General features: G+C 59.8%; 102 protein-coding genes and 1 tRNA gene (1 of these 103 only partly in view). 43 read left to right on the forward strand and 60 right to left on the reverse strand.

From position 1 onward, the window contains the following. A protein-coding gene (locus MHK09_RS00535; protein WP_035010180.1) for an ABC transporter permease crosses the window boundary here: on the reverse strand, positions 1-313 show its 5' end (the start). The gene continues 635 nt to the left of window position 1, outside the view; the window shows 313 of its 948 coding nt (coding positions 1-313); the start codon lies at positions 311-313; its stop codon lies off the left edge, out of view. A gap of 1 nt (position 314) precedes the next feature. Next, positions 315-1,847 (reverse strand): ABC transporter substrate-binding protein, encoded by a 1,533-nt coding sequence (locus MHK09_RS00540; protein WP_250412326.1) that lies wholly within the window; start codon positions 1,845-1,847, stop codon positions 315-317. Between the two features lie 164 nt (positions 1,848-2,011). Here MHK09_RS00540 and MHK09_RS00545 point away from each other — a divergent pair, with 164 nt between their 5' ends. The 6 genes from MHK09_RS00545 (at position 2,012) to MHK09_RS00570 (ending at position 8,193) form a co-directional block, all read left to right on the forward strand. Then, positions 2,012-2,980: a TauD/TfdA family dioxygenase gene (locus tag MHK09_RS00545; RefSeq protein WP_035010186.1), complete on the forward strand. Its 969-nt coding sequence runs from the start codon at positions 2,012-2,014 to the stop codon at positions 2,978-2,980. Then, complete coding sequence (locus MHK09_RS00550) at positions 2,977-3,969, forward strand: ornithine cyclodeaminase (protein WP_250412327.1); 993 nt, start codon at positions 2,977-2,979, stop codon at positions 3,967-3,969. Before MHK09_RS00545 ends, MHK09_RS00550 begins: the two co-directional genes overlap by 4 nt. Next, entirely contained in the window at positions 3,963-5,351 is a 1,389-nt protein-coding gene (locus tag MHK09_RS00555; protein ID WP_076772194.1) for an alanine racemase, read from the forward strand. The genes MHK09_RS00550 and MHK09_RS00555 overlap by 7 nt, the downstream gene beginning before the upstream one ends. A gap of 18 nt (positions 5,352-5,369) precedes the next feature. Next, positions 5,370-6,431, forward strand: a complete 1,062-nt coding sequence (locus MHK09_RS00560) for a PLP-dependent cysteine synthase family protein (protein WP_035011700.1) — start codon at positions 5,370-5,372, stop codon at positions 6,429-6,431. Further along, positions 6,413-7,867 carry an MATE family efflux transporter gene (locus tag MHK09_RS00565; RefSeq protein WP_046648445.1) on the forward strand — a complete coding sequence of 485 codons (1,455 nt, stop codon included), beginning with the start codon at positions 6,413-6,415 and terminating at the stop codon, positions 7,865-7,867. Before MHK09_RS00560 ends, MHK09_RS00565 begins: the two co-directional genes overlap by 19 nt. 74 nt (positions 7,868-7,941) lie before the next feature. Further along, positions 7,942-8,193: a hypothetical protein gene (locus MHK09_RS00570; RefSeq protein WP_250412328.1), complete on the forward strand. Its 252-nt coding sequence runs from the start codon at positions 7,942-7,944 to the stop codon at positions 8,191-8,193. Here the strand turns inward: MHK09_RS00570 and MHK09_RS00575 are convergent. Then, positions 8,144-9,547, reverse strand: a complete 1,404-nt coding sequence (locus MHK09_RS00575; protein WP_250412329.1) for an MFS transporter — start codon at positions 9,545-9,547, stop codon at positions 8,144-8,146. The two genes, MHK09_RS00570 and MHK09_RS00575, sit on opposite strands and share 50 nt — an antisense overlap. A 47-nt stretch (positions 9,548-9,594) precedes the next feature. Here MHK09_RS00575 and MHK09_RS00580 point away from each other — a divergent pair, with 47 nt between their 5' ends. Continuing rightward, entirely contained in the window at positions 9,595-9,918 is a 324-nt protein-coding gene (locus tag MHK09_RS00580) for a hypothetical protein (protein WP_005323344.1), read from the forward strand. A 73-nt stretch (positions 9,919-9,991) separates the two neighbouring features. Here the strand turns inward: MHK09_RS00580 and MHK09_RS00585 are convergent, their stop codons facing one another. From MHK09_RS00585 to gatC, 3 genes are all read right to left on the reverse strand, one after another. Then, on the reverse strand, positions 9,992-10,486 hold the full coding sequence (locus tag MHK09_RS00585; RefSeq protein ID WP_250412330.1) for an META domain-containing protein: 495 nt from the start codon (positions 10,484-10,486) through the stop codon (positions 9,992-9,994). Between the two features lie 86 nt (positions 10,487-10,572). Further along, the gene (gene gatA / locus MHK09_RS00590; RefSeq protein WP_250412331.1) at positions 10,573-12,060 is read right to left on the reverse strand and encodes an Asp-tRNA(Asn)/Glu-tRNA(Gln) amidotransferase subunit GatA; all 1,488 of its coding nucleotides are present in this window, start codon (positions 12,058-12,060) and stop codon (positions 10,573-10,575) included. Continuing rightward, the gene (gatC, locus tag MHK09_RS00595) at positions 12,061-12,357 is read right to left on the reverse strand and encodes an Asp-tRNA(Asn)/Glu-tRNA(Gln) amidotransferase subunit GatC (RefSeq protein ID WP_005327681.1); all 297 of its coding nucleotides are present in this window, start codon (positions 12,355-12,357) and stop codon (positions 12,061-12,063) included. A gap of 204 nt (positions 12,358-12,561) precedes the next feature. On the opposite strand from gatC, the gene MHK09_RS00600 reads away from it, so the two are divergent. Next, positions 12,562-13,221, forward strand: coding sequence for an ACT domain-containing protein (locus MHK09_RS00600; RefSeq protein WP_040425027.1), 660 nt, complete (start codon positions 12,562-12,564; stop codon positions 13,219-13,221). Positions 13,222-13,231: 10 nt separating this feature from the next. Here MHK09_RS00600 and ligA read toward each other — a convergent pair whose 3' ends face one another. After that, positions 13,232-15,301, reverse strand: a complete 2,070-nt coding sequence (ligA, locus tag MHK09_RS00605) for an NAD-dependent DNA ligase LigA (RefSeq protein ID WP_251068602.1) — start codon at positions 15,299-15,301, stop codon at positions 13,232-13,234. A 45-nt stretch (positions 15,302-15,346) separates the two neighbouring features. Here ligA and MHK09_RS00610 point away from each other — a divergent pair, with 45 nt between their 5' ends. Together MHK09_RS00610 and MHK09_RS00615 are read left to right on the forward strand one after the other, a co-directional pair. Further along, on the forward strand, positions 15,347-16,018 hold the full coding sequence (locus MHK09_RS00610; RefSeq protein ID WP_179386402.1) for a 3'-5' exonuclease: 672 nt from the start codon (positions 15,347-15,349) through the stop codon (positions 16,016-16,018). A gap of 69 nt (positions 16,019-16,087) precedes the next feature. Next, the gene (locus tag MHK09_RS00615; RefSeq protein WP_250412335.1) at positions 16,088-17,209 is read left to right on the forward strand and encodes an ATP-binding protein; all 1,122 of its coding nucleotides are present in this window, start codon (positions 16,088-16,090) and stop codon (positions 17,207-17,209) included. Here the strand turns inward: MHK09_RS00615 and MHK09_RS00620 are convergent. Next, positions 17,206-18,120 (reverse strand): uroporphyrinogen decarboxylase/cobalamine-independent methonine synthase family protein, encoded by a 915-nt coding sequence (locus MHK09_RS00620; RefSeq protein ID WP_250412336.1) that lies wholly within the window; start codon positions 18,118-18,120, stop codon positions 17,206-17,208. The genes MHK09_RS00615 and MHK09_RS00620 overlap by 4 nt on opposite strands. Positions 18,121-18,197: 77 nt before the next feature. On the opposite strand from MHK09_RS00620, the gene MHK09_RS00625 reads away from it, so the two are divergent. Next, positions 18,198-18,566 carry a PH domain-containing protein gene (locus MHK09_RS00625; protein ID WP_005323358.1) on the forward strand — a complete coding sequence of 123 codons (369 nt, stop codon included), beginning with the start codon at positions 18,198-18,200 and terminating at the stop codon, positions 18,564-18,566. On the opposite strand, the gene mnmA is transcribed toward MHK09_RS00625, so the two are convergent. Then, positions 18,559-19,644, reverse strand: a complete 1,086-nt coding sequence (gene mnmA, locus MHK09_RS00630; RefSeq protein WP_040425032.1) for a tRNA 2-thiouridine(34) synthase MnmA — start codon at positions 19,642-19,644, stop codon at positions 18,559-18,561. The two genes, MHK09_RS00625 and mnmA, sit on opposite strands and share 8 nt — an antisense overlap. Positions 19,645-19,738: 94 nt before the next feature. Between mnmA and MHK09_RS00635 the strand changes: the two genes are divergently transcribed. Beyond that, positions 19,739-20,575 (forward strand): spermidine synthase, encoded by an 837-nt coding sequence (locus MHK09_RS00635; RefSeq protein ID WP_250412338.1) that lies wholly within the window; start codon positions 19,739-19,741, stop codon positions 20,573-20,575. Here MHK09_RS00635 and MHK09_RS00640 read toward each other — a convergent pair. Next, positions 20,556-21,716 carry a glycoside hydrolase family 25 protein gene (locus MHK09_RS00640; protein WP_200435203.1) on the reverse strand — a complete coding sequence of 387 codons (1,161 nt, stop codon included), beginning with the start codon at positions 21,714-21,716 and terminating at the stop codon, positions 20,556-20,558. The two genes, MHK09_RS00635 and MHK09_RS00640, sit on opposite strands and share 20 nt — an antisense overlap. Positions 21,717-21,925: 209 nt before the next feature. Here MHK09_RS00640 and MHK09_RS00645 point away from each other — a divergent pair, with 209 nt between their 5' ends. After that, positions 21,926-23,095 (forward strand): HNH endonuclease signature motif containing protein, encoded by a 1,170-nt coding sequence (locus MHK09_RS00645; RefSeq protein ID WP_250412339.1) that lies wholly within the window; start codon positions 21,926-21,928, stop codon positions 23,093-23,095. Here MHK09_RS00645 and MHK09_RS00650 read toward each other — a convergent pair. The 6 genes from MHK09_RS00650 to MHK09_RS00675 are packed head-to-tail and all read right to left on the reverse strand — an operon-like array spanning position 23,092 to position 28,739. Continuing rightward, positions 23,092-24,207, reverse strand: a complete 1,116-nt coding sequence (locus MHK09_RS00650) for a cysteine desulfurase family protein (protein ID WP_250412340.1) — start codon at positions 24,205-24,207, stop codon at positions 23,092-23,094. The two genes, MHK09_RS00645 and MHK09_RS00650, sit on opposite strands and share 4 nt — an antisense overlap. Continuing rightward, the gene (locus tag MHK09_RS00655; RefSeq protein ID WP_005323364.1) at positions 24,207-25,148 is read right to left on the reverse strand and encodes an electron transfer flavoprotein subunit alpha/FixB family protein; all 942 of its coding nucleotides are present in this window, start codon (positions 25,146-25,148) and stop codon (positions 24,207-24,209) included. Before MHK09_RS00655 ends, MHK09_RS00650 begins: the two co-directional genes overlap by 1 nt. Before the next feature lie 8 nt (positions 25,149-25,156). Next, positions 25,157-25,939, reverse strand: a complete 783-nt coding sequence (locus tag MHK09_RS00660; RefSeq protein ID WP_250412341.1) for an electron transfer flavoprotein subunit beta/FixA family protein — start codon at positions 25,937-25,939, stop codon at positions 25,157-25,159. A 24-nt stretch (positions 25,940-25,963) separates the two neighbouring features. Continuing rightward, complete coding sequence (locus MHK09_RS00665; RefSeq protein ID WP_250412343.1) at positions 25,964-27,097, reverse strand: THUMP-like domain-containing protein; 1,134 nt, start codon at positions 27,095-27,097, stop codon at positions 25,964-25,966. After that, positions 27,094-27,921, reverse strand: coding sequence for an NUDIX hydrolase (locus MHK09_RS00670; protein ID WP_250412344.1), 828 nt, complete (start codon positions 27,919-27,921; stop codon positions 27,094-27,096). Before MHK09_RS00670 ends, MHK09_RS00665 begins: the two co-directional genes overlap by 4 nt. Next, entirely contained in the window at positions 27,918-28,739 is an 822-nt protein-coding gene (locus MHK09_RS00675) for an ABC transporter ATP-binding protein (RefSeq protein WP_005327654.1), read from the reverse strand. The genes MHK09_RS00670 and MHK09_RS00675 overlap by 4 nt, the downstream gene beginning before the upstream one ends. Before the next feature lie 58 nt (positions 28,740-28,797). Here MHK09_RS00675 and MHK09_RS00680 point away from each other — a divergent pair, with 58 nt between their 5' ends. Next, the gene (locus tag MHK09_RS00680; protein ID WP_250412346.1) at positions 28,798-30,807 is read left to right on the forward strand and encodes a maltotransferase domain-containing protein; all 2,010 of its coding nucleotides are present in this window, start codon (positions 28,798-28,800) and stop codon (positions 30,805-30,807) included. Between the two features lie 44 nt (positions 30,808-30,851). Continuing rightward, on the forward strand, positions 30,852-32,969 hold the full coding sequence (gene glgB, locus MHK09_RS00685) for a 1,4-alpha-glucan branching protein GlgB (protein ID WP_250412347.1): 2,118 nt from the start codon (positions 30,852-30,854) through the stop codon (positions 32,967-32,969). Between the two features lie 5 nt (positions 32,970-32,974). On the opposite strand, the gene MHK09_RS00690 is transcribed toward glgB, so the two are convergent. From MHK09_RS00690 to rho, 20 genes are all read right to left on the reverse strand, one after another. Then, positions 32,975-33,367, reverse strand: coding sequence for an arsenate reductase/protein-tyrosine-phosphatase family protein (locus tag MHK09_RS00690; RefSeq protein WP_179386387.1), 393 nt, complete (start codon positions 33,365-33,367; stop codon positions 32,975-32,977). A 19-nt stretch (positions 33,368-33,386) separates the two neighbouring features. Next, complete coding sequence (locus MHK09_RS00695; protein WP_236882592.1) at positions 33,387-34,313, reverse strand: tetratricopeptide repeat protein; 927 nt, start codon at positions 34,311-34,313, stop codon at positions 33,387-33,389. Beyond that, positions 34,314-34,622, reverse strand: a complete 309-nt coding sequence (locus MHK09_RS00700; protein ID WP_005323373.1) for a thiamine-binding protein — start codon at positions 34,620-34,622, stop codon at positions 34,314-34,316. Between the two features lie 10 nt (positions 34,623-34,632). Then, a complete protein-coding gene (locus MHK09_RS00705; RefSeq protein WP_234447200.1) occupies positions 34,633-34,917 on the reverse strand; it encodes an Rv1322 family protein in 285 nt (94 codons plus the stop codon). Further along, positions 34,917-35,609: an endonuclease NucS gene (gene nucS, locus MHK09_RS00710; protein WP_250409367.1), complete on the reverse strand. Its 693-nt coding sequence runs from the start codon at positions 35,607-35,609 to the stop codon at positions 34,917-34,919. Before nucS ends, MHK09_RS00705 begins: the two co-directional genes overlap by 1 nt. Before the next feature lie 23 nt (positions 35,610-35,632). Next, positions 35,633-36,109 (reverse strand): DUF2550 domain-containing protein, encoded by a 477-nt coding sequence (locus MHK09_RS00715; RefSeq protein WP_179386384.1) that lies wholly within the window; start codon positions 36,107-36,109, stop codon positions 35,633-35,635. A gap of 185 nt (positions 36,110-36,294) precedes the next feature. After that, positions 36,295-36,663 (reverse strand): F0F1 ATP synthase subunit epsilon, encoded by a 369-nt coding sequence (locus MHK09_RS00720; protein WP_005323377.1) that lies wholly within the window; start codon positions 36,661-36,663, stop codon positions 36,295-36,297. Positions 36,664-36,673: 10 nt separating this feature from the next. Further along, complete coding sequence (gene atpD / locus MHK09_RS00725; protein WP_005323378.1) at positions 36,674-38,119, reverse strand: F0F1 ATP synthase subunit beta; 1,446 nt, start codon at positions 38,117-38,119, stop codon at positions 36,674-36,676. 3 nt (positions 38,120-38,122) lie between these two features. After that, positions 38,123-39,112 carry a F0F1 ATP synthase subunit gamma gene (locus MHK09_RS00730; RefSeq protein ID WP_250409366.1) on the reverse strand — a complete coding sequence of 330 codons (990 nt, stop codon included), beginning with the start codon at positions 39,110-39,112 and terminating at the stop codon, positions 38,123-38,125. Between the two features lie 50 nt (positions 39,113-39,162). Continuing rightward, entirely contained in the window at positions 39,163-40,803 is a 1,641-nt protein-coding gene (gene atpA, locus MHK09_RS00735; RefSeq protein WP_023021750.1) for a F0F1 ATP synthase subunit alpha, read from the reverse strand. Positions 40,804-40,863: 60 nt separating this feature from the next. Beyond that, a complete protein-coding gene (locus MHK09_RS00740) occupies positions 40,864-41,679 on the reverse strand; it encodes a F0F1 ATP synthase subunit delta (RefSeq protein WP_005323381.1) in 816 nt (271 codons plus the stop codon). A gap of 6 nt (positions 41,680-41,685) precedes the next feature. Continuing rightward, positions 41,686-42,255, reverse strand: coding sequence for a F0F1 ATP synthase subunit B (locus MHK09_RS00745; protein ID WP_005323382.1), 570 nt, complete (start codon positions 42,253-42,255; stop codon positions 41,686-41,688). 43 nt (positions 42,256-42,298) lie between these two features. Beyond that, positions 42,299-42,538, reverse strand: a complete 240-nt coding sequence (locus tag MHK09_RS00750) for an ATP synthase F0 subunit C (protein ID WP_005323383.1) — start codon at positions 42,536-42,538, stop codon at positions 42,299-42,301. 104 nt (positions 42,539-42,642) lie between these two features. After that, positions 42,643-43,443, reverse strand: a complete 801-nt coding sequence (gene atpB, locus MHK09_RS00755; RefSeq protein ID WP_005323384.1) for a F0F1 ATP synthase subunit A — start codon at positions 43,441-43,443, stop codon at positions 42,643-42,645. A gap of 464 nt (positions 43,444-43,907) precedes the next feature. After that, entirely contained in the window at positions 43,908-44,333 is a 426-nt protein-coding gene (locus tag MHK09_RS00760) for a Cg1360 family ATP-synthase-associated protein (protein WP_034668137.1), read from the reverse strand. A 16-nt stretch (positions 44,334-44,349) separates the two neighbouring features. Next, positions 44,350-45,525, reverse strand: coding sequence for an MraY family glycosyltransferase (locus MHK09_RS00765; protein ID WP_250412348.1), 1,176 nt, complete (start codon positions 45,523-45,525; stop codon positions 44,350-44,352). Between the two features lie 12 nt (positions 45,526-45,537). Further along, the gene (locus MHK09_RS00770) at positions 45,538-46,206 is read right to left on the reverse strand and encodes an L-threonylcarbamoyladenylate synthase (protein WP_040425114.1); all 669 of its coding nucleotides are present in this window, start codon (positions 46,204-46,206) and stop codon (positions 45,538-45,540) included. Between the two features lie 32 nt (positions 46,207-46,238). Continuing rightward, the gene (gene prmC, locus MHK09_RS00775) at positions 46,239-47,075 is read right to left on the reverse strand and encodes a peptide chain release factor N(5)-glutamine methyltransferase (protein WP_005323389.1); all 837 of its coding nucleotides are present in this window, start codon (positions 47,073-47,075) and stop codon (positions 46,239-46,241) included. Between the two features lie 6 nt (positions 47,076-47,081). Beyond that, entirely contained in the window at positions 47,082-48,158 is a 1,077-nt protein-coding gene (gene prfA, locus MHK09_RS00780) for a peptide chain release factor 1 (RefSeq protein WP_040425038.1), read from the reverse strand. Further along, positions 48,151-49,998 (reverse strand): transcription termination factor Rho, encoded by a 1,848-nt coding sequence (gene rho, locus MHK09_RS00785; protein ID WP_005323391.1) that lies wholly within the window; start codon positions 49,996-49,998, stop codon positions 48,151-48,153. Before rho ends, prfA begins: the two co-directional genes overlap by 8 nt. Positions 49,999-50,351: 353 nt before the next feature. Here rho and MHK09_RS00790 point away from each other — a divergent pair, with 353 nt between their 5' ends. The 5 genes from MHK09_RS00790 to mobA all read left to right on the forward strand — a co-directional run bounded on the left by MHK09_RS00790 (position 50,352) and on the right by mobA (position 55,598). Continuing rightward, complete coding sequence (locus MHK09_RS00790; protein WP_250412349.1) at positions 50,352-52,133, forward strand: long-chain fatty-acid--CoA ligase; 1,782 nt, start codon at positions 50,352-50,354, stop codon at positions 52,131-52,133. Positions 52,134-52,199: 66 nt separating this feature from the next. Further along, entirely contained in the window at positions 52,200-53,312 is a 1,113-nt protein-coding gene (gene moaA / locus MHK09_RS00795) for a GTP 3',8-cyclase MoaA (protein WP_250412350.1), read from the forward strand. Positions 53,313-53,322: 10 nt separating this feature from the next. Beyond that, entirely contained in the window at positions 53,323-54,522 is a 1,200-nt protein-coding gene (locus MHK09_RS00800) for a molybdopterin molybdotransferase MoeA (RefSeq protein WP_250412351.1), read from the forward strand. 9 nt (positions 54,523-54,531) lie between these two features. Then, the gene (gene moaC, locus MHK09_RS00805) at positions 54,532-55,011 is read left to right on the forward strand and encodes a cyclic pyranopterin monophosphate synthase MoaC (RefSeq protein WP_250412353.1); all 480 of its coding nucleotides are present in this window, start codon (positions 54,532-54,534) and stop codon (positions 55,009-55,011) included. Beyond that, entirely contained in the window at positions 55,011-55,598 is a 588-nt protein-coding gene (gene mobA / locus MHK09_RS00810) for a molybdenum cofactor guanylyltransferase (protein WP_250412354.1), read from the forward strand. Before moaC ends, mobA begins: the two co-directional genes overlap by 1 nt. A 127-nt stretch (positions 55,599-55,725) precedes the next feature. Here mobA and MHK09_RS00815 read toward each other — a convergent pair whose 3' ends face one another. Continuing rightward, the gene (locus tag MHK09_RS00815) at positions 55,726-56,202 is read right to left on the reverse strand and encodes a molybdopterin-binding protein (protein ID WP_150851143.1); all 477 of its coding nucleotides are present in this window, start codon (positions 56,200-56,202) and stop codon (positions 55,726-55,728) included. A gap of 226 nt (positions 56,203-56,428) precedes the next feature. Here MHK09_RS00815 and MHK09_RS00820 point away from each other — a divergent pair, with 226 nt between their 5' ends. Genes MHK09_RS00820 through narI form a run of 5 tightly spaced genes read left to right on the forward strand, consistent with a single transcriptional unit; the run spans position 56,429 to position 64,716 of the window. Continuing rightward, on the forward strand, positions 56,429-57,754 hold the full coding sequence (locus tag MHK09_RS00820) for a nitrate/nitrite transporter (RefSeq protein ID WP_150851144.1): 1,326 nt from the start codon (positions 56,429-56,431) through the stop codon (positions 57,752-57,754). Positions 57,755-57,767: 13 nt separating this feature from the next. After that, positions 57,768-61,505, forward strand: coding sequence for a nitrate reductase subunit alpha (locus MHK09_RS00825; protein ID WP_250412355.1), 3,738 nt, complete (start codon positions 57,768-57,770; stop codon positions 61,503-61,505). Then, a complete protein-coding gene (gene narH / locus MHK09_RS00830; protein ID WP_250412357.1) occupies positions 61,505-63,097 on the forward strand; it encodes a nitrate reductase subunit beta in 1,593 nt (530 codons plus the stop codon). Before MHK09_RS00825 ends, narH begins: the two co-directional genes overlap by 1 nt. Positions 63,098-63,105: 8 nt before the next feature. Next, on the forward strand, positions 63,106-63,927 hold the full coding sequence (narJ, locus tag MHK09_RS00835) for a nitrate reductase molybdenum cofactor assembly chaperone (RefSeq protein WP_150851141.1): 822 nt from the start codon (positions 63,106-63,108) through the stop codon (positions 63,925-63,927). A 9-nt stretch (positions 63,928-63,936) separates the two neighbouring features. After that, positions 63,937-64,716 (forward strand): respiratory nitrate reductase subunit gamma, encoded by a 780-nt coding sequence (gene narI / locus MHK09_RS00840; RefSeq protein ID WP_150851142.1) that lies wholly within the window; start codon positions 63,937-63,939, stop codon positions 64,714-64,716. A 350-nt stretch (positions 64,717-65,066) separates the two neighbouring features. On the opposite strand, the gene MHK09_RS00845 is transcribed toward narI, so the two are convergent. The 3 genes from MHK09_RS00845 to MHK09_RS00855 are packed head-to-tail and all read right to left on the reverse strand — an operon-like array spanning position 65,067 to position 68,679. Continuing rightward, on the reverse strand, positions 65,067-66,434 hold the full coding sequence (locus MHK09_RS00845; RefSeq protein ID WP_250412359.1) for a multicopper oxidase domain-containing protein: 1,368 nt from the start codon (positions 66,432-66,434) through the stop codon (positions 65,067-65,069). Continuing rightward, positions 66,435-67,613 (reverse strand): beta-carotene 15,15'-monooxygenase, encoded by a 1,179-nt coding sequence (locus MHK09_RS00850; RefSeq protein WP_250412360.1) that lies wholly within the window; start codon positions 67,611-67,613, stop codon positions 66,435-66,437. Next, positions 67,600-68,679: a DUF8744 domain-containing protein gene (locus MHK09_RS00855; RefSeq protein WP_250412361.1), complete on the reverse strand. Its 1,080-nt coding sequence runs from the start codon at positions 68,677-68,679 to the stop codon at positions 67,600-67,602. The genes MHK09_RS00850 and MHK09_RS00855 overlap by 14 nt, the downstream gene beginning before the upstream one ends. Positions 68,680-68,745: 66 nt before the next feature. On the opposite strand from MHK09_RS00855, the gene MHK09_RS00860 reads away from it, so the two are divergent. The 4 genes from MHK09_RS00860 (at position 68,746) to MHK09_RS00875 (ending at position 72,372) form a co-directional block, all read left to right on the forward strand. Continuing rightward, complete coding sequence (locus MHK09_RS00860) at positions 68,746-69,006, forward strand: DUF2249 domain-containing protein (RefSeq protein ID WP_150851104.1); 261 nt, start codon at positions 68,746-68,748, stop codon at positions 69,004-69,006. A gap of 67 nt (positions 69,007-69,073) precedes the next feature. Then, positions 69,074-69,838, forward strand: coding sequence for a molybdate ABC transporter substrate-binding protein (gene modA / locus MHK09_RS00865; RefSeq protein ID WP_250412362.1), 765 nt, complete (start codon positions 69,074-69,076; stop codon positions 69,836-69,838). A gap of 3 nt (positions 69,839-69,841) precedes the next feature. Beyond that, positions 69,842-71,674, forward strand: a complete 1,833-nt coding sequence (locus tag MHK09_RS00870; RefSeq protein ID WP_250412364.1) for an ATP-binding cassette domain-containing protein — start codon at positions 69,842-69,844, stop codon at positions 71,672-71,674. Positions 71,675-71,712: 38 nt separating this feature from the next. After that, positions 71,713-72,372 (forward strand): helix-turn-helix transcriptional regulator, encoded by a 660-nt coding sequence (locus MHK09_RS00875; RefSeq protein WP_250412365.1) that lies wholly within the window; start codon positions 71,713-71,715, stop codon positions 72,370-72,372. Here MHK09_RS00875 and thrB read toward each other — a convergent pair. The 4 genes from thrB to argS form a co-directional block, all read right to left on the reverse strand. Then, the gene (gene thrB / locus MHK09_RS00880) at positions 72,359-73,288 is read right to left on the reverse strand and encodes a homoserine kinase (protein WP_179386365.1); all 930 of its coding nucleotides are present in this window, start codon (positions 73,286-73,288) and stop codon (positions 72,359-72,361) included. The genes MHK09_RS00875 and thrB overlap by 14 nt on opposite strands. A gap of 25 nt (positions 73,289-73,313) precedes the next feature. Then, positions 73,314-74,657 carry a homoserine dehydrogenase gene (locus MHK09_RS00885; RefSeq protein WP_250412366.1) on the reverse strand — a complete coding sequence of 448 codons (1,344 nt, stop codon included), beginning with the start codon at positions 74,655-74,657 and terminating at the stop codon, positions 73,314-73,316. 174 nt (positions 74,658-74,831) lie between these two features. Beyond that, on the reverse strand, positions 74,832-76,169 hold the full coding sequence (gene lysA, locus MHK09_RS00890; RefSeq protein ID WP_200435177.1) for a diaminopimelate decarboxylase: 1,338 nt from the start codon (positions 76,167-76,169) through the stop codon (positions 74,832-74,834). Further along, positions 76,170-77,822, reverse strand: a complete 1,653-nt coding sequence (gene argS / locus MHK09_RS00895) for an arginine--tRNA ligase (RefSeq protein WP_250412367.1) — start codon at positions 77,820-77,822, stop codon at positions 76,170-76,172. A gap of 212 nt (positions 77,823-78,034) precedes the next feature. On the opposite strand from argS, the gene MHK09_RS00900 reads away from it, so the two are divergent. From MHK09_RS00900 to MHK09_RS00920, 5 genes are all read left to right on the forward strand, one after another. After that, a complete protein-coding gene (locus MHK09_RS00900; RefSeq protein ID WP_150851124.1) occupies positions 78,035-78,820 on the forward strand; it encodes a (Fe-S)-binding protein in 786 nt (261 codons plus the stop codon). Further along, positions 78,820-80,325: a lactate utilization protein B gene (locus tag MHK09_RS00905; RefSeq protein WP_250409380.1), complete on the forward strand. Its 1,506-nt coding sequence runs from the start codon at positions 78,820-78,822 to the stop codon at positions 80,323-80,325. Before MHK09_RS00900 ends, MHK09_RS00905 begins: the two co-directional genes overlap by 1 nt. Next, positions 80,322-80,942: a LutC/YkgG family protein gene (locus MHK09_RS00910; RefSeq protein ID WP_250412368.1), complete on the forward strand. Its 621-nt coding sequence runs from the start codon at positions 80,322-80,324 to the stop codon at positions 80,940-80,942. The genes MHK09_RS00905 and MHK09_RS00910 overlap by 4 nt, the downstream gene beginning before the upstream one ends. Positions 80,943-81,066: 124 nt before the next feature. Further along, the gene (locus MHK09_RS00915; RefSeq protein ID WP_250412369.1) at positions 81,067-82,650 is read left to right on the forward strand and encodes an alpha/beta fold hydrolase; all 1,584 of its coding nucleotides are present in this window, start codon (positions 81,067-81,069) and stop codon (positions 82,648-82,650) included. A gap of 53 nt (positions 82,651-82,703) precedes the next feature. Next, a tRNA-Arg gene (locus tag MHK09_RS00920) sits at positions 82,704-82,777 on the forward strand. A gap of 90 nt (positions 82,778-82,867) precedes the next feature. On the opposite strand, the gene MHK09_RS00925 is transcribed toward MHK09_RS00920, so the two are convergent. Further along, positions 82,868-83,665 (reverse strand): MerR family transcriptional regulator, encoded by a 798-nt coding sequence (locus tag MHK09_RS00925; protein WP_250412371.1) that lies wholly within the window; start codon positions 83,663-83,665, stop codon positions 82,868-82,870. A 98-nt stretch (positions 83,666-83,763) separates the two neighbouring features. Here MHK09_RS00925 and MHK09_RS00930 point away from each other — a divergent pair, with 98 nt between their 5' ends. From MHK09_RS00930 to MHK09_RS00940, 3 genes are read left to right on the forward strand one after another with little or no spacing between them, the layout of a single operon-like run. Further along, on the forward strand, positions 83,764-84,270 hold the full coding sequence (locus MHK09_RS00930; RefSeq protein ID WP_250412372.1) for a hypothetical protein: 507 nt from the start codon (positions 83,764-83,766) through the stop codon (positions 84,268-84,270). Between the two features lie 3 nt (positions 84,271-84,273). Further along, a complete protein-coding gene (locus MHK09_RS00935) occupies positions 84,274-85,173 on the forward strand; it encodes an ABC transporter ATP-binding protein (protein WP_179386357.1) in 900 nt (299 codons plus the stop codon). A gap of 3 nt (positions 85,174-85,176) precedes the next feature. Continuing rightward, on the forward strand, positions 85,177-86,343 hold the full coding sequence (locus tag MHK09_RS00940; protein WP_250412374.1) for an ABC transporter permease: 1,167 nt from the start codon (positions 85,177-85,179) through the stop codon (positions 86,341-86,343). A 56-nt stretch (positions 86,344-86,399) separates the two neighbouring features. Here MHK09_RS00940 and MHK09_RS00945 read toward each other — a convergent pair whose 3' ends face one another. The 7 genes from MHK09_RS00945 to MHK09_RS00975 form a co-directional block, all read right to left on the reverse strand. After that, on the reverse strand, positions 86,400-86,603 hold the full coding sequence (locus tag MHK09_RS00945) for a hypothetical protein (protein WP_005323426.1): 204 nt from the start codon (positions 86,601-86,603) through the stop codon (positions 86,400-86,402). 108 nt (positions 86,604-86,711) lie between these two features. Further along, positions 86,712-87,011, reverse strand: a complete 300-nt coding sequence (locus tag MHK09_RS00950; protein ID WP_250412375.1) for a molecular chaperone GrpE — start codon at positions 87,009-87,011, stop codon at positions 86,712-86,714. A 5-nt stretch (positions 87,012-87,016) separates the two neighbouring features. Then, on the reverse strand, positions 87,017-87,523 hold the full coding sequence (locus MHK09_RS00955) for a MarR family winged helix-turn-helix transcriptional regulator (protein WP_250409345.1): 507 nt from the start codon (positions 87,521-87,523) through the stop codon (positions 87,017-87,019). Between the two features lie 5 nt (positions 87,524-87,528). Then, positions 87,529-90,114, reverse strand: a complete 2,586-nt coding sequence (locus MHK09_RS00960) for an AAA family ATPase (protein WP_250412377.1) — start codon at positions 90,112-90,114, stop codon at positions 87,529-87,531. Continuing rightward, entirely contained in the window at positions 90,114-91,232 is a 1,119-nt protein-coding gene (locus MHK09_RS00965; RefSeq protein WP_200435168.1) for a metallophosphoesterase family protein, read from the reverse strand. Before MHK09_RS00965 ends, MHK09_RS00960 begins: the two co-directional genes overlap by 1 nt. After that, positions 91,232-92,053 (reverse strand): SWIM zinc finger family protein, encoded by an 822-nt coding sequence (locus MHK09_RS00970; RefSeq protein WP_250412378.1) that lies wholly within the window; start codon positions 92,051-92,053, stop codon positions 91,232-91,234. The genes MHK09_RS00965 and MHK09_RS00970 overlap by 1 nt, the downstream gene beginning before the upstream one ends. Before the next feature lie 3 nt (positions 92,054-92,056). Then, positions 92,057-95,080: a DEAD/DEAH box helicase gene (locus MHK09_RS00975; protein ID WP_494546139.1), complete on the reverse strand. Its 3,024-nt coding sequence runs from the start codon at positions 95,078-95,080 to the stop codon at positions 92,057-92,059. Positions 95,081-95,259: 179 nt separating this feature from the next. Here MHK09_RS00975 and putP point away from each other — a divergent pair, with 179 nt between their 5' ends. The 3 genes from putP to MHK09_RS00990 are packed head-to-tail and all read left to right on the forward strand — an operon-like array spanning position 95,260 to position 97,935. After that, positions 95,260-96,825, forward strand: coding sequence for a sodium/proline symporter PutP (putP, locus tag MHK09_RS00980; protein WP_250412381.1), 1,566 nt, complete (start codon positions 95,260-95,262; stop codon positions 96,823-96,825). 37 nt (positions 96,826-96,862) lie between these two features. After that, positions 96,863-97,441 (forward strand): HNH endonuclease family protein, encoded by a 579-nt coding sequence (locus tag MHK09_RS00985; RefSeq protein ID WP_250412382.1) that lies wholly within the window; start codon positions 96,863-96,865, stop codon positions 97,439-97,441. Positions 97,442-97,485: 44 nt separating this feature from the next. Next, entirely contained in the window at positions 97,486-97,935 is a 450-nt protein-coding gene (locus MHK09_RS00990; protein WP_179386348.1) for a DUF2269 domain-containing protein, read from the forward strand. A gap of 20 nt (positions 97,936-97,955) precedes the next feature. Here MHK09_RS00990 and MHK09_RS00995 read toward each other — a convergent pair whose 3' ends face one another. From MHK09_RS00995 to hutU, 4 genes are all read right to left on the reverse strand, one after another. Next, entirely contained in the window at positions 97,956-99,182 is a 1,227-nt protein-coding gene (locus MHK09_RS00995) for an HNH endonuclease signature motif containing protein (protein WP_250412384.1), read from the reverse strand. A 148-nt stretch (positions 99,183-99,330) separates the two neighbouring features. Beyond that, positions 99,331-101,190: a DEAD/DEAH box helicase gene (locus tag MHK09_RS01000; protein ID WP_250412385.1), complete on the reverse strand. Its 1,860-nt coding sequence runs from the start codon at positions 101,188-101,190 to the stop codon at positions 99,331-99,333. A gap of 43 nt (positions 101,191-101,233) precedes the next feature. Then, complete coding sequence (gene hutI / locus MHK09_RS01005; protein ID WP_250412387.1) at positions 101,234-102,403, reverse strand: imidazolonepropionase; 1,170 nt, start codon at positions 102,401-102,403, stop codon at positions 101,234-101,236. Beyond that, positions 102,404-104,080, reverse strand: coding sequence for a urocanate hydratase (gene hutU / locus MHK09_RS01010; RefSeq protein WP_250412388.1), 1,677 nt, complete (start codon positions 104,078-104,080; stop codon positions 102,404-102,406). It lies immediately after the preceding gene. A gap of 189 nt (positions 104,081-104,269) precedes the next feature. Here hutU and MHK09_RS01015 point away from each other — a divergent pair, with 189 nt between their 5' ends. Then, positions 104,270-105,055, forward strand: coding sequence for an SGNH/GDSL hydrolase family protein (locus tag MHK09_RS01015; RefSeq protein WP_250412389.1), 786 nt, complete (start codon positions 104,270-104,272; stop codon positions 105,053-105,055). Here MHK09_RS01015 and MHK09_RS01020 read toward each other — a convergent pair. The 3 genes from MHK09_RS01020 to MHK09_RS01030 all read right to left on the reverse strand — a co-directional run bounded on the left by MHK09_RS01020 (position 105,038) and on the right by MHK09_RS01030 (position 108,077). After that, the gene (locus tag MHK09_RS01020; RefSeq protein WP_250412390.1) at positions 105,038-105,700 is read right to left on the reverse strand and encodes a flavin reductase family protein; all 663 of its coding nucleotides are present in this window, start codon (positions 105,698-105,700) and stop codon (positions 105,038-105,040) included. The two genes, MHK09_RS01015 and MHK09_RS01020, sit on opposite strands and share 18 nt — an antisense overlap. A 1-nt stretch (position 105,701) precedes the next feature. Beyond that, positions 105,702-107,255 carry a histidine ammonia-lyase gene (hutH, locus tag MHK09_RS01025; RefSeq protein ID WP_250412391.1) on the reverse strand — a complete coding sequence of 518 codons (1,554 nt, stop codon included), beginning with the start codon at positions 107,253-107,255 and terminating at the stop codon, positions 105,702-105,704. Between the two features lie 78 nt (positions 107,256-107,333). Beyond that, the gene (locus tag MHK09_RS01030) at positions 107,334-108,077 is read right to left on the reverse strand and encodes an IclR family transcriptional regulator (protein ID WP_250412392.1); all 744 of its coding nucleotides are present in this window, start codon (positions 108,075-108,077) and stop codon (positions 107,334-107,336) included. Between the two features lie 63 nt (positions 108,078-108,140). Here MHK09_RS01030 and hutG point away from each other — a divergent pair, with 63 nt between their 5' ends. Next, the gene (hutG, locus tag MHK09_RS01035) at positions 108,141-109,073 is read left to right on the forward strand and encodes a formimidoylglutamase (RefSeq protein WP_250412394.1); all 933 of its coding nucleotides are present in this window, start codon (positions 108,141-108,143) and stop codon (positions 109,071-109,073) included. 8 nt (positions 109,074-109,081) lie between these two features. Here hutG and MHK09_RS01040 read toward each other — a convergent pair whose 3' ends face one another. After that, complete coding sequence (locus tag MHK09_RS01040) at positions 109,082-110,428, reverse strand: YjiH family protein (protein WP_250412395.1); 1,347 nt, start codon at positions 110,426-110,428, stop codon at positions 109,082-109,084. Positions 110,429-110,662: 234 nt separating this feature from the next. Here MHK09_RS01040 and MHK09_RS01045 point away from each other — a divergent pair, with 234 nt between their 5' ends. Next, a complete protein-coding gene (locus MHK09_RS01045) occupies positions 110,663-113,368 on the forward strand; it encodes a Z1 domain-containing protein (RefSeq protein ID WP_250412396.1) in 2,706 nt (901 codons plus the stop codon). Positions 113,369-113,837 lie beyond the last annotated feature (469 nt).

The raw sequence follows: 113,837 nt of genomic DNA on the forward strand, positions 1-113,837 counted from the left end.
TTGTTGCCAGCGTCACAGGCAGCGCTGAACTCAGCAGATTAATAATCGGTACTCCGTTTACGGAAGTACCAAAGTCGCCCGCAAACGCACTTCCCAGCCAGCTCAGGAAGCGGGCCATAAGCGGCTTATCAAGATTCAGGTTTCTTTCTAGCGCTGCCAGAGCTTCCGGGGTCCGGTTTGCGCCCAAGATTGCGGAGGCAGCATTACCGGGCAGCCAATCAATCGCTACAAAAACAAGTCCGAGAACTGCGAAAAGTAAGCCTCCACGAATTATCAGCCGAGGAATAAGCCAACGCGCGATTTCCGCTGGCACACTAAGCCTTCTGGACGGTTTCAAGAAGGACACGACCATAGCCTGGAGCCTTAGGCAGACCACTCAAATTAGCTCTCGCAATATCGACTCCGTCAGATGCACCCCAGACCAGATACCCGGATCGCTCGAACTCAATCTTCTGCAGCTGGCGGCTTAGCTGGTTAATTCTCTCAGTATCGGTGCTTTCCAGTACCTGGTCATAGATCTCGTTGAATTCAGCATCATCAAATGCGGTCTCATTAGAGGCCGCGTCACCGTCGAGAACCTTCCCGGCGAAGAAGAGCACGGAATCGTTAGTTCCCCAATAGCCACAATATAGGTCTGCCTTGGTCCATGTCTCGTCGTAGAAAGTACCCGAATCCTGCTCCACTACATTGAGAGTCATGCCGATTTCTTTCACCTGATCAGCGATAACCTTCATCGCCTCTACTTGACCCGGAGCCTCAGGGGTAACGTACAAGTCATACGTTTTCTCAAGGTCAAAATCTGCCTCTTGGAGGAGATTCTTCGCTTTCACAACGTCACGCTTACGCACTAACGAAGAATCCAGGTTCGAATCTGCCGTTCCAAGAATGTCGTTTGCAGGGGTTCCATAACCGGAGAGAGCTCGTTGGATGATTTGCTCCCGATCAACTGCAAGGCGCAGCGCCTGACGAACTTTCACATCTGAGAAAGGCCCATCTGAGGTACGCATGATTAGTGGAATAACCGAGTCATTCATCCGGCGCACAATCTTTATATCTTCATTTCCTTCGACGGATCGGGCCGCAATAGGACCCGCAGCTTGAGCTAAGTCAATTTGCCCGGACAACAGCGCATTAGTCATTGCGGTGGAGTCTTCAAATGGAATGACATGGACCTCAGCAACTCCTGCTACTGTTCCGTGATAGTTATCGAAACGCTTGAGCTTAGCAGAACCATTTTCCCAACTGACCAGCTGGAACGGCCCCGATCCAATGGGCTTTTCAGCAGAAGAACCCTTCTTCATCACGAAGGTCATCAATCGCGCAAGCATCGGAAGCTGTGAATTCGGTTCCGCAGTTTCCATCACAACGACGTTGGCTCCAGCAGCACGAATGCTATCAGGCATCACTGGAAGCCGGAATGAGTTTTCCTCATCCGAAAGCATCTTCTTCAACGACCACACGACATCTTCAGATGTGACCGAGGAACCATCATGGAAGGTAGCGCCGTCGGCAATCATAAATTCCCACTCAGTCGGATTATTCTGTTTCCATTCCTGCATCAGGCGTGGCACTACAGTTTCTTTCTCGCCCGGCACCGTCAGAGCCTCCCAGATCAGGGAGCTAATAAGCATATCTGAATCATTAGGCAAAAGCTGGTAAGGGTCTCGTTGAGCTCTTGCCGCTTTCCCGAGAGCCCCAACACGCAGCACATTAACGTTTTCGACTTCATCCCCACTGGCAGCCCCATCCCCTGCCGTCGACTCTCGTGACGTACACGCCGTCAGAAAAGTGCCTGTCCCAATAACTGCCATTGCAGCGAGGAATTGGCGTCGAGAAAAATTGGTCATGATGGTTCCTTAATCTCTAAGAAAGACTGCCCACAGGAGAAAAGACATTACTAACAACTACAGCAGCAGTAAAGCTTAGGCAAGCCTACTAACGAAATTCTTTTAAGAATAATTATCTAGGTCACCCTTTACAGCATAGGTTACCCTCACCTAATCTCTTTGTCATGCAGAATTTGCACCTGAGCCAAGAACTCTCACACAGGATCGTTAAAGCTGCCGACGAACTGGCTGCGACACAGAAGATTAACTCTCCCGACTCGTACAATGCCATCAATCATCTTTTGACTGATGAGCTGGAGGAACTGAAAGAACTAATTCTGCTCTCCCCTACTGCCCATGCCACTTCCATCCATGGACTTCCCTTCCCTGCAGTTCACGGACCTACCCCAGCCACGTGGCAGGAATGCGTTGGCAAGGTCCGAACCTGGAGATTCGTTCTTGCGATTATCGCTAGCGCTGTCGGTCGCCCATTCGGATGGTTCGGACAGCAGAAAGGCCGTATCACCACAGACTTGGTGCCGACCCGCGGCCAGGAGAACCAGCAAGTTGGCGCCAGCAGCAACACCACATTGACTCTGCACACGGAAGATGCTTTTCATCCGCGGCGCGCGACGCACTTCGCTTTATTTGGTCTTCGTAACCCCAAAAATGTCGGCACTACGCTGGCCCCCATCGATGAAGCATGGCATCTACTCGATGTAGATTCGAAAAAAATTCTAACCGGGGACGGAGCCATCATTATTCCAGATGCATCTTACGGTGATTACGAATATGCAGCTCCTACTGCCATGACATCAATCTGGAAAACTGATGGCAATTTAGGCATGAGGTTTGACCCCGCCTACACAGACAAAAATTCTGGAACCTTACAGTGGTGGGAGGCATTTGAGAAGCTTCAACAGGCTCTTCACACTGTCACCTATACGGTGCCTATAAAGCCAGGTCAGATGGTCATCATCAACAATGACCGATGCGCCCACGGACGAGTACCTTTCGTAGCCAACTACGACGGGACCGACCGCTGGATGCTACGCATCAACATTATGGGAACCAAAAACACACGCCCCATCAATGAAATCAACGAACCCGGCTACGGCCAACACATCCGATTTATGGATGGTGAAATCCTATGAAACAGCGAACTAACCTGACCGTCCTCAGCAGATCAGAATTAGCTCAAATAAAAATTTCACCCGAGTCCGTACTCGAGTCGGTGAAATCCGCTCTCATCGAGCTCGACCAGCCAGGAACTCTGTGCCCAGGGAAAATCAAAGTTGAAGTACCTGAAAGCGTGAGTTACTCGATGGTCGGCAGAAGTCGTTCTTCAAATTCCGTCGGATTCAAGACTTCCTATACCCATTGGAGCAAAACTCACCAACAAAGCGCCAGGGATAGAAGCTATTACACGACCCTCACACTGTACGACGATTCCAGCGGATATCCTATTGCACTTCTCGACGGCGCTGCGGCAGGAACTCTCAGAACCCCGGCAGTCTCAGCGCTATTGGCACAGTATGCTGGTGCAATTCCTCAGAGCGCTCTCATCATCGGTTCGGGAACCCAAGGACAAAACGCAGCCCCTTTTCTCCTTGAAACCTTTGAAACATTAAACACGATTTATCTCGCCGGCAGCCACAGCGTGGGACTAGAGAAAGGCGCCAAGATTGCATCAACAGCAGCAGTGAAGCTTAGCCGAAAAATAAGAATCAAGATTGTAGACGATCCTACAACTGTGAGTTCAAACTGTGATCTCATTATCGGGGCCGCTGGACCTGAGACTCGTTGTACTGTCACAGCATCCGATATTCCCCGGCACGCAACCGTCGTTGTTGTGGGCTACGGAATCGCCCCTGATATCTGTCATCAAGCGAGCAGAGTCATCACGACGAGTATCGAACAGATGAATGTTACCGGTCGCGATTACGCTGACACCGATGGTCGGTTGCCGAATGTCCATGCCGAACTATCCGATTTGCTCCGCAAAGGGCGCAAACTGCCTCGTATTGACGAAACTACGTTTTGCTATAACAGCGGACTAGTTCTAACCGATATCGCTGTCGGCCAAATCCTCGCCAAGGAAGGTCTTAAGCAGGGATTCGGGACGGAGATATCCCTGTGGTAAGTGCCATATCATGCAAGATTGATGTTCCAAGCTGGCAAACGGCTCTGATTGGCTCAGGGAAACTTGACTTCATTGCTGAGCTTTCCGACACCCCTTTTCATGTCCTTTGCCCAAACCAATTTGCTCAAACACTTTCAGCCTGGCATACAACCGCTAAGGAAGTCGGCATTAAATTCGGTATCCGGTTTGGCAAAAAGGCAAATAAGTCCGCGCACTTCAGTCGCGAGATAGCACTGAGTGCTCTTCGTGGTTTCGACAGTGGAATCGATGTCGCCAGCGTCGAAGAGTTCCAATCATCTCTGGCCGCTGGTGTACCAGGAAATAAATTAATCATTACTGGTGCTACACCGAGTCGAGAACTTATCCATTTGGCAGTTTGCCACGATGCAACTCTAACGATTTCCAATGAAGTAGATTCAAGAATAATTTCCCAATTTGTCGACGAAATCGATACGCCTAATCAGCTCCGAGTTCTTCTCCGGATTGCGAACCAAACCCCCTCCACACGGTTTGGTATGAGCATCGATACCGCCTTGTCTCTAACCGCTCGTCTTAGCCAAGGCCGTGCCAACATCGAAATTACCGGCCTAAGTTTCCACTGCAACGGTTATGACCTCCACGAGAGGATAAACATGTCGCATCTGGCAATCGACACCCTACTCAAGGTGCGCTCCCTGTCTCCACGGGCCGACACTATTTCCATTGGAGGTGGATTTCCCACAAGCTCAGTCGAGTATGGAGTCTGGCGAAACCTGCAATCTCGACTAAAAAACGAAATGTTCATAGATTCGGATAAACCTAAAGACCAATATCCGTTCGGATCACCTTTATCCGGACAATACTCACTACGGTTTATAGCTAATCAACATCGCCCACTGACACGTCGAGATATGGAGTCCACTCGACGCAGCTCGGACTCCATGGCTCAGCGCGCTCATCGTCACAACATAAAGATTTTGGCAGAGCCTGGACGGTCTTTATGCCAGTTCGCGGGTGCTAGTTTCTTTCCTGTTCTTTCGTGTCACGCATTGCCCAATGCTGCACGGACAGTAACTGTCGTACGTGGAACTAGTCTCAGCCTCTCAGAGCAATGGTTCAACTCGGAGTATTATCCGGACCCATACCTTGTGCGCAACGGAGTCATTATCGACTCGGGAGTAGCTACCGCAACAGCAGTTTCCGGATCAACGTGCTTAGACAGCGATTATCTCAGCAAAAGAATGATTCAACTCCCCGACAGGCCTCGACCTGGAGATTTCCTAGTCTATCCCGACACAGCCGGGTATCAAATGGACTCGAACGAGTCTGCTTTCCACGGATATCGGATTCCTCAGAAATACGCCTTTAATCCTGTCACCATGACCATCACGGAAGATCGCTAGAACAGAGGCCAAATAAAGATGCCAAAAAGAATTTATACGCAGATGTCTCAACTCATTGGCAATACTCCTCTGTTCGAGCTTGTCTGTACGCCCCAGAAAAGTCGCGTTTTGCTTAAGCTCGAGCAATTCAACCCAACTGGAAGTGCGAAAATCCGGATGGCCCAGTCGATGATTAAGGCGGCAGAGCAGGATAACCGACTTCAAGAGCATGGCACTATCGTTGAATCGACTTCCGGTAATACTGGACAGGGCTTAGCACTTCTTGCACTTGAGCGCGGATACGACTTCGTAGCAGTCGTCGATAATCATTCTTGTAAAGATAAATTGAACTCCATGCGTGCAATGAATGCACAGATGTGCTTCGTTTCCAATCAAGATGACGATTCGCTCGCCACATCGGCTAGAGAAAACCATGCTGAGGAGCTCGGCAAACAACACGGCTGGGTATTCATGAAGCAGCATGACAATGTCGCAAACTCGATGGGTTATTACCCTGCAGCTGATGAAATTTTGAATGATCTTGGGGAAAGTCCGACTCATATCATTAGTGCCGTAGGCACAGGTGGAAGCCTCTTTGGAGTTACTGAACGTCTCCATCAATTGGGACACCGTCCCACTATTATAGGCGTCGAACCGGAAGGTTCCATTGCATTCGGTGCTCCTGGACACGACTATTGGCAATCTGGAACGGGCACCCCCGAAGGTGCAGTTATCGGCACTTCAGTTCGCTACGACTTACTCGACTACGGAGCAAAGGTATCCGACAAAGCAGCTTTCGCTGCATGCCGAACAATCGGAAAGCACATGGGGCTTCTACTGGGAGGATCTGCTGGCGGAGCCGTAATAGCAGCCCTCGAGCTCCTGCCGGGCTTTCCCGCTGGCTCTACATCGTTGACCATGGTGTGCGATGGAGGGGAAAAGTATCTAGATACCGTATTCAACGATGAGTGGATGTCCGAACGTGGTTTACTCGATGTCGCCCTCGAGGACAAAATTTGGGAACAAGTTATGTCATTGCGCGCTGGGGAAAGCCCAATTTCGCTAAATTCAACACGAGTTTCATGGTCGAAGGAAAAGTAGTGCCCGGAGCTACCTCTCAGAAACTAAACCGCCAGATTTTGGCGTTGTCTCTTCCCCTTGCCGGCACACAGCTTGCGAATATCGCAATTTCAACCACCGACACTTTCATGATGGGCCAACTTAGCCTCGGGGCTCTTGCTGGCGGAGGTTTGGCAGTTGTGTGGTTTAACCAGATACGCACAATGGCCGTGGGCCTATTAACACCGCTGGGCAATAGAATTGCGTCGGCTCATTCACTCTACGAAAGCAAATCTCGCGAGCGAGCGGACTCCGAACTATCTGCCGCTACGCTGCAACGCGAAATTCGCAACCTCTCACGCGCCGGCTGGCTATTAGCAACTGTCAGCGGTCTAGTGGGAGCACTGGTTCTGATGGCGATTGCCTACGCCCTACCGTTTTTCGGCCAGTCCGCTGAGATTAGTTCCGCAGCCACTTCCATGATGTGGTTGCTCGCGCCAGGTCTTGTTCCTTGTTTGTGGTTCCAAGTCTCCCGTCAGTTTTGTGTAGGCCTCGGCAAACCAAAATCGCTACTACACATAACCGTGGCGATGATCGTAGTGAATGCAGCGTTGAACTACGCGCTCGGTTTTGGATTCGGGCCGTTTCCTGCATTGGGTCTGCTAGGCATTGGACTGTCCACCACACTGGTTCATTTATTGTCGGCCCTAATTTATCTGCGAATCACCATCCGAGATCCCGACCTCTCAACTTTTCTTGCCCTCGATTTCTGGAGTGCCGACGGAGACACGATGCACGGAAGGCTCCGTCACCTCGTCCGCACTCAGCTTCGTCTGGGGCTTCCAGTCTCAGCAACCTACGGAGCCGAAGCGGGCATGTTTTCTGTGCTGGCGATGGTCATGGGATCCTTTGGCACAGAAGCACTCGCAGCGCACAACGTCGTCTATCAAATAACCTTTATTGTTTTCCAGATTGGTGTTGGGTTCTCCCACGGCAGCTCTATTCTTGTGAGTCGCGCTTGGGGTCTGAATGACAACTCCCTTGCACGCCAAGTCGGCATTCGAACTCAAACGATGATGGCTGCCATCGTTGCTGTTGCTTCCGTCAGCTTTCTTTGCGCTCCCCGCCTCGTACTTTCCCCATTTATAAGCAGCTCCGAGAAATCCAATGCCACCGAGACATTAAGCATCGCATTGGGGTTGTTGGCTATTGGCGCAGTGATGGAATTTGTCGATACTGCACAAAACATAGCTATCGGTCTCCTGCGCGGGATTAGCGACACCACTACTGGTTTGAAGGCATCCCTCACTGGTTATTGGATTATAGGTTTGCCAGCTGCTTTAATACTTGCTTTTCCCATCGGTCTAGGGCCTCACGGGGTGTGGTGGGGATTGGTCATCGGGCTTGCCAGTTCTTCAATAATCCTTTGGAGAGCTTTCCTTCTCGCGACGCGTAAAGACCTTACCGTGAAACTCTAAAGAACTCGTCCCTCAAAGCGATATCCACGTCGCAGGTATCCGGTCGTTCACGTTCGTGTGCAACACTTAAAAGCATGGTTGACAAGCAGGCCGACACCTCATCATGCAGCGAAGCCCAACAGGCTTCGCCAGCTTTTGACGAAACTACAGAGTTTTCCACAAACCGGCTCGCAGGCGAGTTCACCGACGAAGACCGTTACGAGATTTTCAATGATGACCAGCTCTCCCTCAAGGCTGCCTTGATTTACCTGGTCGCAGCGCTTGTGGGCGGTTCGGTTATCGCTCTGGCGTCCTGGTTCGCCTTCCACCGCCTGAAGTGTCCCTAAAACCTAGGGCAGAAACCAGGCCAACCACCAGCGCAGCCACGATGACGAGCAGCGAATTAATAATTGCCGCCTCTGGGTTACCCGTTTGCATAACTGCGGATACCAGGGCAACTCCCACCACGGAACCCACCTGGCGGGAGGTGTTATACACACCGGAGGCAGCGCCCATAAGCTCCGGCGAGATATCGCGCAAGGTGGTAGCTGCGTTGGAACCCCAAATGAAGGACTGTCCCACGCCGAGCCCGGCAATGGGCAGACCGAGGACCCACGGAAGGGCGTCGACCTGCATGACCCACCATGCCGCAAGGAGCGAAAGTATCAGGATGGAAAATCCCAACACCCCCAGGATCCGCGGATTAACATAGTCCGCCATGATTCCGGCGAGCGGGGATATCAGGAGGGATACCAGCGCCATGGGAGCCACGATGATGCCGGCTTCGCCCGCAGGCACTCCCTGCATGGTCTGCAGCCACAACATAATGGGGAGCATCACCGCGGCCGCCATAAACCCCATTGCGATGATGCCTACCGAGCCCGCCAGGTAATTGCGGTCACTAAATAGCGCCAGCGGCACCAGTGGGCTGGCCCCGCGAGATTCGGCAGTAGCCTGCAATCGCACAAACCAGACGCTAGCGGCAACTCCGGCGAGCAGGATCAGCCAAATGGTCCATCCCCAGCCAAGCACCGGGCCCTGCTGAATACCAAAGACGATTGCCGCCAAGGCGATGAGCGAAACAATGGCCGAGGGCGCATCGATAGACTGCGCGGTCGTGGGCAGCTCAGGCACCCACAACAGCGCGAAGACAATGGCTAGCACCACGAAGGGAACGTGTACCCAAAAGGCGGCCTGCCACCCGAAGTGCCCGACCAGAAAGCCACCAGCGAGTGGACCGGCAAGTGCCGCTACCGAGCCGATGACGCCCCACACACCCAGTGCGCGCCCACGGCGCTCACGTGCAAAGATGCGATTGATAACGGACATGGTCTGTGGCATCTGGAGGGACGCACCCACGCCTTGCACGGCACGCGCCGCAATGAGCACTTCCACTGTGGGCGCCACGGCACACGCCACCGCACCGAGTCCGAAAATTCCCACACCCAAACAGAACATCCGGCGCTGGCCCAAAACATCACCCAAGCGGCCGGAAAAGAGCAGCGGCACCACCACAGCCAACAAATAGGCCGCGGATACCCACATGGTGTGGTTTACCCCCGCGTTCAGCTCGCGTTGCAGGTCAGGCAGCGCCACCGCCACCATGGATTGGTCCAGCAGGGATACAAAGAATCCGAGGGACAATGCAAACATGGCGCGCCATGCTTGGCGCTCGGGCGGCAGATGCGTCTCCACAGTCATGGCCTTAGAGTCTAGCGGGCCGAAAAATGTCGACCTAGACTGGTCACATGTCCATGATCGATATTAAAAAGCCCCAAGACGTTTCTACCGCCACTACTGTCACCCTCGGCCTTATCGGTGGCTGGGTCACCGCCCGCGAGACCGGCATTCGCCCGCTGGGCGGCGTAATCCTCGCCGCTGCCGGTGTCTGGGCGGGTCGCTCTTGGGCCAAGAAAACCACCCCGGCTACCACCGCCGGCCTGTGCGCACTCTACGTGGGCGCATTCGGCGCCTCCCACCCGCTGGCTAAGAAGATCGGTGCGTGGCCGGCGGTACTGAGCGTCACTGCAGCCTCGGCGGGCGCGGCATATGCGCTTTCCGACGCCAAATAGTCCCCACCCACACAAATGCGCACCACGTCCCTAGACATGGTGCGCATTCTTTTATCCTGTGTGCCGCTAGTTTCTACTTGGCTACCGTGAACTCAACCGCAGCATTCTCGCTACCCAAGGCGACGGTGCCGCCGGGGAGGTTATAGAAGGAGGGGTTGGATTCGAGGAGGCCCCGGAGGGCGTCGGAAAGCTGCTGCGTATGCTCGTCGCAGGCCGCGCGGGTGGAGTTGAACTCGCCCACGCTGATAGTGCCGTCCTTAGCCACCTCGTAGGTAGTGGTGTAGATATTGCAGCCATCATTGACTACCAAGGTGCGGTCCTTGGCAAAGGTGACGCTCAGCTTGCCATCTTCCTTAACGGAGTGGAGCTCGCCGGTGATGGTCTGTCCTTCAATGTGAGGCTCCAGCTTCTCTACGCCCTCCGGGAGCGGAGAACTCAGATCAGACTGAGTCGGCGCGGTCATGCTAAACCCCGGATCGATGTCGGGGACCTGCGCGGCGTTGGCGGCACCAGCGCCCATCAGTGCAGCGGCGGACAACGAAAATAGTGCGGTCTTTTTGAAATGCATGCCCAAGAATTTACCCCCGCCGAATATAAATTCAACGGGGGTAAAGAAATCCTTATGGAATCGTCAGGGACTCCACAGGCGGCGTTTTACTTATCGCGGCCGGCCTCGTAGGCAGCGCCCACCTTGTAGAGGCGGTCATCCTCGAAAGCCGGAGCCATGATCTGCAAACCGGTGGGCAGGTTGGTATCGCTGGCCAAACCGGAGGGCACAGACATGCCACACAGGCCGGCCAGGTTCAGCGGCAGGGTGCACAGGTCAAAGTTATACATTGCCATCGGATCCTCGGCCTTCTCCCCCAGCTTGAATGCGGTAGTCGGGGTGGTCGGGGAAACGAGCACGTCAACCTGCTCGAAGGCACGGGCAAAGTCCTGCGCAATGAGGGTACGCACGCGCTGCGCCTGCAAATAGTAAGCGTCGTAGTAGCCAACGGACAGCGCATAGGTACCCAGCATGATGCGGCGCTTGACCTCGGGGCCAAAGCCCTCCGCACGGGACTGGGACATGACCTGCTCCGCGGAGTGGGAGCCGTCATCGCCGGCACGCAGGCCGTAGCGCATGCCATCGAAACGTGCCAGGTTGGACGAGACCTCACACGGCATAATCAGGTAGTACGCCGCCAGGGCGTCGTCGAAGTGCGGGCAATCAACCTCAACGATTTCAGCACCCTGCTCGCGCAGCTGCTCGACGGCGGCGTGGTAATTCTCCATTACACCTTCCTGCCAGCCATCGCGTTCAAACTGCTTGATGAGGCCCACCTTGACGCCAGAGAGGTCACCCTTGGCGCCTTCGCGTGCGGCAGCGACAACCGGTGCTACCGGCTTATCCACGGAGGTCGCATCGAAAGCATCGTGGCCAGCAATGACCTCGTGCAGGAGCGCGGTGTCGAGGACGGTACGGCCACAGGGGCCAGCCTGATCCAGGGAGGATGCGGCAGCAATAAGGCCATAACGAGACACGGTGCCATAGGTGGGCTTTACGCCAACGGTGTTGGTCAGCGCGGCTGGCTGGCGGATGGAACCGCCGGTATCGGTACCAATGCCGAGTGGCGCTTGGCCGGAAGCGAGGGCAGCTGCGGTACCGCCGCCCGAGCCGCCCGGGGTGCGCTCGGTGTCATAAGGGTTATGAGCTGGACCAAAGGCAGAGTTCTCATTGGAAGAACCCATGGCAAACTCATCCAGGTTGGTCTTGCCCAGGATGGGAATTCCGGCCTCGCGCAGACGCTTGGTCACAGTGGCATCGTAGGGAGATACGTAGCCTTCCAGCATCTTGGACGCTGCGGTAGTCGGCGCATCGGTGGTAACGAGCAAATCCTTCAGCGCCAGCGGCACGCCGGCCAGCCCGGAAGCAGGCTCTTCGCCGGCATCGAGGGCCTTATCCACGGCGTCGGCAGCCGCGAGGGCTTCTCCCGCACCCACGTGCAGGAAGGAGTTAAGCTCCTCATTGGTCTCTGCGATGCGATCCAGGAAGGCCTGGGTGACCTCGCGGGAGGTAGTTTCGCGGGAGTGAATCTTTTCCGCCAACTCGGCGGCGGTCAGGGAGGTCAAGCCCTCCGCAGGAACGGTCAGGTTAGACATTTATTCTCCTCCCAAAATCTGTGGCACGACGAAGCGCTCATCTTCTACGGCCGGCGCCTGATCCAAAGCCTGTTCTGCAGTAAGGGTGCGCACAATAACGTCCTCGCGCATCGGGGCGTCCACGGAGTGCGGGTGACTCATCGGCTCCACGCCCTCGGTATCCACGTTTCCTACCGCGGAAACGGAATCAACAATTTCATCAATCTGCGTTGCGAACTGGGCTAGCTCTTCCTCACTGAGGGCCAGGCGGGAAAGCTTGGCGAGGTGGGCTACCTCATCACGCGAAATCTCAGACACGCGAACTCCATCCTTTATCTGCATAATCGACATGCGGGTGAAAAATATTCACACGATGCATGTACTATGTGAATTGCTAACGACCCATGGTACTGCACCTACCGCGACGGCTGCCGCGTCACCCCAAATTTGCGTTGCTTGAAGCCCGCATTGTGACGCACGTATCATGTCTGGGACTACAAACTACCGAAAGTGTGCGAGACCTTGTCCTTTTTGATCCGTGTACTGCTCCCCGATGCCCCAGGCAGCCTGGGCCAGCTTGCCGACGCCTTTGGACTCGTCGACGGCAATATCCAATCGGTCGATATCGTAGAAAACTTCCCCGACGGCACCGTTATGGATGACATTGTCATCGAGCTGCCCCAAGGCGCCATGGCCGATGTCCTCATCACCGCCGCCTCCTCCGTCGACGGCGTGGAAATTGACTCCATCCGCCCGTTTAGCGGCCGAGTAGACCGCCGCGGCCAGATTGAGCTGCTCGCGCGTGTAGCTCATGCCACCAATGTCACTGCGGCCATGGAAGAGGTCGTCGCGGCCATCCCGAAGGCACTCACCTCCACCTGGTGCATCGTCATTGATAATAACGAGCCCATCCGCCGCCTAGCCTCTTCCAACGCCGCCCCGGAAGATGACGGCACCGTTCCTCACGACATTGAGGTCGAAAGCGCCCGCGTCCTCCAGCCCGAGCGCGACGAGTGGGTACCCGAAAGCTGGTCCCTACTTGACTCCGCACTCGCCGCCGCCCCACTCGGCGATACCGGATTGGTCATCGCCATGGGGCGAACCGGCGGCCCTGACTACCTCGCCTCCGAGGTCGAGCACCTGGGCCACATCGGCACCATCTTGGGTAGCTTCCTCAAATAGCCACAGCGAATTAGACTTCGCCGGTTTCTAGTAGTTGCTGGAATTGCGGCTCGTTGAGAATCGGGATGTCCAGCTCGCGAGCCTTATCCTCCTTCGAGCCGGCGTTTGCACCTGCTACTAGATAGGAGGTTTTCTTCGACACCGAACCTGTGGCCTTGCCGCCGCGAGAGACAATCGCTTCTTTCGCGGAATCCCTAGTGAAGTTTTCCAAGCTGCCGGTAACCACAATGGTCAAGCCCTCAAGGGTCTGCTCCTTGTGGTCCTCGGCCGCTACCTCCATGGCCACGCCCGCAGCAGCCCATTTGTCCACAATCGTGCGATGCCAATCCACCTCGAACCAATCGTGGAAGGATTGCGCGATGGTCATGCCGACGCCATCGACCTCTGCAAGCTCCTCCGTCTTCGCAGCGCGCAGCTTGTCCATGGATCCATAGCGGGAAGCAAGCGCCCGAGCCGCAATCGGGCCCACGTGACGTATGGACAGCGAGACCAAAACGCGCCAGAAGTCGCGCCCCTTGACCTCCTCCAGGTTGTTTAGCAAGTTCTGGCCTGCCGTATTGACCTTGACGTTGCCCTCCTTCTTGGAGCGCTTGTCTTTGGTGTCCCTCTTTGCGGTATAGACATCTGAGGCCAATAGCTTTTCCGCGGTGAGCTCAAAAAGCTCCGACTCATCAACGAGAATGCCGTTGTCGATCAGATCCATCGCACCCTTCTCGCCCAAAGCCTCAATATCCAGCGCCTTGCGGGAGGCCAGATACTCCAACCGTGCCGAGAGCTGCGCCGGGCAGGACTGCGTATTGGGGCAACGCCAATCAGCATCGCCGTCCTTCTGCGGGGCCAATTTCGTACCGCACGCAGGACAGTTCTCCGGGAAGGTCCACTCATACTCGCTACCATCGCGCTGCTCGCGCACCGGTCCGAGGACCTCCGGAATAATTTCGCCCGCCTTGCGGATAATGACGGTATCCCCAATGAGCACGCCCTTGCGCTTGACCTCGGATTGGTTGTGCAGGGTAGCCATCTCCACCGTAGATCCGGAAACGAAGACTGGCTCCATCACTGCGTACGGGGTTACTCGCCCGGTACGGCCTACCCCCACCTCAATATTCTTGAGTTTCGTGGTCACTTCTTCCGGCGGATACTTATAGGCAATGGCCCAGCGCGGCGCGCGGGAAGTCGAACCAAGTGCGCGCTGCGAAGCCAAATCATCCACCTTGACCACGAGTCCGTCCATTTCAAAGATGGCGTCGTGGCGATGTTCTGCCCAATGCGCCACCTCGTCCTGAACCTCTTTGGCCGAGTGCACCTGTTTGGTATACGGGGAAACTGGCAGCCCCCAGGCCGCAATCGCCTTATAGGCATCGTGCTGTGAGGTGGGCGAGAATCCCTCGCGCGCGCCCAAGCCGTGGCACACCATCTTCAGGCGGCGCTTTTTCACCTCGGCGGGGTCCTTCATGCGAAGTCCTCCGGCCGCGGCGTTGCGCGGGTTGGCAAATTTATCCTTGCCATCAGCCGCGCGTTCCTCATTGATCTCCTCGAAGTCTTCGGGGCGCATATATACCTCGCCACGGATCTCGATAAGCTCCGGAACTGGGTATTCTTCAGTTCTCGTCAACTCATGCGGAATATCCTCGATTACGCGGGCATTGGCGGTAATCTCCTCGCCCACCGTGCCGTCGCCACGAGTAGCAGCGGTGGTCAAGCGCCCATTGCGATAAACCAAGTCGATAGACAAGCCATCAATCTTGAGCTCGGTGAGATAGGTCTTAGCCGGAGTTCTATCCAACCAATCCTGCATCTCGCCAGCGCTAAAAACATTGTCCAAGCTCATCATGCGCTCAAGGTGCTCAATATCCTCGCCGGCGCTCGGGGCAGCACCCACCTGCTGGGTGGGCGAATCAGGCACGGCAAGCTCTGGGTGCTCTTCTTCTAGCGCAAGTAGGCGCTGGAAAAGTGCGTCAAAGTCGGCGTCGGGAATAGCCGGCTCACCGTTGTAGTACAGGTTGCGGTGGCGGCGCACTTCCTGCGCGAGGTCATTCCATTCACGGTGCAGATCAACTGGATTAGTCACGCTGCCCAAGTGTAGCTATCCCTCGTGTCGGGCCTAGCTACTAAGGTATGGATCATGAATTTCGACGCCTCCCGCATGCTCGCCTTCGACCTTGAGACGACCTCGGCCAACCCTAAAGAAGCCCGCATTGTTACCTCTGCCCTAGTCCGCATTGACGGCCGCGATGTGCAAAAAGTAGAGCACCTTGCCGATCCCGGAATCGAAATTCCGCAGGAAGCGACCAATGTCCATGGAATTACTACGGAAAAGGCTCGCGCCGAGGGCCGCCCGCACGAGGAGGTGCTGAAGGATACGGTCGACGCAATCAAGGCCGCATGGGAGGATGGCCTCACGCTGATCGTCTACAACGCAGCATTTGATCTCACCGTCTTGCGCAGCCTGACCGGAGATTTTACGGTGACCGGACCGGTCTACGACCCCTACGTGATTGACCGTGTCAGCGATAAGTGGCGTAAAGGAAAACGCACCCTCGGCGCCGTGTGCGAGCACTACGGCGTTGAGCTTGGCAATGCTCACGAAGCTACTGCCGACGCCCTCGCGGCCGCCCGCGTGGCTTGGAAGCAGGTTCGCCAGCACTACCCCAACCTGGCGCAGATGGATGAAAATGAGCTCATGGAGTTCCAAGCCGTCAAGTGGTACGAGGACCGTGTCGCCTTCAAGAAGTACCTAGAGGGAAAGGGCCGCGATGCCTCGGATGTCTCGACCGCGTGGCCGCTAATCGGATAAAGTCTCCCAAATCTCCACATTGAGCCGAAAGTCTCCCAAATCTCCGACAAGACCGGTTACACTAGCCGCATGGACAATCCATTCCGCCCGACATTCGGCGCCCCTCCCCTGTTCTGGGTCGGCCGCGGCGTCGTGCTCGATAGTTTCCGCACCGCCCTCGATGGTTCGGCAGGCAATGCCTCCCGTTCCATGGTGCTAAGCGGCGCTAGGGGCATCGGCAAAACGGTCCTCATCAACGAGTTGGAAGACATTGCTGAAGCGCGCGGTTGGGTAACGCTACGCGCCTCTGGGCGCTCCACCATGGTGGAGGAACTGGTCAACACCACAATTCCGAGGCTGCTCGAGCGGCTCTCGCCCAGCGATAAGAGGAAGGTCAGCCGCATCGGCATCGGCGGCGTAGGATCGATTGGCTTCGACCACCAGAAGGAAGACCGCTTCACCCCCACGTTAAATACTCGGCTCCGTGAGCTTTCCGCCGAGCTAAAGGGAACCGGCATCCTCCTTACCATCGACGAGGTTCAAGACGCCGACGTCGAAGAGCTCACCACCATCGCCGTGGCCTACCAAGACTTGGTGCGCGATGAAATCGATATCGCCTTGGTGGCCGCTGGCCTGCCGCAGGGGGTCAACCACTTGCTGGACCTGCCCGGGGTCACCTTCCTGCGCCGGGCCCAGAAATTCGTGCTCGGCCCCTTGTCGCCGGCCAATGCGGAGCAGGCGCTCGAGCATACAGCCTCGGGCTCAGGTCTGGAGTTTAGCCACGAAGCGATTACGGACGCCGCCGCGCTCACCCGCGGCTACCCCTACCTCGTGCAATTGGTGGGCTCGCTGGCCTGGGAGCGCAGTCGCCGGAACCAGGAAAGCGGCATTTCCCAGCAGACAATTGCCACCATCGCCCCTGATGCAATATCGATCATGGGCGCGCAGGTGCACCAACCTGCGACGCTAGCCCTGCCGCCGGCGCAGCGGGAGTTCCTGGAAGCGATGGCCGCAGTCGAAGTCGATGGCATCGCCACCATCGCAGACATCGCGGGCCACATGGACCGCACGGTGCGCTCACTGTCGGCCACCCGCCAGCGGCTTATCGACGCCGACCTCATCGAACCCACCGCACATGGCAAGCTGCGCTACGTCATCCCCTATATGGGCGAATACTTCACCACCACGGATAGCCGCGGGCGCGTCGATTAAAGATCGCCGGCGTCGCGGATGAGGATGCCCGCCACCTCAGCGGCAAAAGAATAGCTGTGCGCGGACTTTTCCACCGGCCACGGAAAGATATCAACCTGTCCTGGAATTAGCTCCCGCGACAAACCCATGCGGTCAAAGTGCTGTGCAATAGCAATAGCTTCCGTGCGAGCATCGTGCCCTGCCACACCCAATCCGACGCGAGCGCCACCATCAATCCACTGCCCCAAGCCATCGAGATGCTCTGGAGAAGCCAGACCAGCGAAATCGAGCAGCACCGTCTTCGCTGCCACTTCCCATAAGGGCTCGCGAAGCCGTAGGTAGTCCGCACCAAACTCCGCCAACGTCGCATTGACTTGGTCCGCGGGAAAAGCCCTAATCGTATCGAAGTCGGTGGTGCCTGGAAGGGTGCCTGAAAGGACGTCGGCAAGCAGGGGCTCGTCCAGCTGCACTCGCACTTCTGCCCCAAAGCGCTGTGCTACCTGTGCCGTGTGTTCCTGAATTCCGGCCAATAGAGCACCACACAGGTCCCGGAAAGCACCCGAATCAGTAATCGCGCGGTGCCCGTTTCCTAGCTCCACAGCGGCCGCCAAACTCCACGGGCCTACCGCTTGGACCTTGACACGCGGAACTGACTCACCCCACACCTCCTGAATCTCGTCCAGGTCCCGGCTCATCTGGTCGCCAATCCGATGCGAGATGAGCTGCGGCCGATCACTGAGCACCCATGAGCGCGGACCGCGGTCAATGGAGACTGCTTCCAACAAGCCCGCTGTTCGCCCAATGGCCCCAGCGTGAATCCCGCGGTCCGGCAACTGCGGAAGGTGCGGAAGACCACCCGTCTCCCCCATCACGATGTCCGCAGCCTCACTCATGGAGTATCCCGGCATAGGGCCTAAGCCAAAAGCGTCCATATTCACCTCGGCGCTAGTATTATTTCTCAGAACTATCTATTCGATACGCGAAGTATCACTTGGAAAGGAACCTTACTATGGGCGTGGAAAAATACTCCGGCTGGACCTTCTACAACGAGTGCGAAATCCCTCAGGACATTTCCACCGTCTTGGCCGAACAGGAATATCCTGTCTGCGCCTTCAAGACCGTCCGTGATGCCGCCGTATTTACCAATAGGCGCCTCATCATCCGCGACGCGCAAGGCCTTACAGGCAAAAAGGTGGAGATGTACTCCCTGCCCTATTCCTCCATCAACATGTGGTCCACGGAAAACGCCGGAAAGCTCCTTGACTTCAATGCCGAACTGCAGCTGTGGACCAAGGCCGGCGAATTCAAAATCAATATTGGACCCAATATCGATGTCCGAGCGCTAGATCGGCTCATCGCCAACTGCGTGCTTAATTAGTTCCGCAGATGGTGCCGGAGCCGATGACGATGTCTCCCAGCTCGTCCGGCGAAGGCAAGTACAGCACCGCCGCTTGGCCGCGGGCAACACCAGATAGCGACTCCTTGAGTTCGAGGCGCATTTCGTCCGCCTCGCGATCAACGTGGGCGGTACAGGGCACCACGGAGCCGTGTGCGCGCACCTGAACCTCGCATTCGAAATCCCCATCCATGCCTGGGTGGAGGTACTTCAGGCGATCGGCCTGGATAGAGGTCACGGCCAGGTCCTCGCGGGCACCGACGGTAACCGTGCCGGTAACAGCATCAATATCGGTGACGTAGCGAGGGCGACCGTCGGCAGCCGGCGCCTTAATGTCCAAGCCCTTACGCTGGCCGATGGTGTAGTTCCACGCGCCATCGTGCTCCTTGAGCTCCGTACCCTCTTGGTCCACGATCATGCCGGGGCGCAGCCCAATGCGTGCGCCCAAAAAGGCCTGCGTATTGCCGTCTGGAATGAAACAGATGTCATAGGAATCCGGCTTCTTCGCGGTGGAAAAACCGTGCGCGGCAGCCTCTTCACGGATCTGCGGCTTGGGGGTATCGCCGATGGGGAAAAAGCAGTGCTCCAACTCCTCGGCCGAAATCACGCCGAGCACATAAGACTGATCCTTCTTCTCATCCAAGGAGCGGCGCATATAGCCATCCTTGTCGATGGTGGCGTAGTGGCCCGTCGCAACCGCATCGAAACCGAGTGCCATGCCCTTTTGCAGCAGCGCCCGGAACTTTATCTTCTCGTTGCAGCGCAGGCAGGGATTGGGCGTCTCGCCGCGGGCGTAGGAATCCACGAAGTCCGTGATGACCTCTTCTTTGAATTCTTCCGAAAAGTCCCAGACATAAAAGGGAATGCCCAGCTTATCGCAGATGCGGCGGGCATCGGCCGAATCCTCCAATGAGCAGCATCCGCGGGCCTTTTCCCTGGTCTGCTGTGCGTCTTTGTGCAGCGCGAGGTGAACGCCAATCACCTCGTGGCCGGCTTCTACTGCACGCGCGGCGGCAACCGATGAGTCCACGCCGCCGGACATGGCAACCAATACTCGCATTGTGCTCCCCATTTCACCTTGACTACAGGCCCGAAAGTCTACTCCCTAGCCCCAACGCGGTTTAAATCGAATCCATTCCCTAAGCTTGTGTGACATGGGCAGAAAGCGAGCTTCCACTGATCCGGGAATTACCGGCACCTACGATATTTCTACCGGCACAGCCGAGGTTGTGCCGGATGAGTTTCGCGACGGCGCCTATATTCTCAACGTTAATGGCGTGCCGAGCAGCCACATTGTGCTCGGTGAGCCGGAGGAGCTGGAGTTTGAGTATATGCGCTGGATTGCGGCAGCGGTAGAGCACCTCAATTCTCGGCCCGCGAATAAGCTCCGCGTGACCCACCTAGGCGGCGCGGGATGCTCCCTTCCGCGCTATTTTGCCAGCAAGCTTCCGGGCAGCCGCCACACAGTGGTCGAACTCGACGCCAAGTTAGGCGAGTTGGTGCGTACGCTTTTCGACGTCCCCCGTTCCCCCACCGTCAAAATCCGTGCCGGCGAGGCCCGCACGGAAACCGAGGGGTTCCTTCCGTCCAGCCGCGACATCATCATCCGCGATGTCTTTGCTGGCGACAAGACACCAGCCAACCTCACCACCCTGGAGTTCTTTCAGGCTGCACAGCAGTCGCTGGCGCCGGGTGGCCTCTACGTAGCCAACTGCGGCGACCATTCCGATCTACAGCTGGCGAAGAGCGAGCTGGCGGGCCTAGATAAGGTATTTGACCACCTCGCCGTCATCGCAGACCCACCGATGCTCAAGGGGCGACGCTACGGGAACATCATCCTGGTGGCCTCAGATACAGAAATGCCAGCCGAGGGCTCCGTCGAAGCCGCCCAGCTGGCAAAGGCACTCCTTGGCGGGGCAGTGCCCGCCCATTACAAAGACGAGGTCTGGACCCGCGCGTTTTTCACCGGCGCTACTGCAGCACGCGATTAAGCAGCGTAGCTACCTGCGCCGCGTCGAAATCAGGCACGTCAGCGCCGGCGTTCTTGGCGGCATTCTTAGCTTCCGATACCTCCGACTCGGAGACGTTGCCTGACTTAACATTGTTCACGTGACCGGCATTGTCCAGCAGGATAGCTAGGTCACTTACGGAGAAGTTGCCCTTGGCCATATCACCCAGGTCCTCCACTGGAAGGGCATCCTTGTCTTGCAGGGTCTTTACGAAGGAAGCCAAGCCCTTCGCTGCTTCGGGATCGAGGCCGGACTTTTCGGCGGCGTCGGCAAGCTGCGGAATCGCAATCAGCCCCGCCGCCAGGGCCAAAATAGCGCCGATGAGCGGCGTACTATCGGAGCTCAAGTCAAGCCCATCGCTCACAACCAGCTGCTCTAGCGCGCCGCCGACGTCAACGTAGTTGCCGTCGCTAAAAGACCGCAGCTGCTGCTTGGAACCATTAAACAGGTTCATGTCAACATCGGTAGAAATGCCTGCTACCTTGCCAGAACCAGAACGCTGCCAGAAAGATAGCTCGTTCCATCCGCCCACCGCTTCAGGTGCTTGGTCCTGATAGGCCGCGAGCCACAGTGGCATATCCGAGAACTTCTGAGAGTTATTCATCTGCCCCATCCAGAAGTACTTGTAAGTGTAAATCATTGGCGTGCGTCCAGTAAGACGCTTGAGCTCGCTAGTAAATTCTTCAATCCACTGCTCCAGCTGTGCCGCAGACTTCCCTTCCGTCACCTCGATATCAAGTGCAGGAGGCAATGTCTGATTCGGGGCAAGGGCGATCTGCGCGGCAAAGTTCGCTGCTTGAGTCTTGGCGTCGCCAGCCGGACGTGCGTAGTGGTATGCACCGGTCTTGAGTCCAGCAGCATTAGCCGCCTGAATATCCTGTACGTAGTGGGGGTTTACCCAATCCCCGCCTTCGGTAGCCTTCACAAATGCAAAGGACTGTCCGTCGGAACGCACTTTAGACCAATCGATGGGCGTACCGCCCGGATGCTGGTGCGCCGCCACGTCAATGCCCTTAGGTGCACCAAAGCTCACCGCCTGGGCAATGGCGGTACCACTTACAGCTAGTGCAGCCACGGTGACTACCGCAGTAATGCTCTTTCGGAGTGCTTTCTTTGAAGTCATGCGCGTGAGTCTAGCAACGCCTTCACTTCTGTCACACCTTTAACACGCAACACTTGAGATTTGTTTTCTTTACTTCCGTTTCTCCCTTCTGGGAATACAACCTTTTAGAACACATATTTGCCCATAACCCTTGCGGAGCGGCAGGGCACGGCTTAAAATAAACACCATGAAATTACGCACACTAGTTCTACTATTCGGGGGATTTAATCTTGGACGCCTACTACATAGTCAATGACCCCAACGATCCGATAGCAGTAAAAGCCACAGAAATCAGGAAACAAGAATACCTATTCTGGAGAGAGGTCAAGCCAGATCTAGAAGACGATTTCGATATCTCCTGCCACACACTTTCTGCTCGGACGGGCTTAAGCGAGCGGCGCACGCGGGACATAACCATGGCCCTTTATCGACTCGCAGAGCTACCACTCACAAAAGCACTCCAGGAATCCTATTACTTCCTGGATTTCTCTCGTCTTATTACTATCGACGCCGTACTGAGCAAGCTTGGCGACATCCCGACCGAGATACTCGAGCGGATAGACCAAGAGCTCGCGCGCTACCTGACCCCCACAAAGCCCGGCCAGGTACTGCCTTCGAATACGAATTTGCGGCGAAAACTAAATGGCCTCATCGCTGTAGAGGACCCAAACCCCAAAGAGGATACGGGGTCTGACACAGGGAACGACTCCTATTACACCTACCCCAGCTTCGGCGGAAAGGCCGGACTAGCAGTCGAATTCGATGAAGCAACCATGATAGCTATCGATGAACACGTCAGTAAGGCTGCCGAAGAGCATAACCTCACGAAAGCTGAAGCCCTAGCCAAATTGATTCTGGGCGAAATAGAGTCGCGGACGAAAGTGGTTCTTCACATGTACCGAGCCCTCGACCAGGAGGCGGCTCCCGCATTTATCCGGGGATTCGGGTGGGTAAGCCCAGAGACCGCCGACAGTCTGCGCCCCACCCAGACGCGAGACATGGATCGTGCCAAAGTAAAGGAGAGCGAAAGCTACGTCACTCCCCCGCTCATTGGCGCCTACGTAGAAGGCCGCGATGGCGTGTGCCGATTCCCGGGTTGCAATCGCCCCGCAGAAAACTGCCAAAAGGACCACCGAATTGACCATGCCAAGGGAGGGAAAACTGCGGGAAGCAATTTGGCATCACTGTGCCAGCACCATCACAACATCAAGACTGATGGTGGCGCCTTCTACATCATGGATCCACATACTGGGGACATAGTATGGCTCTTTGACGATGGTCGCTGGGAATACGACGAGCCCCAAGGACCGCTAGCGCCCAAGAACAAGAACTGGGCGCTAACGGTGGGCCAAGCTATCGCCGCCCGGCGAGCTGCGACGAAAGAAAGGAATGATAGCTAGACGGAACGGGCTCGTGAAATAATCTCCGGAAGATGAGCCAAGACGTAGCCAACATCCTCTTCCGAAGTAAGCCTGCCGAGAGTAAAACGCAGGGAACCGATTCCTTCCGCCTCACTTACGCCCATTGCCTCGAGGACATGAGACATGCGGTTTACGCCAGCGCTGCAAGCACTGCCGGTAGAGGCCTCGATCTGCAAGGAATCCAGCAGCATGATGAGGCTATCGCCATCAGCACCGGGAAATGAGACGTGCAGGTGGGAAGGCAAGCACGGCTCGGCAGAGTTGACCACCACGTCATCGATGGTGGCGAGAATTCCGTCGCGCAGCTTATTGCGGAGAGCAGCAATTCGCTCACCCTGGGCGGTGATTTCGGAGACGGATTCCTCCAGCGCCGCAGCTAGACCGGAAGCGCTCGCGACGTCTACGGTGCCTGGGCGAATACCTCGCTCTTGGCCGCCACCGTAGGCGATCGGCTGTGGCGCAGGGCTGCGCTTGGCCAAAAGCAGGCCGATGCCGCGGGGGCCGCCGAACTTGTGGGCACTGGCGGCGAGGCTGGTGACCCCTAGCGAGGAAAAGTTGATGGGGACTTTGCCAACGGCTTGGACCGCGTCGACGTGCACGGGCGTGCCTGTCGCATTCGCTCGGGCCGCGATCTCTTCGATGGGCTGAATGGCGCCGGTTTCGTTGTTGGCCCACATGCAGGTAGCGACATCGGCAAGCGTGTCTAGGGCCGACAGATCTGCAATGTGCCCAGAACGGTCGACGGGAAGGATATCGACGGCCGCTCCGGTTTTCTCCAGCTTAGCGACGGTATCGCGCACGGCGGGGTGCTCGATATCGGTAGAAAGAATGCGGTTCGTTTGCCCAGCCGCGTAGAGGCCCTGAATGGCGATATTGTCCGCCTCAGTGCCAGAAGAGGTGAAGATGACTTCGATGGGCTCGCAGCCGAGGAGGGAAGCGACCTTTTCGCGGGCATCATCCAGCACGGACCGAGCCTTGCGGCCGGATCCATACTGCGCGCCGGAATTCAGGGAGCCGGCCGCCGCCACCCATGCGTCAATCGCGCTCTGGCGCATTGGCTGGGTAGCGGCATAATCGAAGTAGTGCGGCATTACTGGCGCGCCTTCAGTTCCTCAGTCAGGGCTGGTGCGATTTCATGCAGGTCGCCCACGACGCCGAGATCAGCGATCTGGAAGAAGGGCTCATCCTGGTCTTGGTTGACCACCACAATGGTGCCGGAAGTCTGCATGCCAGAGGTGTGCTGGATAGCGCCAGAGATACCCAAGCCGATGTAGAGGTCGGGCGAGACGGTAACACCGGTCTGGCCGATCTGATAGGCGGCGTCATAAAAGCCTTCATCGACGGCGTCACGGGTGGCGCCGACTGCGGCCCCGAGGGCATCGGCAAGCGGCTCGACGACGGCGCCGAACTCGTCACCCACACCACGGCCGCCGGCGACGACTGCCTTTGCTTCAGTAATTTCCGGTCGCGCGGACTTCTGTGCCGGAGTAAAGGAAGTTACCTTGACGTCTTTGCCCGTGGCGGCCGGCAACGGCATCGGCGCCGGCTGCGCCTCCACCTGCTGTGGTGCAGCCTCAACCGCGCCTGGGCGGAGGGTGTAAATCGGGCACTGGCCAGCGGCGGTAGAGGTGGTCTCATAGGAACCACCGAAAATGCTCATCTTGGCGGAGCCATCGGCGGCGATGCCATTGACATTGACCAGCGCGCCAGAGGCGAGGCGAGCCGCGAGGCGGCCGGCAATCTCGTTATTGGCCGGAGTTGCGGCCAGCACGATGGGCGCTGGGTTCGCAGCGCCAAGCGCATGCAGGGCATCGACCTCCGGGGTAAGGAAACGCTGGTCATAATCCTCGGCCGTTGCCTGAACTACCTGTGCGGCGCCGAGGGCGGCAAGGTCGGCATCGAACTTATCGGCCTGCTTGCCGACGACCACTGCGGACACCGTACCCAATTCCCGCGCGGCCGTAATCAGCTCGCCGGTAACGGGAAGGAGGTTGTCCGCGTCGTGCTCAACTAGTACGTAAACGTGCGACATATCTACTCCTAAATCAAGTTCTTAGCGGACAGGAAGTCAGCGATCTTCTTCGCTGCGTCCTGCGGGTTGGGCTCGGAGATAACTTCGCCGGCGGTGCGCGGTGGGCGCTTCTCCGCGGCCACCACGGAGGTCGTCGGCGCGATGGCCTCGATGCCCAGGTCAGTCAGGGTGAAGGTGGTGATTTCCGCCTTCTTAGCTGCCATAAGGCCCTTGAAGTTGGGGAATCGCGGCTTGTCGCTCTTATCGTTCACCGTAACGATCGCCGGCAACGGCGCCTCAAGTTCCCAGGTGCCGCGCGCATCCTCGCGGGTGCCCTGCAGGGTGCCGTCAGCTAGCTCTACCTTGTGCAGGCCGGTAAGGGCCGGCAGCTGGCGGTATTCGGCGAGCAGGCCGGCAAGCAGGCCGGTGGAGGCGTCGGAAGCCTCGGTGCCGGCGGTGATCAGCTGGACGTCGTCAAGCTTGTTAAGCGCGGCATTGAGGGTCCACGCGGTCGATAGCGCGTCCGCCCCGGCCAAGGAATCATCGGAGACGAGCACGGCATCGTCGGCGCCCATAGCCAAAGCCTTACGCAGTGCCTCGTCGGCCTGGGCCGGCCCCATCGTCAGTGCTACGACTTTGTAGCCCGCATCGGGGTTATTGTCGCGCAGTCGCAGGGCTTGTTCCACGGAGTACTCATTAACCTCATCAATGACGTTATCCACGGAGGTGCGATCCAGGGTGTGGTCATCGTTCAAAGACTTGGTAGACCACGTATCCGGCACGTGTTTGACCAGAGCCACGATAGTTGGCATTGGGCACTCACCTTTCCGATATATTTATGTTGCGTAATTATCCTCGGACGATGATACTCGGGGTTGACACAGCAAGGCGATTCCCTGTGAGCCAATTCGCGTAATGATGACCGCAAAAGGCCTCGTCCCCTTCAGCTTCATCTTCTTCCGCAGCTGGTCAGGGTCCACTTCTACCCCGCGTACAAGGATTTCTAAGCTTCCTGCGTCATAGGATTTAAGTACGGATTTTAATCTCTTTAGGGGTACTTTTTCTATGAATGGAAATCCCGAAGTCCCCTCCGGAATCCTCTCTCCTGTCAGGTATGCGATGCGCGGATCGATTTGATGCAGCCTTTCTCTGGCCGCGTAGTGCTGGACCAATCCCGCTCGTACGATGGCCCCATCCGGGTCGATGAGGTAACTACCAATGTCTCCAGCATCGGGCAGGTTGTCTGCGTGGTCGTCGAGGACATCTAGCTTGCCTCCGCGAATCACCACTGCCCTTCGGCCGCTACCAAGGCCTGGGGTATAAAGGCAGGCTTCTTTTACCCCGCCATCGACACTCGCGACGGTAACAAGGCCGTCCCACTCGCTAAAATCAAGGCCAGGCGCGCACTTGATGGCCAGTTCCTTGTCGCGGTGCTTATCGACGACCTCCGGGAGCGGTGGCACCAAATCCTCCGGCCGCGTGATTCGCCTGCCACCGGCGCGGCGGGCCGGGTCTGCAAGGAGAACATCGGCGGTGGTAGTAGTCGTCAGCGCATCCGCGCGGAAAATCTTGGCGGAAGAGAGGTTATGCCTCGCCATTCTTACCCGTGATTCATCCAGGTCTGAGCCGATGTAGTCGAGCGGAGAATTATAGCCTTCGGTGCCGATGGAACAGGTGACGTCGTGGACGCTGCGCACCCCCTGCTCGGCGAGGAATTTCGTCCGATACGCCGCTACTTCGATGGGGGTTGCTTGCTGGGCAGAGTCTGCGTCCATAAGCCAATCGTGCGGGAGCTTTCCGGAATTGCGGGCGGTTACCAGCTCCATGACCGCGCGGCCATACTCACCGAACTTAGCTTTGAGGATTTCGGTGTCTTTGAGCCGAGAAGCCTTGGTTAAGGTGAGGTCGAGGTGTGCTATTTCCTCTCGATGTTCGGCAAGGAAGTCGACTTCTGCGGGGGTATAACTCATATTCGGTCTAAAGGGGTGGTGGAAAAGAATTCGCGGTAACGGGGATCTTCGCGCGGATCCCCAATGACGGGGCGCAGGTCCGAAAAGGACGCATCCTCTAGGACCTCTTGGACGGAGGAATACTTGCTCAGCCTTTGCATCTGTGCCCACGTGGGGATGGCAAGGCGCACCAGCCCGGCGCGCCAGCCGTCCAGGATGAGCTGCGGGGAGAACCATCCGGCATCGTCTGCTTCATCGGTATCCCCATCGGGTTCTTGGCCGGAGGGCAACACCCCAACGAAGAAGAAGGTGTCGAACCAATGGCTTTTTCCCTTTCCTACCCAGCGCGCCCAGGGAAGGAGCATATCGGCGTCGACACGCATGCCGTTATTGCTGAGGAATTCGGTAAAGGAAATGGTGTGGTTTTCTAGGAGTTTTCGCTCTTTGTGATAGCGCCGCGCATTGGAGACGATGCCGTCCTCGCGGATGGCGAGAAGGGTGCCGGCCTCCTCGAAGAGCTCGCGGGCAGCGGCGAAAACAAGGGCGTGGGCTTTGTACTTGGTCACGCCCATCCGGCGCGCCAAGGAGATGACAGACTTTCCGGCCCATAGCTCGCCCGAGTCCCAGGAACGTGGTGGAAAGTCGCGCGGATCTACGCCGCCGCCGGGAAAGACTGAATGCCCCGGGTAGTTGTGCATGGTGTGGACGCGCTCTTGTACCCACACTTCAAGACCGTCATCGCCGTCCCGCAGGAGCAGGACGGTTGCCGCCAGGCGCCCACCGTGAAAGCCGGTGGTATCGCTGGCGTCAATGGCATCGAGACGGTCATGAAAAGGATTGGTCATAGAGAAGCTCGGCGGGCGAAGTATCGCTGTCCAATGCGGTCCACCTGAATGGGCTGGTGGAAGGCGCGAGTCAGGTTTTCGGAGGTAAGGACGGAATTAATCAGTCCTTTTGCCACAACTTTACCCTCATCCAACAGCATGGCGTGGGTGAAGCCATAGGGGATCTCCTCCACGTGGTGGGTGATCATGACAATCGCTGGGGCATCGGGGTCCATGGCTAGATTGCCAAGGTATCCCACCAGATCCTCACGGCCTCCCAGATCCATTCCGGCGGACGGCTCATCGAGGATGAGCAACTCCGGGTTAGACATGAGTGCGCGAGCGAGGACGACGCGCTTCTTTTCTCCCTCAGACAGGGTTCCCCAGGTGCGCTCTTTGAGGTGGGTGGCGCCAACTTGGGCCAAGATGTCATCCGCGCGGGAGAAATCCATGTCCTGGTATTCTTCCCGCCAGCGGCCCAACACAGCGTAACCTGCGGAGACAACTAGATCGTCCACTCGCTCAGTGTCCGGGATGCGCGATTGCACCGCCGCGGAGGAGATACCAATAAGCGCGCGAAGATCGCGCATGTCGGTTTTGCCGATTTGCTCCCCCATCAAAAAGGCGGTGCCTTTCGAGGGGAACTCTTCGGCCGCAGCCATGCGCACCAGCGAGGTCTTGCCCGCGCCATTGGGGCCAATGATGACCCAGCGCTCATCGAGCTCTACCTGCCAGTCCACGGGTCCGACGAGGGTCTTGCCGCCGCGGCGCAGCTCGACGCCGCGAAAATCTACGAGCCAATCTTGATCAGTGGGAGTTACGTCGTTCACGCCTTCCATTGTGACTGATTTGTTCTTTGCCCGGTGAAATTGACACAGCTGCATTAGTCTTATGGGCATGACTACTCGCCTTGGTATTGACGATGTCCGCCCGCTTATCTCCGCCGGTTCTGTAGCTTCCAAAGCAGTTGTAGGCGAGGTAATTCCTGTCACCGCCCTCGTCTGGCGCGAGGGCCACGACGCGGTCTCGGCAACCTTGTCTGCGTGGGCGGCACGGACCACGGCTACCTCCTCGGTCACCATGCAGGTTGATCCCGATGACCAGGACCGCGTGCACGGCGTATTTACCCCGGGCACCCAAGGCACCTGGTACTTCCGCGTCGATGCCTGGTCCGATCCCATCGCCACGTGGAAGAACGCGGTAACCAAGAAGATGGCGGCTGGGCAATCTGCCGCGGAGCTGGCCAATGACCTGCAGCATGGCGCGGAGTTGTTTTCTCGCGCGGCTCTGCAAACCCCGTCGGATGTGGTGGAACCGCTCTTTGCGGCAGCTCGGGACTTGGAGGATGAGTCCTTGGACGTCGATAAGCGCGTGCAGGTAGCGCTCTCGGAGGAGGTAACAGGCATCCTGCACTCGCATCCCCTGCGCGACCTACTGGTGGAGGGCGCAATCCACGAGGTATATGTGGAGCGTCCCGCCGCACTCTATAGCTCGTGGTACGAGCTCTTTCCTCGCTCCACCGGAGGCTGGGATGAAGAGGGAAATCCAGTCCACGGCACTTTTGACACCACTGCCAAGGCACTGGAGCGGGTGGCCGATATGGGCTTCGACACGGTGTACTTTCCGCCCATCCATCCCATCGGCGAGGTACACCGCAAGGGAAAGAATAATTCGGTCGTGGCCGAGCCCGGCGATGTGGGAAGCCCCTGGGCCATTCAGGACCACTCCACCACCCATCCGGATTTGGGCACGATGGAGGATTTCCAGAAACTAGTCTCCCGCGCCCAGGAACTCGGCTTGGAGGTAGCGCTCGATTTTGCGCTACAGGCATCGCCCGACCATCCGTGGGCGAAGAGCCACCCAGAATTTTTCACCGTCCTTCCAGATGGCACCATCGCCTACGCCGAGAACCCGCCGAAGAAGTATCAGGATATCTATCCGCTCAACTTCGATAACGCCCCTGATGCCATCTACCACGAAATCTATGAGACCTTGATGATTTGGGTGGAAGCCGGTGTAAGTACGTTCCGCGTGGATAACCCACACACCAAGCCGGCAAACTTTTGGGATTGGCTAATTACCCGCGTACATGCCACCCATCCGGACGTCATCTTCTTGGCCGAGGCCTTTACCCGCGCCCCTCGCCTCTTCGGTCTAGCGAAGGCAGGTTTTTCCCAGTCCTACACCTATTTCACCTGGCAAACCTCCAAGCACGAGCTCACCCAATTTGGCCAGATGCACGTCGACCAAGCAGATATCTGCCGCCCCAACCTCTTTGTTAATACCCCGGATATCCTGCACGAGTCCCTGCAGACCGGCGGGCGTGCCATGTTCGCCATTCGCGCTGTCCTAGCCGCGACCATGTCACCGCTGTGGGGCGTGTACTCCGGCTTCGAACTCTACGAGCACACCCCGGTAGCCCCAGGCTCCGAGGAATATCTCGACTCTGAGAAGTACGAACTGCGCCCGCGCGATTTTGCGGCGGCGGTTGCATCGGGAGATTCCCTTGAGTCCTATATCCGGCTGCTCAACCAGATCCGCCGCGATAATCCCGCTTTGCAGCAACTGCGCACCCTGCGGTTCCATGACACCGACAATGAAGCCATCATTGCCTATTCGAAGGCGGATCCAGCCTCCGGCAACGTAGTCCTCATTGTGGTCAACCTGGATCCGCGCAATGCGCAGGAAGCCACCGTCACGGTAGATATGCAGGCTATCGGCCGCCACCCCGGCGAGTCCTATACCGTCCAAGACACGATTACCGGCTCTGCTTACCACTGGTCCGAGCGCAACTTTGTGCGCTTAGAGCCGCTTCGCGACGTCGCCCATGTCTTCGTCCTTCCCCCTGCCGACCACGCCCTCCAGGAACAGCTCACCTGGCGCGTAGTTAGCGACTATCGCCCGTAAACATTCGCCCACCGGACCGCACTCGAACTAGGTACTCTGATTGTATGACTATCCCGGCCGCTGATCTCGCTCGCCTCAATGACTGCCGCCACCATGACCCGCACGGTTTCTACGGCTGGCACGACGGTACCGTCCGCACCCGCCAACCAGGCGCTACCGAGGTGCAGCTGCACACTCCCACGCAATCCGTGTCCATGGATTCGGTGGGCGATGACATCTGGGAGGCGGAAATTGGCGATAACTGCGATTACCGCCTAGAAATCTCCTATCCGGAGGCACCTACGCGCACCGTGGCAGACGGCTATCACTTCCTTCCCACGGTGGGCTCGCTGGATCTGCACCTGATTGGCGAAGGCCGCCACGAGCGCCTCTGGGATGTCCTCGGCGCCAACCTGCGTTCTTATGACACCGAAATGGGTACCGTATCCGGCGTCTCCTTTGCCGTGTGGGCGCCCAATGCCCAGGGAGTTGCCGTCGTGGGCGATTTCTGTGGCTGGAACCCCACTCAGTATCCGATGCGTTCTTTAGGATCTACCGGCGTATGGGAGGTCTTCGTTCCTGGTATCGGTGCTGGCGAGCACTATAAGTTCGCCATCTTTAGCCACGAGGGCCGCAAGGACAAGGCCGATCCCCTAGCCAAGCGCACCGCCTGCCCGCCGGAGACGGACTCCATCGTGGATTCCACCAGCTTCGCCTGGTCCGACTCCGCCTGGATAAACAAGCGCACCGGAAACCTCGATGTCCCGATGAGCATCTATGAGGTCCACGTCGGCTCGTGGAAGGTCGGGGCGAATTATAACCGCCTTCGCGAGGAGCTCATCCCTTATCTCAAGGAGCACGGTTTCACCCACGTCGAGCTCTTGCCCGTGGCCGAGCACCCCTTCGGCGGATCCTGGGGATACCAAGTCTCTGGCTACTACTCGCCGTCTGCGCGTTGGGGCTCGCCGGATGAATTCCGAGAGCTGGTCAATGCCCTGCACGAGAATGGCATCGGCGTCATCGTGGACTGGGTGCCAGCCCACTTCCCCAAGGATGATTGGGCCTTGGGTCGCTTTGATGGCCAAGCTCTCTACGAGCACCCCGATCCCCGCCGCGGCGAGCAGGCCGATTGGGGCACCTATGTCTTTGACTTCGGCCGCAATGAGGTCCGCAATTTCCTCGTGGCCAACGCCCTATACTGGGCCGAAGAATTCCACATCGACGGCCTGCGAGTAGACGCCGTGGCTTCCATGCTCTACCTAGACTATTCCCGCGATGAGTGGCTGCCCAACCAACATGGCGGCCGCGAGAACCTAGAGGCCGTGCAATTCCTGCAGGAAACCAACGCCACCCTCAACCGCACGCATCCAGGCGTACTCACCATTGCTGAAGAATCCACCTCCTGGCCGGGCGTTACCGCCCCCACCTCTGAAAACGGTCTAGGCTTTTCCCTGAAATGGAATATGGGCTGGATGAATGACACCTTGGAGTACTTCAAGCACGAACCCATCCACCGCTCTTATCACCATGGCGAGCTCACCTTCTCCATGGTCTATGCCTATTCTGAGCGCTACGTGTTGCCGTTTAGCCACGACGAAGTAGTCCATGGCAAAGGCTCGCTGTGGCAGCGCATGCCTGGCGACGACTGGAATAAAGCCGCCGGACTCCGCACCCTCTATGGCTACATGTTCTCCCACCCCGGCAAGAACCTGCTCTTCATGGGCCAGGAATTTGGCCAAACCACCGAGTGGTCCGAGGAGCATTCCGTGGACTGGAGCAACCTCGACGGTTGGGGTAGCGAATGGCACCAGGGCATTAAGCGCCTCGTGCGCGATATCAACCTCATCTACCGCGACACCCCAGCTTTGTGGAGCCAGGATTTCAGCCAAGACGGCTTCCAATGGGTCAAGGCCGATGACTCGACGAATAACGTGCTGGGTTACGTCCGCTACGGTACGGACGGCTCCGCGCTACTCGCCGTGTGCAACCTTTCTGGCTCTTCCATCCCCAACTATGACCTCTGGGTTCCACAGGACGGCGAATGGCAGATGGTACTCAACACCGATGACGCCGTCTACGAAGGCGCTGGGAACCCACTTCCCCAGCACATTCACGTGGCGGAGAACTCCGCCACGCTTCACCTACCGGCTAACTCGGTGCAGTGGTACGTACTGGAGAAATAAAACGCCTATCGCTGCGCGCGTAGGAACTCCACCACGCGCGCTTCGATGTCATCGCGAAGCGCATCCATGCGCTCTTCGCCCTCCAAACCACGCAGTGAAGGATCCTCGATGTCCCACCGCTGCGCTGGCCCCTCATATTTCGCATCACCTACTACAATGACGTGGTCGACAGCGGCAGCCAGGTGAGGATCCACTAGAGCAGGGGTACCAGTCATTTCTGCGCCCACCTTCGCGAGGGAAGCTTTAGCTTCTTGATTGATGCCCTGCTGGGTGTGCTCCGGGGTAGTTTGCACCCCAGCCGAGTAAATATCCCAGTCAGGCGCATGCTTGGCGGCTAGTGCCGCAGCCATCTGCGACTTGCCGCGATTTGTATTACACAGGAAAAGCACTGAAGTCATGCTTCCCATCCTACCCAAGCTAGTACAGGGCACTCGCCAGCTTGGTGCGAGCTTCCATCACGCGCGGGTCATTGCCCTCAAAGAGCCCGAAGAGCTCCAGCAAGCGCTCGCGAACGCGTGCTTTCTCATCGCCTGCCGTTGTCTTCATCGTCTCGATGAGGCGATCAAAGGCCTTTTCTGGGGCGCCGGCTACCACTTCGGCGTCGGCAGCCCGCATTTGCTTATCGACGTCCCCCTTATCCCCTTCCGCGGCCGCAATCGGATCCTCGGTTTGGTTGGCGGGGTCGAGGCGCTTGAGCAAGACCGTGGTGTCACGCGCCTGCTTGATCTGCACATTATCGGGCTCGGATTCCAAGATGGAGTTGTAGACGTTGAGCGCCCCATCAAAGTCGCCGGTGTTCAAGAAGCTTTCTGCTTCCTGAAGGCGCGGATCCTCTTCTTCCTCCTGTGGCTGTTCCGATGCCTCATTGCCTTGCAGGCCCTTCAGCTGCGGGCCGACATTCTGCACCAGGGTATCTACCCATTGCTTTAGGGCTTCTTTGGGTTGCGCGCCCTCAAAATTCGTCAGCGGCTGTCCAGCACCCAAGGCCACCACGGTCGGCAGATTCTTAACACCAAAGGCCTGCGCAACCTGCGGAGTAGCATCCGCATCCACATAAGCAACCAAGAAGCTCAAGTTTCCTTGCGCGGCCAAATCCGCAAGGTCAGTCTTCAACTGCTCCGACTGGGTGGAGCGAGCAGTACCGATGAGGACCACGACCGGAACTTCCGTAGACCGGCGAACCACATCTTGGTCGAAGTTGGACTCGGTCACCGTGAAGAAGGGCTGGACGCCGCCGGCACTTGGCTGCGGCGATTCTTGCGCCTTCTGCCGGGCCTCGGCTCGCGCCTTGACTTGGCTGAGGTCGAGCGCTCCTCCTACATAAGCATTATTTGGTGAAGTCATCTAGTCCTCCTTTGCAAGGCGGCGGTTAACCGCATCTACCTTGTCCGTTAGCTGATTAGTTACGCCTTCGCGGATATCGGCCTTAACTACCAAAGAGGTGCGCGGGGAAACCGCACGCACTGCATCGGTGGCCTTCTTAATCGTGTCAAAGACCTCATCCCATTCGCCTTCGAGCAAAGTGAACATGGCATTGGTCTCGTTAGGCAGGCCCGACTCGCGGACTACGCGCACGGCCTCGGACACAGCATCGGCCATTTCTTGGGAGTCATTATTGACCACCGCAGGGGCTACAGAAAATGCAACAATCATGCCCGCTAGTCTACCTACGCTCCCAGCAGTGGCGGTGCCAGTGCCGGCGATCGTCGCCCTGGCGGCCCACGTCCCGCGGCCAGGCGACGATGTGTGCCACCCCGGGCGGAATGTTTTGGTTACAGCCAGGGCACACGTAGTACTTCTGAGCGCGAGCAGAGCCGATATGCCGCATGACATAGGGCTCGCCATGAGTCCAACTTGGTCCCTCGACCGTTTGCGAGCCCAGGAAGGTTGAGCCGTCCTTAGGCAGGGAACGGATCTCTACGGGTTTGCGCCTATTTCGTCGCGGCATTAGAACAGTCGCAATTCATTCGACTCGAGCCCGCGCAGCTCCTGGTAATCCAGTACGACGCACCGAATGCCGCGGTCCTCAGCCAAGGTACGTGCCTGCGGCTTGATTTCCTGGGCTGCGAATACACCGGACACAGGGGCGAGAAGATCATCGCGGTTAAGCAGCTCCAGGTACCGTGTCAGCTGCTCTACGCCATCAATGCCTCCGCGGCGCTTTACCTCGATGGCAACGTTGTTATTGTTTTCATCCTTCGCCATGATGTCCACGGGGCCGATGGCGGTGGGATATTCGCGGCGCACCAGAGTGTAGCGCTCGCCCAAGGTATCGATCTGGTCTGCCAAGAGCTCTTGTAGGTGAGCCTCGACGCCATCCTTGACTAGGCCTGGATCCTCGCCCATGTCGTAGGAAATCTCTTCATGAATCTCAGCAATGGTGATGCGCAACTGCTCGCCCTTGGGGTTTTCCACCAGCCACAAGATCTCGCCTGTGTCTTCACCGTCGAGGTCCTCAATCGCGGACTCCTTCAGGGTGCACGGAGGCGTCATCCAGTTGAGCGGCTTATAAGCGCGATCGTCGGCATGCACGGACACGGAACCGTCCGCTTTGACGATGAGCAGGCGGTCTGCCATCGGCAGGTGGGCATCCAAGCGGCCCACATAATCTACTGAGCATCGGGCGATTACTAAACGCATGTTCTCTACCCTAGCGGGTGGAGCTATCGCTTGGATTGACGGGTAGCGCGCTCGCGCAATTCCCGGAAGTCAAAGCGCTGCTGGCGCTTGGATGGAGCGGCCTCTACCCACGCCCCGAAGGCCATGATGCCGTGTGCGTCAGACGCCAGCTCATATTCTTTTCCCTTGGCCCGAAAGCGAACGACCTCGGTGGCAGCGGACATAAAAGAAGCCTCGTCATCATCAAGCGGGCGGGTGCTCACTACTTCGATGTCGAGGCGGTTGATGCGCAGATCGCAGCGCGGAGAAACAGAACGAAGCTTGAAATACTCCACAAATTCGCCTTCATAACGCAACGAACCATGCCGCCAGGAAAGGGAATTCTTGGCCGGAACTCGGCGCAGGAGGACGGAAGTACCGCGCGATCGCACGGTAAAAAAGCGAAGCGCAGCCAGAAAAATAACTAGCAGCAGGGCCACTCCAAGGGCCCACAGAAGCACTGCAACCACCGTTGAATTCATGGGCCTTTCACGCCATCCTCGCTCTGTGGAGAAACTGATTCTTTGGATTGTAGCGCCTTGAAGGGCCTACACGCCAATAAGAAAAGGCAAAGAAAAAACGAAGAAGGCGCATCGGCTATAAACCGATGCGCCTTAAGAGAGCAGGAAGGGCGGCTATTGCTGCCCTCTCCTACCAATCCAAGGTATTAAGCCTTGGCGCGGCGAACTGCACGCTGTGCGGCCTCGCCACGGGACTTGGTGAGCTCGTGCTCAGAAGCGAAATCCTTCTGAGCCTTCTCCTCATCCACCTCATTGGACCAGATGGCCCAATCAGCGAGGACGGTGATCTTGTCCTGGGTAACGGAGAGGAAGCCACCCTGCACGGCGGCGACGCGGCGCTCGCCGTCCACTGGGTGGATGGTCACCACGCCATTATCGATCAGCTGACCGATCATTGGCTCGTGACCGGGAAGCACGCCGATCTCACCCTCGGTGGTCTCAGCCGTGACCATGGAGGCCTGTCCAGACCACAGCAGGCGCTCGACGGAAACCAATTCGGCGGTGATGTCAGCCATGTGCCTCTCCCTACTTCTCGTTCAACTTCTCGTATGCAGCCTTGACGTCGTCCAAGCCACCCAAGCCGTTGAAGGCCTGCTCTGGGTAGTGGTCAAACTCGCCATCGCAGATACGCTCGAAGGCATCGATGGTCTCAGACAGCGGCACGTAGGAGCCCGGCAGGCCGGTGAACTTCTGTGCGACGAAGAAGTTCTGGCCCAAGAAGCGCTCGATACGGCGGGCACGCTGAACGGTGACCTTATCCTCCTCGGACAGCTCGTCCATACCAAGGATGGCGATGATGTCCTGGAGCTCCTTGTTCTTCTGCAGAATACCGATGACGCGCTGTGCAACCTCGTAGTGCTTCTCGCCAACGATACCCGGCTCGAGGATACGAGAGGTAGAGGTCAGCGGGTTCACTGCAGGGTAAATACCCTTGGAAGCAATAGCACGGTCCAGCTCGGTGGTGGCGTCCAAGTGAGCGAACGTCGTTGCCGGAGCCGGGTCGGTGTAGTCATCGGCAGGAACGTAAACGGCCTGCAGGGACGTAATGGAACGGCCCTTGGTCGAGGTAATGCGCTCCTGCAGAACACCCATCTCATCAGCCAGGGTTGGCTGGTAGCCCACGGCAGAAGGCATACGACCCAGCAGGGTCGAAACCTCAGAGCCGGCCTGGGTGAAACGGAAAATGTTGTCGATGAACAACAGCACGTCCTGGTTCTGCACATCGCGGAAGTACTCCGCCATGGTCAGGCCGGACAGAGCCACGCGCATACGGACTCCTGGCGGCTCATCCATCTGGCCGAAGACAAGTGCGGTATCTTGCAGCACGCCCATCTCTTCCATCTCCAGGAAGAGGTCGGTGCCTTCACGGGTACGCTCGCCGACGCCGGCGAAGACGGAGGTACCGGAGAACTCACGGGCGATACGGGTAATCATCTCCTGAATCAGAACGGTCTTACCCACACCTGCGCCGCCGAAGAGGCCAATCTTGCCGCCCTTAACGTACGGGGTCAGCAGGTCAATGACCTTAATGCCGGTCTCCAGAATCTCGGTCTTACCCTCGAGCTGGTCGAACGCTGGCGGCTCGCGGTGGATGCCCCACTGCTCACCATCGCGGCCGAGGCCCGGCTCGTCGAGGCAGTCACCGAGGGCGTTGAAGACGTGGCCCTTGACGACGTCGCCGACCGGCACGGAAATTGGCTTTCCGGAGTCGATGACCTCGGCACCGCGGACGAGGCCGTCGGTCGGTGCCATGGAGACGGTACGGACAAGGTTGTCACCGAGGTGCTGAGCGACCTCGAGGGTGACGGTCTTTGCAACAGCTTCGAGCTTAATGTCGACGTGCAGTGCGTTGTACAGGGCCGGCAGTGCCTCACGTGGGAATTCCACGTCCACAACCGGACCGATGACGCGCACGACACGACCGGCGACTGCCGAAGACTGTGCATTCTGCTCTTGCAGAGCTGTAGTCATAATCTAGTCACTTTCTGCGCTGTCAGATAGCGCGCCAGCGCCACCGACGATCTCTGAAATTTCCTGGGTAATCTGTGCCTGACGGGCCTGGTTAGCCACGCGAGAGAGGTCCTCGACCATCTCGGTTGCGTTGTCAGTAGCAGACTTCATAGCTGTACGGCGTGCAGCGGACTCGGAAGCAGAGGCTTCCAAGAACATAGCAAACAGGATACGCGAGACGTACTGCGGAAGCAGCGCTTCCATCAGCGTCTCTGCGTCTGGCTCGAACTCGAATCCTGCGGCAACGTCGTCCGCAGATGCGGAGTCAGTCAGAGCGGAGTCTCCGAGGTGATACTCCTCATCCTGAATAACCGGCTGAACTGGCAACAGCTGCTGAGCACGCGCGGTCTGGGTCAGCATGGACTCAAACTCGGTGTAGACAACGTGTACCTGGTCAAAGCCACGTACACCGGCGCCCTCACCCTGCGCATGCAGGCCGTCGCGGCCCTTGGTAGTGCCATGGGAACCAGCAATGAAGCCATCAATCAAGTGACGGCGCACATCGTGGGTAGTCTCCCAGGTTGGATCCTGAGAGAAACCGCCCCAGCTGCCAACTACCTCGTCCTCGCGGAACTTGTAGTGGCCGATGCCCTTATTACCGGTAACGTAGCGAACTACCTCGTAGCCCTTGCTTTCCAGGAGAGCTTGCAGCTGTGCTGCCTTCTTGAAGACGTTGTTGTTATAGCCACCGCACATACCGCGGTCAGAAGTGACCACGAGGATGGCGGCGACGTTTCCGTCTTCACGCTCACGCAGCATGTCATGCTCCAACGTAGAGGCGGCAGCCAGCTTGTTCATCATGCTGGTCATCTCAGCCGCGTACGGCTGTGAGGCCTCTACCCTAGCCTGCGCCTTGGTAATGCGCGAGGTAGCAATGAGCTCCTGGGCCTTGGTGATCTTCTTAGTCGAATTGACGGACCGGATGCGGTCACGTAGTTCGCGAAGATTAGCCATCGTTTCTCCTCCCTTCTTTAATCTAGACGGTTAGTTGTGAGTTCTGAACTCTACTTAGCCGTCTTGCGGGAGACGTTGAGCTCGGTGTTCTTTACGTCGCTTTCATCCAAAGGCTCTACCGGCGCCTCGGAGCCCAAGTTGTGGCCCTCGGAGGTGCGGAAGGTCGGCTGGAAGTCCTTAGCTGCCGCAACCAATGCGTCCTTGGACTCATCGGTCAGCGGCTTGCCGCCGGAAATCTGCTCAAAGACCTCTGGGGTATTGGCATTGAGGTACTCGTGCACCTCGTCCTCGAAGCGGCGGACGTCTTCAACGGGAACGACGTCGAAGATGCCAGCCTCGGCGAGGTAGATGGACACCATCTGGTACTCCACCGGCTGCGGGGAGGACTCGGACTGCTTCAACAGCTCGACCAGACGGGAACCGCGCTCCAGCTGAGCCTTGGAGGCAGCATCCAGGTCAGATGCGAATGCCGCGAAGGCCTGCAGGTCACGGTAGGAAGCCAGGTCCAGACGCAGGTTACCGGCGACCTTCTTCATGCCCTTGGTCTGTGCTGCGCCACCGACACGGGAGACGGAAACACCGACGTTAATAGCCGGACGAACGCCCTGGTTGAACAGGTCGGACTCCAGGAAGACCTGGCCGTCAGTAATGGAAATGACGTTGGTCGGAATGAAGGCGCCGACGTCGTTTGCCTTGGTCTCGATGATCGGCAGGGCGGTCATGGAGCCAGCACCCATGTCGTCGGAAAGCTTTGCAGCACGCTCCAGCAGGCGGGAGTGCAGGTAGAACACATCGCCCGGGTATGCCTCGCGTCCCGGCGGACGGCGCAGCAGCAAGGAAATGGCACGGTAGGCCTCAGCCTGCTTGGTCAGGTCATCGTAGATAACCAGGACGTGGTTGCCCTGGTACATCCAGTGCTGACCCAGTGCTGCACCGGAGAACGGTGCCAGCCACTTGAAGCCGGCGGAATCGGAAGCCGGTGCGGCCACGATGGTGGTGTAATCCAGTGCGCCGTGCTCCTCAAGGGTGCGGCGTACGCCGGCGATGGTCGAGCCCTTCTGGCCGATAGCGACGTAGATGCAGCGTACCTGCTTATCCTTGTCGCCGGACTCCCAGTTAGCCTTCTGGTTCAAAATGGTATCGATGCAGACCGCGGTCTTACCGGTCTTACGGTCGCCGATGACCAGCTGGCGCTGGCCGCGGCCGATCGGGGTCATTGCGTCGATAGCCTTGATGCCGGTCTGCATTGGCTCTTCAACCGGCTGGCGCTGCAGCACGGACGGTGCCTGCAGCTCGAGGACACGCTCCTCTTCAGCGTTGATTGGGCCCATGCCGTCGATCGGCTGACCCAATGGGTTAATTACGCGGCCGAGGAATTCCTCGCCCACTGGGATGGAGAGAACCTCGCCGGTCCTCTTAACCTCGTCGCCCTCCTTGAGGGACTCGAAGTTGCCCAGGACCACGACACCGATGGAGTTGGTGTCAAGGTTCTGTGCGACGCCAATAACGCCGCCTGGGAACTCGAGCAGCTCATTCGCCATAACGGACGGCAGGCCAGAAACCTGCGCAATACCGTCAGCTGCCGAAATGACCACGCCGACCTCCTCACGGGAGGCCTCCGCGGAGTAGCTCGAGGTGTAGTTCGCAATCGCACTACGGATCTCGTCGGAGGAGATCGTCAGCTCCGCCATGTTCTTCCTGCTCTCGGTAGTATCTTCCAGCACTTACTTAAATCGTTTCTGTCGTTTCGGCTATGCCATCTGGGCACGCAGGCGGGCAATTTTGCCTGCCGTAGAACCGTCAATGACTTCATCGCCGACGCGGATGCGCATGCCACCGAGGAGGCTGGTGTCAACCTCAGAGTGAATGGACATCGCACGACCATAAATTTTGCCCAGCTTCTCAGCGAGTACTGCTTGCTGGCCTTCGTTTAGTTCACCCGCAGCGGTAACGCGCGCAATAGTGCGACCCTGCAGATCAGCTGCAGAATCAGCCAGTGCGGCTACGTCATCGATCGGGTTCTGCTCTGGGCGGGAGATGGCCTGAAGCACCAGTGCCTCAGTAAACATCGTGACCTTGCCGTAGAGCACGTTTGCCAGCAATCCGCGCTTGCGGGCGGAATCAGCAGTTCGGTCGGAAAGCAGCTGGGTGAGCTCGCCCTCACGGTCAAGGATCTGGGACAGGCGGAAGAGCTCGTCTTCTACCTGGCCCAGCTGCCCCTGCGCCTCAGCACCGCGCAGCAGTGCGCGGCGGCCCAGGGACACCAAGCCCTTGACAAAGTCCTTCGGGGTGGACCACTGTGCAGCCGCAGCTTCCTGGATGATGCGCAATGCGCCACCGGAAATCTTGGAGCCAAACAGGGTCTCGGCCAGGGACTTGCGTGCCTCGCTCGGGGCGGCGATATCGGTGAATGCGACGCGCAATTCGCGGTCTGCATCCAAGACATCGACAACCTCAAAGATATCCAGGCCCGCCTGCGCGGCGGTGGCGACATTGTTGTCGCCTCCCAGGATCTCATCCAAGCGGGTTTGCGAGGTTGCGAGTGCTTCGCGGCTAGCTGCCTTCATAGTTGCCTACTTTCCGGCCGGTGCCACAGAGTCGAGCTCGGACAAGAAGCCATCAATGGTGGAGGACTTCTTAGAGGCGTCGGAAAGCTCGCCGCCCAGAATCTTCTCCGCCAGGTTGATGGAGTTCTGGCCCATTTCGGAACGCAGCTCAGTAACAACCTGCGAGCGGGAAGCCTCCAGCTGCTTCTCGCCATTGGCGACGATGCGGCGGGACTCTTCTTCCGCGTTGGTCTTAGCCTCGGCCTCAATCTGCTTGCCGCGCTCGCGCGCCTGCTCGCGGATCTCGGCTGCCTCTGCACGGGCATCGGCCAGCTGAGCATTGTACTTTTCCAGAGCGGCCTTAGCCTCGGCCTGCTGAGCCTTGGCGCGCTTCAAGCCACCCTCGATCCGGTCTTCACGCTCCTGCAGCATCTTGGTGTACTTCGGAAGCACAAGCTTCCAGAACAACAAGAGAATTACAATGAAGCACAGCAAAGACCAGAAAATGTCATAATTCTTGGGCAGAAGCACGGAGAAGCTACCCGATCCCGGGTTCTCCCCTCCTTCTGCAGCAAGCATATAAACGACGTTATTCATAGGTCTCCCGTCTTAAAAGTTTCGGTTTGGAAAACTCGAGCTTTTAGAACAGGAAGCCGGCAACGAGGCCAATAAGTGCCAGGGCCTCAGTGAAGGCGATACCCAGGAACATGGTGGTACGAAGCTGACCGGCCATCTCCGGCTGGCGAGCCATAGCCTCAACGGTCTTGCCGGCGACGATGCCGATACCGATACCAGGACCAATAGCTGCTAGGCCGTAGCCAATAGTACCGAAGCCTTCAAACTTAGAAGCGGCGTCCGCTGCCAGAATGATCTCGTTCATGGTGAAAGTCGTTCCCTTTCGTAAATGTGTCAGCCCACAATCGGACTGAATGTCAATGTTGTGAAGTTAGGTGGTTTACTCGGTCGCGCTCGTCGACCTCGTCCTTAGTGCGAATCTGCGTGCAGGGACAGCTCAATGTACACCGCCGTCAACAGAGCGAAGATGTACGCCTGCAGGAAAATAACCAGAATCTCGAACAGGCTCATAGCCAAGCCCAAGACAACGGTTAATCCAGACAGGGCGGTCCACCCATTCAGCTGCCAGAAGAAGAAATTCGTAGCAGAGAAGAGAAGAACCAGGATGATGTGTCCAGCAAGGAAGTTCGCCATGAGACGAATAGCAAGGGTAACCGGTCGCAGAATGAACGTAGAGAAAAATTCAATCGGTACCACCAGCAAGTGCAGTAGCGGAGGCAAGTTCGGAATCACTACAGAGGAGCGAATGAACTTTCCCAAGCCGTAACGCTTAGCACCGGCGTAAATCATGGCGATATACGCAACGGCAGCCAAGACAATTGGCATACCAATACGACCGTTTGGCGAGACGTTTAGCCCCGGGATAACGGTCGCAACGTTCATAAACAAAACCGCGAAGAAGATGCTAGCGATAATTGGCAGAAATCGCTTTCCCTCCTTCTTACCCAAGATGTCCTCAGCGATATGTACACGGACAAAGTCGACCGCGTTTTCGCCCACATTCTGAAGGCCGGAAGGAACCAGCTTGGGGTTCTTAAAGGCGGCCCAGAATAGGATCACCACAATCAGCGTCATCAATATACGAATCAGCATCAGGCGATCAAGCGCGAACCATCCGCCGGCAAAGTCGCCGAAAAACAGATGGTCAGCATTCATTTGCCCCGGGAAGAATTCTTCACCTAGATCGGGCGTATGGAAGTGCCCTTTCATAGCCAATGTTGTAACGCTCAGCGTTCTCTCCCGTGTTCGGGCCACACAGCTTGTGAAAGCTTCTGTGGTGCGATGGACGTCTCAAACTCTCCGCCTTGAACACGGACTCCGTCGCACATCAGCGTGATCAAGGCAGGGATTTACCAGGACGGAAAGCAGGCTGGTGCCAACTACCGCGGTAACCCGAGGGAAATAGTATCAGCTAGATCAAGAGTTTTTGCACGTGGGGGCCCCAGTTTGCGAGTTGATCTTTCCCACAGCAGCGATCAAAGGATCAAAACCGCTATTTTCCGGCCAAATTCAAGAACGTGGAGTTCATCACACTGTTCTCTTTCACCTCCTCCTCGGGGGTGCCCATTTCCACTTCTGGCCGGTAGTGCACATAAAAAAAGAGCTGTCCTCCGCCACGACATGCAAAGAACAGCACATCCCAAATTGAGGTCGCTAGAGTAACCGTATGGGACTTAGGATACGTAGGTAACCCTAGAGGTAACGACTCCCCAAACCTCGGTGCCTAATGTCACAACGAGAGCTAAAACCACCGTTATAAACAACGCCCAAGTGTCGTAGAAATCCAGATCGCGGATCAAGGCAAGCACACCAATAAGGACAATTAGCTTGATTAGCCACCCTCCTAGAACTAAGGCAATCGTTGTGGGCGGGGTAGATTTCGCGGTAAGGAGGACAGACCCAGCTGTAAAAAGCACGAAACCACCGCCAAAGGCAGCACCAATAGCAACTCCCCATACCCCCGGCATACCCTTCATACCGCCCCACACAGCGAGGGAAACGATTGTAATGGCAAGGAGAGCCTTTGCACCTAGGCTTACAGCTCGCTGTATTGGAAGTCGCGGGTCATCAAAGTCAGGATTCACTATTTGGTCACTCACGGCTACACACCCTACCTCACGAGGGCTCGGATTCCTTCACCACGACGGACTTTCGCGCAGCTGGACCAATCTTTCCTTGCCGCAAAGGTACGAGGGTTGCCGCGAACGCCAAGAGCAAGGCAACGATGGTGACGCCAATGGCCACCGGCGCGGGCACGATGGAAAAGGACACCGCGCCGAAGGCCACGGCGGAGACCCACAGGTAAAGAACCAGCACAGTCCGGCGGTGAGTATGGCCGAGCGAGAGTAGGCGGTGATGGATGTGCGCCTTATCTGCAGAAAACGGCGAGCGTCCTTGAGACAGGCGGCGAATCACAGCCCAGACAAGGTCCAGGACTGGAATAAACACCGCTGCGACCACCACAATGATGGGCGACATCAAGGCGACAATGTCCACCGTGCCGTAAAGCGACATGTTGATCTTGCCAGACGCGGAAGTCGAGGCCGCAGCGAGCAAGAGTCCAATCAGCATCGAGCCAGAATCGCCCATGAAGATGCGAGACGGTTCGAAGTTATGCGGCAAGAATCCGGCGCACATTCCCACCAGGGCAGCGCTAATGATGGCCGGTGGGTAGGCCGAGACTGCACCGCCTTGGTCGTGGAGAACCGTCAAAGAAAACACCAGAATTGCCCCGCCCGCAATCATGCCAAGGCCTGCCGCTAGGCCATCGAGGCCGTCCACAAAGTTGATGGCATTGATGAGCAGAACGGTAAAGAACGCGGTGAGCAGGGTGCTTTGCAATTGGTCGAGGACGACCGTGGTGCCGCCTCCAAAAGGGATGAAAAGCAGCGTCCAGGTAAGGCCCAGCCCGCTCATCAAGGTGGCCGCAAAGAGCTGGCCAAAAAGCTTCACTATGGCACTCAGCTCGACCAAGTCATCAACCACTCCGACAAGCACGAGCGCCAAGGCCGCCCACAGCACCGCATTCATCTCCGGAGTGACGGGCATAAAGCCCCGAGTCAAGGCTGGAAGCTGGGCTGCGAGGAATATCGCCGCCACGAAGCCGGTAAACATGGCCACCCCACCCATGCGCGGGGTGGGCTGTGTGTGGGCGTCGCGCAGCCGAATCTCCGCCACGCGGCCGGTGCGCACCAAAAAGGAGCGCACCACACCGGTGGTGAGATACGTAAATGCTGCTGCGACGAGAATGACGAGGGCCAGCTCGCGCAGCGGGACACCACTGCCGCTCACGCGAATTCCCCCTTAAGCCTGTGGACGGGTGCGCAGGGTCTGCGCGTCGACGCCGATAACCTCGCCGATTTCCTCGGCCGAGAGCGCTCCTTCGCGCAGCAGGTACGGGCACTCGCCGGAGAGGTCAATGATCGTCGAGGGCTTGCCGACGGCCGTCTCTCCCCCATCCAAGTAAACCGTCACGGCTTTACCAAGCTGCTGCTTGGCCATGAGCGCCGTGGTCGGCGGCTGGTGGCCAGAAATATTGGCAGAGGAGACAGCCATGGGGCCAACCTCGCGCAGCAACTCGATGGCAATGGGATGCAATGGCATGCGCAGCATCACGGTGCCGCGGGTATCGCCGAGGTTCCACGGCAGGGACGGCGCTTGCGGAACGACGATGGACAGTCCACCGGGCCAAAAGGCCTCCACCAAGTCACGCGCGGTATCGGTATAGGAAGCGACCAGACCGCGAACGGTATCCCAGGAACCTACCAAAACCGGCACCGGCATATCCGGGCCACGCTGTTTAGTGGCCAAGAGGTTGGCTACGGCATCGTTATCAAAGGCATCGCAGCCGAGGCCGTAGAGCGTATCGGTGGGCATAACCACGAGGCGACCGGATTGGGCAGCCTTGACCGCAATGTTCATACCCTCTTCGCGCTCGGCATCGTTGGCGCAGTTAAAAATCTTTCCTTGCATCATCTTCTCCCCTTCTTGCCCTCACTGGTGTCTTAGTCTACCCCGCGCACCGCAGTGACAAACCGGGACGTTCCCGTCAGGTCTTGCAGCGCGGCGATCTGTTTAAAGCCGCCGTGTCGGGCCACTGCGGCTTGTACGGCCTCGCTCGTGGAATCGTCGTGTTCGATGGCCACCTTGCCTCCCGGGCGCACAAGGCGCGCAATGGTCGGGATAAGGCCGGTGATGACCCCCATCCCATCCGCCCCGGCGAAGACCGCGTTATGCGGGTCGTGATATACCTCCGGTTCAAGATCCGGGGTCTCTGGCACGTAGGGCGGGTTAGTCACGAGGAGGTCCACGGTCCCATTCCAGTCCGCCAAAGTGTCGTCGGCAGTGGCGTCAGCCTGGATGACCTCTACCCCGGTGTTATGGGTATTGGCGTGGGTATAGGCCAGTGCGGCGTCGGCAAGCTCAACTGCCCTCACCTGCGCTTTGGGTAGATAGTGGGCCAGGTAGAGCGCTAATGCGCCCGTGCCGGTGCACAAATCAACCAGCCGCGGACCGTCCACATTGCGCACCGCCCAGTCCGCCATAACCTCGGTTTCCGGCCGCGGGATAAACACGCCCGGGCCTACCTTGAGCTCCAGCGGGCCGAACCAGGCGCTGCCTAGTACGTACTGCAACGGCTCGCGGGCCTCCCGGCGACGAAGCAGCGCATCAAAGGCCACGTCGAAACCAGGCATAGGTGACTGATCGAGCGGGATATCCATGTGGCCGCAGTGCATTAGGTGCGCGGCCATAATGCGTGCATCCCATTCAGGGCTGGCCACCCCGGCAGCACGAAGGCGCTGCACCCCGCGGCGCAGCGCCCGTCCATACGTGTTATTCACGCTGGTTTACCCCTCGGCCTCGAGGCGCTCAGCGCGCTCTTGGTCCTGCAGGGCCTTAATAAGGTCATTCATGTCACCGTTCAACACGGAGTCCAAGTTATTGGCCTTGTAACCAATGCGGTGGTCCGTGATGCGGTTTTCCGGCCAGTTATAGGTGCGGATACGCTCGGAACGGTCCATGGTGCGCACCTGAGAGGCGCGCTGCTCGCCGGCCTCAGCCTCGCGGGCCTCGCGCTCCATTTGATCCAGACGGGCCTGCAGAACCTGCAGCGCACGCGCCTTATTCTGAATCTGGGAACGCTCCTTCTGGCAGGTCACGATAAGCCCGGTGGGCAGGTGGGTAATACGCACCGCGGAGTCGGTGGTGTTCACGCCCTGACCGCCCTTACCGGAAGAACGGTAAACGTCGACGCGAATATCCTTGTCATCGATATTGACAGACTCGACCTCTTCCGGCTCCGGGTAGACCAGCACGCCGGCGGCAGAGGTCTGAATGCGGCCCTGGGATTCAGTAACCGGAACACGCTGCACGCGGTGCACGCCGCCCTCAAACTTGAATACGGACCATGCACCATCGCGCGACGGGGACTTGGAACGGAAGGAAATGGTCATATCCTTCACACCGCCCAAATCGGACTCATTGAGGCCCAAGACCTCCCAATTAAAGCCCGTCTTGTCCGCATAACGCTCGTACATGCGGGCCAAGTCGCCGGCAAAGAGGGCCGCTTCTTCGCCGCCCGCGCCGGCCTTGATTTCCATAATGATGTCCTCGGAATCCTGCTCATCGCGCGGCGCGAGCAGGTCAGCGAGCTTTTCTTCCAAGCTCTCCACGGACTTTTCTAGGCGGTCCGCTTCCTCCTGGAAGTCATGGTCCTCATAGGCCATCTCCTTGGCATCGGCGAGATCCTCGCGCGCCTGGGTCAGCTCATCATTGACCATGATGATGGGGCGCAGCTCCGCGTAGCGCTTGGAGAGCTTGCGGAATTGCTTCTGGTCGCCGGCTACTTCCGGATCGGCCATCTGCATCTCAATGCCCTGGTACTCGGACACGATGTCATCAACGAGCGAAACCTGATTAGACATAATCTTCTTCATCCTTATCCGCAGCCATCGGGGCCGAGGAGGCCACCTGCATCAAGAACTCGCCATTGGAGCGGGTCTTCTTCAGCTGCTTAATGAGCAGGTCAATGGCCTGGTGGGAGTCCAGGGCGGAGAGGATGCGACGCAGCTTGGTCATGATGCGTGCTTCCTCTGGAACGAGCAGCAGCTCGTCCTTACGAGTACCGGACGGGTTGACGTCCACGGCTGGGAAGACGCGGCGCTCAGAGATGCCACGATCCAGCTTCAGTTCGGCGTTGCCCGTGCCCTTGAATTCCTCGAAGATGACGGTATCGCCGGTAGAGCCGGTCTCCACCATGGCGGTGGCGATAATCGTCAGCGAACCACCCTCTTCGATATTGCGGGCGGCACCCAGGAAGCGCTTTGGCGGGTAGAGCGCATTGGAGTCCACACCGCCGGAGAGAATGCGGCCAGAAGCCGGGGAGGAATTGTTATAAGCGCGGCCGAGGCGGGTAATGGAATCCAGCAAGACCACGACATCCTTGCCCTGCTCCACCAGGCGCTTAGCGCGCTCGATAGCCAGCTCCGCCACGGAGGTGTGCTCTGATGGCGGGCGGTCAAAGGTGGAGGCAATTACCTCACCGTTGACGGAGCGTTGCATGTCCGTAACTTCCTCAGGGCGCTCGTCTACGAGGACGACCATGAGGTAGCACTCCGGGTTATTGGTAGAAATCGCGTTGGCGATATTCTGCAGAATCGTCGTCTTACCGGCCTTTGGCGGGGAGACGATCAGCGCGCGCTGGCCCTTGCCAATCGGCATGATGAGGTCAATGACGCGGGTGGTGAGGATCTTCGGATCCGTTTCCAAACGCAGGCGCTTATTCGGGTACAGCGGGGTCAGCTTATTAAAGTGCGGGCGCTGTTTTGCGCCTTCCGGATCAATGCCGTTGACGGTATCGACCTGTACAAGCTGGTTGTACTTGCGGCGGTTGCGGCCATTGCCGTGGGTATGCGTCGGGCCGGAGACCTTGACCTGGCCAGTGATGGCATCACCGGAGCGCAGGCCTAGGCGGCGGACGATGCCGTTGTTCACAAAGACGTCGGAAGCCGCGGCGCGGTAACCCGTGGTGCGCAGGAAAGCGACATTATTGTCTACGACGTCCAAGATGCCGCCGACAGCCTGCAACTCATCGCCCTCGCGGACCTGCAAATCATTGCCGCCGTTATTGTCATTGTTATTTCCGCGGCCGCGGCGGTTGCGGCGGTTGCGGCGCCCACGGCGGTTGCCGCGCTCGTGGTTATTGTTGTCCTCGTGGCGGTTGCCGCGCTGCTTATTATCGCCGCGGTCATTCTTCTCGCCCTGATTATCGGAGCCATCCTGGGAGTTATTGTCGCGGTTGTCCTTAGTGCCGCCCTGCTCCTCGTTGCGGTTGCGCTCCTCGCGCTCTTGCCGTTCTTGGCGCTCCTGACGCTCTTGGCGGCGGGCGCGGTTGCGGCGAGCGCGGCGGGCCTGGGAGCGCGACTCATAGCGCTGCTCCTCGCCAGAGCTCTGCTGGCGGTTATCCTGCTTCTCGCCGGATTCTTCCTGCTTTTCCGCCTTCTTCGGCGCATCATCCTGCGCCTTAGTGCGTGGTTTATCTACCTTTTCAGGCTTCTCTGCCTTCTCCGCCTTTTCTACCCGAGCGGCTCTTTCCACCTTGGCCTTGGCCTTTGGCGGAACTTTACCAGTCTTGATGGCGGTGATGAGATCCCCCTTGCGCAGGGCAGAGACACCACGTAGGCCGCGCTCTGCGGCCATTTTGCGCAATTCCGGCAGCTTCAGGGATGCAAGATCCTGTGCTGCGGTGTTGTCCGTTTCGCTCACGGATATCCTTTCGTTGCTTGACCAGGTCCGATTATGCGGGAGCCGCCGCAGCCTATGCTCGCGGCGTTGCACTGGAAGCCAATGTGTATTTTTCTAGGACTTCTCGCCCTCGTGCCAAGGCGCATGCGCGTCCTGCCGGGCAATAAGTATGAGGCCTCTTCCGTGTCCTCGAGGAGACTTCGCACAACGAGTGCGCGAACCGGAAGAAATCAAGAAACGACTGCGGGCAAACTACTTCTCTGGGCCCGAATGCATAGGAAAGGGGAGCTAAACTTTCCGGTTTCCTACCAGTCGCGAACAAGTATAACGCATAGGGCGCAACGCCCGCACCATGACACCGCTACAGTAGAGGCATGCTTTCCACGATGATGGATATCCCCCTCTCCCTGACCCGCATTTTGGAATACGGTGCCTCGGTACACGGGGACACCACGGTTACCACCTGGCACGGTGAGGGCACCGGCTCGGAATTCGATCCAGCCGAGGAAGTTACCTTCCGCGATATCGCTGCCCGCGCCGCCGCGTTCGCCCACGCCATTCACGATGAATTGGGTATCACCAGCGATGAGCGCGTGGGCAGCTTTATGTGGAATTGCGCCGAGCACTTGGAGGTAATGTTTGGCACCGCCTGCAAGGGTGCGATTTTTGCCCCGCTGAATAAGCAGCTGATGAATGACCAGATTCGCCACATTATTAACCATGCGGAAATCTCCGCCATCGTCTGCGATCCCCGCCTGGCGCAGCAGCTGGGCAAGGTGCTCGTGGGCACCAACTCCGTGGGAAGCGTCATCATCACCGGCGCCCAACCAGCGCAGCAGTTTGCCCACCTTTTCCCCCGCGGGGTTGAGGTGTATTCCTATGAGGCTCTTATCGACGGCCGCTCTACCGTCTATGACTGGCCCGAACTAGATGAGCGCACGGCCGCGGCGCTGTGCTATTCCACGGGCACCACGGGCGCGCCCAAGGGAGTGCTGTATTCGCACCGGTCTCTCTATTTGGAGGCCATGCAGCTGCGTTCCTCGGACTCGCTGTGCATTACCCACGGCGAGACCTTCCTGTGCTGCATTCCTATCTGCCACGTGCTCAGCTGGGGCGTTCCCTTCACCTGTTTCATGACGGGCACCCCGCTGGTGCTTCCCGACGCCGACGTGTCCGCCCCCACCCTAGCCAAGGCCATCGCCGCTACCTCTCCACGCGTGGCACACGGCGTGCCCACCATCTGGATTCAGCTCTTTGTCCACTACATGCACCATCCACCAGAGCGCATGACGCTCACCGAGATCTACGCCGGCGGCTCCCCCGTCCCGCCGACGCTGATCAAGATGTGGGAGGAGCGCTACGGCGTCGATGTGGTCCACGTGTGGGGCATGGTGGAAACCTCCACCGTGGGCAGCGTTGCCCGCCCGCCCCAGGGTGCCTCTGGCGATACCCGCTGGGCCTACCGCGTATCCCAAGGCCGCATCCCCGCCTCACTGGAATACCGCGTGGTCAACGACGGGCAAGTCGTCGCCCGCACCGACCGCAATGCCGGCGAGCTGCAGGTGCGCGGCAACCTGGTCACCGGTTCCTACTACCACTCGCCCACCGCTGAACCGGGCGAAATCGCTTCCGAATTCCGCGGCAATCAAGTCGAGGCCGCGGAGGATAAGTTCACCGCCGATGGCTGGCTGCGCACTGGCGACGTGGGCTCTGTGACCAAGGATGGCTTCCTTACCGTGGAGGACCGCGCCCGCGATGTCATTCGCTCCGGCGGCGAATGGATCTATTCCGTGCAGCTAGAAAACCTCATCATGTCCGACGAACTCGTCGTGGAAGCCGCCGTCATCGGCTACCCCGATAAGCAATGGGTCGAGCGCCCACTCGCCGTCACAGTATTGGCCGAGGGCGCCTCGCCCACCATCGAAACCGCAGAGCGCCTGCGCGCCAGCATGCGCAAGGAACTGCCGAGCTGGATGCTGCCGGAGTATTGGACCTTTGTGAAGTCCATCGATAAGACATCCGTGGGCAAGTTCGATAAGAAAGATTTGCGCGCCCACCTGGCAGAGGGCGAGTACAACATCATCCGGCTCAAAGGACCGGGTGAATCCCAGCGCCTCGATGCCACCAACGCCGCCGATTTAAGCCGGGAAAACTAGGAATAAATTCGCGTCAGTCGCCGTTGCAGCTTGGTGTACCTCGTCCCCTCTCTTAGACTGGCACCAATGACCCCTTCCTCCCAGCAGCCCGTGGTTTCCCTGCCCCTGCCTACCGTGGGCCGAGCGAAACCGCCGGCGGATCTGCCTGCACCGGCCGCTGATGGCACGCGCGCACTGGTGGATCGCTATGGACGCCAAGCCCGTGACCTGCGCGTCTCCCTCACGGATCGCTGCAACCTGCGTTGCACCTATTGCATGCCGGCCGAAGGTTTGGAGTGGATGCCCACAGAGCAAACCTTGAGCGATGAGGAAACCATCCGGCTGATCCGGATAGGCGTCGGCAAGCTGGGCATCCGCCAAGTGCGCTTTACCGGCGGCGAGCCCCTGCTACGCAAGTCGCTGGAGAAAATTATTGCCGCGACCAAACAGCTGCGCACCGACCAGGGCCGCTCCCCGTCCACCGCGCTGACCACCAACGGGCTTGGCCTAGAAAAGCGCGCCGGCGCCCTCGCCGCGGCCGGGCTCGACCGCATCAATATCTCGCTCGACACCATCGACCGCGAGCGCTACGCCGCGCTCACCCGCCGCGACCGGCTCGACCACGTGTTGCAGGCCATCGCCGCCGCAGATGCCGCGGGCCTGCACCCCATCAAGATCAACGCCGTGGTCATGCCCGGGGTCAACGAAGAAGACATCGTTCCGCTGGCGGACTATGCCGTCCACCACGGCGCCCAGCTCCGCTTCATCGAGCAGATGCCGCTCGGGCCCCGCGAGCAGTGGCGCCGCGAGGACATGGTCACGGCCGAAGATATCCTCGCCCGACTGCGCACCCACTTTTCCATGACGCCGGCGCGCGAACCACGCGGTTCCGCCCCCGCCGCCCTGTGGGAGGTCAGCGCTCCGGATGGCACGCACGGCACGCTGGGCATCATTGCCTCGGTCACCCACCCCTTCTGCGGCGATTGCGACCGCACCCGCCTTACTACCGACGGCGCCATTCGCAATTGCCTCTTTGGCAATTCCGAAACCCCGCTGCGAGACCTGCTGCGCTCCGGCGCGAGCGATGCAGAGATCATGGAGGCTTGGGCCGGGGAAATGTGGACCAAAAAGCCCGGTCACGGCATTGATGACGAGGGCTTTCTCCAACCAGACCGTCCGATGTCCGCCATTGGCGGCTAACCTGAGTCTTATGTCCACGCCCCGCAGCATCTCCGCGCACCTCGATGCCGTACTCGCGCTGGCTTCCACTCCGCCGGCCGAGTCCGCGCCTGTCGACGCCTCCCTCACCGGCCGCGTCCTCGCCGCCGACGCCCCCGCGCGCTTTCCCGTGCCGCCCCACGCTAATTCGGCGATGGATGGCTTCCTCGTCCATGCCGCGGATCTTTCCTCCTCCGCACCATGGACCCTCCCCGTCGTCGGCGACGTACCGGCCGGCGCGGCTCCCATCGATGTGCCCGCCGGCCACGCCGTTCGCATCATGACCGGCGCCCCCGTGGCCGATACCGCAGGAATGCTCGTCATTCCCGTGGAAAACACCACCACCCCGGCCGGCCCGGTAGCACTTCCAGACGAGGTCACCATCACCGAGGCACCCACCAAGTCGCATATCCGCCCCGCCGGCGAGGACATCCAGCCCGGCGCGCCAGTCGCCACCGCCGGCACGCTTATCGACGCCGCCGTCATCGCCGCCCTCACCTCCGCCGGCGTATATACCGTTACGGCCTACCGGCGCCCGCGCATCGCGGTCATTTCTTCCGGCGAAGAACTCGTCTCTTCCCCAGCGGAGTTAGTCCCCGGCCAACTACCGGATTCCAATGGCCCGATGCTCGCTGCCCTCTCCGGCGCAGATACGCACGTGCACGTGGGCGACAACCCCGCCGAGCTGTCCGCTGCGCTAGATGAGCTAACCTCCTCCCACGACCTCATCATCACCTCCGGTGGCGTATCAGCCGGCGCCTTCGACGTCGTGCACACCGTACTCGGGCGCACGGATTCCGCGTGGTTCGGGCACGTCGACCAGCGCCCGGGCGCCCCGCAGGGCTACTCCCTGTGGAATGACACCCCGGTGCTGTGCTTGCCCGGCAATCCCGTGGCAGCCTTCGTCGATTTCCAGCTCTATGCCCGGCCACTTATCGCCGCATTGTCCGGACACCCCGCCCCACGCCAGCGGGTCAACCTCCGCGCCCGGGTGGATTCGCCCCTTCCCGCCTCCCGCGGCCGGCCGACCATTGTTCCCGTCACCGTAGACTTTCAGGCAGCGCCCGCCATCACCTCGCACCTGCCCCACGGCAGTCACCGAGTCGTGTCGCTGGCCGGCACCAATGGCTTTTGCCTCATTGACTCCGAGCCGCCGGCCATGGGCGAGGACATCACCGTTTATCTGTATTAAGGAGCAACCATGGAATTTACCCACCTGAACTCTGACGGCGCCGCCTACATGGTCGACGTCACCGAGAAGCAGCCCACCGTGCGCACCGCCACCGCCGAAGGCGAGGTCGCCTGCTCACCCGAGGTCATGACCGCCTTGCGCGATGGCACCGTGCCCAAGGGCGATGTCCTCGCCGTCGCCCGCATCGCCGGCATTTCGGCCGCCAAAAAGGTCCCCGAGCTACTTCCCTTGGCACACACCATCGGCGTACACGGCTGCGCAGTCGAGCTCACGCTTGCCGACGACTACGTGTCCATCTCCGCCACCGTCCGCACCGCCGACCGCACCGGCGTGGAAATGGAGGCTCTGACGGCGGTGAACGTTTCCGCGCTCGCCATCATCGACATGGTCAAGGGCGTGGACCGTTCCGCATATATCCGCCGCTGCGGAATCGTGGCGAAATCCGGCGGCCGCTCCGGGGACTGGTCCCGCACCCTCCCGGAGTCCTAATGCTCGGCGCGGTCATCCTCGCCGGCGGCCACGGCAGGCGCATGGGCGGAGCCGATAAGGCCTCCCTTTTTGTCCACGGCACGCGCTTTATCGACCGCCTGCTCGCCCAGCTTCCCTACGGCACCCCGACCGTGGCTGTCTCCCCGCATCGCCTCGGCGTGCCCCAGGTGTGCGAGTCACCGCTCTACGGTGGTCCTGTCGCCGGCATCGCGGCCGGCGCCCAGGCGTTATCCCACTGCTCCGAGCTCGCCCTCTTCGCCGTGGATGCCCCCGATTCGCCGCAGCTGCTTCCCCGTCTGCGCTCGACCCTCGCCTCCTCCACGGCCGATGCCGTACTCACGCGCGCCGCCGACGGCTACCTCCAGCCGCTGTGTTCCCTCTGGCGCGCTCCCGCGCTCCACACTCAGCTCGAATCCCTTCCTACGGCTCGGAACGTCTCCGTCCGCCGCTTCATCCGTGGCGCCAACTTCATAGAGATTCCCGGCACCGGCGCCGAACGCGACTACGACACCCGTTCGGAGCTGCGCGAGCTTCCTGCGTTCACTCCCCACACCACCCTTCGCGCTCACCGGCAGCCGCTGATCTAGCCCACCGCCTCCGCCCGTGAGCGCCAAGGGAAGAAGTCTCCGCCTCCCCTCCCTTCGCGCTCACTGAGAGCCGCAGCAAGCGCGAAATCGCCGCCTCCGTGAGCGCAATGGGCGGGGTCGAGCGCATCTATCGGCAAGACCGGAAGATGTCGGGTAAGAGAGGCAGAACCACCCCAAGGGTGTCCTCAACCGCCCCCACTGAGGATGCAGTATTTATCACAAGGCTGCCTCCACCGTGCTCAGTCATCCCGATAATTCCTCGCGAAAGTCCCGCCTTCGCGGATGACTCTAGGCCGCGCAAAAGCACTTGCGTCTCCACTCCGTGCAAACGGGCCGAAATATACTTCTGCGTCACTTCCGGGGTGAAGTTAGTACGGCCAAGTCCCGTGCCGCCGATGATGACAATGACGTCGCTGCCTGCACGAAGAGAGTCCTTCAGTGCGGATTCCACGGGCTCTGCGCCTTCTGGGACGACCTCAACCGCCCGTACAGAAGCGGAATACTCTTCACACACCTCTCGCGCCCGTTCCCCCGCTTTGCCCGATTTTTGCCCGGACAATACACGATCGGAACTGAGAATTATGCTGACGCTGACGCGTTCCATATCTGTCTACTTCTCCCCACCATCTTGCGGTGACAAATTTCACATACTCTAAACATGCACGCAATTCAATACTATGCGGCAGGCTAACCTGCAATGACAATTCGGACCAGAATTACGCAACATCAATATGCCTTAATTAAGCACGGCATTTTCCGGTTTATTTTACTCCCCACAGCTTCGCCACAGGTAGATTACGAGTCACACACCTACGACTTGTGAGGAACTCATGACTACTCTCGATACCTCAGGCAAAGTCATCCAAGGCTGGGATCCAGAAGATTCCGAGCATTGGGACTCCAAAATTGCCTGGCGGACCCTCTGGATTTCCACCTTCGTTCTCATCATTGGCTTCGCCACGTGGTACCTCGTCTCCGCGATCGCACCGCAGCTAAACCAAATCGGCTTCGATATCTCCAAGAGCCAGCTCTACTGGCTGACGGCAATTGCGGGCCTGGCCTGCGGTATCTTCCGTCTCATCTTCATGTTCCTGCCCCCGATGATCGGCACGCGCAAGCTGGTCTTCTTCTCCTCGCTCTTGTTCATCATCCCGATGTTGGGTTGGTTCTTTGCAGTGCAAGATACGTCCACCCCGTACTGGTGGCTGCTCGTCCTGTCCTTCATTTCCGGCATCGGCGGCGGCGTCTTTTCCGGATTCATGCCGTCGACCGGCTACTTCTTCCCCAAGCGCCTGTCCGGCACCGCCCTTGGCATCCAGGCCGGCATCGGTAACTTCGGCATCTCCTTCATCCAGCTTGTTGCCCCGTGGCTGATGGGCTTTACCCTGCTCGGCGTCGGCATGGTTGCCCCGCAGCGCTCCGATAAGGGTGATATTTTCGTCCACAATCCCGCTATTTTCCTCGTACCGTGGGCTATCGTCGGCGCCATCCTGGCATGGATGCTGCTCAAGGATGTTCCCGTTAAAGCCAACTTCCGCCAACAGATCGATATCTTCGGCAATAAGAACACTTGGATTCTCACGATTGTCTACTTCATGACTTTCGGTGCATTCTCTGGTTTCGCCGCACAGATGGCGCTGCTGATCAATCAAACCTTTGGCGAGGGATCGTCCTTTGCCGGCAGCTTCGATGACCTGCCCAATGGCGCTGCTTACGCCTTCCTCGGACCACTCATCGGCGCGCTGGTCCGTGCGCTCTGGGGCCCGCTGTGCGATAAGTTCGGCGGCGCTATCTGGACCTTCATCGGCTGCCTCGGCATGACCGTCTTTACCGCCGTATCCGCACTGTTCTTGAACCCGTCCAGCCCGGATGAGTTCTGGTGGTTCTTGGGCTCCATGCTCATCATGTTCTTCTTTACCGGTCTCGGCAATGCCGGCACCTTCAAGCAGATGCCCATGATTTTGCCCAAGCGCCAAGCTGGTGGCGTCATCGGCTGGACCGGCGCCATCGGCGCATTCGGCCCCTTCGTCGTCGGCGTACTGCTATCCATGATGGCACCAGCCACATTCTTCTGGGGCTGCGTTGTCTACTTCGCAATTACCACCGTGCTGGTGTGGATCTACTATGCCCGCCCCAACGCACCGTTCCCCGGCTAATTAGGAGCCCCCTTTGACTACTCACGTCTCCCCCGAAAACGGCAAGCTGAATCCGTTGTTCAAGCTCGGCGCGTACCTGCGCAAGGGCGAAGCCACCGACTCTGGCCAGCAGCTCTTCCTCAAGGGCGGTCGCCAAGCGGACGTCTTTTACCGCAACCGCTGGGCGTTCGACAAGATGGTGCGCTCTACCCACGGCGTGAACTGCACCGGTTCATGTTCGTGGAAGGTCTACGTCAAAGATGGCGTTATCACCTGGGAATCCCAGGCCGTGGACTACCCCACCACCGGCAATGACATGCCAGAATACGAGCCACGCGGCTGCCCTCGTGGCGCATCCTTTTCGTGGTACACCTACTCGCCTACTCGTGTGCGCTACCCGTATGCCCGCGGCGTGCTGGTAGACATGTTCCGCGAGGAAAAGGCCAAGCACGGAGATTCCGTCCTGGCGTGGCGCGCGATCCAGGAGGACCCGGAAAAGCGCCAGGCTTATATCTCCCAGCGCGGCAAGGGCGGACTCATCCGCATCTCCTATGAAGAGGCCATCGACATTGCCTCGGCCGCGCACGTGTACACCATCCGCAAGTACGGCCCTGACCGCATTAATGGCTTCACCGTGATTCCGGCGATGTCCCAGATTTCTTATGGCGCGGGCATGCGTTTCTTGCAGTCCATTGGCGGCGTCGCCCTGTCTTTCTACGATTGGTATGCCGACCTGCCGCCGGCGTCCCCGCAGACCTTCGGCGATCAGACCGATGTTCCGGAATCCGGTGACTGGTACAACTCGTCCTATCTGATGATGTGGGGCTCCAATATTCCCGTCACCCGTACCCCGGATGCGCACTTTATGGTCGAGTCCCGCTATAAGGGCACCAAGGTTGTGGTGGTCTCGCCTGACTTCGCGGATAACACCAAGTTCGCTGATGAGTGGGCCCGCATCGAGCCGGGCACTGACGCCGCCCTCGCCTTTGCCATGGGTCACGTCATTCTCAAGACCTTCCATGTGGACCGCCAGGAACCCTACTTCCTGAACTACATGCGCAAGTTCACCGACTCGCCGTTCCTCGTCGCACTCGATGACCACGGCGATGGCACCTATACCCCAGGCAAGTTCCTCACCGCTGCCCAGCTTTCCGACGCCTCCCTCAACTCCACCCCCAACTCCACTCACCGTGGCCTCGTGATGGAGGAAAACGGTCGCGTCGTCGACCCAGGCGGCACCGTCGCTGACCGCTGGGATAACGAATCTTCCAAGTGGAACCTCGCGCTCGATAACGCGGATCCGGTCATGTCCATCGCAGAAACCGACCGCTTCGACACCGCCGAGGTGCTCTTCCCTCGTTTCGACTTGGACACGAATCCGGAAGACGTGGGAACCGGCAAGCCGATTGGCGCGGGCGTCGTCCACCGCGGCGTGCCTGTGCGCGAGGTGGACGGCAAACTGGTCACCACCGTCTTCGACATCATGCTTGCTCACTACGGCGTCAACCGCGCCGAACTCAACTTGCCGGGCTCGTGGCCGAAGGACTTCCACGACGCCAGCGAGGTCGGCACCCCAGCCTGGCAGGAAGAACTCACCGGTGTTCCGGCGGATGCCGCCATCCGCATTGGCCGCGAGTTTGCGCAGAATGCCGCGGACTCCCAGGGCCGCTCCCAAATCATCATGGGTGCTGGCGTCAACCACTACTTCCACGCCGATACCATCTACCGCACCTTCCTGGCACTGACCTCTATGTGTGGCACCCAGGGCGTCAACGGTGGTGGCTGGGCTCACTATGTGGGCCAGGAGAAGCTACGTCCCGTCAATGGCTGGACCCAATGGGCGATGGCAACGGACTGGCAGCGTCCTCCGCGCCACATGATCACCACCGGCTTCTACTACTTCGCCACCGAGCAGTACCGCTACGATAATTCCCGCGCCTCGCACTTGGGATCGCCCCTGGCCTCGCGCGATTCCATCGGCGATAAGATGGTCTCGGACACCATGGCCGAGGCAATGCGCCGCGGCTGGATGCCGGCCTATCCGCAGTTCAACCGCAACTCGCTCTTCCTGGCCGACGAGGCCGAGGAAGCCGGCATGGATATCAACGACTACGTCGTCCAAGAGCTAGAAAACGGCCGCCTCGAATTCTCCTATGACAACCCGTCTGCAGAAGAAAACTGGCCGCGCATCCTGCTTAATTGGCGCACCAACCTTCTGGGCTCCTCGGCGAAGGGCACGGAGTTCTTCCTCCGCCACCTCCTTGGCATCGACTCCGACGCCACCGCAGAAGAGCTCGCCCCAGAGGATCGCCCGCGCACCATCAAGTGGGTCGATGAAGCCCCTAAGGGCAAGCTCGATCTCATGATGACCACGGATTTCCGCAATACCTCCACCACGCTGGTATCCGATCTCATCTTCCCGGCCGCTACTTGGTACGAAAAGCACGATATGTCCTCGACGGATATGCACCCGTACCTGCACTCCTTCAACGCGGCCATTAACCCGCCATGGGAGGCCCGCTCTGACTACGAGGTCTTCCGCGATCTTGCGGCAGCCCTTTCGGATAAGGCCACCAAGTGGCTCGGCGTGCAGCGCGATGTCATCACCCAGCCCAGCCACCATGACACCCCGGACGAGCTGGGAATGCCCAACGGTGTGGTGCCGGACGTCGATAAGCAGGGGCTCATCCCTGGTGTCACCATGCCGAAGCTGCATGTTGTCGAGCGTGACTACACCAAGATTTATGAGAAGTGGGCACACCTGGGCCCGCTGCCGGCCAAGCTGGGCACCGGAGTCCATGGCACGAAGTTCAACGTGGAAAAGCAGGTCAAGGAGCTCGAGCTCATCTGTGGCACGTCTGAGACGTCCATGGGCGAACTGGTGGACCTGAGCAAGGACACCAAGGTTATCGACGCCATTTTGCACCTTTCGGGCGTATCCAATGGCGAGCTGGCCAAGCAAGGCTTTGAATACCTGTCTTCCCGCACGGGCAAAGACCTGACCCCGCTGGGCACCGCCGATGAGGATGTCCGCATCACTTGGGATGACATCAAGGAGCGGCCGAAGGAAGTCATTACCTCGCCAGAATGGACCGCGGATAAGCGCAATAAGCGCCGCTACACCGCATTTTCCATCAACGTCGAGTTTGAAAAGCCTTGGCACACGCTCACCGGCCGTATGCAGTACTACATCGACCACGATTGGTACATGGACTACGGCGAATCCCTGCCTATCTTCCGCCCGCCGTTGGATCACGTACACATGCACGGCGAGTTTGCCCCAGGCGAGAGCCTGCGCAATGACCGCGGCGAGGCTGAGGTCACCCTGCGCTACCTCACCACGCACAATAAGTGGTCCATCCACTCGCAGTACTTTGACAACCTGCACGTGCTGTCCATCTCCCGCGGTGGCCAGGTGGTCTGGATGTCCAATAAGGATGCCAAGAAGATTGGCGTGGCCGATAACGACTGGGTCGAGGTTTATAACCGCAATGGCGTTGTCTCCGCACGTGCCATCGTCTCCCACCGCATTCCGGAGGGCACGATGCTGTGCAACCACGCACAGGAGCGCACCGTCGGTACCCCGCTCAATGAGCACACCGGCCGCCGCGGCGGCACCCACAACTCGCTGACGCGCATCTCCATCAAACCGGTCCACATCGCTGGAGGCTACGGCCAGCTGACTTACCACTTCAACTACATCGGCCCCACCGGCAATAACCGTGATGAGGTCACCCGCGTACGCCGCCGTTCCCAGGAGGTTTCCTACTAATGAAGGTCATGGCCCAAATCTCCATGATTATGAATCTGGACAAGTGCATCGGCTGCCATACTTGTTCGGTCACCTGCAAGCAGGCATGGACCAACCGCGAAGGCGCCGAATATATCTGGTTCAATAACGTCGAGACCCGCCCCGGCGTTGGCTACCCACGCACCTGGGAAGACCAGGATAAGTGGAAGGGCGGCTGGGAGCGCACCAAGTCCGGCAAACTCAAGCCGAAGGCGGGCGGCCGCCTCAAAAAGCTGGCTACGCTCTTCCACAACCCGAACCTTCCCACCATCCAGGACTACTACGAGCCATGGACCTACCAGTATGAGGATCTGATGGGCGCCGAGGCCGGGCAAAAGACCCAGCCTACGGCCAAACCGGTATCCCAAATCGACGGCCGCGATATCAACAAGATCGAGTGGTCTTCCAACTGGGACGATAACCTGGGCGGCTCCACTGCCACCCTAGATAATGACCCAGTCCTGCACGAGATGAACCTCGAGGTCAAAAAGGAAATCGAGGACTCGTTCATGTTCTACCTGCCGCGCATTTGCGAGCACTGCATGAATCCCACCTGCGTATCTTCCTGCCCATCCGGCGCGATGTACAAGCGCACCGAAGACGGCATCGTACTTGTGGACCAGGACCGCTGCCGCGGCTGGCGCATGTGCGTCTCCGGCTGCCCTTATAAGAAGGTTTACTTCAACCACAAGACCGGCAAGGCCGAGAAATGCACCCTGTGCTACCCGCGCCTCGAGGTGGGCCAGCCCACCGTGTGCTCCGAGACCTGTGTAGGCCGCCTTCGCTATCTCGGCGTCATCCTCTATGACGCAGACCGCGTAGCCGAGGCCGCCGCTACCGAGAACGAGCAGGATCTCTTTGAGGCACAGAAGTCCATCATGCTCGATCCGCATGACCCGGAGGTCGTTCGCGCCGCCGAGGCCGAGGGAATCCCGCACTCCTGGATCGATGCTGCCCAGCAGTCCCCCATTTACGATCTCATCTTCAAGTACGGCGTGGCCCTGCCGCTGCACCCGGAGTACCGCACCCTGCCAATGGTCTGGTACATCCCGCCGCTGTCCCCCATCGTGGACAAGGTGACCGCCACCGGCAACGACGGCGAGGACCACAAGATCCTCTTCTCCGCGCTGTCGAATATGCGCATTCCACTGGAATACCTCGCCGGCCTTTTCACCGCCGGCGATACCGTGCCGGTAGAAAAGTCCCTGCGCCGCCTCGTCGCCATGCGCTCCTATATGCGCGATATCAACCTGGGCAATGAGCCGCAGGAAGAGATCGCCCAAGCCGTGGGCATGACCGGCAAGGACATTGAGGCAATGTACCGCCTGCTGGCCATTGCGAAATACGATGACCGCTACGTCATTCCGACTGCCTCCCCGGAAACACCCCGCGGCATCGCGAACCTGGATCCCTTCGGCGACGTCGACCCTGCTCAGGCGTCCGAGGACGTCTTCCACGACCTGGGCATGGGCGCCCCCGAGGCCTGCACCCACAGTTCCGCGCCGCAGGGCAAGGTGTCGCTGCTGTCGTGGACCGGTGACCGCCCCGATTCGATGTTCCCGCCCAAGGACTAGGAGCAACCATGAATATTCTGGATAAGCTCCGCAAACGCCAGGCTGCCACCAAGCCACTACACGACGTCGCCGATGACGCCGTCGCCGGCTTCGGCACCCCAGCCGGCATTGGCACGATGGGCGGCGCCAAGGACGTCGAAAAGACCCTGCGCACCCATACCGGCAAGGTACCGCACGAGTTCGTCACGCCTGTGCACGTCACAGAGGACCAACGCCGCATTGTCGCTATGGCCGTCTCCGTCCTGCTGGACTACCCCAGCGCGGACATTATGGACCGCTTAGCCATCGTGGAGGAGCAGGTGGATCAGTTGCCGCTGGCCATCGCCAGCGATTTCGTGGACTTCGCCGAATGGGCGCGCAGCGTGGGCCCGCGCGGGCTCGAAGAACACTATGTGGAAACCTTCGATCAGCGCCGCCGCTGTTCGCTGTATTTGTCCTATTTCGCGGTGGGCGATACGCGCCAGCGCGGCATGGCCATCTTGTCCTTCCGCGAGCAACTGGAGTCTCTCGGTTTCCATATTTCGGACGATGAACTGCCGGATCACCTCTGCGTAGTCCTAGAGGCGCTGGCCATGACCGAGGGCGCCGAGCATGACCGTGCCGTCGAGCTCGTCGCCAGCTACCGCGAAGGCACCGAGGTGCTGCGCGCCGCGCTGTCGCACGTTGGTTCGCCCTATATCAGCCTGGTCGTCGCGCTGTGCAAAGCTTTGCCGGAAATCGACACCGATACCGCCCAAAAGTACGTGGACCTCATCCGCACCGGCCCGCCTGCCGAGATGGTGGGCATCGCCGATCTTCCCTTCCCCACCACCCAACCTGACCTCGTCTAAGGACACACTATGTTTGATAACTTCCTCTGGGGTGCGTTCCCGTGGCTGGCCATCGCCGCATTCATCGTCGGCATCTTCTGGCGGTGGCGCTCCGACCAATTCGGCTGGACCACCCACTCCTCCCAAATCTATGAGTCCAAGCTGCTGCGCTTGTCTTCCCCGCTCTTCCACTGGGGCATGGTCTTTGTCATCATCGGCCACCTCATGGGCTTGGCATTCCCCAAGTCTTGGACTCGCGCTGTCGGTATCAACGATCACGCCTACCACCTGCTCGCGACCATTCCAGGTTCCATCGCCGCTCTGGCCGTCCTCCTCGGCTTCGCTGGCCTGCTCTACCGCCGCCTGAAGAACCGCTCGGTATTCTTGTCCACCTCCACCTCGGACAAGGTCATGTACGTTTTCCTGGCCTTGGCACTGATTTCTGGTTCCTTTGCCACCTTTACACTGCAGCTTTTCGACGTCGCCGGTACCGGCGGCTACGACTACCGCGAGACCATCTCGCCGTGGCTGCGCCAGCTGCTCATCTTCAATATTCAGCCGGAGCTCATGGCCGATGCCCCGTGGCAGTTCAAGGTCCATGTCCTCGCGGGCTTCACCATCATCGCGGTATGGCCTTTCACCCGCCTCGTGCATGCCTTCTCTGCACCGGTTGGTTACGTCACCCGCCCGTACGTGGTCTACCGCTCCCGCGATAATCGCACCACCCCGATGCGTTCTAATACCGCGTGGGAGCCCATCCGCTCCAACCGCAAGCAACTCGAGGGCGAAACTCCGGGACACGGAGCCTAACTAAACCCCTCACGTTCAGCCGCCGCGCCATCTCTCGGGACCCGCGGCGGTTTTCTCATACCCTCCCCTCGCGCCCTCGCCCTGCCCACCACCCTTCGCGCTCACCGGCAGCCGCTGATCTAGCCCACCGCCTCCGCCCGTGAGCGCCAAGGAAAGAGCGGCTGCCTCCCCGCCCTTCGCGCTCACTGAGAGCCGCAGCCAACGCGAAAATACCGTCCCGGTGAGCGCGAGGGGTGGACGAATACAGAAACCCGCCCTTTGCACTCACGGAGGGCACGAAAATTGACCACGAACGGTCGCTGGTGAGCGCGAAGGGCGGGAGGAGCGGGAGGGGCCGTCCCGCTGGAGGGCTACTCGGTCACGATGAACTTGCCGTGCTGGCCCTTCTCCGCGTTAGTCATGATGTGATTGACAAAGGAATAGGTACCGGGCTCGTTGAAGGTCATCTCGACGAATCCGCCTTGCGCCGGGAGGAGGTCCAGGGCTTGCGAGCCGGTCGAGTCCTCATTCCTGATGAGGTAGGCGCCTTCCTTGTAGGCGGTATCGAATTGCTCGCCCACAACGTGGAAGCTCAGCGGCTGGTCGGGGCCTAGGTTGGTCAGCCACAGACGGACGGTATCGCCTACCTTGGCCTTGATGGGCTCTGCGTCATACTGGCCCGGGTAGTAATTGAAGGCCATGAGGTCGAAGCGGCCGTCGGCAACGCGCTGGGCGTCGGCGCCGGTGGATTCCGCGCCCAGGAAGACGTCGGTGGCCATGAAGTTGTACTCCGCGTCCACGGGCTTGAGGTCCGGCGGATCGATGATGACATTGCCAGCCATGCCGTTGGCGATGTGAAGGGACATGGGCATCGTGGAGCAATGATACATCCAGATGCCGGAGCGGTTCGCGGTGAACTTGTAGGTCAATTCCTCGCCCGGCTGGATGGATTTCATGGTCTTATCTGGGTTGACCTCGCCGGCGTGGAAGTCAATGGAGTGGGCCATGGAGCCCTCGTTCTTGATGGTGATTTCGAACTTATCGCCTACCTTGCCGCGCAGGGTGGGCCCAGGGGCTTGGCCGTTGAAGAGCCAGCGCATCTGCTTGATGCCGGGGGCAACCTCCACGACTTCCTCGGTCATCGTCCAGGTCTCTTTGTGCGTCTTCGTCTCAGCGGCCGGCTGCAAGGTGGCGTCGAAGGCAGAAAAGTCGTCGCGCTGTGCGCCGAGCTCGGCGGCGGTTGGCACGTTGACGTGCGGGTTGCTAGCTGAGGACACCGCATGGTCATGTCCTGCAGCGGCGCCGTCTCCCACGTTGACTTTGAAGGTCATGCCCTGCATCTTGTGGCCGGCGATGGTGCAGTAGCCTTCCACGGAGGAGTCGATGACTCCGGCATCGAGTTGGACGGTCTCGCCGGGGTCAACGCGGCCGGTCTCGGCGTCGCCAATCTTGAGGTCGTGGACTTGGTCGCCGGAGTTGGTGAAGTTGACCACCAGGTGGGTGCCGGGCTCGATATCGATGGACGAGGGGGTAAAGGCCATGCCGTCTACGCCCACGTCGATGGTCTGCGTTTCGCCGGAGGATACCGGTGCCGCGGACTCCGTGCCCTTGCCGGTGGAATTGACCACCGCGAGCGCGATGACCGCTGCCAGCGCGATGCCGATGAGCAGCCACGAGGCCCAGGAGGAATCCTTCGGCGCGGGTTTGTCCGCAGGTTGTGAGGAAGAAACGCTCAGCATTTAGTTCTCCAGTCTTTTCTTAAGGTAGATGGCTCGGCCGACGGCGATAACGTTGGCGGCAAGGCCTATCCCCATCATGATAAGCCCGGCCACGGTAGCGCCTAGCAATGTCAGCAGTCCGCCCAGGTTGATAAGCAGCAGGCGGGCGTAGCCGGTGCGCTCGGTGGTATCAGGGCGTGCGCCGGTAAGGATGGGCAGCAAGTGGTGAAGGACACCAGTGACCAACTGCAAGAGGCCGGCACCGAGGAAGCCTGGCAGCAATATCAGGGTGATGGCGCGCGGGTAGGCACCCACCGCTGCGGAAATGGCGTCACCGGCACACAGCGCCAACATCCACAGCAGTCCGGCGATAACGGCCACGGTGGCGGTGGTCAGCCGCGGCGAGCGCCCCATAACGGTGGCAAGCACCGGCTGGATGACGAGCACCGCCGCCAGGAGCACGAGCAGCTGGGCCACGCCTGCGGCGCGGGTAAGGCCCACCGCGTACAGCGCCATCGCCAAGGCCAGGCCAACACAGTGCACGATGAGCGCGCGAGTACACCGCGCGCGAGCGGTGGGCGAAATCGCGGTGGCCGATAGCGTGGGGAGCAACGTGACCACCGTGCCGATGACGGTAAGCCACGCGAAGCCCCAGATCATGCCGCGCGAGTGGGCGCCGACAAGGAGGGAATACTCGCCTACCCCATTTCCGCTCAGGATGACCAGCACCACGGAGACAATCATGAACACGGACGCCGCGATATAAAAGGGCACGGTCACGGCAAAAGAACCAGACAATGAGCCGCGCAGGCGCCGCGCGATGAACCACAGGTGCCAGGTGAGGGCGGCGATGATGAGGGCAGAGGCGGCGTCGGCAAGCGGGCCCCAGTCATACCCCGCCCTATCAATGAGCAGCAGGATAAGCCCGAGCTGCACAAGGCCCACGCGACTGCCGACGCCCCGATAGTCCCCGCCCGCAGTCCGGGTCAAGGCCTCGGTGAAATGAGTGGAAAAGACGATGATTGCCGTGGTCAGCGCGCCAATGGTGAAGGGATGGATGATATCCCACCACACCACAGGAGCGCCCAAAGAGCCAGCGATGAGTAGGCCGAGGCCAATGAGGATCCACAAACCAATAACGGCGGCGCTCAGGGTATGCCAGCGGCCGCGCGCGGCCAGGGACACGTCATGAATGCGCACGGCGCGCCTCCTTTCCGGTCAGGGCGATGCCGCAGGCGAGAAAAACTAACACTGCGATTATCGTAACCACCCCGCCGGTGCGGAGGGCAGTGGTGTGCTCGGCACAATCGGCAAGGATGCGCAGTGCGAGGCCGCCATGTAAGAGCGCCACCGGCACATAGAGCACCGGGTGGTACGGCAATCGGCGGCGAATAACGGAGGTGACGATGATGGGAGCGTGCGCGAAAATCATGGACATGACAAAGCCCAGGAAAATGGCGTGCACTGAGGCATCATAGGCAAAGCCGGTGGACTGCCCGTACAGCAGCCAGAGGTAGCCGCCGAGGGCGAGCCAGCCGTAGCCGGCCAACATGCACGCCGCCGAGTAGCGTGGCAGGCCGTGAGAGCGCACCAGATTCTTGGCCACGTCCACCCGCGCGGTGGCCGCTGCGATGGCAATGAGCACCAGGCCCATGGCGCGATAGCCCACCGCTGGGGAAAGCACGTAGATGACGCTGGCCGCTGCAAACCCCAGAACCAAGAGGGTGAGGTAATTTTCGGCGCGGGTTCCGGCCATGGTGACGCGCGCTAGTTCCATGCGCTCGCCGATGATGGTGGCCACCGCATAGAGGACGCACAGCGGCATCGCCTCGGCGAACCCCGGGCCCATGGCCCACAGAGCGGCGGCTGCTACTCCCCCGATAACTCCGGCTGCCTGCACCAGGATCGCGAGGCTCGCCTGACGGCGATAGATGGTGGCGTAAATGAAACCAAGGACAAGGAAGCTCGCGGCAAAACACACGGCCGGGACCGCCCGCGGCAGGCCGGCGAGAATGCCCAGCACGCCGGCGACGTGGAACACGGGCCCGGCCCATGCCCAGGAGGTGCGCACGGCAACGGTGCGCTCAAGGCCGATGGCTCCGCCCACGAAACCGAAGACCATGAGTGGTCCGTGGTCGGCGGCGAAAGACGCGCCAGGGGTAGCGGTCAACCCCAATAGGGTGGCGCCCGCAGCCAGGCCTACCAGCAGCGATAGGCCTGCGAAGGCAAGGAAGATGAGGCGATGCGCCACGCTATTATTTTGCACGGGTTTTATCGTACTAATATTGCTAACAGAGCGAAACTCGCACCCCTTAAGAAAGGACCACTCGCTATGCAACTGCCCATCTCCGATGCCAATAAGCCACACTCCATCCCAACTCTGAATGCCTCCGAAATTCCGCACGCCGTTCGCCACGGCGCCATCCACGGCGCACTGGGCACCCTCAACGTAGGCGAGTCCATGATCCTCATCGCCCCGCATAATCCAATTCCACTGCTCAAGGAGGTAGAGGCCCGCGAGGAGAGCTTTGAGCTGGACTACCTCAAGGAAGAAGAAAACGACTTCCACATCAAGTTCACCCGCGTGAGCTAAACCCGCGCGGGGCGGAGGGCTATCCTGGATAGGTCACACTCTCCGCTGTAGAAGGAGCCCTCCGCAGATGAAGAAGCGCGCCGCCGCACTCCTCGCCGCCCTCGCATTCGCCCTTACATCCTGCGCTCCCCCAACGTCAACGACCTCCGCCCAGGACGCGGATGCCGCCACGCTCAATGTCCTGGCGGCGTCGTCCACCCGCGTCATCAATGACGAACTCACTTCGCGCGCCGGCCAGCTCGCGCCGCCGGTAAATCTGAACTTTGAAAATGGCGGCTCCTCCGACCTGGTGAGCAAGCTGCGCGAGGGCGCCCCGGCCGATCTTCTCCTCACGGCTTCGAAGAAAACCATGGATAAGGCGGTGCAAGATGGCACGGTTGCCGCGCCCGAGGTGCTTGCCACCAATGTCATGGTCATGGTTGTGCCCAAAGGCAACCCGGCGAGAATCCATTCCGTGGAGGATCTGCCCCACTCCCACCACTTCGTGCTGTGCGATCCCCAAGTTCCCTGTGGCGATATCTCCTCCCAAATCATCGACGCTAAGCGCCTGGACATCCATCCTTCCTCCCAGGAGCGCCAGGTAGCAGACGTATTAGGCAAGGTTGCCTCGGGTGAGGCCGATGCTGGGTGGGTCTATTCCACCGACGCCGCCGCGGCCGGCGACGATGTCGAGGTGATTGACATTCCCGGCGCGGAGAAATTCACTAACCAGATTATGGGCGCCGTTACCGCAGAAGCATCCCACCCCGACCAGGCTCGCGCGATTCTTGATATCTTGAGCGGCGACTTTGCTTCCACCTGGCGCGAGCGCGGCTTCACCCCGACGGAGTAGACTATGTCCGCCCCACAGCCTATTCGCCCCAAAGCCCCTCTTCTTATCGGTCTTATTGGCCTCATTGCGGTAGCGACCATCATCGTCCCCGTCGCCGCCCTTGGCCTGCGCGTGCCCTGGGCGCGCATCGGCGACTATCTCGCGCGCGACGAGATCCGGGACATGCTACTCATCTCAGTGGCAGCCGCTTTCCAATCCATGATCCTTGCGCTCGTGCTTGGCTTGGGGCTGGCCCTGTGGGTGCAGCAGCTCGGCCGCGGCAGCGCCGTAGTGCGCCTCTTGGTCTACCTGCCCTTGGCCATGCCACCGGTGGTGGGCGGTTTGGCCCTTACCGCAGCCTTTGGCCGCAAGGGGTACCTGGCCCCGCTTCTCGGCGCCCTCGGCATCCACTTCGCCTTCGCCTTCCCCGGAGTCGTGATGGCGCAGACCTTTGTGGCGCTGCCCTTTGTGGTGGTCGCGGTCGATTCGGCATTGCGCCAGCTGGATCAGGAAATCCTCGCCTCTGCGCGCGGCGTGGGCTTGGGCCGATGGGAGGTCCTGGGCAAAATTACCCTGCCGTCCATCGCCCCGGCCTTGGCTACGGGTGCGGGGTTGGCCTTCGCGCGCTCGCTGGGCGAATTCGGCACGACCCTGACCTTTGCCGGCTCGCAGCCTGGGGTCACCCGCACCATGCCGCTAGGCATCTATTTAGAGCGCGAGGTCGATGCGGATGGCGCGTACGTGCTCTCCGCGCTGCTTATCGGGTTGGCCTTGGCCTGCCTGGCGCTGGCGGGCCTGCCTGCCCTGCGGCGGCGGAGCTACCAGCCGCAGGCCAGGCGATTGCATGAATTGGACGTCGATAAGCTGCGCACCCTTACCCGGCCCACTGATGCGCCGGCGCTGTCCGTGACCGTCGATGGGGTGCGCACGGATTTTTCCCCGCGCGCCATAACGGCCGTGGTGGGCCCGAATGGTTCCGGCAAAACAACCTTGATGGGGCGCATTGCCGGGCGCCTGAGCGGCGGGGAGATCTCCCCGGAGGGCGCCGACGTCGTCTTGCTCACCCAGCGGCCGGGATTGCCGCCGCGGTCGACGGCCGTGCAGGCGGTCGCCATGGTCACCCGCGATAAGACCCGTGCGCAGGAACTCCTGGCGGCGGCGGGATTGCACGAGCTTGCCGACGTCCCCGTTCCTGCCCTGTCCGGCGGCCAGGCCGCCCACGTGGCGTTGGTGCGTGCGCTAGCCGCACGGCCGGCCGTCCTGATTGTGGACGAGCCCCTAGCCGCAGTCGACGTGAAATCGGCCGAGCGGTGGCGCCGCTTCTTGCACGCGGCACGCGCGGACCGTACCACGCTGCTTGTTACCCATGACGCGCTCGATATCGCGCACCTGGCGCAGGACATGCTGGTCATGGAATCCGGCCAGGTGCGGGCCCACGGCGCAACCGCGCGTCTGCTTGAGGCACCGCCAACGGGCTTCGTTGCGGCGCTAGCGGGGCTCAATCGCCTCGAAGGAACCGTGACCGAAACCGGCGCCTCCACCGTCAAGGTCGCGTGTGGCGAAATTTCCGTTGTGGCCACGACGGACCACGCATCTCTTGCGCCCGGACAGAAGGTGGCGGTGACCTTTGACCCGCAGGCGGCCACAATTGGCGCGGCGCCAGAGGCCTGCAATCAGTGGGCAGCGCGTGTCTTAGCCGTCGAGGCCACCAGCCTCGCAGGGGCACAGCTGCGCGTTGAACTAGGCGGCCAAGAGGCTACCGTACCGGTAGACCGCGAGTTCGCTTTAGACGTTGGGGTGGGTAACGTCGTATCCTTAACAGTGTCTAAAGCAAACGTTTTTGTCCACCCCAACTAAGATTTCTGTTTTCGCAGACCCCAAGGCGGATTCCCACCATGCCTGATTCACTTCCCCGGTCCACCACCGAACTTTTTCCGGAGGCCCTCAACCTCTCGCCCAAGCAGCGCGAGGTGCTCACCGCTGTGCAGCGCCACCCCGAAGGCGCCAAGGCCGGCACCGTCGCCGAGGAACTAGGCATGCACGTCAACACCGCCCGCGGACATATCGATGAACTGGTCAACGCTGGGGCCGTCAACGTGGTGTCCGCGCCGAGTAAGGGCCGCGGGCGCCCTTCCCTCATCTTTCGGGCCCGCGTACCGGATAATAAAGCGGTAGCAGAGGAATACATCACCTTGGTGGAAGTGCTGACCACGATGCTGGCGGATAAGGAAGAGCTCGATGACGCCGCCTCGGCCAAGGCCCTCGAGATCGGGCGACGCTGGGCGCGCGCCGCAAGTGGCGACGCCTCCGATGGCGCGCTCGATACGCTCTTTGCCACCCTGCGCGATATGGGCTTTGACCCCGCCACCAAGCCGGACTCGACCGACATCGAGCTTCATGCTTGCCCCTTTGTCTCTTCGGGTCTTGAGCCTTCGCCGTTCCTGTGTGCGGTACACGCTGGCTTCCTGCAAGGAACCAGCGATGATGACACCTCGATCACTTTGGTGCCGCGCCAGCACCCCAACGTGTGCCGGCTAAAAATTAAGCCTGCGTAAGCTCCACGCGGACGGGGCCGGCCACGGTGAGGTCGATGACGCGGAGGTTCTGCTCGCGGGCGTCGGCAAGAATGCCCTCCTCAATATCCTCGGTGTGCAGCACCATGACGGTGGGGCCGGCACCGGATAGGTAGGCCGCATAGCCGCGGTTGCGCAGGCGGTTGACCCACTCCGCGGTCACGGGAAGCACATCCGCGCGGTACGGCTGGTGCAAGCGATCGCGGGTTCCCTCCCACAGGAGATCCGGGTAGTTCTGCAATGCCGCCACCTGGACCGCGGTGCGCGAGACGTTGAACGCCGCATCCGAATGCGTCACGTGCGAGGGCAGGACGCGGCGCACCGCCTGGGTGGAGGCGTGGAAATCCGGCACGAGCGCGGTGGCGCGGATATCTTCGTGGACCTTGATGGACGCGGCGCGGTAGTCCGGCAAAGAATGGCCATCGACGGGGACATTGGTCCACGACACCACGGCGTCTCCCAGCACGGAGGCGGCCGCATTATCGGGGTGACCCTCAAAGGCGGAGGAAAGCTGCACCACTTGCTCTTGGGTCAGCGGGCTTCCCGCCAGCGCATTGCCGGCGGCCACGCCCGCCACCGCGGCGGAGGCGGAAGAGCCCAGGCCGCGCGACTGCGGGATATTATTATGCGAGACCACGCGCAGGCCGGGCACGGTGGCGTCGGCCGCCGAGAGTGCGGAGCGAATCGCCTTGACCACCAAGTGGGAGCCATCGCGCGGCAGGTCTTCTGCGCCCTCGCCGAAAATTTCCACCGTAAGGCCCGAGGTGGTGACCTCTACCTCAACGGTGTCATACAGGCTCAACGCCATGCCCAAGGTGTCATAACCCGGGCCAAGGTTCGCCGTGGAGGCAGGAACGGTCACGATTGCCTTAGTGCCGACTTCAACTTCGATACTCATAGCTATCCAGTCTATGGGGCCGGGGCTAGCTGCCGAGGCGGATTACGGAATGAACGGCCTTGACCTCTTCGAGCTCGCCCAAAGCAGCCACGATGGTATCCAAGGTGGACTCCTTCGCGGCGTGGGTGACCACGATGAGGCGGGCGGTGTCCGCGCCGTCTTCCTGGCGCACGGTGCGCAGGGAAACGTTATTGTCGGCAAAGACGGCGGAGATGGCGGCCAGCACACCGGTGCGGTCTTGGACTTCCATATCGATGTGGTAGCGGGTTTCTACCTCACCAAAGTCTGCGATAGGCAGGTTGGCATAGGTATTCTCGCCCGGTGCACGGCCGCCGTGGACGATATTGCGGGCTGCCCCGACGACGTCGCCAAGCACGGCAGAAGCCGTAGGATTGCCGCCCGCGCCGTTGCCGTAGAACATCAGGGAACCTGCGGCCTCGGCCTCGACGAAGATGGCATTATAGGACTCGCTCACGGAAGCCAACGGGTGCTCCTTGGGCACCAACGTGGGGTGCACGCGGGCATTGACCGCCTCGGAACCATCCTCACGCTGAAGGCGCTCGCAAATGGCCAGCAGCTTGATGGAATAGCCGGCATCATTAGCGGCGGCGATATCCGCGGCGGTGACCTTGGTAATGCCCTCGCAGTGGACGTCCTCGAACTTCACGCGAGTGTGGAAGCCCAAAGACGCCATGATGGCGGCCTTGGAGGCGGCGTCGTGGCCCTCTACATCCGCAGTGGGATCGGCCTCGGCATAACCCAAGCGGGTAGCCTCCGCTAACGCTTCATCATAGGAAGCGCCCGTGGACTCCATCGCGTCCAAGATGAAGTTGGTGGTGCCATTGACGATGCCGGAGATGCGCTCTACCTGATCGCCGGCCAGGGAGCGGCGCAGCATGCCTACCACCGGGATCGCGGCGGCTACGGCAGCTTCGAAGTAGAGATCTACACCGGCGCGGTCGGCGGCCTCCGCGAGCTCGTCTGCATGCGCAGCAACCAGGGCCTTATTGGCGGTCACCACGGACTTTCCGGAATTGAGCGCTGCGAGCACCAGCTCGCGCGGGAAGTCGATACCGCCGATAACCTCCACGACGAGGTCGATATCATCGCGCGCGACGAGCGCCTTGGCGTCATCGGTCAACAGCTCCTGGGGCACGCCCGGGCGCAGCTTATTTTTATTGTGGATGGCGATGCCGCGAATCTCGGCTGGACCACCGATGCGATGAGCAAAGGCATCAGCATTTTCTCCCAGCAGACGGAAGACCTCGGCACCAACAGTGCCAAAGCCCAGCAGCGCGATACCGACGGTCTCGCCCTCGCCCTTGCCGGAATGCTTGTGTGCCTGAAGCTCGCTAGTAGATGCAGCCATAATCCGTCTCCATTGTGCGGTTGGGGTAAAGGTGTCGTGCCCGCTAATTGCGGATACAGGACACTATACAGAACAAGCTGTCTACTTTCGCCGTAAATGGGTCTATAAATAGAAAATCCCCCGTCACAGGGCCTGAATTAAATTAGGTCTTGTGACGGGGACCGAGTGCCTAGGCTAGTCCACTTCGAGGGAAAGAAGATCCTCGATGGTCTCTCGGCGCAGCATAGGCTTGGTCTCGCCTACGCGCGTGGCGACGACCGCCGGGCGCACCGCACCGTTATAGCGCGAGGACATCATGTACTGGTAGCCGCCAGTCGCTGCAAAGGCGATCAAGTCTCCCGGCTGGATATCATTGGGCAGCTCGCCGTCTTCAAGGAGAATATCGCCAGACTCGCAATGGAAGCCCACCACGCGGGAGGGCACCTCTTCCCCATCGCTAAAGCGGTTGACCACCCGCACGTCATAGGCCGAACCGTAGAGCGCTGGCCGGATATTGTCCGACATTCCACCATCGACGGAGATATAGCGACGCAGCGGCAGATCCGACTTGCCGGTCTCGACATACTTGACGGTACCCACGCGGTAGACGGTCACCGCTGAGCCGGCAACCAAGGAGCGACCGGGCTCAACCAAGAGGAAGGGCGCCTCAATGCCCAACTCCTCTGCGGTGTGCTTGACCGCGCCGAGCATATCGCCGGCCACGCGCTCGATATCCAGCGCCTCCTCATAAGGCATGTAGGGAATACCAAAGCCGCCGCCCAGATCGAGCTCTTCCAACGTCACACCCAGCTCGGTATATATCTGGCGGTACAGCCCCATGACGCGCTCCGCGGCAAGTTTGAAGCCCTCCGCATTAAAGACCTGGGATCCCACGTGGCAGTGCAGGCCGCTCAGGTGCAGGTTGTCCGCCTCCAAGCAACGCTTGGCCGCAGCAAAGGCCGCGCCCGTGGCGAGCGAAATGCCGAACTTTTGGTCCTCATGCGCCGTAGCGATGAATTCGTGCGTATGCGCATCAACACCCGGCTTGACACGAATCATGACCGGCTGGACCTTGCCGGCCTCTCCCGCAATGCGATTGAGTTCTTCCAGCTCGAGCTCGTTGTCAATAACCACGTGGCCCACGCCGGCGTCTACGCACAAACGCAGGTACTCTTCATCCTTATTGTTGCCGTGCGTGGTGATGCGCTCGGCCGGGAATTCTGCGGCCAAGGCAATCTTGAGCTCATTGAGAGAGGCCGCATCCAAGCACAGGCCTTCCTCATTGACCCAGTTCACGATCTTCTTTGAGATGAAGGCCTTGGAGGCATAGTGCACGTGCTCGGGTCCACCGAACGCGCGGGCCATGTCCTGGCAGCGGGACCGGAAGTCATCTTCATCGAAGACATAAAGTGGGGTCTGGAATTCCTCCGCCAAATCCGGCAGCGGAACACCAGCAATGGTTACTACGCCGTCTTCCTCGCGCTTTGCATTGCGCGGCCAGACGTGGGCTGGCAGCTCATTGAAATCCGCCACTTACATCTTCTCCGGGGTGCTTACGCCCACCATGGTCAAGGCATTGGCCAAGACCACGCGGGAGGCTTGTGCCAACGCTAGGCGGGCGCCGTGGATAGGAGCTTCGTCCTCGCCCGCCTTGGGCAGGACCTGGCAGGAGTCATAGAACCGGTGGAAGACCGCAGCAAGGTCCTCGGCATAGCGGGCGATGCGGTGCGGCTCGCGCAGCTGCGCGGCTTCCTCCACCACGGCCGGGAACTCACCCAAGGTGCGGATGAGGTCGCCCTCGCGATCATGGGTAAGCAAGGAGAGGTCTGCACCGTCCGAATCGATGCCCAGCTCGGCTGCCTTGCGGCCGATGGAGCACAGGCGGGCGTGGCCGTACTGTACGTAGTAGACGGGGTTATCGGAGGACTGGGATTCCCACAGGCCTAAGTCAATATCGATGCTCTGGTCCACAGAGGAACGCACCAGGGAATAACGGGAGGCGTCCACACCGATGGCAGCCACGAGATCCTCCATGGTGATGACCGTGCCCGCACGCTTAGACATGCGCACTGGCTTGCCATCACGCATGAGGTTAACCAGCTGGCCGATGAGCACCTCGACGGCGTCTGCGTTGTACCCCAAGGCCGCTGCGGCAGCCTTCAAGCGCGGCACGTAGCCGTGGTGGTCAGCACCCAGCATGTAGATATTCAAATCGTGGCCGCGGTCGAACTTATCGGCCACGTAGGCAATGTCACCTGCGATATAAGCTGCATTGCCATCGGACTTAACCACCACGCGATCCTTGGAGTCACCATAATCGGTGGACTTGAGCCACCATGCGTTCTCAGCCTCGTACATATGGCCTTCGGCCTTGAGCTTTTCCAGCGCGGCATCGACTGCGCCGGATTCGAAGAGGGAGTTTTCGTGGAAGTAGACATCAAAGTCCACGCCGAACTCGTGCAGGGACTGCTTGATCTGCGCAAACATCATCTCCACGCCGTCTGCGCGGAAAGCTTCTTGAACCTCTTCCTCGCTGCCCTCTAGCGCGGATGGGTTCTTTTCCACCACGGCCTTAGCGATGTCCTGGATATAGGCTCCGCCGTAGCCATCCTCCGGAGTAGGCTCGCCCTTCGCGGCAGCCACGAGGGAACGGGAGAAACGGTCAATTTGGCCGCCATGATCATTGAAATAATACTCACGGGTGACCTCCGCGCCAGACGCCTCCAGCACACGGCCCAGGGAATCGCCCACGGCCGCCCAGCGGGTGCCGCCGAGGTGGATCGGGCCGGTGGGGTTAGCAGAGACAAACTCCAGGTTAACCTTCTTACCCGCAAAGGAATCGTTAGAGCCGTACTTCGTGCCGGCGCGGAGGATCTGCGCGACGATCTCGCCTTGGGCGTCGGCAGCAAGGCGGATATTAATGAAACCAGGGCCGGCAATGTCGGCCTCTGCAACAGCATCATTGTCTGCCAAGGCCTCTGCCAACCAGCCGCCCAGCTCGCGCGGATTCGCACCGGCCTTCTTGGCCACCTGCAACGCCACGTTGGTGGCGTAATCGCCGTGCTCAGGATTGCGTGGGCGCTCTACGGTTACCGTTTCCGGCAAAACGGAAGAATCAAGCTCATGGCTTTCCATGACCTTAACGGCAGTTTCTTTAATCAATGTGGCCAAATCAGCTGGTGTCATGTCGCACGATTCTAGTGGACTGAAAAGTCAAGTGTGAAAAAGGCCGCGCCAGAATATTCCCCTTTGCAGGACAAACGTTTGATAGCAACTTTTTGCAACATTGATATTGCGAAATAATTGCTGGTCAACAAAGGGACGCATTACGCACGTACTGCTTAAAGGGAGTAGGGTTGTGTCTATCCCCCATGTCAAGAATCAACGAGGAGCACCGTATGCGCATTGCGCTATTTTCCACTTGCATTGGTGACGCCCTTTTCCCGGACGTACAAAAGGCAACGGCACTGGTTCTCTCCCGCTTGGGCCACGAAGTGGTCTTCCCGGAGGAGCAGACCTGCTGCGGCCAGATGCACATCAATACCGGTTACCAGAAGGAAACCCTGGGTATGATCCGCTCCTATGCGGATGCCTTCGCAGATCCCTCCATTGACTACGTTGTTGCTGCCTCTGGTTCCTGCGTGGGTGCCGTTCGTGAGCAGCACGAGCGCATCGCCGACCGTTACGGCAGCTCCGCCGACGTCGACGGCGCTCGCAAGACCACCCAGAAGACCCTGGACCTGCCGGAATTCCTGGTAGACGTCGAGGGCGTTACTAACGTGGGCGCATTCTTCCCGCACCGCGTGACCTACCACTCTTCCTGCCACGGCCTGCGCTTCCTGAAGCTGGGCGATCGCCCGATGCAGCTGCTGCAAGAAGTCGAAGGCATCGAACTGGTCACCCTTCCGAATAAGGAAGAATGCTGTGGCTTCGGCGGTACCTTCGCCATCAAGAACGCAGAGGTATCCCGCGCCATGGTCACCGATAAGACTCGCCACATCAAGGAGACCGAGGCAGAATTCGTCACCGGCGGTGACTCTTCCTGCCTGATGAACATCGGTGGCGCCCTGAGCCGCCAGCGTTCCGGCGTCCGCGCCGTTCACATGGCTGAGATTTTGGCTTCCACCAAGGAGCACCCATGGACTCCTACCTCCGCCGCCTACTCCAAGGAGACGATGCTCTAATGACCTCTTTCCTCGATACCACCCCACCGCGCGCGCCGGAAGGCTACGGCAACCTGCGCGGCAGCAAGGCCTTTGTTCCCCTGGCACACGTTGGCCTGAATAACTCCACCCAGCGCCACAACCTGCAGCACGCCACCACCTCTATTCGTGAGAAGCGCTCCAATGCTGTAGAGGAGCTGGACGATTGGCAGGAGCTGCGCGCTGCAGGTTCCGCCATCAAAGAAGACGTTGCCGCCCGCATGCCAGAACTGCTCGAGCAGTTCGAAGAGCAGGTCAAGGCTCGCGGCGGCGTCGTCCACTGGGCACGCGATGCTAAGGAAGCTAACCAGATCATTGAGGGTCTGATTCGCGCTACCGGCGAGACCGATGTAGTCAAGGTTAAGTCCATGGCCACCCAGGAAATCGGCATGAACGAGCACCTGGAGGCCGCGGGCATCAACGCTCGCGAGACCGACTTGGCAGAGCTTATCGTGCAGCTGGGCGAGGATAAGCCGTCCCACATTCTGGTTCCGGCTATCCACCGCAACCGTGCGGAGATTCGCGATATCTTCGTCAACAAAATGCCGAATACCGATGACACCCTGCAGGCTAATCCAGCAGAGTTGGCCGAGGCATCCCGCCAGTTCCTGCGCGAGCAGTTCATGCAGGCCAAGGTTGCCATCTCCGGCGCTAACTTCGGTGTGGCAGAAACCGGCACCATCAACATCGTGGAGTCCGAGGGCAATGGCCGTATGTGCCTCACCCTGCCGGAGACCCTCATTACCGTGATGGGCATCGAAAAGCTGGTTCCTACCTTCCAGGATCTGGAGGTCTTCCTCCAGCTGCTGCCGCGTTCTTCCACCGCGGAGCGTATGAACCCGTACACCTCCATGTGGTCCGGCGTTACTGAGGGCGATGGCCCCCAGAACTTCCACTTGGTGCTGCTGGATAACGGCCGTACCGCGGCCCTGTCCTCCCCGATTGGCCACCAGGCCCTCAAGTGCATCCGTTGCTCGGCTTGCCTGAATGTTTGCCCAGTCTACGAGCGCGCCGGCGGCCACGCCTACGGCTCTGTCTACCCTGGCCCGATCGGCATCTCCCTGACGCCGCAGCTGACCGGCATGAAGGATCACAACGATCCTTCCGCCAGCCTGCCTTATGCGTGCTCGCTGTGCGGCCGCTGCGACGAGGTGTGCCCGGTGAAGATTCCGCTTTCCGACGTCATTTTGGAAAACCGCCACCAGAAGGTCACCCACGCCACCCCACCAATCGAGCCGAAGCTCTTCAAGACCATTCAGCTACTGTGGAGCAACCCGAAGCTGTGGAACAAGGCAACTCACATGGTCGCCTTGGGCCGCATCTTGGGTGGCACCAACAAGACCATCGAATCCCTGCCACTGTTTATGTCCGGTTGGTCCGAGGGCCGCGACACCGCGGTTCCGCCAAAGAAGTCCTTCCGCCAGTGGTTCGAGTCCGAAGAAGGCAAGGAACTTCTTGCCGAGGCCCGTGAGGAGTCCAAAAAGTGAACGCAAAGCAGGAAATCCTAAGCCGCATCCGCTCCGCTCAGAAGCAGGCTGGTCTCCCCGACCACGTTGATGCCCCGCGCGACTACCACCACGAGGGCACCCTGAACGCGGACGAGCTGCGCGATATGCTCATTGACCGACTCGAGGATTACAAGGCCGAGGTGCACGTCACCGAGGAAGGCGAGCTCAAGCAGACCATCGCCACGATCCTCAAGGAGCGCGAGTGCAACGACATTCGTTACGCCGAAGGCATGGACGCCACCCTTTTCGAAGGCTTCGACGCCAAGCCGGACGATAAGTCTGTCGATCCGCGTACCCTGAATGAGACCGACGCCGTGGTTACTTATTCCCACGTCACCTCCGCGCAGACCGGCACCATCGTGCTCGAGTCTGACGAGCGTTGCGGCCGTCGCGCACTGACCCTGGTTCCGGACCGCCACCTGTGCATCGTCCACCAGAATGAGATCGTCTACGGTATCCCCGAGGTCATCTCCCGCATGAACCCGGAGAAGCCAGCGACCTGGATCTCTGGCCCATCCGCTACCTCCGATATCGAGCTCACTCGTGTCGAGGGCGTGCACGGCCCGCGTGACCTCATCGTTGTCATCGTTAAGTAGTACTGCGTAGCCCCTCTCCTGCCTCGGCCGGTGAGGGCACCCACCTACTGTGAATATGATGCCAAAGGCATCAAAAAAGCATAGGCTAGGTCTACCAATCATTTTTATTCTGGAGACCTAACCTATGCTTTCTTTTTCTTCTAAGCTTGCGGCCACACTCGGCGCTGCCGCTCTCACCGTTGGCATCACTGCACCGATTGCTACAGCCGCGCCTGCACCTGCACCGCAGGAAACCAAGCCCGCTATTTCCTGGGAAGACTGCCCTGAACAGGTAGACATCGACAACGCCGAATGCGGCCGCATCGAGGTTCCTACGTACTACGACAACCCACAAGCCGGCACGATTAGCGTCGGCTTCGTGCGCGTTCCCGCCGCCAACCCAGGCGCCCGCCGCGGCGCGTTGTTTACCAACCCTGGTGGCCCTAGTGGCGATGCCTATGGTTGGGCCGGCAATACCGCTGTTCCATGGCCACAGGCCGTGCGCGATGAGTGGGACACCATTGGTGTGCAACCGCGTGGCCTGCCCGGCTCCACGCCAGTAAAGTGCGATGCCACGGCCACCAGTAATCCGCTCCAAGGCAGCCTCCAGGTAGGAAAGCTCACCCGCGATGCCTGCGAAAAGCATACCCCGGGCTATACCAATTCGCTGACCACCGCGAATACCCTGCAGGACTGGGAGATGGTGCGCCGTGCTTTGGGCGAGGAAAAGATTGACATCGCCGGCACCTCCTATGGCACCTACCTCGGCTCCGCCTACGCCACCAAGTATCCGGAGCATACCGGCAAGGTCCTGCTGGATTCGGGTATGAGCCCCAAGCTGGCGTGGAATGGCATCTTTGCTTCGCAACAGCGCGGCTATGAAAAGGGACTGCACGACCTCTTCGGTTTCATTGCCAAAAATGACGCCAAGTACCACCTTGGCACTACCCCACTGCAGGTCTATGAAAAGTGGTCACAGAAGGTAGCCCGCGAGGCCGGCGTTCGCCCCACGGTCTTGCCCCCAAATGCCAAGATTGGTGACCTCCCGCCAGGGCTCGAGTTTGCCGGTCAGCCTGGCGCGGACATCATGACAGCCACCGGCCCGCTGCGCGTGCAGGCGGAGTTCCTCGGTCAGAAGATTCAGCACCCCAATGCCGTGCAGGTTTCCTCCCCACTCTTGGGGATGACGCGCGTCGTTGTTCCGGTTCCTGCGCAGTGGGATGCCTTTGCCAAGCACTTGAATGGCAGCGAGCCCATGGATGCCGAGCAGCCCGACCCGGAGGCACTGCGCAAGGAGCAAGAAGCCGTGGCTCAGGCGATGAATATGCAAAACCTCATCGTCTGCAATGAAAACACCGCGCCGGGCAATCCGCTGCTGTACCCAAGCTACCTGTGGACCAACTTCGTCAGTCTTGATCCCTTCACGCTCATCAATTCCCTCTACGGCTCCGGCGCGGGTTGTGGCGGCCGCGCCCCGGTGACGGGCCAGGCGCCTCTCGACGGCTCCAAGCTGGCCACCAAGCCCCTCCAGATTCAGGCTACGGGCGACCCACAAACGCCGTATCAGTACCACACCAGCCTCTCCAAGCCGATGCAGTCGCGAGTGGTCACCGTCCATGGTCCTGGCCATGCCCACTTCGCATCCAAGAATAAAGTCGTCGATGACATCGGCGTGCACTACCTGCGCACCGGTGAGGTCACTACCACCGACGCCCCCGGGTTGATTTAGTCCCCCACTAACCCATGCGCTAAAATCACATCGTTGGGAATTCTCCCAGCGATGTCTCCGTAGCTCAGCGGATTAGAGCATCGGTTTCCGGTACCGAAGGTCGCAGGTTCGATCCCTGTCGGGGACACATTCACCGCTGACCACCAGGACTTTCTGGTGGTCAGCGGTTTGCTTGTTTTCTGGTCAGCTAGGTCTACCTTAGCTGCACACGAGCCTTCTATTTCCACTCCGGCTTGTCGGTATCCACCCCTTGCGCCTTAGCCGCATGCTCAATCGCGTCTGCCAGCCACTGCGCCAACCCCTCCTGCTGCGCCTCATAATGGGCACGGAAGCGTTCATCAGCCACATAGCCGCGCGAGATTAAGAAGTGCTTTGCCGGCGTGACGGGAAAGAAGGCACTGAGTGCTGCGCGGTGCTTGTCGACGAGCCCCTGGGCCTCCTCCGACCCCGCAGCCACACCGCCCGCTACGGCTTGGGCCAGCTCCTTTTCCACCTCAGCGACGCCGGTTTGAGCATCACTCCAGTCATCCTTCGACCAACCGGCCGTGCGCTGCTGATAGATAGACCAGTCCTCGCTCGATCCATAGGCTTCTTCGGCTTCTTGTTGATGCGCGGCGAAGTTGGCATCGCCGACAATCTGTCCTATTTCTTCGGTGGTGAGCTTTCGGTTATTCATTGCATCCTCCATCAAGGTGTCAATTGCTGCCAGCATGTCTGTAAGACTGTCTCGCTGCGCGAGCAGGCTTTCTCTTTGCCTCCGCAAATGCTCCAGATCGGAAGCATCGCCATCTAGCAGCTGTTTAATATCGGTCAATTTCATCCCGGTAGCGCGGTAGATCAGAATCTTCTGCACGCGGGCGCAGTCTTCCTCGGTATACAGCCGGTAATTGGACCAGCTGCGCCACGTGGGAGATAGCAAGCCTTGTGCCTCCCAGTGGTGCAAGGAGCGCACCGTAATGCGGAAAAGCGCTGCTACCTCGCCAACGGTATAAAGAACTTCATCGATGTCGTCCATGGTGACATTGTCGCGCCTAACGTCGCGTCAGGGTCAACCCCAAAGAAAATTTGCAGAAACTGTTGCCAGAGTGTTGGGTTTATGCAACACTTGAATGTATGGCAGCAAACGACGCCCCTGTTTCAACAACGATCCGCGCCGAACGGTTCCGCAGGCTCGGCCCCACCCGGGGATTAATCGCGTCAATGTATGGCTGCGTAGCTGTATCCGCGATTTTCCTCATCGTCGCCCTGGCGATTTCTTCTTACTGGGCACTGTTAGGAATGTCTATCGCAATGGTGCTTTCTTGCATTCCCTGGACCATTCTGCGGGTGTCCATTGATTCCAAAGACCGCAAGCCGCTGTCCTCTCTTGATGAGTACGAGGCCCGGGTTCTCGACCAGTGGCGCCGGAAGGCTTTCCAGCTGTCTAACGCGTTTCTTTTTGCCGGCGGTCTTGTCACCCTTCTCGTAGGCAATTGGTTCCTAGGCGGAGGAATTACCGGCACTATTGGCACCAAATATTTGCTTGGAGCTGGCTACTACCTGCTCTTTAGCTACTTCATCTCTGCCACGTTGCCCGCTGTCGGCTACGCACTGACCTTCAACCAGAACTCGGAGGACTAACACATGCCCACCTTGACCATTGACCACCTCAATAAGTCCTTCGGGGAGACTCAAGCCCTGCGGGATATGACCTTTAGCGTTGGTGACGGCGAAATCTTCGGTTTCGTCGGATCCAACGGCGCCGGAAAATCCACCACCATGCGCATTGCACTTGGTGTGCTGGCCAAAGACTCTGGCGAGGTCTACTTCGATGACGCCCCAATCAATGACGATAACCGCCGCCGCATTGGTTATATGCCAGAAGAGCGCGGGCTCTACGGCAAAGAGCCTCTGCTTAGCCAGCTGGTCTTCCTCGGTACACTGCACGGCATGGATAAGCCCGCCGCCAAGCGCGCCGGCACTGAGCTCCTAGAACAGTTAGGTCTGGGCGAGCGCATGGACGATAAGCTCGATGACCTCTCCTTGGGCAATCAGCAACGAGTACAGCTCGCGGCCTCCCTCATCCACGACCCCGACATGCTGATTCTGGACGAGCCTTTCTCCGGGCTGGACCCGGTTGCGGTCAACGTCATGTCAGACATGCTGCGCGAGCGCGCCAATCGCGGCGTGCCCGTCATTTTCTCCTCGCACCAGTTGGACCTGGTGCAGCGCTTGTGTGACCGCGTGGGCATTGTGACGAAGGGGCATATGGTGGCTGAAGGGGGCGTCGATAAGCTGCGCAGCCAAGGCCCTCCCCGCTTTGAGGTCGCTACCCCAGCGCGCGGCTGGTATCCGGAAGGCACGGAGCTGGTGGCAGAAACTGCCGACGCCGTCGTGCTCGAGGCCGATGAAACCATCGATGACCAGGCAATCCTGCAGGCAGCCCTCGCCGCAGGCCCGGTTCATTCCTTCGGCCGCAAGATCCCAGACCTGACCGAGCTTTTCCAGGACGTCGTCACCAGCAACCAGAACGAGGAGGCCTAGGCCATGCAGTATTCCGCAATGAAGACCATCGGGGTTGTAGCCAAGCGTGAGATGGCGGTCGCGCTGAAGTCGAAGATGGTGGTGGGCACAATGCTGCTACTCATCCTCGGCGCCATTATCGCACCCATTGCTATCAATTTCTTCAGCGGCGATGACGAACCAGATTCCGTAGCCGTCGTGGGGATGGAAGCGTCTGCTTTTGATGATTCCGGCATCGATGCCACCGCGGCGAAAGACCGCGCAGAAGCCCAGCAGATGGTAGAGAATGAAGACGCCGATGCCGCCTTAGTGCCGGCCGAGAACGACGGCTGGGAACTCGTGAGCAAAGGGGATGCCCCAGCGTCCGTGACCACCACCGTCAACCAAATCGTTGCTTCTCAAGCACAAGCAACTGCGCTGGATACGCTCAATATTGACCCACAAGAGTTAGAAAAGGCTACCCCCTCGACCACGGTCAATCAGGTGAACTTAGAAGAAGAGGACGGCACGGAACATAAGATGGCCGGCGTAGCCACGGTCCTCATTGGCGCAATGGTGGTCGTCTTTTCCGTCATGACCTTCGCCGGCTTGATTGGTGGCCGCGTCACGGAGGAAAAGTCGTCCCGAGTGGTGGAAATTATCTTGTCTTCCGTGCGTCCGGTGGACTTTTTGGCCGGCAAGATTCTGGGCAATACCATCGTTGGATTCCTAGCCACGCTGCTCATTTTGGGCGGCGGTGCTATCTCTCTTGCTACGACTGGATTGGCTAGTGACATCGAGCTGGACTACGGCTTGGTAGCCGTCCTCCTTGTTGGCGAGATTCTCGGCCTGCTCTTCTTTGGCAGCCTCTACGCTGCAGCCGGCTCGATGGTGCAGCGCACCGAGGATCTCCAATCCACGCAGGCACCTATCCTGTTCCTCGTCTTTGCCACCATGTATGTACCGATGTTCGGCTGGATGCACCTAGATGCCACATGGATGCAGGTCATGACCTGGCTGCCGCCGGTATCCATGCTGGTCGCCCCTATGCAGGTGGCCGGGGGCAACCTCAGCTGGCTGGGACTTGCCGCAAGCTACCTGCTCATGGCCTTGGTCACGGCACTTATTATCGTCATTGTTGGCCGCATCTACCGCCGCGCCATTTTGAATAATGGCAGGAAGATGACCTGGCGTCAGGCGCTGGGCAAGTAAAAAATAATCCGGCTTCCCGCCGTGGTGCGGGAGCCGGATTCTTCTATGTGCCGAAGCTACTGAGTAATGAACTCGTTGGTGATCGGCTGAGTGATGTCCAAGGTGCCGTGCTCGATGTAGTACATACCGAAGAACATGGCAGCAACCATTACCAGTGCCAGCAGCATGTTCGGGATCCACTGCACAAAGACGGAAACCCAGCCCTTGCTCTTATCGCGGGCTGCTGCTTCGCGCTGTTCCTGAGCCTCACGCTCGTTCATAATGATAAAACCTTTCGATCCACCGAGGATTAACTACGGATATCTTAACAGTTAAGTGCCCGCAAGGCCGCATTCCTCGCACTTTTGATTGACACCGAAATTCGGCAATTAAATTCCTGGGTCCTCATCATTGAGCAGCGCCTCTACGAAGGACTCGCGGTCACCAAGCATGCGCTCAATGTCCTCTTCCGCGCCGACGATCCACAGCTCGGCGTCTTGGTCATAGGTGAGAGCGGAATCTGGGTAGGCCTCTAGTGCCTCCTCCATGGCGGCAACCTGGTCCTCGCTGGCGGCGTCGTCCAAGTGCACCTCTGGATCGCCGATGCGCGGGCTAAGCTCCTCCAACGCGGTGATCCCGTAGGTCTTATACTGCTTCTTTGGGTGCTCAAAGAGCTCTTGTCCCATCATGGAGCTTAATCCTTTCCGTGTAGTAGCGAATCTGGCACGTACCCCTCATAGCCCGGGATGTTATTGACCTGAAGAACTCCGGCAAAAAAGCGCCGCAGCGCCGGTACGTCTTCGGGTTGCAGATGGTCAAAGACCATGCGGCGCACGGATTCCACGTGCTCCGGAGCGGCACGCCGCAGGTGTTCTAGGCCCACGTGGGTCACGCACACGTTGATGCCGCGAGCATCTTCCTCGTCTGGTTCCTTGGTGAGCAGGCCGCGCTTTTCCATGCGAGTTACTTGGTGGGAGGCGCGGGAGCGGTCCCACTCCAGCTGCGTGCACAGTTCGTGCAGGCGCAGGCGTTGTTCCGGTGCCTCGGACAGGGCAACGAGGACGGCGAACTCGGAGGCAGATACCTCGCCGCCGGCCTTGAGCGTTTCCTCCATTCCCCTATCGATCTTGCGCACGGCGCCAAGGAGCAGGCGCCATAGCTCCTGCTCTTCGTCGTCTAACCAGCGAGTTTGATAAGGCATGGGACCTAGATTACCCCTTTGAGGGAAGCTATGTCGCGCTCGTCGCGTCCCGGCACCCGGGAGTAGCGCTCTGGCATGCAGGTAAAGACCAATACCTGGTTGTCTCGTCCCACGTGGGAAAACAGCGTGGCCATAAGCTGCAGGCGGCGTGCATCGGTAGAGCCCAGCGCATCATCCACGATGACGGGAACCGACTCCGGCCCTACTAATTGCGCGATAGCAAAGCGAGTGAGGATGGCCAGCTGCTCGCGGGCGCCACCGGACAAGCTCGCTAGGCTCACCGTCTCATTATCCTGAGTGCGGGTGGTCACGCGAAGGTCGTCATCGAGCTCGAAAGTGATGTCGCCGCCGTACACGGTGCGGGCTAGCTGTGAGAGAGCAGCCACGAAGGGTGCCGCGTAGCGCTGGCGGGCGGCATCGCGATGCTTGAGCAAAAGTTCTCGCAGATAGCGGGCTGCTTGGGCGCGCTTATCGACGCTCTCGTACACCGCCCGGGCCATCTCCACCGCCGCGGTGGCCTGTTGGGCGCGCTCGGCGGCACCGGAGTGGAAGTTCACCTCGCTGGAAAGCCGGCCAAGATCCACCTCGCAGCGTTGGATGCGCTCGGTGAGGTAATCCAGGTGGGATTGCGCGCCTTCCACCAAGGAGTTGGCGGTCTTAAGGTCCACAGCTTCCATCTGATCCAGTTGCCTACGCAGGTCCGCCACTACGGATTCCAGGCGGATGACCTCGGCACGCAGGTCCTCGTCGGCGGCGCGTTCGCGCGCGGAGGAAAGGTCTCGAGTCACGCGCTGCGCGTTTTCGCGGGCCGCGGCAAGTTCGGCATCGAGGCGCACAGCCTCATGGGCCAGGCGGCTTTCGCGATACGGCACGAGTTCGCGGTCGAGCGCATCGACCTTTTCGCTAGCTTCTTCCTCCGCGGTTTCGGCGGCGGCGACATCTACCTCTTCCACGTCCGCAAGGTCCGCGATCTTCTCAGCCAGCGCAGCATGCTGGGCGCGCAGCTCGCCCAAATCATCCGGCCCCAGTTCCGCGGCAAGGGCGCGAGTGGCGGCATCGAGGTCGTCGTTCTGCGCACGGTGCGTCTCATGAGCTTCTTCGGCCGCAGCCACTGAACCTACGCCCAGGTTATCGAGCAGCTCGTGCAGCCGTGTGCGGGCCTGTTCCACATCGCGCTGGGTGTCCTCCGCGGAATAGGAACCGGCCGAGAAGCGGGCGGTGATATCGCCGATGGTGATTACGCGGGAATCGACAAGCTCGACGGCGGTGTCCTCCCCCACCTCGATGTCCTCGCCATCGACGCGGATGGTAGAGCCAGCAGGTCCGGAAAAATGCACCTTGGCGGCGGCAGCCTCGTGCAGGCGCTCGGCCACCGACAGCGCTGAGTCTGCCTTATGCAGGCTGGTGATATCGGCCGCGGTGACCTCGCGGCCGCGCTGGGCGATGGTCGCACGGGCTTGGTCTACTTTGGCGGCTAGGCTGTCAAGCGATTCCAGACGGGCGCTGAGCTGCTCAAACTTCTGCTTATCCTGCAGGCGGCGTGCCTGCTTTAAAGTGCTGCGGGCGGCGGCATAGTCCTCTTTGGCCTCCGCTAGTTGCTTCTCCAGCAATTCTTTGACCGCGGTTTCTTCTTTTGCCTTGTCTTGTGCGGCGGTGAGTTTGTGCTGGGCGGCCTCGGTGGCCGTGGCGGCTTCCTCGGCCGCGGTGACGAGCTCGGCGCGCTCGGTGACGGCGGCTTTCGCACGGGCAAGATCCTCTGAAGCACGGGCCAGGGTGGCCTTATGGGAGTCCAGGGTGGCCTGCGCGGTAGCGGCTTCCTCGGCCTGCGCCTGCTTGTCGGTGAGGTCGGCGCGGGCAGCGGGGAGCTCCGCTTCAGCGGCGGCTTGGTCGCGCTCGAGTTGCTCGTAGCGCTCAACCACGGAGTCGAGCTCGTGCAGTACGCGGGTGGCTTCTGTGTATTCCTCTTCGGCGCGGGCTAGGGCTGCGGCGGCGTCCTTGTACTCGCCAGCCGGGTTACCCTTCGCCGCGGTAAAGTAGCGCTGGTATTCCTTGTCCACACGGGCCAGCAGCGCGGAATCGTCGCCGGAGACCTCGTCCTCGGCTAGGCCGGATTCGCGCTCGAGCGCGCGGGTCAGGCTGGGTATGCCAACGGCAGAGATGGCCTCGCCGGTATCGTCTTGGCGCATAAAGAGGGCGTCGACAAGCGAGCGATCCAAGTGCTCCGAAAGGATGCGCTCCAGCTCATCGTCGGCCTGGCTGCCGGTAAATTGCGCCGGCCGTGGGGAAGAAATATTCAGTTCGCAGGATTTCTTAGATAGCCAGCGCTTGGCAATGCGGAAGCGGTACTCCCCTACGCTCAGCTCGGCCGTAACTTCCGGGGCAACGTCCTTGCCCACCGGCTGCAGGGAGCGAATGCGCTTGGAGCGGCCGCTGTGCTTTTCGGTGAGCACCACATCGAGCGCCTCCACGATGGTGGACTTGCCGGCTTCGTTCTCGCCATGGATGACCACGACGCCGGTCTCAGGCAGCTCATCGAGGACCAGGTGCTCAATGCCGCGGACGTTGTTAAGTTCTAGGCGGTGGATGCGCATTAGGACTGTCCCTCCAGGCGGAATAGCAGGTTGGCGGCGTCGCGGGCGACGGGATCCTCGCGGTTCTCCAACAGCTCATGCAGGGCCTCGGCCGCGTAGCCGGAAATATCGAGGCTGGCCAATTCCTCTTCGCTGGGTTCAAGGTAAAGGTCCATGGTGCGCTCACGCGGACGCAGGGACGCAAACACAGCCTCGTACTCATCCAATCCGCGCTGCAGGCGGGCATGCGCCGCGACGCCGAGCGTGCCGCGCAGACTATATTTCACGGCCGTGCGCACCTTATCGGGGTATTCGCCTAGGCGCGCAAGGAAGCGTTCGACGTCTTCGGCGGAATCCACGGCGGCATCGAGGGCTTCAAAGGTCCAGCGGCCGATGCGGCGCTTGTCGACGTCCACCTTATCCCCCACGCGCACCACCAACGCATTGCCGGAATCGGCCTCGCCACCACCGGTGCTGGTTTCCTTATAGTCCGTGGTTTCCGGACTGCCGGAAAACCACACCCGGCCGGTGGTGCCGAGGCTGGCGGTGGAGTGGGTATCGCCCAGCGCCAGGTAGTCGATCACCCCGCGGTCCAGGCAGTCCTCGACGAAGCCAAGGTCGATGGTATCGGCGTCATCCTCGCCGGAGCGGGAATCCACTTGGCCGTGGCCGACGGCGATGCGGATGCCCGCGGCTGGCTCCAACGGTTCGAGCGCTTGGCGGACCAAGTCGTGATTCGCGCGCTTGGACAGGTACGGTGCGCCGACCAACTCCACGCCGGGTGCAACCTCGATGGGCTCTGAGTCTGCGATGACGTGGACATTCTCCGCGCTGGTCTTATAAAAGACCGAATCCGCCACCAGCGGGTCGTGGTTTCCCGGCAGGACATAGACCGGCACCGGCAGGCGCTTGAACATCTCCGTGGCGCGGGCAAGGATGTCGCGCGAGAGGGCATTGTGCTCAAAGACGTCGCCGGCCACGACGATGAACTCCGCACCGGTCTCCTCGGCCAGCTCGCCTAGCCGCACGATGGCGGCCTCGCGGTCATCGTTAAACCGGCCTTGGGCCTCGCCCTTCAAGAACCACCGGGTCATGCCCAGCTGAAAATCGGAGGTGTGGATAAACGTGGTAGCAGTCATTAGTGCGAGAGGTGATAGTAGAGGTCTTCAATATCGGATACCGCGCGCAGGAGGTCCAGGTTGGTATGCGAGACCGACCGCATGGCCTTGCGCAGCAGGTCCGGATCGGAGTCATCGATGGCCGGGGCGACCTTGGGCTGCGGCAGCTTCGGCAGCTCGCGGCCGTTCCAGAAGATGTCATTCTTCTCTTCCTCGGACAGGTCGCTCGGGGTAAAGCTTTCGCGGCTCACCGTCTTGGCCTGCTCTAAGACCATGCGCTCCAGGCGGGCAAAATCCAGACCACGCATATTAAAAATGACGGCCGGGTCCGCATCAGCGCGGGTGGCGAGCTTATCGCCTACCGCCACGATGTGCTTGCACACGTACTCGCCATCTGGGCAGTCGCAGGTCAGGCGGAGGTCTTCGGCCTCGGGGGCAAAGAGGGTGTCCAGGGCGGCGTCGGCAAGCAGGCCCTTGCGTGCATTGGCCACGGAATTGGGGGTGCGGGCGAATTCGGTAGCCAGCTGGGCAATATCATCGTTATTGCGGTACGGCAGCTGGATGAGCACCGCAAAGGGCTCGTTCTGGAAGCCAGCCACGCGGCCGTGGATGGCGCCATTGCGCACCTCAAGGCCCACGACGTGTCCGCCCTCCGCGTACTGGCGGCCGCGGGTAATCCGGCCGCGATCCGCGCCATGCGAGGTAAAGGCCGCGATGCGCGAGGCCGTAGTGGACAGGATGCGCCCGCTGCGGTCTACGTGATTGACCTCGGCCGGGGTGCTTACTCGTTTGCGGGTGCCAAAATTGGCATAGATGACGTTGTCGTCGCCTTTAACAGCCATGGATTACTCCCTCCCCCGGTAGCTCATGAGTGCGGCCAGCTGATCTGGGTCTAGCTCGGTAAGCCAGCCCTCGCCTTCGCCCACCACGGCGCCGGCCAGCTGCGTCTTGCCGTCCAAGATATCCTGGATGGATTCCTCCAGCGTACCTGCGGTGATCATCTTATACACCTGCACATTGCGGCGCTGGCCAATGCGGAAGGCACGGTCCGTCGCCTGGTTTTCCACCGCCGGATTCCACCAGCGGTCCATGTGCACGACGATAGAGGCGGCCGTGAGGTTCAGGCCGGTGCCGCCCGCCTTGAGCGATAGGATCATCGCCGGTGGGCCGTCCTCGGACTGGAAATCCTCCACCATCTGGTCGCGCTTATTCTTGCTTACCCCGCCGTGGAGGAAGGGGATCTCGCGGCCGAGCTGGTCGCTTAAGTACGGCTGCAGGATATCGCCAAAGGCCTTGTACTGGGTAAACACCAGGAGTCGCTCGCCGGATTCGGTGGCCTCATCCACGATGCGCATGAGCTCTTTGACCTTGCCAGAGCGGTGCTTGCCCTTGAGCGTCACCGGCGAGTTATCGCCCAGGTAGTGCGCGGGGTGATTACAAATCTGCTTAATGCGGGTTAGCGAGGCCAGCACCAAACCACGCTTATTGATGCCCGTCGCCTCCTGCAGGTCCTTCTTTACCTGGTTGACCAGTGCCTTATATAAGGCGGCCTGCTCGGTGGTCATGGATACGGTGAGGATCTGCTCGGACGTTTCCGGCAGGTCATCGATGATATTCGGGTCCGTCTTGACGCGGCGGAGGATAAACGGCGCGGTGAGTTGGCGCAGGCGCTCGGACATTTCCTCGTCATTATTGCGCTCGATGGCCTTAGCAAAGTGATTGCGGAAGAAGGAGGCGGTGCCCAGCACGCCGGGATTGCAGAAATCCAGGATGGAGCGCATCTCCGAGAGGCGATTTTCCACCGGGGTGCCGGTTAGCGCCACGCGGTGTTCCGAGGGCAGCGAGCGCACGGCCTTGGACGAGCGCGTCGCGGAATTCTTGATGGCCTGGGCCTCATCGAGGACGACGCGCTGCCAGCCCACCTCGCCCATGTCCTTAAAATCGCGGCCCACGGTGCCGTAGGTGGTGATGACGAGGTCACACTCGCTGGCCTCCTTTAAAAAGTCCTCCCCGCGCGGGCGGCTGGGGCCGTGCTGCACCATGACTTTGAAGTCTGGGACGAAGCGCTGGGCCTCGCGGGCCCAGTTGCCCACCACAGACGTTGGTGCCACCACGAGGGTGGGGCCGGTCTGCTCACCGCGGTCCTTCTCCACTGCGAGGAGGGACAGTAGTTGGAGGGTTTTGCCGAGCCCCATGTCGTCGGCAAGCACTGCCCCAATGCCACTGCGCGACATCCAATACAGCCAGTCGACGCCGCGGCGCTGGTACTCGCGCAGCTCCGCATGGACGGAGGCGGGAATCTCCACGCGCTCCGGGGCAACCTTATCCACCCCGCCGAGCAGCGCCGTGTGCCAGGTGCTGCCGGTGAACTCAATGGGCTCTTGGGTCATGGACTCTAGCGCCAGCTCGCGCAGCTCGGCCACGGTGACCTGCTCGTGCTCCTCGCCGCCCTCGTTGAATTCTTGGCGGCGGCGCTCCACGTCCGCCATCAGGGCTTGCCACCCCGGCTCGTCGAGCTGCTTGGCCATTTCCGCGGAGGCTGCTAGCTGCTCGAGCTCCTTCTTCTTGCGCGCGATGGCCTTCTCCCGCAGCGCGTCCATGTAGCCGGAAACTTGGGAGACGACCTGCTTATCGGCCATGACCCACTTGCCGCGCAGCTGGATGAGGCCGGACTTGGAATTGACCAGGTCCTCCATCTCTTCCTCGGTCAGCTCCACATCGCCTACGGACATGCGCCAGTTATAGTCCACTAGCTTATTCATGCCGATGTGCTTCTTCGTGGCGGCCTCGGCCGGATCGCGGGCCTCGTGGGTTTCCAGCTTGGCCTTAGTCTCCATTTGCGCCCATGCTTTGGGCAGCATGACGGTCACGCCGCTGGCCTTGAGCTTATCCACTTCGTGGGTAATAAAATGGGTGAGCTGGTGGGTTTCAAGGTAGACGTCCCAGTCGCCGTCGCCAGGCTGTGGCAGTTGCGCGGTCTCCCCCAGCGTGGGTGCGATGCGCACGGCTTTGCGGTGAGCTTCGCGCAGCTTTTCCACACTCGCCCTATCCAAACTCTGCGCCGACACCGGCCGTGGAGAATCCGTGCCCGAGCGCACCCGCACGCGCACTGGCCACTTGGCCGTATCCGGGTCAACGTCAAGCGGCTCCTCCACGATGTAGACCAGCTGGAGCTCAACCTCGTAGATGGAATTCTTCCACTCATTGAGCCCGCGCAGCAGCTGCGAGCGTCCCCGTCGGATCGGCCGCGTATCGAGTAGGGCGCGGGCAAACTCGTGCCACGGCATCGGGCGAGGAGCCTCCGCCACGGGCCGCAGCTCGCGGAAGGCAATCCAGTGGGTGAGCTCATCGGCCATGTCATCGGAGAGCGCCCGATTATTAACGTGCAAAATGCCCGGCGCGGCCGCCATCATCTCCGCGAGCCAGCCGCGCTCGCCCAAGCCGGAGGCCAGCTGCCACATGGGGAACCACTCATTGGCCTGGTAAGCCAGCCGGAAGGTCACGCGGCCGGCGCGCACGAACTTGCACAGCCCGCTGTAGGCATGGATCAGCCACTGGAGGTCGGGCGCAATGGTGGCCGGCGGCTTGTGGTTCAGGTGCTCCATTTGGGCAAGCGCCGCCACGGCCTCTTCGGGTCCGAACATCGCCATGGGCACCATTAGGGAGACATCCTTGCCCTTGGGCGTGCGCAGCGATACCCGCGCTCGGTTGCGGAAGGATTTCTTCGCCAGGATGGACTCCACCGCTGGCGGGAAGGTGCCCTCAGGAACGGCATTGGGCATGACGATCTTGTGCCCTTCTACCTGTTCAATCCATAGACCTAGTCCCGTAACGGGGAGCCACAGTCCATGCACGAGGTAAGAAGCCATAGCCGCCAGCATAGCAGCCCCTTTTGGTTTTGTTACAGGCTCGTTATGTTCCACCCTTTTCCCAGTTGAACGACAGAAAATCGAAACGGAGATCTGCGCCACACCTGTATTTTCGCTTGGGTTAACCTTGTGACCCCGTTAACGTGAGAATGTCATCACACACCTACAAGGAGTACAACGTGCAAGATTCAACTTGGTACGTCATTGCGATGATCGTGTATCTCCTCGCAATGGCAGCCATTGGCTATTGGAGCTACAAGCAAACCGATCAATATGACGATTATGTTTTGGGCGGCCGTGGCCTGCACCCATTCGTAGCGGCTCTCTCCGCCGGCGCTTCCGACATGTCCGGCTGGCTCCTCATGGGCCTGCCTGGCGCGCTCTTCCTCTCCGGCATGTCCGAGCTATGGATGGCCATCGGCCTGCTCGTCGGCTGCTGGGCAAACTGGAAGTGGGTCGCACCGCGCCTGCGCTCTTACTCGGAGATCGCGGCCAACTCGATTACCGTGCCGTCCTTCTTTGAAAACCGCCTGCACGATAAGTCCCGCCTGCTGCGCATCATCTCCGCAGCCATCATCATCTTCTTCTTTACCTTCTACGTCTCCTCCGGCATGGTCTCCGGCGGCCGCTACTTCGAGTCCACCTTCGGTGGCGACTACCTCACCGGCATGCTTGTTATCGCCGCGGTGACCATCTTCTACACCTTCGTCGGCGGCTTCTTGGCGGTGTCCTACACGGACGTCGTCCAGGGCGTGCTTATGTTCGTCGCCCTGATGATCGTGCCAATTATGGCAATCGTCTCTCTCAGCGATCCTGCCTCCATCTTCTCTTTCGCCAGCAATAATGCCTACGGCACCGATGGCATAGTGGAAAATGACAACTACTTCTCCATGTTCGCCGGTGTTTCCGCTGGCGTCATCATCGGCAACCTGGCCTGGGGCCTGGGCTACTTTGGCCAGCCACACATCGTGGTCCGCTTCATGGCGCTGCGTAAGCCTTCCGACGCCCGCCAGGGCCGCTTTTACGGCGTCACCTGGATGGGCCTGTCCGTCATCGGCGCCATCTTCGTCGCGCTCGTTGGCACCGTTTACTTCACCCAGACCGGCCACAGCATCACCGACCAGGACAACTTCGAAACCATCTTCCTGGATATGGCTCAGGCCATGATGCACCCACTGCCCGCCGGCTTCGTCCTGACCGCAGTTCTGGCCGCCATCATGTCCACCATGTCGTCCCAGATGCTCGTCGTCTCTACTTCCCTCATCGAGGACCTCTTCCTCATCTTTGCTAAGAAGAAGCCCAGCGAGCAGGTCCTCATCAACCTCTCCCGCACCGCCATCGTGGCCATCGCGGTCATCGCCGCTCTGCTGGCTATCAACCCGTCCGATTCCATCCTCGGCCTGGTTGGCTTCGCCTGGGCTGGCTTCGGTTCCGCCTTCGGCCCCATCGTTCTGCTGTCCCTGTACTGGAAGCGCTTCAACTCCACCGGCGCAATTGCTGGCATGGTAACCGGCGCCGTCGTGGCCATTGGCTGGGGCATGTCCCCGCTTTCCGACGTCCTCTATGAGATGGTCCCAGGCTTCTTCCTGGCCCTCCTCGTGGCCGTCGTAGTCACCAAACTCACCAAGGAACCAAAGCCGGAGGTTGTTACCGAGTTCGAAGAGGCCACCAAGCTGGCCAAGCTCGTGGAAAATAACTCCAATCTCGACTTTGAGGAAGCCGCAGAAAAGGTCACCGATAAGTAATCGGAACCAACGCGGGCCCCTCGCAGTCCAATAGGACATGAAGTCCTATTACCTGGCCGCGCTATCATGCATCACCGTCCTCATCGGCGCATGGTATGCGTGGCCTTTTCCGCATTTTGACGTCACCACGCTGCCCTCCCGCCCCGAAGCTACCGGCTACAACCGCGAAGACTTCGGCATCTGGCAGCCCCACGGCGCCTGCACCACCCGCGAGGTCATTCTAGAAAGCCAATCCAGCGATCCCCTCCACGCCTGCCACGCCCGCAGCGGGACTCTTTATGACCCCTATAGTGGCACCACCATTCCCGCTACCTCACCCATCGAGATCGACCACATCTTTCCCCTCTCCGCGGCCTATGACCTTGGCGCGTCTGAGTGGGACCGCGAAACCAAGGTCCGCTTTGGCAACGATCCGCTCAATCTCGTAGCCACCAGCCGTGAGCTCAACCAAGAAAAGTCAGACGCCCTCCCCGCGGAATGGCTACCTCCCGCTAACCGCTGCGACTATTCCCGCCGCCTCGCCGACATCGCCCGAAAGTACTCCCTTCCCCTGCCTTCCAAGGACGTGCGGGTGATGCAAAGGCAATGTCGGTTAGCCGTACTCACCGGAAGTTGATTAGGGTTGACGTGGCAACTTTCCGCGATTGAAGGGTTCTTTCAATGACTTCTTTCCTTGTATTCCTCCACGTGGCCGCAGCCATTCTCTTGATCGGCCCAGTATGCGTTTCCACCTCTAGCTTCCAGACCCAGATGGCCAAGGCAGCACAGGGTGACCACGCGGCGCTCGGCTCCGCTCGCGTCCTGCACAACATCACCAATACCTACGGCTACATCTCTGCCATCGTGCCTATCCTCGGCCTCGGCGTATTCCTTTCCGATATCAGCGCTTACAAGTCCGAAGTGAACTTCCACATCGCCATCTTGGTTGCCATCGTCGCATGGTGCCTGCTCTTCTTCGTCATTCTGCCAAAGCAGAAGAAGGCAATGGCCGCCCTCGAGTCCACTGAATCCTTCGACTACGCGGCAGCAAAGAAGCCGCTGTCCGCATTCGGCGGCGTATTCAACCTTCTGTGGATCATCTGCCTCATCCTGATGTACGTCAACTTCTAAGTGGCCCTCTAGAAAGCCATTTACTCCTCTGGGACAGTGTCTTCACTGTCCCTCTTTTCGTTTTCCAGCTCCTCTTTCAACTTTTGTGCATCCTCGTGCGCATTTTGCCGACGCCGCTGCGTCGCTTGTGCCACAGTCTGCGCCCACCTCCGGTTCTTCGGTGCAAGCGGCCCGCTGGCTTCGTCATAGACCCAAGTCGAATCTTCAAAGAGCCAGACGACGTCCCCGCTAATTGGATCCTTGATATAAAACGCCCGCCCATCAGTCTTGATGTTGTGGTGATGTTGACACAGGCAGGTCAAGTTTGCCGCCGAAGTAGGTCCTCCGTCAGCGAAGTCATGCCGGTGGTCCATCTGGGAAGCCATCGCCGGCCGCGTACATCCGGGCCACCGGCAGGTTCCATCGAGCCATTCCACAAAGGCGCGAATATGCGGCGGGGTGACGTAGTTTCCGCTTTCATCTTCTGCCGCCTTCTCCATGTCGCGCACGGTCGTGGCCCGCGATTGCATGTCATCGGCCACCTCAGGCGAAACCCAACCCAAGCTTTGGACGAAGGCGGGAGCATCCGGCAGATCGCAGCGGTACATATTGAGCACCACCTTCGCCTTGGCCTCAGCCTCACCGGTAAGCAACTCGACCGCAGCCTGAGCCAAGGAGATGTCCTTCTCCGTGGCTACACCGCGAATATTTCGGTCGATGATTTCGGCAGTCTCTAAGCCCACGTCTAGGCACACTGCGGCCCACTCCCCGCCTGTAGGCTCGAGGTGATAAGACTCCTTGCGCCGCGGATCGCGTGCAGCGATGGTGGGATCAAGGCGGACAATGAGCTCCCGAAGCTTTCGCCGCAGGTTGCGATGGGACGGTAATTTTTGGTTGGGGCGTTTGGGGGTGAGGTAGGTGGTTAATTCGGCGTCGATAAGCACGCATTGTTCGGTCTCAATCTCGCCCAACTTGGACAGCGTCTGGTCGATGGTAATTAAGCGGTCTAAATCTAAGTGATAGTGCTCTTCCTGCCGGGCTTTAAGGCGCGGCAGCTCCTGCAATCGCTCAAAGGCGAAAATGATATTTCTAATTCGGGACTGCCGTGTTCCGGTGAGATCCGACAGTGATTGGCTAATTATTTCGATATCGTCATCCGGGTCTGGATGTAGGCGCTTCCAGAGGAGGTATTCGGCCTTGCGAATGTCTGTTGCTGCTTGTGAGGTGGAATTTGCTGGATTGGTATTGGCAAAGTAGGGCGCATTCATGGACTTCCCCCGCAGAAGTTTATCTAGAACATGTTTGCGCTTTCAGTATACAAAACCCCTCCGACACACTACCCCCGTCTATAGTAAAACCGCAGGTCAAAAGGCACGAAAAAATGGGCCTCCGAAGAGGCCCATTTAGTCGAAAATGCTAGTCGCGCCAGCGCCCACCGCGCTTGCGTCCGCCGCCGTGATCACGGCGTGGCGGGCGGCCGGTATCCTTTTGAATCTTGATCAGCTGGCCGGAAATGCGGGTATCCTTCAGGCGATCCAGCACTGCCGGGTCGAGGTTCTTTGGCAGGTCAACCAGGGTGTGGCCCACCGCGATGGTGATGCGGCCGAAGTCCTTGGCAGACAAGCCACCCTCGTTGGCAATAGCACCCACGATGGCTCCTGGGCGCACATTTTGCCGCTTGCCGACGTCCAGTCGGTACGTCTCAAAGTCTCCGTCCGGCCGCTTGGGGCCGCGACCCTTGCCGCCGCTCTTGAAATCGCGCTTGCGATCATCGCGGCGGTCGCGGTCACGCTTCGGCTTGGGAAGCGGCTTGTCTTCCATCAGGAAGTTCTTGCCACCCTGCAGCATGACGGCGAGGGCTGCAGCGATGTCATCCATGGCCGCGTTATTGTCCTCGGAGTACTTGCGCACCAAGGTACGGAAGAAGTCCGCCTGCTTATTGTCCATGGAGTTGGTAATGGACTGCGCGAACTTTTCCTTGCGCTTTTCATTGACCTCATCGACGGACGGCAGGTCCATCTCTTCCAGACGGGCGTTGGTCACGCGCTCGATGGAGCGCAGCATGCGGCGCTCGCGCGGGGTGACGAACAGGATGGCTTCGCCGGAGCGTCCAGCGCGGCCGGTGCGGCCGATGCGGTGCACGTAAGACTCGGTATCGTTCGGGATATCGAAGTTCACCACGTGCGTGATGCGCTCAACGTCGAGGCCACGGGCGGCGACGTCGGTAGCCACGAGGATGTCTAGGCGGCCATCCTTGAGCTGATCGACGGTGCGCTCGCGCTGAGCCTGCGCAATATCGCCGTTGATGGCGGCGGCGCTGAAACCGCGGTCACGCAGGGTCTCGGCCACCTCTTCGGTCTCGTGCTTGGTACGGCAGAAGACGATGATGGCGTCGTAATTGATGACCTCGAGGATGCGGGTGAAGGCATCCATCTTTGCGCGGTGCGGGATGAGGAGGAAGCGCTGCGTGATGTTGTCATTGGTGCGGCGCTCGGACTTCACCGTGACCTCGGCGGGGTTGTCGAGGTACTGCTTAGAAAGGCGACGGATAGCATTCGGCATGGTGGCCGAGAAAAGCGCCACCTGCTTGCGGTCCGGGGTGTCCTCCAAGATGCGCTCGACGTCCTCTTGGAAGCCCATGTTCAGCATCTCATCGGCCTCATCGAGGACGAGGAACTGCAGCTGGGACAGATCCAGCGAGCCCTTCTCTAGGTGGTCGATGACGCGACCCGGGGTGCCCACGATGACCTGCGCACCGCGGCGCAGACCGGACAGCTGAATGCCATAGGCTTGGCCGCCGTAGATAGGCAGCACCTCGACGCCCTTGAGAGACTCGGCGAAGGACTGGAAGGAGTCCGCCACCTGCAGGGCCAGCTCGCGGGTGGGAGCGAGCACAAGTGCCTGCGGATGGCGGGCCTTGGTGTCAATCTGCGACAGAACCGGCAGCGCAAAGGCTGCGGTCTTGCCGGTACCGGTCTGGGCGAGGCCGACGACGTCGCGGCCTTCCATCAAGATCGGGATGGTTTCTTCCTGAATGGGGGACGGCTTGGTGAAGCCTACTTTCGCAACGGCCTCCAGAATTTTCTCTGGCAGGCCAAGATGCGCGAACCCCTGGGAGTTGTCGCTGGCTGAATCTTGGGACTCAGCGCCGGTGTCCTCAGAAGTATTCGCAGCCCTGGTGTCCTTGGTGACACCTTGCGAGTTGTCCTGAGATTCCGACTTATTAAAATCTTCCGGCTCGTTGACGCCGCCGGTGGCGTTATCGGTAATGCTCATTGCTTCACCAACCCTACGCGATTGCCGCCCCAAACTCCATATCCTAAGCGCCCGCGACGAAAGTGCGGTAGCTCAGTGGCATGCCTGGGCGGTAGGCCAAGTGCACGGCGCTGGGTGCGTCGAGCACGTGCAGGTCCGCGGCGGCGCCCTCCACAATGGTGCCCTTAGCGGGGCGGCCCTGCGGGTCGAGGCCGTTGCCCACGTTGTGGCGGCGCAGGGCGGTCGCTCCGCCGGTGGTGGCGGCGTGGATGGCCTCATCGACGGAGAGGTGCTGCTGCAGGACCGCGGTGGTCACGCAGTAATTCATCGAGGAGGTATAGGACGTGCCGGGGTTGAGATTGGAGGCGATGGCGAGGGTAGCGCCGGCGTCGAGAAGCGTGCGGCCCGGGGCGAGCGGCTCGCGAGTCGACAGGTCACAGGCCGGCAGCATGGTGGCCACGGTATCGGAATTGGCCAACAGCTCGATGTCCTCGTCGCTCAAGTGGTTGACGTGGTCTACCGAGGCGGCGCCCAGTTCGACGGCGAGGGCAACGCCCGGGCCCTCGCCCAGCTGGTTGCCGTGCACGCGCAGGCCCAGGCCCAACTTCTTACCGGCCTCCAGCACGCGGCGGGATTGTTCCTCGTTGAAGGCGCCGCGCTCACAGAAGACGTCGATCCACTGCACGTAGGGGGCAACGCCTTCGAGCATAGGGCCAACGACCTCGTCGAGATACTCCTCCGCGTCCGCTCCCGGCGGAACTAGGTGCGCGCCCAGGAAGGTCACGTCATCGACGTGGCGGGAGGCGACCTTGGCGGCCTCCACCTCGGACTCGGTATTAAGGCCGTAGCCCGTCTTAGTCTCGAAGGTGGTGGTGCCACCGCGGCGGCCGGCGGCCACGCGGTCCGCCACCAGCTTGTCCAGGCGGTCGGTGCCGGCCTGGCGGGTGGCGTCCATGGTCACAGCGATGCCGCCTGCCTCATAGGAACCGCCGGAGATGCGGGCCTCGAATTCGGCGGAGCGGTCACCGTCGAAGACCATGTGGGTGTGCGAATCTACCCAGCCGGGCAGGACGGCGCGGCCGCCCAAGTCCACCTTCTCGTCGGCGGCCGGTGCCTCGGAGGCTAGGCCGACCCAGGCGATGGTGCCGGATTGGGCGATAATGGCGGCGTCGTTAAGCGTGCCACGCTCGCTGACCGTACGGAGTTCTGAAATGCCGGTAAAAAGTGTGCTCATCTAGTCCCTTGCCTTGAATTCCATCGGAATGCGGACGCCGCGCTCGTCGGCGACCTCCTTCGCGCGAGTGTAGCCGGAATCGACGTGGCGGATAACGCCCATGCCCGGGTCATTGGTGAGCACCGCGCGCAGCTTGGCCGCGGCGAGCTCGGTGCCGTCTGCAACGGTGACCTGGCCGGCGTGGATGGAGCGGCCCATGCCCACGCCACCGCCGTGGTGGAGGGAAACCCAGGTAGCGCCGGAAGATACGGCGGTCATCGCGTTGAGCAGCGGCCAGTCAGCCACGGCATCGGTGCCATCGAGCATGGCCTCGGTCTCGCGGTACGGGGAGGCCACGGAACCGGAATCCAGGTGGTCACGGCCGATGACGATCGGCGCCTTGATCTTGCCCTCGCGCACCAGGTCATTGAAGAGCAAGCCGGCCTTGTGGCGCTCGTTGTAGCCCAGCCAGCAAATGCGTGCCGGCAGACCCTCGAACTCGACGTACTCCTCGGCGGCGTCGAGCCAGTTGTGCAGGTGCTCGTTGTCCGGGAAGAGCTCCTTGAGGGCTTGGTCGGTGACCTTGATGTCCTCTGGGTCGCCGGAAAGCGCGGCCCAGCGGAAGGGGCCCAGGCCCTCGCAGAAGAGCGGGCGGATATAGGCCGGAACGAAGCCCGGGAACTCGAAGGCGCGCTGGTAGCCGGCCTTGCGGGCCTCATCGCGGATGGAGTTGCCGTAGTCGAAGACCTCGGCGCCCTCATCCTGGAACTCGACCATGGCCTGGACCTGGGCGGCCATGGACTCGCGAGCCTTCTTGGTAAAGGTGGTCGGGTCTGCCTTGGCCTCGTTGTGCCAGTCTTCCATGGTGATTTCAGAAGGCAGGTAGGACAGCGGGTCATGTGCGGAGGTCTGGTCTGTGACGATGTCTACGGTAAATTCCCCGGCGCGCTGGCGGCGCAGGATCTCTGGGAAGACCTCGGCGGCGTTGCCCACGAGGCCAACGGACAGGGCCTTCTTGTTTTCCTTGGCGTCTAGGACCAGCTTGAGGGCCTCGTCAAGGTCGGTAACAACCTCATCCAGGTAGCGCTTGTGCTGACGACGCTTCAGGCGGGTCTCGTCCACGTCCACGATGAGGCAGGCGCCGCCGTTGAGGGTGACGGACAGCGGCTGTGCGCCGCCCATGCCGCCGCAGCCACCGGTCAGGGTGAAGGTGCCGGCCAGGCTGCCGCCGAAGCGCTTCTTCGCCACGGCCGCGAAGGTCTCGAAGGTGCCCTGCAGGATGCCCTGGGTGGCGATGTAGATCCAGGAGCCGGCCGTCATCTGGCCGTACATCATCAGGCCCTCGTCCTCGAGCTTGCGGAAGTGCTCCCAGTTAGCCCAGTCTCCCACGAGGTTGGAGTTAGCGATGAGCACGCGAGGTGCCCACTCGTTGGTCTTCCAGATGCCCACCGGCTTGCCGGACTGCACCAGCAGGGTCTCATCGGACTCGAGGTCCTTGAGGGATTCAACGATGGCGTCAAAGGCTTCCCAGCTGCGTGCTGCGCGGCCGGTACCGCCATAGACCACGAGGTCCTCGGGGCGCTCGGCAACCTCGGGGTCGAGGTTATTCATGAGCATGCGCAGGGGCGCTTCGGTCTGCCAGGACTTGGCGGACAGTTCGGTTCCGCGCGGCGCGCGTACTTCGCGTGGTTCAGACATGGGCTTCCTTTCGTCGTGCTTGTTCGACGCCTTCCCAAGCCCTCTAGGCCGGTGTCCCGGGGCTGTCCCCGAGGACTTGTTCAGCGTCACATGTCACAAGGTACTGTGACCTAGCTCTGTGTACCATGCCACACGAACCCGAACTGTCTCGTATATGAGACACCCGCGGAATGATCTACGATGGCCTGCATGCGTCGGTTCATCCCCCTCCTTTCCGTGGCCCTCCTCGCCGCTTGTTCCACCCCCGCCGAGGAACCGCAGCCGCCCCACTATGTGGCGCTGGGGGATTCCTATGCGGCCATGGGCTCGACCACGCTGCCGCTCGATCCGCCCAATACCTGCGTGCGCGCACAGGATTCCTACCCCGAGCTCGCGGCCAAGGAGATGGGCGCAGAGCTCACCAATGTTTCCTGCCAGGGCGCTAGCACCCTCGACGTGCTTTCCTCCGCCGGCGAGCACCCCGCCCAGGTGGACGCCCTGCGCGAGGACACCGACCTGGTGAGCCTATCCATCGGCGGCAATGACGCCAGCTTCGTGCGCCTTACCCAGTGCGCCACGGACGGTATCTGCCAGGCGGAATCCGGCGCGCAGATAGACCTGGAAATCCGCGATCTGCCCCGCCGGCTCGACAAGGTTTACGAGGAGATTCACCGCCGCTCCCCCAACGCGAAGGTCCTCGCCACCGGCTACCTGCCACTCGTTAAACGTGGAGAGACCTGCCCCTACATAGAAAAAATCCCGGCCAGTGACCGGGAATGGTTAGCAGGCTCCATCGAGCGCATCAACCAGGCGGTGCGCGAGGCCGCCGAGCGCAATGGGGCTACCTACGTGCTTGCCGACGCCGCCCCTGACCACACCGCCTGCTCCCCCTCACCGTGGGTGGATTTCACGGGCCAGGAGACTAATTCCTTCCCCATGCACCCCACCCACGCAGGACAGGTGGCCATGGCCAAGGCGCTACGCGCTGCCCTCTAGCCCGGCGCGCGCGGCGTCATCGGAACCGGGAACACGCATCTCAAACCGCTCTGTGACCACGGTGTAGTCAAAGTAGCCCATGCGCGCGATGGGCTTAATCTTGAGGATGTCCAGCTTGCCATCCTCGTCGATGACGGACTCATCAATGTGAATGGTCTTGACATCCGCCACCACGAGATCGATGGTGCCCACCTTGGAATTGCCTGGCACGCGCAAGGTGGTCTTGTACTGACACTCGAACTTCACTGGCGATTCCTTCACCATGGGAATGCGGTGGTTGTCTGCATATTCCTTGGTGACGGAAAGGCGATCCCATTCGCTTTCGCCATAATCGAGCACCTGGGCCGACTTATTGACTTCCTCGCGCAAGTCATAGGTGGCCATATTCCATACGAACCAGCCGGTTTCCTCGGCATTGAGGACCGTGTCCTTGCGGCGACCATCCGGGTATTGGTTGGCCGAAAACATCACCATTGGTGGATCGAAAGTGAGGTTTTGCCACTGGCTATAGGGAGCGATATTTTCACGCCCTTGGCCGTCGACGCTAGAGAGCCAACCAATGGGCCGTGGAACCGTGCTCGCCTTAAAGGGCGAAAATGGCAAGGGGTTAGGTTCGGTCTGTGGATGCCAGGAAATGGTCGACATATTAACCACGCAGCTTTCCGGTAGCGTTCTCAACGGCTTCGACGAGCGCCCCCTCCTTGACCAGGCGCACGGTCTCCTCGATTTCCGGCGAGAGGTAGCGGTCCACGCCCGGGCCCTCCACAGTCTCGCGCAGCTTCTCAATCACCGCGCCGGTGCCCTTGGCCGGGGTGCCCTCGCGCATGTCGATGGCGCGGGCGGCGGTGAGGATTTCCACGGCCAGCACGCGCTGCAGGCCATCGACGGCCTTGCGCAGCTTGCGGGCGGCGGACCAGCCCATGGAGACGTGGTCTTCTTGCATGGCCGAAGACGGAATGGAATCGGCCGAGGAAGGGTTAGCCAGGCGCTTCATCTCACTCACGATGCCGGCCTGGGCGTACTGCGCGATCATGTGGCCGGAGTCCACACCAGGGTCATCAGCAAGGAAAGCATTCAGCCCGCGGTTGCGCGCCGGGTCCAAGAAGCGGTCGGTGCGGCGCTCGGAAATGGACGCCAAGTCCGCGGTGACGATGGCGAGGAAATCGAGCGCATAGGCCACCGGCGCGCCGTGGAAATTGCCATTGGAGACCACGCGGCCATCCTTGGTTACCACCGGGTTATCCACGGCGGCGGCGAGCTCGCGCTCGGCCACCTGGGCGGTGTGGGCCAAGGTATCGCGGAACCCGCCGGCAACCTGCGGGGCGCAGCGCACGGAGTACGCATCCTGCACCTGGTTCTTCTTGAACTCCTCGAGCGCGGCCTCCAGGATCTCCGAGCCTTCGGCCACCTGAAGGATATTAGCCGCGGCATCGGCCTGGCCTGGGTGCGGGCGCAGCTGCTGCAGGTCATCAGCAAAGACCACGAGGGTGCCGAGCAGTCCTTCCACGGTCATAGCAGTAGCGATATCGGCGGTCTTTGCGGCCGCGCGCAGGTCAGTAATGGCCAGGCAGAGCTGGCCGAGCATGCCATCGGTGCCGTTAATAAGCGCGAGGCCTTCCTTTTCACGCAGCTGCAGCGGCTCGATGCCGGCCGCAGCCAGAGCGTCGCCCGCATCCTTAAGCTCACCATTGACGCACACCTCGCCCTCCCCCAGCAAGGCCAGCGCACAGTGGGCCAGCGGCGCCAAGTCGCCAGAGCAGCCCAGCGATCCGTACTCGCGCACCACCGGAACGATGCCAGCGTTCAGCGCCTTGGCGTAGGTTTCTACCACCACGGGGCGCACGCCGGTACGACCGGTACACAGGGTCGACAGGCGCAGGAGCATAAGCGCGCGGATGACCTCTTCCTCCACCTCCGGGCCTGTGCCCGCAGCGTGCGAGCGCACCAGGGAAAGCTGCAGCTGGGCGCGCATCTCCTCCGGGATATGGCGGCGGGCAAGTGCACCAAAGCCGGTCGAAATGCCATAGACCGGGGTGGGATCCTGTGCCAGTTCTTCCACGCGCTCACGGGTCGCGGCCACTTCTTCGAGAGCCTCGGGTACAATCTCCACCTTCGCTCCATAGCGGGCAACGGCAACGACGTCTTCGATGCTCAGCGCACCGACATTGACGGTCACGGTGGATGGGTAGGCGTTAGGCATGGCAAAAACTCCTTGGAGTAGGGATTGATAATCAAAAATGTGTCGCGCGACAACCCAACGCGATAGATGTATGCTACATCACTTTCTTCGATTGCGGTACATTTTCCCCGCGACCTTGTCTGACACCTCCTGCAGTGCCCGAATGGCGCCATCCACCTGTGCATCTGGCGTCCCTACCGGATACGTCACCGCCACCGCCGCCGCTGGGCGGTCCAGATGGTCCAGAATGGGCACCGCTACAGAAGCCTGGCCACGAGTAATTTCCTCCACCTCTTGGTCCCAACCCCGCGCGGCCACCAACCGCAAGCGCTCCTTCAAAGCAGAAAAGCCACTACCACCCGCGGTATCGAATGCAGCGCGCACCTCCGCGTCAGGAAGATGCGCCAGCATTACGCGCCCGGACGCCGTCTTATGCGCTTGCAATCGCACACCAACCTCGGTCACCAAAGAGATTGCCCCTGCGGCACGGACCTCCTGCAAGTACAAGATTTCCGATCCAGCCATACGAGACAAGTGCCCCGATCCACCCACCAGATCCGCACACCGCTCCAAGTCCCGAGTAGCCATTCGTACCAAAGGCTGTTGGGTTACATAGGCCGAAGCCATGGAATAGGCCGCAAGGCCCAGGCCATATGTCTTATGTTCCGGCAAGTGCGCCACAAAGCCGGCATCCACCATCTCCGCTAGCAAGTGATACGTAGATGACCGTGGCAGTCCCAGTTCACCTTGTATCCTGGCAGCAGAAATTGGTACGTCAATCGTCGATAACAACTTAAGAATCTCTAACGCGTGACGGGCCGCTGGAACTCGATTTGTACTCACACTTAGTGATTGTAGGCAGAATTTCCCTGCCATATCCCGCGTTCTTGCCTACCCTCGGTAACCATGAACACCGAAAAAGCTGAACTTTTCACCCCCGCCCCCGAATGGTCCGGCCGCTCCGATGGTCCTGGCCCAGAGCATGCCCGCTGGCATAGCGTTATCAATCAGTCCACCGACTCCCCCGCCCCGGTAACCCTCCTGGGCTTTGCCTCCGATGAGGGTGTGCTGCGCAATGGCGGCCGCCAGGGTGCAGCTGCAGGCCCGGCCGCGCTGCGTTCCGCGCTGGGTTCCTTGGCGGTGCACCATGCGCATGCGCTTGCCGACGCCGGCACGATCACCACCCAAGCCGACGACCTCGACGGCGCCCACGATGCGCTCTCCGATAAGGTGCAGGAGCTCGTCGAAGCCGACACCCTCCCCATCATTCTGGGCGGCGGGCACGAGACTGCCTTCGGCTCGCACCGCGGCCTCTACCGCGCGGTAGGCGCCACCAAGATCATTAATCTGGACGCCCACTTCGATCTGCGCCGCGCTGATCAAGCCACCTCCGGCACCCCGTTCAAGCAGATTTCGGAGCTCACCGATGACTTCGACTACACCGTGCTGGGTATCTCCCGCCCCAATAACACCGCGGTACTTTTCGACGAGGCCGAGTCCCTCGGCGTGGCCATCACTCTGGACGAAGAGCTGGTCAACCTTTCCCCGGCCGAGTGCGGCGAGCTCGCTGCCCGCGCCACGGAGGGCAAGGACAAGGTCCACCTATCCATCGACCTCGACGTTTTGTCAGCGTCCACCGCGCCGGGCGTATCCGCACCGGCGTCGCTGGGCGTCAGCTACGAGCGCATCCGCGCCATGGCCGTGGCTATTGCGCGAACGGGCAAGCTGGCCCTGGTGGACGTCGTCGAGCTCAACCCCACCTTTGATATAGATAACCGCACCGCCAAGGCAGCGGCGCGGCTTATCGATGACATCGTCACGGCCCACCTCGGGGCCTAGCTCCTACCTCAAAACAGCAGGTGGGCAATCGGCGTGGCGATGAGGATGGTCAGCGCCACGCGCTCAAACCAGATGATGACCAGGTGGGTGAGCTTCACCGGAATCTTGGTAGCCAAGATGCACGGCACCAGCGCGGAGAAAAAGATGATGGCGGAGACTGCCACCACGCCGATGACGAACTTGAGCACCATGCTGTCGCTGTCTGCCACTGCGGTGGCGGGCAGGAACATCTCCGCAATACCCATGGCCGCGCCCTTGCCGGCCTGGACCGGCTCCGGCAGCTGCACTACCCACGCGAACGGATAAAACAGGTAGCCAATCCACTCGAAGATGGGCGTAAAGCGCGCAAGCAGTAGGCCAATAAGGCCCACCGACATAATCGAAGGCACGATGGCCGCCGCCATGCGCACGCCATCGCGCAGATTCTCCCAGATGGACTCCCACAAGGACGGCGCGCGCTGCAGTGCCAGCATTGCTTCGCGCCACGCGTTCTTGATGCGTGAGCCCTCCACCGGCTTTTCCGGGTCTGGGTGCGCGTCTGCAAAGTACTCATCCGGAATGGTGCGCAGCGGCGGAATGCGCACGGTAATGGCCGTCACTACAAAGGTCACGATGAGCGTGACAATAAAATAGGTGCCCCAGATCTTCATCAGATCAAGCTGCTTGGCCACGATAACCATGAAGGCCGCAGAGACCGTCGAAAAGCCGGTGGCAATGATGGCCGCCTCGCGCCCGGTATAGCCGCCCTTTTGGTAGACGCGGTCTGTCACCAAAATGCCCAGCGAGTACGAGCCCACGAACGAGGCCACCGCGTCAATGGCGGAGCGCCCCGGTGTCTTCCACAGCGGCCGCATGATGGGCTGCATGAGCACGCCAACAAATTCCAGCAGGCCAAAGCCAATGAGAAACGCCAGGAACGCACCACCGATAGGCACGATGAGGCCTACCGGAATCGCGATGGAGTTCCACAGGAACGGCACCAGGTCTTCATCGCCCAACACCCACGGCAGCGCATCGATGACCATAAGGAAGGCGACCACCGCGCCCACGATATTGAGCACTGCAAAGACCGCCTGCAGCGCACTTTCCTTAAACGCCCCAGTGGTAAAGCTGCGCACCGTGCCATAGACGGCAAGCGCAAAGATAATCCACGGCACCAGCGCCGGAATCCCTTCGCGCACCATGGTGACCATGTGGTCCAAAGGAATGGAGCGCTTATCCTGATACGTCACCGGCAGGAAGAATACGAACGCGCCGATGGCGCTATATAAAAAGAGTTTCCACCGTCCCCCAGGCTGCGGGATCTCCCCGTCATGGCTCTGGTGCGAGGTATAGACAGATTCGGTAGAAGTCACAGTAAAACCGTCCCCTCAAGCTTGCATACAAAAATCAAGCCCGCGTGACAGCCTTACGCGAACATTGGGGACATGTTATCTAAGTAACAGCGCGCTGTCTAGTGGTTTTTACATCACTATGAAACTGCTTCCGGCAATCCCTCCACCCGCCTTCTTGGGGTAACCCTTCACTCACAACTGCCCCGTAACCGTTAAAGTTACTAATACAATTCCCTACTCCGCGAAAGGCAAGACATGTCTGAAGTTCACCTCGACGAGGAAAGCATCAACGATTTCTTTGATGATTTTTCGGATGCAGCGCTGTTGGGCCGAGATCTTGAAAGCAAAAAGAACAAGTTGCTCCGCAATACTCCGCAAAAGGAAGAAGTTGAAGAGGCTTATAGGCGAATAAAGCGCGAACTGGGGCATGTAGATGAACGCTTAGCTATCGGAGCTTATAAACGGGAAAAGAGGGGCCAAAATTGGTATATCCCCAACCTCGAGACGGCTATCCATTGGCCGGCACTACGAGAGAAAATTGAGGCAGACCTAGGTCCGGCGATCAAAGACATCGACGAATCCTCCTCTGCAGTGATGAACGGACTGCGACCCCCTCAAAAGACTGAGAATCAAAAGTCTAAAGGTCTAGTTCTTGGCTATGTCCAAAGTGGTAAAACTACAAATTTCATGTCCGTGATCGCTAAGGCAGCAGATTCAGGTTATCGATTAATCATCGTATTGACCGGTATTACAGAGAATCTTCGGCGCCAAACTCAAAAACGAATTGACGAACAGCTCGTTAATTTGAACCGAAATAGGTGGACTCGGTTAACTGATGAGACAAGCGATTTTAACGGCGACCGCAATGGGGCGCGTCTTGAAAACCCTGGTGAGCGTTTTATCGCCGTAGTGAAGAAGAATGGACCCCGGTTGCGCCGGTTAAACCAGTGGCTATCGGCAGCTGGAGCTCGAGCTGATAATTGCCCGATCCTTGTGATCGATGACGAATCTGACCAAGCAAGTATCGATGTCTCTCCGCGCACCAAAGCAGAGCGATCTGCCATTAACCAGCAGATTTCAAATTTGCTCGAGTACGACATGGCATCCTATATCGCATACTCAGCAACTCCGTTCGCTAACATCCTCATCGATCCGTCAAATGACACTGATCTTTACCCGTCGGATTTCATCATTACTCTCCCAGAACCTAAAGGGTACTTTGGCTCTCGCGCGCTTTTCGGTAGAGAGCCAATCGGAAGTGAAAGCCTAGACGAGCTGGAGTCTGACGGATACGACATGATCCGAACCATCACCGATGCTGAAGTTGAAGGAATCCGTCTCAGCAAAAAGCAAAAAGAAGAGCAGTCGATTATCGGCGGCCCAGCACTGACAGATGCCATCCGATGGTTCCTCATGGCCACAGCGGCTCGATGGGCACGGGGACAAAAGAGTAAACACTCTTCGATGCTTATCCACACTTCCATGTTGACCGGCGATCACGACGAACTGGAAGGCTTAGTTGAAGTAGAGCTAAACAAGCTTAGAAAGCAGTACCAGAGAGGTGAAATTGACGAATGGCGCGAGCAATGGGATGCCGAGTGCAAACGCGTACCGGCAGATCAGTTTAATCTGTCGCCAATCTCTTATGAGGAGATGGCAGAAGAGTTAAAGGAAGTATTGGACACCACTGCAATTGCAGTAGATAACGGCTCTTCTGACACGCGCCTCGACTACGACGAAGGCCCGCAGACAGTAATTGCCATCGGCGGTAATACTCTGTCAAGAGGATTGACGCTCGAAGGACTTGTATCTTCATATTTCGTTAGACGAGCATCCGCTTACGACACTCTGCTTCAGATGGGCCGTTGGTTTGGGTTCCGAACGGGCTATCAAGATCTCCCGCGTATTTGGATGCCAAACGAGCTGCGCACCTGGTTCCACGACTTGGCAACTGTCGAAGCAGAACTGCGTGAAGAACTGGACGTTTACATCCAAGAACGCACTAGCCCGATGGAGGTTCAAGCCCGAATTCGCATGCACCCAGACATGGTAATCACCAGCAAGGCTAAAATGCAGTACGCGGTCCAACGTCAAATGAGTTTCTCGGGCAAGAAAGAACAAACGATCAAGTTCAAGGAAAAGGACGCGCAATGGCTGAAGAATAACCTTGATGCAGTCGAGGGTTTGTTCCAAGCCATTCAGAAGCGTGGTATTTCGAAGGAAGTTGGTCTTTATGAATCACCAGTTTTCTTGGACGTCCCATATACCGAAATCCTAGACTTCTTGGAAAAATACGAGGTCCACGAAGACACTCGCTTGGGCAAGGACAACTCTAAGCTGCTCATTGACTACATTCGACAAGAATCCGAAGAGCGTCGCATTAAGAAATGGAACGTTTCTGTAATCACCCAATCTAGACCACGTAACGGCACGATTGATTTGGGTTTTGGAAACATCAACATGATTTCCCGCTCCCCTCTCGCTGATAGCAAAGAGGGAGAGGCCAACATTAAAGCGCTCGTGACTACCAGTGACCGTCTTAATGACGTAATTATCCCCTCAGAGGAGGAAAGGATTGAGTTTCGCAATCAGATGACCGAATCGTTCGAGGGTGGCCATAAAGAAGCTAAGGTACGTCAAGCACACGATGACCATGTAGGCACCAGCGTGGGCCATCTAGCGATCTATCCCATCAGTAAAGACTCTGTCCCGCGCTCAGACTCTAAGCAAGATCGTAAGAGAGGTTTCCGCAAACCACTAGAGGCCGTAGACGACATCATGGGCTTGGGTATTTTCTTCCCTACTTCGAAAGCTGATGACTCCAATGTCAACTACACCTCTGCTCGTGAACCAGACGAGGAGATAATGGAGCAGTACCGCCAAGCTGATGAAGAAATCCGATTGGTAAACGAACAAGATGAAGCGCAGGCTTCGGCAGAGGAAGAGAATGCAAGGCACTAAAGAGTTTCTCCAGACCCTACGGAGCCCAAAGAATCGAAGAGGCTTCGAGTCCCAGGACGGCCTCTATTTAGCACTTCCTTTAAGGAACAGCAACGGATTTGTCCGTCTTTTTGTCGACCAAGACGGAAGTTTCGGCTTACTTGTCCCTCTGGGCAGCAAGGACCCCAAATGGCTGCAAGCCGATACACACAGTGAGCAGATCAAACTCCATTGCAAGTCATTAGAAGGAAAACCTCACGCTGAAGTCCGCCTATTTTCCTCCGCGTTCGAAGAAGTCTTTTGCGCATTCTCTGACTCACTCCTAGAAGAAATTGAACAGAGCCCCGAAAACGCTGGGCTCGCAGCGAGGGTCAAGTCCTGGGTAGTGGTGTATCTGTTTTCGAATCTGGGGTTAGTTTCATGGCGGTGGTTTAGGGGCCATCTCGGGGATAAGGGGTGAGGGTATTCACGCGGCGATCTCCTGGTTGTT

Origin of the sequence: Corynebacterium tuberculostearicum (assembly GCF_022347235.1) — a bacterium.
Classification (GTDB): domain Bacteria; phylum Actinomycetota; class Actinomycetes; order Mycobacteriales; family Mycobacteriaceae; genus Corynebacterium; species Corynebacterium tuberculostearicum_F.

Bases quoted from the DNA above. Each gene is read 5' to 3' on its own strand.
- MHK09_RS00540 (WP_250412326.1), bottom strand. From the start codon at position 1,847: ATGACCAATTTTTCTCGACGCCAATTCCTCGCTGCAATGGCAGTTATT.
- MHK09_RS00545 (WP_035010186.1), top strand. From the start codon at position 2,012: ATGCAGAATTTGCACCTGAGCCAAGAACTCTCACACAGGATCGTTAAA.
- MHK09_RS00550 (WP_250412327.1), top strand. From the start codon at position 2,977: ATGAAACAGCGAACTAACCTGACCGTCCTCAGCAGATCAGAATTAGCT.
- MHK09_RS00560 (WP_035011700.1), top strand. From the start codon at position 5,370: ATGCCAAAAAGAATTTATACGCAGATGTCTCAACTCATTGGCAATACT.
- MHK09_RS00565 (WP_046648445.1), top strand. From the start codon at position 6,413: ATGGTCGAAGGAAAAGTAGTGCCCGGAGCTACCTCTCAGAAACTAAAC.
- MHK09_RS00570 (WP_250412328.1), top strand. From the start codon at position 7,942: ATGGTTGACAAGCAGGCCGACACCTCATCATGCAGCGAAGCCCAACAG.
- MHK09_RS00575 (WP_250412329.1), bottom strand. From the start codon at position 9,547: ATGACTGTGGAGACGCATCTGCCGCCCGAGCGCCAAGCATGGCGCGCC.
- MHK09_RS00580 (WP_005323344.1), top strand. From the start codon at position 9,595: ATGTCCATGATCGATATTAAAAAGCCCCAAGACGTTTCTACCGCCACT.
- MHK09_RS00585 (WP_250412330.1), bottom strand. From the start codon at position 10,486: ATGCATTTCAAAAAGACCGCACTATTTTCGTTGTCCGCCGCTGCACTG.
- gatA (WP_250412331.1), bottom strand. From the start codon at position 12,060: ATGTCTAACCTGACCGTTCCTGCGGAGGGCTTGACCTCCCTGACCGCC.
- MHK09_RS00610 (WP_179386402.1), top strand. From the start codon at position 15,347: ATGAATTTCGACGCCTCCCGCATGCTCGCCTTCGACCTTGAGACGACC.
- MHK09_RS00615 (WP_250412335.1), top strand. From the start codon at position 16,088: ATGGACAATCCATTCCGCCCGACATTCGGCGCCCCTCCCCTGTTCTGG.
- MHK09_RS00620 (WP_250412336.1), bottom strand. From the start codon at position 18,120: ATGGACGCTTTTGGCTTAGGCCCTATGCCGGGATACTCCATGAGTGAG.
- MHK09_RS00625 (WP_005323358.1), top strand. From the start codon at position 18,198: ATGGGCGTGGAAAAATACTCCGGCTGGACCTTCTACAACGAGTGCGAA.
- mnmA (WP_040425032.1), bottom strand. From the start codon at position 19,644: ATGCGAGTATTGGTTGCCATGTCCGGCGGCGTGGACTCATCGGTTGCC.
- MHK09_RS00635 (WP_250412338.1), top strand. From the start codon at position 19,739: ATGGGCAGAAAGCGAGCTTCCACTGATCCGGGAATTACCGGCACCTAC.
- MHK09_RS00640 (WP_200435203.1), bottom strand. From the start codon at position 21,716: ATGACTTCAAAGAAAGCACTCCGAAAGAGCATTACTGCGGTAGTCACC.
- MHK09_RS00650 (WP_250412340.1), bottom strand. From the start codon at position 24,207: ATGCCGCACTACTTCGATTATGCCGCTACCCAGCCAATGCGCCAGAGC.
- MHK09_RS00655 (WP_005323364.1), bottom strand. From the start codon at position 25,148: ATGTCGCACGTTTACGTACTAGTTGAGCACGACGCGGACAACCTCCTT.
- MHK09_RS00660 (WP_250412341.1), bottom strand. From the start codon at position 25,939: ATGCCAACTATCGTGGCTCTGGTCAAACACGTGCCGGATACGTGGTCT.
- MHK09_RS00665 (WP_250412343.1), bottom strand. From the start codon at position 27,097: ATGAGTTATACCCCCGCAGAAGTCGACTTCCTTGCCGAACATCGAGAG.
- MHK09_RS00670 (WP_250412344.1), bottom strand. From the start codon at position 27,921: ATGACCAATCCTTTTCATGACCGTCTCGATGCCATTGACGCCAGCGAT.
- MHK09_RS00675 (WP_005327654.1), bottom strand. From the start codon at position 28,739: ATGGAAGGCGTGAACGACGTAACTCCCACTGATCAAGATTGGCTCGTA.
- MHK09_RS00680 (WP_250412346.1), top strand. From the start codon at position 28,798: ATGACTACTCGCCTTGGTATTGACGATGTCCGCCCGCTTATCTCCGCC.
- glgB (WP_250412347.1), top strand. From the start codon at position 30,852: ATGACTATCCCGGCCGCTGATCTCGCTCGCCTCAATGACTGCCGCCAC.
- MHK09_RS00690 (WP_179386387.1), bottom strand. From the start codon at position 33,367: ATGACTTCAGTGCTTTTCCTGTGTAATACAAATCGCGGCAAGTCGCAG.
- MHK09_RS00695 (WP_236882592.1), bottom strand. From the start codon at position 34,313: ATGACTTCACCAAATAATGCTTATGTAGGAGGAGCGCTCGACCTCAGC.
- MHK09_RS00700 (WP_005323373.1), bottom strand. From the start codon at position 34,622: ATGATTGTTGCATTTTCTGTAGCCCCTGCGGTGGTCAATAATGACTCC.
- MHK09_RS00705 (WP_234447200.1), bottom strand. From the start codon at position 34,917: ATGCCGCGACGAAATAGGCGCAAACCCGTAGAGATCCGTTCCCTGCCT.
- nucS (WP_250409367.1), bottom strand. From the start codon at position 35,609: ATGCGTTTAGTAATCGCCCGATGCTCAGTAGATTATGTGGGCCGCTTG.
- MHK09_RS00715 (WP_179386384.1), bottom strand. From the start codon at position 36,109: ATGAATTCAACGGTGGTTGCAGTGCTTCTGTGGGCCCTTGGAGTGGCC.
- MHK09_RS00720 (WP_005323377.1), bottom strand. From the start codon at position 36,663: ATGGCTGACATCACCGCCGAATTGGTTTCCGTCGAGCGCCTGCTGTGG.
- atpD (WP_005323378.1), bottom strand. From the start codon at position 38,119: ATGACTACAGCTCTGCAAGAGCAGAATGCACAGTCTTCGGCAGTCGCC.
- MHK09_RS00730 (WP_250409366.1), bottom strand. From the start codon at position 39,112: ATGGCTAATCTTCGCGAACTACGTGACCGCATCCGGTCCGTCAATTCG.
- atpA (WP_023021750.1), bottom strand. From the start codon at position 40,803: ATGGCGGAGCTGACGATCTCCTCCGACGAGATCCGTAGTGCGATTGCG.
- MHK09_RS00740 (WP_005323381.1), bottom strand. From the start codon at position 41,679: ATGAAGGCAGCTAGCCGCGAAGCACTCGCAACCTCGCAAACCCGCTTG.
- MHK09_RS00745 (WP_005323382.1), bottom strand. From the start codon at position 42,255: ATGAATAACGTCGTTTATATGCTTGCTGCAGAAGGAGGGGAGAACCCG.
- MHK09_RS00750 (WP_005323383.1), bottom strand. From the start codon at position 42,538: ATGAACGAGATCATTCTGGCAGCGGACGCCGCTTCTAAGTTTGAAGGC.
- atpB (WP_005323384.1), bottom strand. From the start codon at position 43,443: ATGAAAGGGCACTTCCATACGCCCGATCTAGGTGAAGAATTCTTCCCG.
- MHK09_RS00770 (WP_040425114.1), bottom strand. From the start codon at position 46,206: ATGCAAGGAAAGATTTTTAACTGCGCCAACGATGCCGAGCGCGAAGAG.
- prfA (WP_040425038.1), bottom strand. From the start codon at position 48,158: ATGTCTAATCAGGTTTCGCTCGTTGATGACATCGTGTCCGAGTACCAG.
- MHK09_RS00790 (WP_250412349.1), top strand. From the start codon at position 50,352: ATGCTTTCCACGATGATGGATATCCCCCTCTCCCTGACCCGCATTTTG.
- moaA (WP_250412350.1), top strand. From the start codon at position 52,200: ATGACCCCTTCCTCCCAGCAGCCCGTGGTTTCCCTGCCCCTGCCTACC.
- MHK09_RS00800 (WP_250412351.1), top strand. From the start codon at position 53,323: ATGTCCACGCCCCGCAGCATCTCCGCGCACCTCGATGCCGTACTCGCG.
- moaC (WP_250412353.1), top strand. From the start codon at position 54,532: ATGGAATTTACCCACCTGAACTCTGACGGCGCCGCCTACATGGTCGAC.
- mobA (WP_250412354.1), top strand. From the start codon at position 55,011: ATGCTCGGCGCGGTCATCCTCGCCGGCGGCCACGGCAGGCGCATGGGC.
- MHK09_RS00815 (WP_150851143.1), bottom strand. From the start codon at position 56,202: ATGGAACGCGTCAGCGTCAGCATAATTCTCAGTTCCGATCGTGTATTG.
- MHK09_RS00820 (WP_150851144.1), top strand. From the start codon at position 56,429: ATGACTACTCTCGATACCTCAGGCAAAGTCATCCAAGGCTGGGATCCA.
- narH (WP_250412357.1), top strand. From the start codon at position 61,505: ATGAAGGTCATGGCCCAAATCTCCATGATTATGAATCTGGACAAGTGC.
- narJ (WP_150851141.1), top strand. From the start codon at position 63,106: ATGAATATTCTGGATAAGCTCCGCAAACGCCAGGCTGCCACCAAGCCA.
- narI (WP_150851142.1), top strand. From the start codon at position 63,937: ATGTTTGATAACTTCCTCTGGGGTGCGTTCCCGTGGCTGGCCATCGCC.
- MHK09_RS00845 (WP_250412359.1), bottom strand. From the start codon at position 66,434: ATGCTGAGCGTTTCTTCCTCACAACCTGCGGACAAACCCGCGCCGAAG.
- MHK09_RS00860 (WP_150851104.1), top strand. From the start codon at position 68,746: ATGCAACTGCCCATCTCCGATGCCAATAAGCCACACTCCATCCCAACT.
- modA (WP_250412362.1), top strand. From the start codon at position 69,074: ATGAAGAAGCGCGCCGCCGCACTCCTCGCCGCCCTCGCATTCGCCCTT.
- MHK09_RS00870 (WP_250412364.1), top strand. From the start codon at position 69,842: ATGTCCGCCCCACAGCCTATTCGCCCCAAAGCCCCTCTTCTTATCGGT.
- MHK09_RS00875 (WP_250412365.1), top strand. From the start codon at position 71,713: ATGCCTGATTCACTTCCCCGGTCCACCACCGAACTTTTTCCGGAGGCC.
- thrB (WP_179386365.1), bottom strand. From the start codon at position 73,288: ATGAGTATCGAAGTTGAAGTCGGCACTAAGGCAATCGTGACCGTTCCT.
- MHK09_RS00885 (WP_250412366.1), bottom strand. From the start codon at position 74,657: ATGGCTGCATCTACTAGCGAGCTTCAGGCACACAAGCATTCCGGCAAG.
- argS (WP_250412367.1), bottom strand. From the start codon at position 77,822: ATGACACCAGCTGATTTGGCCACATTGATTAAAGAAACTGCCGTTAAG.
- MHK09_RS00900 (WP_150851124.1), top strand. From the start codon at position 78,035: ATGCGCATTGCGCTATTTTCCACTTGCATTGGTGACGCCCTTTTCCCG.
- MHK09_RS00905 (WP_250409380.1), top strand. From the start codon at position 78,820: ATGACCTCTTTCCTCGATACCACCCCACCGCGCGCGCCGGAAGGCTAC.
- MHK09_RS00915 (WP_250412369.1), top strand. From the start codon at position 81,067: ATGCTTTCTTTTTCTTCTAAGCTTGCGGCCACACTCGGCGCTGCCGCT.
- MHK09_RS00925 (WP_250412371.1), bottom strand. From the start codon at position 83,665: ATGGACGACATCGATGAAGTTCTTTATACCGTTGGCGAGGTAGCAGCG.
- MHK09_RS00930 (WP_250412372.1), top strand. From the start codon at position 83,764: ATGGCAGCAAACGACGCCCCTGTTTCAACAACGATCCGCGCCGAACGG.
- MHK09_RS00935 (WP_179386357.1), top strand. From the start codon at position 84,274: ATGCCCACCTTGACCATTGACCACCTCAATAAGTCCTTCGGGGAGACT.
- MHK09_RS00940 (WP_250412374.1), top strand. From the start codon at position 85,177: ATGCAGTATTCCGCAATGAAGACCATCGGGGTTGTAGCCAAGCGTGAG.
- MHK09_RS00945 (WP_005323426.1), bottom strand. From the start codon at position 86,603: ATGAACGAGCGTGAGGCTCAGGAACAGCGCGAAGCAGCAGCCCGCGAT.
- MHK09_RS00950 (WP_250412375.1), bottom strand. From the start codon at position 87,011: ATGATGGGACAAGAGCTCTTTGAGCACCCAAAGAAGCAGTATAAGACC.
- MHK09_RS00955 (WP_250409345.1), bottom strand. From the start codon at position 87,523: ATGCCTTATCAAACTCGCTGGTTAGACGACGAAGAGCAGGAGCTATGG.
- MHK09_RS00960 (WP_250412377.1), bottom strand. From the start codon at position 90,114: ATGCGCATCCACCGCCTAGAACTTAACAACGTCCGCGGCATTGAGCAC.
- MHK09_RS00965 (WP_200435168.1), bottom strand. From the start codon at position 91,232: ATGACTGCTACCACGTTTATCCACACCTCCGATTTTCAGCTGGGCATG.
- MHK09_RS00970 (WP_250412378.1), bottom strand. From the start codon at position 92,053: ATGGCTGTTAAAGGCGACGACAACGTCATCTATGCCAATTTTGGCACC.
- MHK09_RS00975 (WP_494546139.1), bottom strand. From the start codon at position 95,080: ATGGCTTCTTACCTCGTGCATGGACTGTGGCTCCCCGTTACGGGACTA.
- MHK09_RS00985 (WP_250412382.1), top strand. From the start codon at position 96,863: ATGAAGTCCTATTACCTGGCCGCGCTATCATGCATCACCGTCCTCATC.
- MHK09_RS00990 (WP_179386348.1), top strand. From the start codon at position 97,486: ATGACTTCTTTCCTTGTATTCCTCCACGTGGCCGCAGCCATTCTCTTG.
- MHK09_RS00995 (WP_250412384.1), bottom strand. From the start codon at position 99,182: ATGAATGCGCCCTACTTTGCCAATACCAATCCAGCAAATTCCACCTCA.
- MHK09_RS01000 (WP_250412385.1), bottom strand. From the start codon at position 101,190: ATGAGCATTACCGATAACGCCACCGGCGGCGTCAACGAGCCGGAAGAT.
- hutI (WP_250412387.1), bottom strand. From the start codon at position 102,403: ATGAGCACACTTTTTACCGGCATTTCAGAACTCCGTACGGTCAGCGAG.
- hutU (WP_250412388.1), bottom strand. From the start codon at position 104,080: ATGTCTGAACCACGCGAAGTACGCGCGCCGCGCGGAACCGAACTGTCC.
- MHK09_RS01015 (WP_250412389.1), top strand. From the start codon at position 104,270: ATGCGTCGGTTCATCCCCCTCCTTTCCGTGGCCCTCCTCGCCGCTTGT.
- MHK09_RS01020 (WP_250412390.1), bottom strand. From the start codon at position 105,700: ATGTCGACCATTTCCTGGCATCCACAGACCGAACCTAACCCCTTGCCA.
- hutH (WP_250412391.1), bottom strand. From the start codon at position 107,255: ATGCCTAACGCCTACCCATCCACCGTGACCGTCAATGTCGGTGCGCTG.
- hutG (WP_250412394.1), top strand. From the start codon at position 108,141: ATGAACACCGAAAAAGCTGAACTTTTCACCCCCGCCCCCGAATGGTCC.
- MHK09_RS01045 (WP_250412396.1), top strand. From the start codon at position 110,663: ATGTCTGAAGTTCACCTCGACGAGGAAAGCATCAACGATTTCTTTGAT.